Source organism: Collinsella aerofaciens (assembly GCF_039062315.1).
Classification (GTDB): Bacteria; Actinomycetota; Coriobacteriia; order Coriobacteriales; family Coriobacteriaceae; genus Collinsella; species Collinsella aerofaciens_BG.
The window spans coordinates 1-115343 of sequence record NZ_JBCJBG010000006.1 but is presented as its reverse complement, the minus strand read 5'-3'; the positions used below and the strand labels follow the sequence as shown (position 1 = coordinate 115343).

General features: G+C 58.9%; 99 protein-coding genes, 1 tRNA gene and 1 other RNA gene (1 of these 101 running past the window's edge). 50 read left to right on the top strand and 51 right to left on the bottom strand.

Annotation, left to right across the window (positions count from 1 at the left end; translation table 11 throughout):
* Both ABCP74_RS04885 and ABCP74_RS04880 read right to left on the bottom strand, forming a co-directional pair.
* A protein-coding gene (locus ABCP74_RS04885) for a VUT family protein (RefSeq protein ID WP_343000910.1) crosses the window boundary here: on the bottom strand, positions 1–679 show its 5' portion. The gene continues 44 nt to the left of window position 1, outside the view; only the first 679 of its 723 coding nucleotides appear in the window; it begins with the start codon at positions 677–679; its stop codon lies off the left edge, out of view.
* A gap of 155 nt (positions 680–834) precedes the next feature.
* Entirely contained in the window at positions 835–2448 is a 1614-nt protein-coding gene (locus tag ABCP74_RS04880) for a peptide chain release factor 3 (RefSeq protein ID WP_055286676.1), read from the bottom strand.
* A gap of 566 nt (positions 2449–3014) precedes the next feature.
* On the opposite strand from ABCP74_RS04880, the gene ABCP74_RS04875 reads away from it, so the two are divergent.
* From ABCP74_RS04875 to ABCP74_RS04860, 4 genes are all read left to right on the top strand, one after another.
* The gene (locus ABCP74_RS04875; RefSeq protein WP_117820855.1) at positions 3015–3395 is read left to right on the top strand and encodes a GntR family transcriptional regulator; all 381 of its coding nucleotides are present in this window, start codon (positions 3015–3017) and stop codon (positions 3393–3395) included.
* A gap of 23 nt (positions 3396–3418) precedes the next feature.
* On the top strand, positions 3419–4300 hold the full coding sequence (locus tag ABCP74_RS04870; RefSeq protein WP_343000911.1) for an ABC transporter ATP-binding protein: 882 nt from the start codon (positions 3419–3421) through the stop codon (positions 4298–4300).
* Positions 4297–4995, top strand: a complete 699-nt coding sequence (locus tag ABCP74_RS04865) for an ABC-2 transporter permease (RefSeq protein WP_343000912.1) — start codon at positions 4297–4299, stop codon at positions 4993–4995. Before ABCP74_RS04870 ends, ABCP74_RS04865 begins: the two co-directional genes overlap by 4 nt.
* 271 nt (positions 4996–5266) lie before the next feature.
* Positions 5267–6142, top strand: coding sequence for an EamA family transporter (locus ABCP74_RS04860; protein ID WP_343000913.1), 876 nt, complete (start codon positions 5267–5269; stop codon positions 6140–6142).
* Between the two features lie 94 nt (positions 6143–6236).
* On the opposite strand, the gene ABCP74_RS04855 is transcribed toward ABCP74_RS04860, so the two are convergent.
* From ABCP74_RS04855 to ABCP74_RS04845, 3 genes are all read right to left on the bottom strand, one after another.
* Positions 6237–7538 carry a chloride channel protein gene (locus ABCP74_RS04855; RefSeq protein ID WP_343000914.1) on the bottom strand — a complete coding sequence of 434 codons (1302 nt, stop codon included), beginning with the start codon at positions 7536–7538 and terminating at the stop codon, positions 6237–6239.
* Between the two features lie 125 nt (positions 7539–7663).
* Positions 7664–8197, bottom strand: coding sequence for an LOG family protein (locus ABCP74_RS04850; protein WP_343000915.1), 534 nt, complete (start codon positions 8195–8197; stop codon positions 7664–7666).
* Positions 8198–8233: 36 nt separating this feature from the next.
* The gene (locus tag ABCP74_RS04845; protein WP_117769866.1) at positions 8234–8659 is read right to left on the bottom strand and encodes a potassium channel family protein; all 426 of its coding nucleotides are present in this window, start codon (positions 8657–8659) and stop codon (positions 8234–8236) included.
* A gap of 214 nt (positions 8660–8873) precedes the next feature.
* On the opposite strand from ABCP74_RS04845, the gene ABCP74_RS04840 reads away from it, so the two are divergent.
* Both ABCP74_RS04840 and ABCP74_RS04835 read left to right on the top strand, forming a co-directional pair.
* Positions 8874–11678, top strand: coding sequence for an ATP-binding protein (locus tag ABCP74_RS04840; RefSeq protein ID WP_343011741.1), 2805 nt, complete (start codon positions 8874–8876; stop codon positions 11676–11678).
* Between the two features lie 42 nt (positions 11679–11720).
* Complete coding sequence (locus ABCP74_RS04835; protein WP_055309987.1) at positions 11721–12200, top strand: pyridoxamine 5'-phosphate oxidase family protein; 480 nt, start codon at positions 11721–11723, stop codon at positions 12198–12200.
* 94 nt (positions 12201–12294) lie between these two features.
* Here ABCP74_RS04835 and ABCP74_RS04830 read toward each other — a convergent pair whose 3' ends face one another.
* A complete protein-coding gene (locus tag ABCP74_RS04830) occupies positions 12295–13509 on the bottom strand; it encodes a MalY/PatB family protein (RefSeq protein WP_343000917.1) in 1215 nt (404 codons plus the stop codon).
* A 107-nt stretch (positions 13510–13616) separates the two neighbouring features.
* Positions 13617–14354: a tRNA (N6-threonylcarbamoyladenosine(37)-N6)-methyltransferase TrmO gene (locus ABCP74_RS04825; protein WP_343000918.1), complete on the bottom strand. Its 738-nt coding sequence runs from the start codon at positions 14352–14354 to the stop codon at positions 13617–13619.
* A gap of 141 nt (positions 14355–14495) precedes the next feature.
* On the opposite strand from ABCP74_RS04825, the gene ABCP74_RS04820 reads away from it, so the two are divergent.
* Together ABCP74_RS04820 and ABCP74_RS04815 are read left to right on the top strand one after the other, a co-directional pair.
* Positions 14496–15323: a TipAS antibiotic-recognition domain-containing protein gene (locus ABCP74_RS04820; protein WP_343000919.1), complete on the top strand. Its 828-nt coding sequence runs from the start codon at positions 14496–14498 to the stop codon at positions 15321–15323.
* A gap of 51 nt (positions 15324–15374) precedes the next feature.
* Positions 15375–15620: a glutaredoxin family protein gene (locus ABCP74_RS04815; protein ID WP_343000920.1), complete on the top strand. Its 246-nt coding sequence runs from the start codon at positions 15375–15377 to the stop codon at positions 15618–15620.
* A gap of 64 nt (positions 15621–15684) precedes the next feature.
* Here ABCP74_RS04815 and ABCP74_RS04810 read toward each other — a convergent pair whose 3' ends face one another.
* Entirely contained in the window at positions 15685–16638 is a 954-nt protein-coding gene (locus ABCP74_RS04810) for a tRNA dihydrouridine synthase (protein ID WP_343000921.1), read from the bottom strand.
* A gap of 251 nt (positions 16639–16889) precedes the next feature.
* Between ABCP74_RS04810 and ABCP74_RS04805 the strand changes: the two genes are divergently transcribed.
* Entirely contained in the window at positions 16890–18023 is a 1134-nt protein-coding gene (locus tag ABCP74_RS04805) for a hypothetical protein (RefSeq protein ID WP_343000922.1), read from the top strand.
* Positions 18024–18296: 273 nt separating this feature from the next.
* Here ABCP74_RS04805 and ABCP74_RS04800 read toward each other — a convergent pair whose 3' ends face one another.
* From ABCP74_RS04800 to ABCP74_RS09435, 7 genes are all read right to left on the bottom strand, one after another.
* Positions 18297–21551, bottom strand: a complete 3255-nt coding sequence (locus ABCP74_RS04800) for an ABC transporter ATP-binding protein/permease (RefSeq protein ID WP_343000923.1) — start codon at positions 21549–21551, stop codon at positions 18297–18299.
* 112 nt (positions 21552–21663) lie between these two features.
* The gene (locus ABCP74_RS04795) at positions 21664–23355 is read right to left on the bottom strand and encodes an FAD-dependent oxidoreductase (protein WP_343000924.1); all 1692 of its coding nucleotides are present in this window, start codon (positions 23353–23355) and stop codon (positions 21664–21666) included.
* 2 nt (positions 23356–23357) lie between these two features.
* Positions 23358–23678, bottom strand: coding sequence for a rhodanese-like domain-containing protein (locus ABCP74_RS04790; protein WP_195246175.1), 321 nt, complete (start codon positions 23676–23678; stop codon positions 23358–23360).
* A 152-nt stretch (positions 23679–23830) separates the two neighbouring features.
* Positions 23831–24496 (bottom strand): Crp/Fnr family transcriptional regulator, encoded by a 666-nt coding sequence (locus tag ABCP74_RS04785; RefSeq protein ID WP_343000925.1) that lies wholly within the window; start codon positions 24494–24496, stop codon positions 23831–23833.
* 365 nt (positions 24497–24861) lie between these two features.
* A complete protein-coding gene (locus tag ABCP74_RS04780) occupies positions 24862–25833 on the bottom strand; it encodes a TlpA family protein disulfide reductase (RefSeq protein ID WP_343000926.1) in 972 nt (323 codons plus the stop codon).
* Positions 25834–25862: 29 nt separating this feature from the next.
* A complete protein-coding gene (locus tag ABCP74_RS04775) occupies positions 25863–26765 on the bottom strand; it encodes a 4Fe-4S binding protein (RefSeq protein WP_343000927.1) in 903 nt (300 codons plus the stop codon).
* The gene (locus tag ABCP74_RS09435) at positions 26758–26829 is read right to left on the bottom strand and encodes a CD1871A family CXXC motif-containing protein (RefSeq protein WP_254179316.1); all 72 of its coding nucleotides are present in this window, start codon (positions 26827–26829) and stop codon (positions 26758–26760) included. Before ABCP74_RS09435 ends, ABCP74_RS04775 begins: the two co-directional genes overlap by 8 nt.
* Before the next feature lie 147 nt (positions 26830–26976).
* On the opposite strand from ABCP74_RS09435, the gene ABCP74_RS04765 reads away from it, so the two are divergent.
* From ABCP74_RS04765 to ABCP74_RS04755, 4 genes are all read left to right on the top strand, one after another.
* Entirely contained in the window at positions 26977–27669 is a 693-nt protein-coding gene (locus ABCP74_RS04765; protein WP_425458543.1) for a response regulator transcription factor, read from the top strand.
* The gene (locus tag ABCP74_RS04760; protein ID WP_343000928.1) at positions 27666–28805 is read left to right on the top strand and encodes a HAMP domain-containing sensor histidine kinase; all 1140 of its coding nucleotides are present in this window, start codon (positions 27666–27668) and stop codon (positions 28803–28805) included. Before ABCP74_RS04765 ends, ABCP74_RS04760 begins: the two co-directional genes overlap by 4 nt.
* Positions 28806–28835: 30 nt before the next feature.
* On the top strand, positions 28836–29243 hold the full coding sequence (locus ABCP74_RS09430; protein WP_425458542.1) for an arginase family protein: 408 nt from the start codon (positions 28836–28838) through the stop codon (positions 29241–29243).
* A gap of 267 nt (positions 29244–29510) precedes the next feature.
* Positions 29511–29960, top strand: a complete 450-nt coding sequence (locus tag ABCP74_RS04755; RefSeq protein WP_343000929.1) for a PH domain-containing protein — start codon at positions 29511–29513, stop codon at positions 29958–29960.
* A 169-nt stretch (positions 29961–30129) separates the two neighbouring features.
* On the opposite strand, the gene ABCP74_RS04750 is transcribed toward ABCP74_RS04755, so the two are convergent.
* The 4 genes from ABCP74_RS04750 to ABCP74_RS04735 form a co-directional block, all read right to left on the bottom strand.
* Positions 30130–30447 carry an ATP-binding cassette domain-containing protein gene (locus tag ABCP74_RS04750; RefSeq protein WP_343000930.1) on the bottom strand — a complete coding sequence of 106 codons (318 nt, stop codon included), beginning with the start codon at positions 30445–30447 and terminating at the stop codon, positions 30130–30132.
* A 162-nt stretch (positions 30448–30609) separates the two neighbouring features.
* Entirely contained in the window at positions 30610–30891 is a 282-nt protein-coding gene (locus tag ABCP74_RS04745; protein ID WP_161155314.1) for a hypothetical protein, read from the bottom strand.
* Positions 30892–30906: 15 nt separating this feature from the next.
* Positions 30907–31605: a DUF1700 domain-containing protein gene (locus tag ABCP74_RS04740; protein ID WP_343102195.1), complete on the bottom strand. Its 699-nt coding sequence runs from the start codon at positions 31603–31605 to the stop codon at positions 30907–30909.
* Positions 31517–31837, bottom strand: a complete 321-nt coding sequence (locus tag ABCP74_RS04735) for a PadR family transcriptional regulator (protein WP_343000980.1) — start codon at positions 31835–31837, stop codon at positions 31517–31519. The genes ABCP74_RS04740 and ABCP74_RS04735 overlap by 89 nt, the downstream gene beginning before the upstream one ends.
* Positions 31838–32176: 339 nt before the next feature.
* Here ABCP74_RS04735 and ABCP74_RS04730 point away from each other — a divergent pair, with 339 nt between their 5' ends.
* Both ABCP74_RS04730 and ABCP74_RS04725 read left to right on the top strand, forming a co-directional pair.
* Positions 32177–33181, top strand: coding sequence for a helix-turn-helix domain-containing protein (locus ABCP74_RS04730; RefSeq protein WP_343000932.1), 1005 nt, complete (start codon positions 32177–32179; stop codon positions 33179–33181).
* Between the two features lie 155 nt (positions 33182–33336).
* Positions 33337–37704: a hypothetical protein gene (locus tag ABCP74_RS04725; protein WP_343000933.1), complete on the top strand. Its 4368-nt coding sequence runs from the start codon at positions 33337–33339 to the stop codon at positions 37702–37704.
* 110 nt (positions 37705–37814) lie between these two features.
* Here the strand turns inward: ABCP74_RS04725 and ABCP74_RS04720 are convergent, their stop codons facing one another.
* Positions 37815–38831, bottom strand: coding sequence for a DUF4352 domain-containing protein (locus ABCP74_RS04720; RefSeq protein ID WP_343004389.1), 1017 nt, complete (start codon positions 38829–38831; stop codon positions 37815–37817).
* Between the two features lie 415 nt (positions 38832–39246).
* Positions 39247–40455 (bottom strand): ATP-binding protein, encoded by a 1209-nt coding sequence (locus ABCP74_RS04715; protein WP_343000935.1) that lies wholly within the window; start codon positions 40453–40455, stop codon positions 39247–39249.
* 252 nt (positions 40456–40707) lie between these two features.
* Between ABCP74_RS04715 and ABCP74_RS04710 the strand changes: the two genes are divergently transcribed.
* From ABCP74_RS04710 to ABCP74_RS04700, 3 genes are all read left to right on the top strand, one after another.
* Positions 40708–42705, top strand: a complete 1998-nt coding sequence (locus ABCP74_RS04710) for a DNA gyrase/topoisomerase IV subunit B (protein ID WP_343000936.1) — start codon at positions 40708–40710, stop codon at positions 42703–42705.
* 45 nt (positions 42706–42750) lie between these two features.
* Positions 42751–44991 (top strand): DNA gyrase subunit A, encoded by a 2241-nt coding sequence (locus ABCP74_RS04705; RefSeq protein ID WP_343000937.1) that lies wholly within the window; start codon positions 42751–42753, stop codon positions 44989–44991.
* A 531-nt stretch (positions 44992–45522) separates the two neighbouring features.
* Positions 45523–45660, top strand: a complete 138-nt coding sequence (locus ABCP74_RS04700) for a hypothetical protein (RefSeq protein ID WP_343000938.1) — start codon at positions 45523–45525, stop codon at positions 45658–45660.
* Positions 45661–45769: 109 nt separating this feature from the next.
* Here the strand turns inward: ABCP74_RS04700 and ABCP74_RS04695 are convergent, their stop codons facing one another.
* From ABCP74_RS04695 to ABCP74_RS04685, 3 genes are all read right to left on the bottom strand, one after another.
* Positions 45770–46300, bottom strand: a complete 531-nt coding sequence (locus ABCP74_RS04695) for a flavodoxin family protein (RefSeq protein WP_343000939.1) — start codon at positions 46298–46300, stop codon at positions 45770–45772.
* 148 nt (positions 46301–46448) lie between these two features.
* Positions 46449–47420 carry an alpha/beta hydrolase gene (locus ABCP74_RS04690; protein ID WP_343000940.1) on the bottom strand — a complete coding sequence of 324 codons (972 nt, stop codon included), beginning with the start codon at positions 47418–47420 and terminating at the stop codon, positions 46449–46451.
* 2 nt (positions 47421–47422) lie between these two features.
* Positions 47423–48187, bottom strand: coding sequence for a carboxymuconolactone decarboxylase family protein (locus ABCP74_RS04685; protein ID WP_343000941.1), 765 nt, complete (start codon positions 48185–48187; stop codon positions 47423–47425).
* 220 nt (positions 48188–48407) lie between these two features.
* Here ABCP74_RS04685 and ABCP74_RS04680 point away from each other — a divergent pair, with 220 nt between their 5' ends.
* Complete coding sequence (locus ABCP74_RS04680; protein ID WP_343000942.1) at positions 48408–48848, top strand: MerR family transcriptional regulator; 441 nt, start codon at positions 48408–48410, stop codon at positions 48846–48848.
* 136 nt (positions 48849–48984) lie between these two features.
* Here the strand turns inward: ABCP74_RS04680 and ABCP74_RS04675 are convergent, their stop codons facing one another.
* On the bottom strand, positions 48985–49884 hold the full coding sequence (locus ABCP74_RS04675; RefSeq protein WP_343000943.1) for a LysR family transcriptional regulator: 900 nt from the start codon (positions 49882–49884) through the stop codon (positions 48985–48987).
* Between the two features lie 129 nt (positions 49885–50013).
* Here ABCP74_RS04675 and ABCP74_RS04670 point away from each other — a divergent pair, with 129 nt between their 5' ends.
* The 4 genes from ABCP74_RS04670 to ABCP74_RS04655 all read left to right on the top strand — a co-directional run bounded on the left by ABCP74_RS04670 (position 50014) and on the right by ABCP74_RS04655 (position 53233).
* Positions 50014–50862 (top strand): aldo/keto reductase, encoded by an 849-nt coding sequence (locus ABCP74_RS04670; RefSeq protein WP_343000944.1) that lies wholly within the window; start codon positions 50014–50016, stop codon positions 50860–50862.
* A 71-nt stretch (positions 50863–50933) separates the two neighbouring features.
* Positions 50934–51068 carry a flavodoxin gene (locus ABCP74_RS04665; protein ID WP_267473384.1) on the top strand — a complete coding sequence of 45 codons (135 nt, stop codon included), beginning with the start codon at positions 50934–50936 and terminating at the stop codon, positions 51066–51068.
* 105 nt (positions 51069–51173) lie between these two features.
* The gene (locus tag ABCP74_RS04660) at positions 51174–52025 is read left to right on the top strand and encodes an aldo/keto reductase (RefSeq protein WP_343000945.1); all 852 of its coding nucleotides are present in this window, start codon (positions 51174–51176) and stop codon (positions 52023–52025) included.
* A gap of 44 nt (positions 52026–52069) precedes the next feature.
* A complete protein-coding gene (locus tag ABCP74_RS04655) occupies positions 52070–53233 on the top strand; it encodes an iron-containing alcohol dehydrogenase (RefSeq protein ID WP_343000946.1) in 1164 nt (387 codons plus the stop codon).
* On the opposite strand, the gene ABCP74_RS04650 is transcribed toward ABCP74_RS04655, so the two are convergent.
* Both ABCP74_RS04650 and ABCP74_RS04645 read right to left on the bottom strand, forming a co-directional pair.
* Complete coding sequence (locus ABCP74_RS04650; RefSeq protein ID WP_343000947.1) at positions 53166–53822, bottom strand: ATP-binding protein; 657 nt, start codon at positions 53820–53822, stop codon at positions 53166–53168. The two genes, ABCP74_RS04655 and ABCP74_RS04650, sit on opposite strands and share 68 nt — an antisense overlap.
* A gap of 466 nt (positions 53823–54288) precedes the next feature.
* The gene (locus ABCP74_RS04645; protein WP_343000948.1) at positions 54289–54738 is read right to left on the bottom strand and encodes a hypothetical protein; all 450 of its coding nucleotides are present in this window, start codon (positions 54736–54738) and stop codon (positions 54289–54291) included.
* A gap of 744 nt (positions 54739–55482) precedes the next feature.
* On the opposite strand from ABCP74_RS04645, the gene ABCP74_RS04640 reads away from it, so the two are divergent.
* The 8 genes from ABCP74_RS04640 to ABCP74_RS04605 all read left to right on the top strand — a co-directional run bounded on the left by ABCP74_RS04640 (position 55483) and on the right by ABCP74_RS04605 (position 62527).
* The gene (locus ABCP74_RS04640) at positions 55483–56115 is read left to right on the top strand and encodes an L-2-amino-thiazoline-4-carboxylic acid hydrolase (RefSeq protein ID WP_343000949.1); all 633 of its coding nucleotides are present in this window, start codon (positions 55483–55485) and stop codon (positions 56113–56115) included.
* Positions 56116–56206: 91 nt separating this feature from the next.
* Positions 56207–56836: a class I SAM-dependent methyltransferase gene (locus ABCP74_RS04635; RefSeq protein ID WP_343000950.1), complete on the top strand. Its 630-nt coding sequence runs from the start codon at positions 56207–56209 to the stop codon at positions 56834–56836.
* Positions 56823–57428: a class I SAM-dependent methyltransferase gene (locus ABCP74_RS04630; protein ID WP_343000951.1), complete on the top strand. Its 606-nt coding sequence runs from the start codon at positions 56823–56825 to the stop codon at positions 57426–57428. Before ABCP74_RS04635 ends, ABCP74_RS04630 begins: the two co-directional genes overlap by 14 nt.
* 115 nt (positions 57429–57543) lie before the next feature.
* Entirely contained in the window at positions 57544–58374 is an 831-nt protein-coding gene (locus ABCP74_RS04625) for a class I SAM-dependent methyltransferase (protein ID WP_343000952.1), read from the top strand.
* A 132-nt stretch (positions 58375–58506) separates the two neighbouring features.
* A complete protein-coding gene (locus ABCP74_RS04620; RefSeq protein WP_484038984.1) occupies positions 58507–58914 on the top strand; it encodes a hypothetical protein in 408 nt (135 codons plus the stop codon).
* 85 nt (positions 58915–58999) lie between these two features.
* Positions 59000–61057 (top strand): AAA family ATPase, encoded by a 2058-nt coding sequence (locus ABCP74_RS04615; protein ID WP_343000954.1) that lies wholly within the window; start codon positions 59000–59002, stop codon positions 61055–61057.
* Entirely contained in the window at positions 61054–62109 is a 1056-nt protein-coding gene (mcrC, locus tag ABCP74_RS04610; protein ID WP_343000955.1) for a 5-methylcytosine-specific restriction endonuclease system specificity protein McrC, read from the top strand. Before ABCP74_RS04615 ends, mcrC begins: the two co-directional genes overlap by 4 nt.
* On the top strand, positions 62102–62527 hold the full coding sequence (locus tag ABCP74_RS04605; protein WP_343000956.1) for a DUF6508 domain-containing protein: 426 nt from the start codon (positions 62102–62104) through the stop codon (positions 62525–62527). The genes mcrC and ABCP74_RS04605 overlap by 8 nt, the downstream gene beginning before the upstream one ends.
* 226 nt (positions 62528–62753) lie before the next feature.
* Here the strand turns inward: ABCP74_RS04605 and ABCP74_RS04600 are convergent, their stop codons facing one another.
* Positions 62754–63101, bottom strand: a complete 348-nt coding sequence (locus ABCP74_RS04600; protein WP_343000957.1) for a hypothetical protein — start codon at positions 63099–63101, stop codon at positions 62754–62756.
* A gap of 165 nt (positions 63102–63266) precedes the next feature.
* Here ABCP74_RS04600 and ABCP74_RS04595 point away from each other — a divergent pair, with 165 nt between their 5' ends.
* A complete protein-coding gene (locus tag ABCP74_RS04595) occupies positions 63267–64364 on the top strand; it encodes a hypothetical protein (RefSeq protein WP_343000958.1) in 1098 nt (365 codons plus the stop codon).
* A gap of 131 nt (positions 64365–64495) precedes the next feature.
* Positions 64496–64774, top strand: coding sequence for a hypothetical protein (locus tag ABCP74_RS04590; RefSeq protein ID WP_343000959.1), 279 nt, complete (start codon positions 64496–64498; stop codon positions 64772–64774).
* 665 nt (positions 64775–65439) lie between these two features.
* On the opposite strand, the gene guaA is transcribed toward ABCP74_RS04590, so the two are convergent.
* On the bottom strand, positions 65440–67038 hold the full coding sequence (guaA, locus tag ABCP74_RS04585) for a glutamine-hydrolyzing GMP synthase (protein ID WP_343000960.1): 1599 nt from the start codon (positions 67036–67038) through the stop codon (positions 65440–65442).
* 267 nt (positions 67039–67305) lie between these two features.
* Between guaA and ABCP74_RS04580 the strand changes: the two genes are divergently transcribed.
* The gene (locus tag ABCP74_RS04580) at positions 67306–68319 is read left to right on the top strand and encodes an asparaginase (RefSeq protein WP_343000961.1); all 1014 of its coding nucleotides are present in this window, start codon (positions 67306–67308) and stop codon (positions 68317–68319) included.
* Positions 68320–68341: 22 nt separating this feature from the next.
* On the opposite strand, the gene ABCP74_RS09425 is transcribed toward ABCP74_RS04580, so the two are convergent.
* Positions 68342–68560 (bottom strand): helix-turn-helix domain-containing protein, encoded by a 219-nt coding sequence (locus tag ABCP74_RS09425; RefSeq protein WP_349125536.1) that lies wholly within the window; start codon positions 68558–68560, stop codon positions 68342–68344.
* Positions 68561–68636: 76 nt separating this feature from the next.
* On the opposite strand from ABCP74_RS09425, the gene ABCP74_RS04575 reads away from it, so the two are divergent.
* Positions 68637–69026 carry a hypothetical protein gene (locus tag ABCP74_RS04575; RefSeq protein WP_343000962.1) on the top strand — a complete coding sequence of 130 codons (390 nt, stop codon included), beginning with the start codon at positions 68637–68639 and terminating at the stop codon, positions 69024–69026.
* Between the two features lie 9 nt (positions 69027–69035).
* Here the strand turns inward: ABCP74_RS04575 and ABCP74_RS04570 are convergent, their stop codons facing one another.
* The 4 genes from ABCP74_RS04570 to ABCP74_RS04555 form a co-directional block, all read right to left on the bottom strand.
* Complete coding sequence (locus ABCP74_RS04570; RefSeq protein WP_089572786.1) at positions 69036–69419, bottom strand: DUF1648 domain-containing protein; 384 nt, start codon at positions 69417–69419, stop codon at positions 69036–69038.
* Positions 69420–69430: 11 nt separating this feature from the next.
* Positions 69431–70507 carry a redox-regulated ATPase YchF gene (gene ychF / locus ABCP74_RS04565; RefSeq protein ID WP_343000963.1) on the bottom strand — a complete coding sequence of 359 codons (1077 nt, stop codon included), beginning with the start codon at positions 70505–70507 and terminating at the stop codon, positions 69431–69433.
* Between the two features lie 127 nt (positions 70508–70634).
* The gene (locus ABCP74_RS04560) at positions 70635–71978 is read right to left on the bottom strand and encodes a 6-phospho-alpha-glucosidase (protein WP_055287031.1); all 1344 of its coding nucleotides are present in this window, start codon (positions 71976–71978) and stop codon (positions 70635–70637) included.
* A 154-nt stretch (positions 71979–72132) separates the two neighbouring features.
* Positions 72133–73740: an alpha-glucoside-specific PTS transporter subunit IIBC gene (locus ABCP74_RS04555; protein ID WP_343011767.1), complete on the bottom strand. Its 1608-nt coding sequence runs from the start codon at positions 73738–73740 to the stop codon at positions 72133–72135.
* Between the two features lie 358 nt (positions 73741–74098).
* On the opposite strand from ABCP74_RS04555, the gene ABCP74_RS04550 reads away from it, so the two are divergent.
* Positions 74099–75124 carry a zinc-dependent alcohol dehydrogenase family protein gene (locus ABCP74_RS04550; RefSeq protein WP_118387611.1) on the top strand — a complete coding sequence of 342 codons (1026 nt, stop codon included), beginning with the start codon at positions 74099–74101 and terminating at the stop codon, positions 75122–75124.
* 65 nt (positions 75125–75189) lie between these two features.
* Positions 75190–75945: a GntR family transcriptional regulator gene (locus tag ABCP74_RS04545; protein WP_343000965.1), complete on the top strand. Its 756-nt coding sequence runs from the start codon at positions 75190–75192 to the stop codon at positions 75943–75945.
* A gap of 131 nt (positions 75946–76076) precedes the next feature.
* On the opposite strand, the gene ABCP74_RS04540 is transcribed toward ABCP74_RS04545, so the two are convergent.
* The gene (locus ABCP74_RS04540) at positions 76077–77330 is read right to left on the bottom strand and encodes a 4Fe-4S binding protein (protein WP_343000966.1); all 1254 of its coding nucleotides are present in this window, start codon (positions 77328–77330) and stop codon (positions 76077–76079) included.
* Between the two features lie 154 nt (positions 77331–77484).
* Here ABCP74_RS04540 and ABCP74_RS04535 point away from each other — a divergent pair, with 154 nt between their 5' ends.
* Positions 77485–78441 (top strand): 2-hydroxyacid dehydrogenase, encoded by a 957-nt coding sequence (locus tag ABCP74_RS04535; RefSeq protein ID WP_343000967.1) that lies wholly within the window; start codon positions 77485–77487, stop codon positions 78439–78441.
* Positions 78442–78573: 132 nt separating this feature from the next.
* On the opposite strand, the gene ABCP74_RS04530 is transcribed toward ABCP74_RS04535, so the two are convergent.
* Positions 78574–79674 carry a glycerol dehydrogenase gene (locus ABCP74_RS04530; protein ID WP_343000968.1) on the bottom strand — a complete coding sequence of 367 codons (1101 nt, stop codon included), beginning with the start codon at positions 79672–79674 and terminating at the stop codon, positions 78574–78576.
* Positions 79675–79752: 78 nt separating this feature from the next.
* A complete protein-coding gene (locus tag ABCP74_RS04525; protein ID WP_343000969.1) occupies positions 79753–80976 on the bottom strand; it encodes an iron-containing alcohol dehydrogenase in 1224 nt (407 codons plus the stop codon).
* Between the two features lie 500 nt (positions 80977–81476).
* On the opposite strand from ABCP74_RS04525, the gene ABCP74_RS04520 reads away from it, so the two are divergent.
* The 4 genes from ABCP74_RS04520 (at position 81477) to ABCP74_RS04505 (ending at position 85995) form a co-directional block, all read left to right on the top strand.
* On the top strand, positions 81477–82553 hold the full coding sequence (locus ABCP74_RS04520; RefSeq protein WP_343000970.1) for a hypothetical protein: 1077 nt from the start codon (positions 81477–81479) through the stop codon (positions 82551–82553).
* Positions 82553–83596 carry a hypothetical protein gene (locus ABCP74_RS04515; protein ID WP_343000971.1) on the top strand — a complete coding sequence of 348 codons (1044 nt, stop codon included), beginning with the start codon at positions 82553–82555 and terminating at the stop codon, positions 83594–83596. The genes ABCP74_RS04520 and ABCP74_RS04515 overlap by 1 nt, the downstream gene beginning before the upstream one ends.
* A gap of 45 nt (positions 83597–83641) precedes the next feature.
* The gene (locus ABCP74_RS04510) at positions 83642–85819 is read left to right on the top strand and encodes a MurT ligase domain-containing protein (RefSeq protein WP_343000972.1); all 2178 of its coding nucleotides are present in this window, start codon (positions 83642–83644) and stop codon (positions 85817–85819) included.
* A 99-nt stretch (positions 85820–85918) separates the two neighbouring features.
* Positions 85919–85995: transfer RNA gene (locus ABCP74_RS04505), tRNA-Glu, on the top strand.
* Between the two features lie 195 nt (positions 85996–86190).
* Here ABCP74_RS04505 and ABCP74_RS04500 read toward each other — a convergent pair.
* Entirely contained in the window at positions 86191–88278 is a 2088-nt protein-coding gene (locus ABCP74_RS04500; protein WP_195621871.1) for a glutamine synthetase III family protein, read from the bottom strand.
* A gap of 426 nt (positions 88279–88704) precedes the next feature.
* On the opposite strand from ABCP74_RS04500, the gene ABCP74_RS04495 reads away from it, so the two are divergent.
* The 6 genes from ABCP74_RS04495 (at position 88705) to ABCP74_RS04470 (ending at position 96069) form a co-directional block, all read left to right on the top strand.
* The gene (locus ABCP74_RS04495; RefSeq protein ID WP_343000973.1) at positions 88705–89577 is read left to right on the top strand and encodes a methylenetetrahydrofolate reductase; all 873 of its coding nucleotides are present in this window, start codon (positions 88705–88707) and stop codon (positions 89575–89577) included.
* A complete protein-coding gene (locus ABCP74_RS04490) occupies positions 89577–90365 on the top strand; it encodes a hypothetical protein (protein ID WP_343000974.1) in 789 nt (262 codons plus the stop codon). The genes ABCP74_RS04495 and ABCP74_RS04490 overlap by 1 nt, the downstream gene beginning before the upstream one ends.
* A gap of 9 nt (positions 90366–90374) precedes the next feature.
* Positions 90375–92933: a homocysteine S-methyltransferase family protein gene (locus ABCP74_RS04485; RefSeq protein WP_343000975.1), complete on the top strand. Its 2559-nt coding sequence runs from the start codon at positions 90375–90377 to the stop codon at positions 92931–92933.
* A 108-nt stretch (positions 92934–93041) separates the two neighbouring features.
* Entirely contained in the window at positions 93042–94406 is a 1365-nt protein-coding gene (locus ABCP74_RS04480) for a PFL family protein (RefSeq protein ID WP_343011765.1), read from the top strand.
* A 317-nt stretch (positions 94407–94723) separates the two neighbouring features.
* The gene (locus tag ABCP74_RS04475; RefSeq protein WP_343000977.1) at positions 94724–95611 is read left to right on the top strand and encodes a methyltransferase domain-containing protein; all 888 of its coding nucleotides are present in this window, start codon (positions 94724–94726) and stop codon (positions 95609–95611) included.
* Between the two features lie 158 nt (positions 95612–95769).
* Entirely contained in the window at positions 95770–96069 is a 300-nt protein-coding gene (locus ABCP74_RS04470) for a YhbY family RNA-binding protein (RefSeq protein ID WP_006234690.1), read from the top strand.
* A 69-nt stretch (positions 96070–96138) separates the two neighbouring features.
* Here the strand turns inward: ABCP74_RS04470 and ABCP74_RS04465 are convergent, their stop codons facing one another.
* The 8 genes from ABCP74_RS04465 to ssrA all read right to left on the bottom strand — a co-directional run bounded on the left by ABCP74_RS04465 (position 96139) and on the right by ssrA (position 105322).
* Positions 96139–99138 carry an AfsR/SARP family transcriptional regulator gene (locus ABCP74_RS04465; RefSeq protein ID WP_343000978.1) on the bottom strand — a complete coding sequence of 1000 codons (3000 nt, stop codon included), beginning with the start codon at positions 99136–99138 and terminating at the stop codon, positions 96139–96141.
* Between the two features lie 446 nt (positions 99139–99584).
* A complete protein-coding gene (gene nagB, locus ABCP74_RS04460) occupies positions 99585–100313 on the bottom strand; it encodes a glucosamine-6-phosphate deaminase (protein WP_117839976.1) in 729 nt (242 codons plus the stop codon).
* A 272-nt stretch (positions 100314–100585) separates the two neighbouring features.
* Positions 100586–101053 carry a PTS sugar transporter subunit IIA gene (locus ABCP74_RS04455; protein WP_306421699.1) on the bottom strand — a complete coding sequence of 156 codons (468 nt, stop codon included), beginning with the start codon at positions 101051–101053 and terminating at the stop codon, positions 100586–100588.
* Positions 101054–101154: 101 nt separating this feature from the next.
* Positions 101155–102492: a phosphoglucosamine mutase gene (gene glmM / locus ABCP74_RS04450; protein ID WP_006234694.1), complete on the bottom strand. Its 1338-nt coding sequence runs from the start codon at positions 102490–102492 to the stop codon at positions 101155–101157.
* 123 nt (positions 102493–102615) lie between these two features.
* Positions 102616–103011, bottom strand: a complete 396-nt coding sequence (gene rpsI, locus ABCP74_RS04445; protein WP_022094634.1) for a 30S ribosomal protein S9 — start codon at positions 103009–103011, stop codon at positions 102616–102618.
* 2 nt (positions 103012–103013) lie between these two features.
* Positions 103014–103457, bottom strand: coding sequence for a 50S ribosomal protein L13 (gene rplM, locus ABCP74_RS04440; protein WP_022094635.1), 444 nt, complete (start codon positions 103455–103457; stop codon positions 103014–103016).
* A gap of 157 nt (positions 103458–103614) precedes the next feature.
* On the bottom strand, positions 103615–104493 hold the full coding sequence (locus ABCP74_RS04435; protein ID WP_343004390.1) for a patatin-like phospholipase family protein: 879 nt from the start codon (positions 104491–104493) through the stop codon (positions 103615–103617).
* 465 nt (positions 104494–104958) lie between these two features.
* Positions 104959–105322, bottom strand: a transfer-messenger RNA (tmRNA) gene (gene ssrA / locus ABCP74_RS04430).
* Positions 105323–105561: 239 nt separating this feature from the next.
* Here ssrA and ABCP74_RS04425 point away from each other — a divergent pair.
* Complete coding sequence (locus ABCP74_RS04425) at positions 105562–105996, top strand: hypothetical protein (protein ID WP_217107581.1); 435 nt, start codon at positions 105562–105564, stop codon at positions 105994–105996.
* Between the two features lie 64 nt (positions 105997–106060).
* On the opposite strand, the gene ABCP74_RS04420 is transcribed toward ABCP74_RS04425, so the two are convergent.
* The 4 genes from ABCP74_RS04420 to ABCP74_RS04405 all read right to left on the bottom strand — a co-directional run bounded on the left by ABCP74_RS04420 (position 106061) and on the right by ABCP74_RS04405 (position 112447).
* Complete coding sequence (locus ABCP74_RS04420; RefSeq protein ID WP_343001365.1) at positions 106061–108076, bottom strand: heavy metal translocating P-type ATPase; 2016 nt, start codon at positions 108074–108076, stop codon at positions 106061–106063.
* A 78-nt stretch (positions 108077–108154) separates the two neighbouring features.
* Positions 108155–108400 (bottom strand): DUF6110 family protein, encoded by a 246-nt coding sequence (locus ABCP74_RS04415; protein ID WP_343001366.1) that lies wholly within the window; start codon positions 108398–108400, stop codon positions 108155–108157.
* Positions 108401–108862: 462 nt separating this feature from the next.
* Positions 108863–110620, bottom strand: coding sequence for an ABC transporter ATP-binding protein (locus tag ABCP74_RS04410; RefSeq protein ID WP_343001367.1), 1758 nt, complete (start codon positions 110618–110620; stop codon positions 108863–108865).
* The gene (locus tag ABCP74_RS04405) at positions 110621–112447 is read right to left on the bottom strand and encodes an ABC transporter ATP-binding protein (protein WP_343001368.1); all 1827 of its coding nucleotides are present in this window, start codon (positions 112445–112447) and stop codon (positions 110621–110623) included.
* Positions 112448–112567: 120 nt separating this feature from the next.
* Between ABCP74_RS04405 and ABCP74_RS04400 the strand changes: the two genes are divergently transcribed.
* The gene (locus ABCP74_RS04400) at positions 112568–113566 is read left to right on the top strand and encodes a helix-turn-helix domain-containing protein (RefSeq protein ID WP_343001369.1); all 999 of its coding nucleotides are present in this window, start codon (positions 112568–112570) and stop codon (positions 113564–113566) included.
* 64 nt (positions 113567–113630) lie between these two features.
* Here the strand turns inward: ABCP74_RS04400 and ABCP74_RS04395 are convergent, their stop codons facing one another.
* A complete protein-coding gene (locus ABCP74_RS04395; protein ID WP_343102194.1) occupies positions 113631–114995 on the bottom strand; it encodes an ATP-binding protein in 1365 nt (454 codons plus the stop codon).
* Between the last annotated feature and the right edge of the window lie 348 nt (positions 114996–115343).

Sequence of the window (115343 nt, the reverse complement as noted above, 5' to 3'; positions counted from 1 at the left end):
CGCGCTCCCAGCCGCGCACGACCTTGTAGCCCACGGGGCTCAGGAAGACCTCGCACAGCAGCTCGGCAACAGCGCCGGTCAGCGAGCACATAAGGACCTGTACCCAGGTCCAACCAAAAAACGTGTGGCTTACCACAATGGCAAAGACCAGGTTGTCGATAAACTGGCCAACGCCCGTGGACACATAGGAGCGGAAGGCAAAGCTCGCAAAGTTATTCTTTTTGAGCATACGGCCGAGCGACTGGTTGAGCGTGGAGTTAACCACGGCAGAAATGAGCATTGCCAGCGAAGAGCCCAGCACCACGTACCAGGTGCCACCGATGGTGGCGTTAAGGGCAGTGTTGACCTCGATCATGCCGGTGTCGTAGTAGGCACCCCACATACCGGGCGTGAGCGAGCATGCCCAAAAGCACAGGCTCACGGCCAGGTTAACCAGCAGCGCGAGGATAGAGATTTTAATGGATGCCTTGGCGCCAAAGCGCTTGCAGATCATGTCCTGGCACAAAAACGAGACCCAGCTCACCACAAAGCCGCAATCGAGTGCCAGATACGGCAGGCTGATGAGCTCTTTGTTGGCCAGTAGGTTCATCATGATGACGCTCACGAAAAACAGCGAAACCGTTGCCGCGGGAATGCTCCGCAACAGGACCTTGTAGTCCTCCATGACCTTCTTGATCATTATGTACTCCTTTGGTTTTAGGTTTAACGAGCAGGATATCGGACCCGAACTGCTCGGACGCCCCGGTCTTGAGACGACGGTGGTATGATAGCCGCTCACACGGCATCAGGCAAGCAAACGGCGCGGCAGCCCCGCAGGGCCACCGCGCCGATGCGTTAAAACGCTACGTTGCCAAACTCCGACAGGATAAGGTCGGGATTGTGGTCGGTAGCCCAATCCACGTTCCACGGGCTCGTGAACAGCAGCAGCTTGCCGCCGCGCATGTCCTCGACGCGCAGCGTGTCGCGCGTGAGCGAAAGGCCCGGGATATCGATGGTGTCAGGGTCGTTCTGGATCCAGCGGATGTCCGTATAGGGCAGCGGCTGGCGACGAACCTCAACACGGTACTCGGCCTTGAGACGGCGCTCGAGCACCTCAAACTGCAGCACGCCGACCACGCCCACGATGACGCTCTCCATGCCGGCGCCTAGCTCGCGGAAGATCTGGATGGCACCCTCTTGGGCAAGCTCCTCCATACCCTTGACGAACTGCTTGCGCTTGAGCGTGTCGACCTGCGTAATGCGAGCGAACATCTCGGGGGCAAACGTCGGGATCTGCGGATACTGCACGTGGCGCTTGCCGGAGCACACGGTGTCACCGATGCTAAAGATACCCGGATCGAACAGGCCCACGATATCGCCCGCGTATGCCTCGTCCACGATGGCGCGGTCATCGGCCATCATCGACGTGCCCGTAGCAAGCTTGAGTTTGCGGTTGCCCTGCACGTGGAAGGCATCCATGCCGCGCTCGAACTTACCAGAACAAATGCGCACAAAGGCGATGCGGTCGCGGTGGTTCTTGTCCATGTTGGCCTGGATCTTAAACACAAAGCCGCTAAAGTCGTCGCGGCAGGGATCGACCGGCTCGCTGGTGAGCGTATCGGTATAGGCGCGCGGCGTCGGGGCCAGACGCAGGAACTCCTTGAGGAAGGGCTCCACGCCAAAGTTGGTGAGCGCCGAGCCAAAGAACGCCGGGCTCAGCTTGCCGCAGGCCACGGCATCCAAGTCGAGCTCGTCGCCGGCACCATCGAGCAACTCGATGTCGTCCATCAGGTTCTTGTGGTTTTCCTCGCCGATGAGCTCGTCCATGGAAGGATCGCCCAGCTCGGCCTCGACCTCGGCGACCTTCTTGGTGGCGTTGGCATGACCGTCGCCCTCAAAGGCAATGACGCGACGGGTCTGACGATCGAACACGCCGCGGAAGTTGCGACCGCTGCCGATTGGCCAGTTCATGGGATACGTATTGATACCCAGGACGTTTTCGATCTCTTCCATGAGCTCAAACGGATCGCGAGCCTCGTGATCGAGCTTGTTCACAAAGGTGAAAATGGGAATGTGGCGCAGCGTACAGACCTTAAAGAGCTTTTTGGTCTGGGCCTCGACGCCCTTGGCGCCGTCGATGACCATGACAGCGGCGTCGGCGGCCATAAGGGTACGGTAGGTATCCTCCGAGAAGTCCTGGTGGCCGGGGGTATCGAGGATGTTGACGCAGGCGCCGTTGTAGGTGAACTGCAGCACCGAGGAAGTAACGGAAATACCGCGCTCCTTCTCGATGTCCATCCAGTCCGAGACGGCATGCTTGGCCGAGCTCTTGCCCTTGACCGAGCCGGCAGTCTGGATGCTGCCGGTATAGAGCAGCAGCTTCTCGGTAAGCGTGGTCTTACCGGCGTCCGGGTGGCTGATGATCGCGAATGTGCGGCGCGACGAGATTTCATCCGACAGGCTTGCCATGCGGATCCTTTCTTGCATTGAGTGCATTACGTCGTTGTAACCGCACTATTGTAGCCGCGAAATCTCGCTCTAGGGCGCCTATCAGGACAAATTCATCAGTCAGAACGTGAACGGCTAGTTATCGATAGTATTCTGCAGCAGATTGTCTCAATCTGTAACAGCAGGCGACCCAAAACGGACCCAGATGTTACAGATTGAGACAAACAAACCTGCCCGCCGACACAATCTCAATCTGTAACACCTGACCGCCCAAATTGGGTCTAGCTGTTACAAATCGAGATAAACGGAAAGGCAGGCAGCCAATGTCTCGTTCTGTAACATCTAGCCGCGCAAATCGACTCTTACTGTTACAGATTAAGACAAATAGGCAGGCGGGAAAATAACATCTCAATCTGTAACAGTTGGCGACCAAAAACGGACCCAGATGTTACAGATTGAGATTGTTTTGGAGCAAGCGCGGCGCCGATGGTCTATTCCACATTTAGCTCTTGCATAACTGTGCATAGTGTATATATACTGTGCTTACCGGTTATATACACGTGTAGCCCAACAGCTAAGGAGCCGCTGTGGACATCATCCTATCCAATTCGAGCGATAAGCCCATCTACGAGCAGATAACCTCGCAGGTCAAAGCTCAGATCTTATCGGGCACGCTCGCTGCGGGAGCCAAACTCCCCAGCATCCGTGCACTCGCGAGCGATCTTGGCGTGAGCGTCATCACCACCAAGCGCGCCTACGCCGACCTAGAGCAACTCGGGTTTATCTGCACCGTGCAGGGCAAGGGCTGCTTTGTCGCCGAGGGCAACCAGGAACTCTTGCGCGAAAACCAGCTCTGCCATATCGAAGAGCTACTTGCGAAAGCGGCGAGCCAAGCCGAAACCCTGGGCGTCACGCGCGACAAACTGCACGAGATGCTCGACCTGGTAGCCCCCGAAACCATGCAGTAGCCATCTGAAAGAAAGGCTATACCATGCAAAACCTTTTAGAACTCAAAGGCATCTCACGCCGTGTGAGCGACCGCTTTTCACTACGCGACGTCACGCTCGCTGTGGAGCCCGGCCAGATCGTTGGCTTTGTAGGCGCAAACGGCGCCGGCAAGACAACGACCATTCGCGCCGCGCTCGGGCTTATAAAGCTCGATGCCGGCGAGGTGCACCTGTTTGGGCAGCGCTGTGGCGCCGACGCGCCCGATGAATCGCAACGCCATCTACGCTCCCGCGTCGGTCTTGTCCTGGACACGTGCCCCTTCCCCTCCACGCTCAGGGTGGGCCAGATCGAGTCGCTCGTAGGACCGGCGTACCCCACATGGGACCGCGAAACGTTCGCCGGATTCATCAACCGATTTGGCCTCGATCCCAAGACAAAGGTCAAGGACCTCTCCCGCGGCATGGGCATGAAACTGCAGCTTGCCTGTGCACTCAGCCACAATGCCAAGCTGCTCGTTTTGGACGAAGCCACCGCGGGCCTCGATCCCATGGCACGCGAGGAACTGCTTGATGAGCTGCTTGCCTTTGTCGCCGACGGCCAGCACAGCGTGTTACTCTCGAGCCACATTACGTCCGACCTCGATCGCACCGCTGATCGCGTCATCTGCATCGAAAATGGCTCGATTATTTTTGACCTGCCGCGCGAGGACATTACCGACCGCGCCGGCATCGCCCACTGCACCCAAGCACAGGCCGCCGAGCTTATGGCTTGCGTCGAAGGCGCCCGTGCCGCCCACCACGCCTATAGCGTGGACGTGCTCGTGCCCAACCGTCGCGAAGCGCTCGAGGCCTTTCCCGAGATTCCCTGCGATCGGGCAACCATTGATGACTATCTTCGCCTCACGCTGAAAGGGGCTTCGAAATGAAACGCGCCTTTATGTCCGAGCTCGCCATCGTTCGCTCGCTTGCCCCAAGCATTGCGGGTGTCGGCTTGTTCATATTCGTCGTGCTGACCCTTGCCAACGCATCGGACGGCGATTCCGGCATGAGCGCTGGCGCCTGCGCGGTCAGTGCCATGTCACCCATCATGGTCATGAGCTCGCTGGCCGGCTTCGACAATCAAAACGGTTGGGAGCGCTATCGCGCAACGCTGTCTCTCTCGCGTAAAGACATCATCTGCGCACGCTACCTGAGCATCATTGTCTTCTCGGCTGTCACGGCGTGCGCCGCCGCGCTTCTGAGCATCGTCTCCTTCCCGCTCTTCAACAGCGCGGGTATCCCGTTGACGGGACAGATTGTCTTTGAAATCGCAATCGCCTCGGCAGCATCGATGCTCATCTCCCTCATGATGGTGTTTTTGGCGCAGCCGCTGTTCTTTCGATTTGGTCACATGGAGGCGCTGCGCCTATCCGTTGGCCTGTTTGCCATGCTCGGGTGCCTTGCCATGGCCACGCTGAGCTCCTCCAACCCCATCAGCAACTGGCTCATGTCGATTGCCGGAGCGAATCCCGATCCTGCCGTTCTGGGCTGTCTGTGCGCAGGAATTGCCGTGCTGGCCCTCGCGCTATGTGCAATCAGCTGCACCGTCAGCACCAAGGTCTATCGAGTACGCGATCTGTAATCGACAGCTAAAGGACTTGGGCGGCACCCCACCTCATTTACTAGATAAGACGAAGCAGCAACAACGCCGCCGCCCTTCGAAGCATGCCGTTTAGATCTTGGAAACCAAAGAGAAGTCGACAGCATATCGACAATTCGAGCCTTCACCAAATGGCTCCCCGGAACATAACCCCCGTCTCGCCGCGGCCATATCAAACCTTCATGGTGGGGCGGTATCCTCATGTCCATAAAACTCGCAGGATAAACCCATTATCCAAGGAGGCACCGCACCCGTGTCGTGGGTTGTCGCAGCATTTGCGTCAGCATTCTTTGCCGGCATCACATCCATCTTGGCCAAATGCGGCATCAAGCAGACCGACTCCGATGTCGCGACGACCATTCGCACCTGCGTGGTGCTCGTTTTCGCCTGGGCAATGGCGGGCATTTCTGGATCCATTGGAACCATTGGCAGCATCGAACCCAGATCCTGGCTCTTTCTCGTCCTCTCGGGACTCGCTACCGGTGCTTCGTGGATCTGTTACTTTAAGGCGTTGAGCATCGGAAATGTCAATAAGGTCGTACCGGTCGACAAGATGAGCACCGTGCTCGCCGCGCTGGTCGCCATCGCGCTTTTTGACGAGACGAGCAACCTTGCGGTTAAGCTCGTGGGAACCGCTGTCATCACCCTCGGCACGTTTTTAATGATCGAGAAGAAGCAGTCCGCCGAACCCGAGCAGCAGCAAGACCGAACCTGGCTCGCTTACGCCCTCGGCGCCGCCGTGTTCGCGGCACTCACCTCCGTCCTCGCCAAGATCGGCATCGAAGGCGTCGAGTCAAACCTGGCCACGGCAATCCGCACCTGCGTGGTACTGGTTATGGCATGGGCAATCGTGGCAGCCAAGGGAAAACTGGAGCAGGTCGCGCACGTTGACCGGCGCGAACTCACATTTCTCGCAACATCGGGCATCGCGACTGGAGCATCGTGGCTGCTCTATTACTATGCCATCGCTGCAGGCCAGGTGAGTGTCGTGGTGCAGATCGACAAACTATCGATTGTCGTATCGGTGCTATTTGCGCGCCTGGCATTCAACGAAAAACTCTCCCGCCGCAGCGCCATCGGTCTCGCCCTCATCGTACTGGGCACCGCCGCGCTTGCAATTTGGAAGTAGCGCCGATACCGAACGAAATCCAGTCCACCCGTAAATCCGTGACACAGCGCCCGCACCGGACTTGAGATGTTTGCACTGACTGCGCGCTGCCGCGCTACTTGCGCAGCGGCTTGGGCAGCGGAATGCCGGCGGCGATGGCTGCGGCGATGATCATGCAGACGATACCCTTGAGCGGGAAGCACATGAGAAGCAGGCCCACGACCATGACCGGCTGACGCATGACCGCACCCATCGTCGATGCCGTGCAGACGGCGACGCAAAAGACCGGATCGGCACCGGTAAGAATGGCAAGGCCGTAGCCCAAGCTCACACCCGAGAAGATAACCGGGAAGAAGTGGCCACCACGCCAACCAAGGTTGATAAGGGCGGGCGTCAGCATGGCCTTGACCAGACCGGTCGCGATAAGCACGCCGGCGGGAATGGTGAGGTAGGTTTCCATGAGCACGTCGGCCTGGGTCTCGCCGGCAAACATGGTGTAGGGCAAAACCGTGCCGCAGATGGCGAGCGCCAGACCGGCCAGCATGGCTTTGACGACAGGGCGCTCCCCTATGGCATGGGCAAACGCTTCGCTCGCGTGCTCAGAGACAAAGTACAGCCAGCCGCAGATTGTTCCGATCAGCGACAGAGGGATGAGCCAGGTAAGCTCCAGGTTGCCCACCTCGGCGGACTCGAACCTGGGCATGCCCATGCCGCCGCCCATAAGCTGGCCGAGCAGCAGATAGGTGCCCAGGCCGCCGGCAATCGCAATACCGTAGACCACAGTCTTCTGTGCCTTGGGCAGCTTGATGGTGATCTCGCCGGACGCGGACTCATCGTCATTAGCACCCTGGCCGTCGGCGCTACCGGCGAGCGGCGCCACAAAGCCAAAGACGGGCGCGGTAAAGAGCGCCGTCAGCGCGGCCTGGGTGCCCAACAGCGTGAGCTCCCTAAACTCGGCGCCAAAGCGGCGCATGCGGTCGCCGACCCAGCTGCACAGACCCGCGATAACGCCGGTCAGGCCGGCCTCCGGTCCAATACTTCCGCCAAACAGCAGCGGCAGCAATGCCGCGATCGAAAGCTTGCCCAGGTTGTCGTACGGGTAGCGCCCGTCTTGCTTAACCTTAGCCATCACCTGGTTGAGGTCGTCGGTCTTGGTGCCCGTAAGCTTTTCGTACAGACCGATCAGCAGGCCGCCCAGCAGGCAGACAAAAAACGGATACGGCAGAAAACCGAACGGGCCGCTGGCGAGTTCGGGCGACGCCGCGCCCAGCATGTGGGGGATCTCGGTCCACAGATAGTCGATACCGTGCTCCATCGCAAAAAAGAACAGCCAGACCGCGGCACCTGCGAACGCACCGGTCACGGCAACGCTAACTAAAAACAGCGCGCGGTTTGTGGGTTTGGCAAGGTTGTCCATCGGGTCCTCCCGCGGTCAAAGTCGACATAATTACGTTTTATTGTAGAGCGAGCGTTACCCAGACAAGCCAACCATCTGCGCCACAAACGGCACCATTGGGAGTCATAGTGGGGCAGGCTCAAGACTTATCCGTTGATAATCGAGACAATCTCGCGCAAATCGCCGGCAAAGTAGATGCCGTGCTGGCGCCTCAGGCTCGAAAGCCCTTTATCAATCATGCGCCCGAGCAGCGCCTTGAGGTCGTTGTAGTAACCGTCAAGGTTATACAGGATGCACGGAGCACTCAGGTGCCCCAACGACACCGCGGACATGACCTCGGCAATCTCCTCGAGCGTGCCCGTCCCACCGGGAAAGGCGATGAACGCATCGCCGAGCTCAATCATCTTGGCTTTGCGCTCGGCCATATCGCTCGTCACGATGAGGTCATCGATGCCGTCGTGCTGAAACTCGGCCTCTATAAAAAAGCTCGGCTCAACGCCCGTCACGTGTCCACCTGCCTCGAGTACGCTATCGGCGAGCGCGCCCATCAGGCCCGATTTGGACCCGCCGTATACCAGCGCGTGCCCGTTGGAGCCAATCCAGTTGCCCAGCTCTTGCACCGCAGGCAGAAACGCCGGGTCATTGCCGACGCTGGCGCCCAGGTATACCGTGATATTCATATTCAGTCCCCCTCGTCGTGACGCGCGGCGCCCGTTCTAGCGTTGGCGTCGGCGATATTCGCGCACACGGCGCGACAGGTCGGCGAGCTCGTCACGATCGAGCTCTTCCAAATGCTCCAGATCGTCCATAAAGCGCGCCATGGTGTCCTTTTGGCGCAGCTTGATGAGCGTATTGCAGTAGTTCACCGCCACACCCGTGAGCATGGCAATGTAGAAGATGCTGATGACGCTCAGGACGACGGTAATAGCACGGGCGACCGGCGTTTCGGCCGGGATATCGCCAAAGCCGATGGTCGAGACGGTCTCAAAGCTAAACCAGAGACCATCGCCAAACGTAAGGGTCGTGGGCTCGGACAGCCAGACAGCCGTCGAGCACAGCAGATAGAAGACGAGGAACAGGCCCGTGATACGCACGAAACCGGCCTGGCGCAAAACATCGGCAAGCGTCCTCAGCTTTTTCATCGCGACCCCTTTTCCCCAGACGCCCAATCACGTTTGCTCGGTATTGTCCCACAACCGGCAGTTAGGCAACCGGCAGTTAGGGACGTTCCTTTTGTGCCGGCAGAAAGGGACTGTCCCCAACTGCCGGGCGAGACCGTTTAGCGGTGCAGCTGCCGACTGGGCAGGCTGAACTGGTATCCTTATGCGGAAATGTCTCGATTCGTTAGGTTTGCATGTGAGAGCTTCCGCTGCCCTTCGTTCAGTTATATATCGCACTCTGGCTGTCGCGCTTACCGCGCTCGCCGTGCTGAGCGCCGTCATGCCCGTCCCCGCCTTTGCCGCCGACTCTGGCCAGCAGGTCAAGACGGTCCGTGTTGGTTGGCTCGTCAACAACAAAGGCTTCCAGGAGGGCACGCCGGGCGAGCGCCTTTCGGGCTGGGGTTATGACTACCTACAAACGCTGTCATACTACACGCCGGGCTGGCAATACGAATACGTCTCCGGCACCTTCGCCGAGCTTATGGACATGCTCGAGGCGGGCGAGATCGACCTCATGCCCAATATCTCCTACTCCGAGGAACGCGCCCAAAAGTTGCTCTTTTCCTCGAACCCCGAGGGCACCGAGCGCTACTACATCTACGCCAAGCCCGATCGCGACGACCTGGCCAAGGGTGACCCCCGAGCGCTTCAGGGCCTTACTATCGGCTGCAACCCCGGCGCTATGCAAACCTTCGTCGGCCAGCAGTGGCTCGTCAACGAAGGCATCACCTGTACCTATAAAGAAATCAGCACCGGCAATGCCCTCTTTGACGCGCTCGCAGACGGCGAGGTCGACGCCGTCATCATGAACGACACCATCTCGTCGCCCGATGCGTCGCCCATGTTCTACGTTGGCTCGAGTGACTACTATTTTGCCGTCCCCAAAAGCCGCCCCGACCTGATGAACGATATCAATGCCGCCATGACGGCAATCGCCCGCGTCAACCCACGCTACAACGACGAGGTCAAGGCGAATTACTCGGCCCAAAACAGCGGCTCATCATCGCTCACCGGCCCCGAGCGCTCCTGGCTCAAAGCAAACGACAACACCATCACGATCGGCTATCTTAAAAACAAACTCCCCTACTGCACGCAAAATGACGACGGCGAAATGGAAGGGTCGCTCGCCTCGCTTGCAACGACGTTGCACGACAAGTTTGGCATTACGGTTGCAACAGTAGCGTTCTCGAACAACGAGCAAATGACCAAAGCCCTTTCCACAGGGACCATCGATGTCGCCCTACCGTTGTTTCGCGACTACTGGCTTGCCGAGCAGGCAGGGGTCATCCTGTCAAACCCGATGGGAACGGTTTCCCTAGCCGCCATTCACAGCAGCAGCAACCTGAACAGTGACCTTAAGAACATCGCTTGCACAGCAGACGCGATCGTCAACCGTTTTGAGCTCGCAAACCTATTCCCCAACGCAAAGGTAACCGAGTATCCGAATGACAACGAGGCACGCGAAGCCCTCAATAAGGGGGAGGCAAGTTGCATCATTGTCCCCAGCACGCGCTTGAAAACCATCCGCGACACCTACGATATCGAGGATTTCCAAACACAGGAGCTCACCGACACGGCACAGCTATCGTGTTTGATTTCGCGCGGCAAGCCCGTGCTGTTGGGAATCATTAATAAGGGCATCGTCAATGCTGGCGAATCGCTCTCTGCAAGCAGTTATTCCCCCACATCGTACTCGGCGCAAGAATCGGATGCGTTTCGACTTCTCTACCGCAACCGCATCGTCATTGCGGCAGTCGTCATCTGCATTTTGCTCACCGGCATCGTCATCCTTGTCTGGTCGCTTCACCGCGCGCAGAAAGAACAGCAGAAAGCCGATGCCGCCAACGCCGCTAAGACGGCATTCCTCACGCGCATGAGCCACGACATCCGTACGCCACTCAACGGCATCCTGGGTCTTATCGAAATTGAGGAATTGAAAGACGGCGACATGCAGGCCGCCCGCGAAAGCCGCGCCAAGGCGCGTGTTGCCGCCAATCACCTACTCTCGCTGATCAACGACATCCTCGAGATGGGCAAAATCGAAGACCGCAAGCTAACTCTGGAACATGCGCCTTTTAACCTCAAAGAGCTCTGTGACGATACGCTGGTGCTGTGCAAGCTCCGCGCATCCGATAACGGCATCACAATGCAGGACAATAGTCTGCCGTACGCCACGGGGCCATACATGATCGGCAGTCCCACCCATATCCGACAGATCATAATCAACCTGTTAGACAACAGCATTAAGTACAACAAGCGCGGCGGCTCCGTCACCTTTAGTTCAAAGACCAAGCCACTCGATGATGGGCGCGCGCTCTTTTGCTTTAGCGTTTCGGATACCGGCATTGGCATGGCTCCCGAGTTTTTAAAGCATATCTATGAACCGTTTGCCCAAGAAGGTGACGATGCGCGCAGCAAGTTCCAAGGAACCGGCATGGGCATGCCAATCGTCAAGTCGCTTATTGAACTGATGGGCGGTACGATTGAGATTTCGAGTGAGGTTGGCGTGGGGAGTACGTTCAACGTCCAGATTCCGCTCGATATCGACAAGAACCCTCAGGCGCGGGCAGATACGGTCGAGAGGGTGCTCGACTGCTCGCTCGCCGACATGAACGTGTTGCTCGCCGAAGACAACGAATTGAATGCCGAGATTGCCCAGACGCTGCTAGAATCCGAGGGCGTCGTGGTCACCCGCGCCGCCAATGGCAACGAAGTCGTCGATCTGTACCTGTCACATCCCGCCGGCAGCTTCGATGCGATTCTGATGGACATCATGATGCCGGGCATGGACGGCTATGAGGCAACCCGCGCGATTCGTCTGAGCGAGAAGGTCGATGCAGCCGATATCCCCATCATCGCGCTCACCGCCAACGCCTTTGCCGAGGACGCCAAGGCGGCACACGATGCCGGCATGAACGCCCATCTGTCCAAACCGCTCGACTTTAACAAGCTCAAAAACATACTCGCCCGCATCAAGAAAAACGGATCCGTTTCGCTATAGTTTGTGCTCAACCACCACGCACGACCAGAAAGGAAGCCAACGATGTTTAGGCCCTTACGTCGAAAGAAACGCGCCATCACCGACGAGGAAGCGCGCGAACTGCTCGCTACCTGCAAGCGCGGCGTCTTTGCCGTCAACGGCGACGATGGCTACCCGTACGCCATTCCCGTCAACTACTTCTTTGACGCCGAGCACGACAAGATTTATTTCCATGGCGCCAAGGCTGGCCACAAGGTCGACGCACTCAAGCGCGATGACAAGGTCTGCTTTACCGTTTACGGCAACGAGTGGTACCAGGACGGTGACTGGGCTCCATACGTTATGAGTACCGTGGTCTTTGGCCGCTGTCGCCTGGCAAATGACACTCCCGCGTTTATCGAGGACAAAGTCCGCCAGCTCGCGCTTAAGTACTACCCTTCTGCCGAGGAAGTCGAAGAGGAAATCGCCAAAGACATCAAGGGCGTCCAGCTCTACGAGATTACAATTGAGCATCTTTGCGGCAAGCAGATTCAAGAAAAGTAAGCCTCTCAGCAGGTCTGCGCCCAATGGTTACAGATGCCTTACCACACGGGGCCTTCTAGCCAACTTGGCAGAAGGCCCCACATGCAGCGCACGCTTACCGTGCATTAAAAACGTAGCGGTCCAGGCGGTCGCACGCTTCCCTCACGCGCGAAAGCGGCAGCGCCAGATTCACGCGAATGTGGCAGGGCCCGTGGAACGGACGGCCGTCCTGATACCCCACGCCCACGCGCGCCCCCTCGTCGAGCAGCCACTGAATATCGCGGCCATGCTCGCGGCACCACTCGGTGCAGTCCAGAAACACCATGTACGTGCCCTGCGGACGCGAATAGGACACGCCCTCAAAATGCTCGTCCACGTAATCGCAGAAGTACTCGATATTGCCGGCAAGCACCTGGTTGAGCTCGTCCACCCACTCGTAGCCTTGCGGCTGGTAGGCACCGATAAGCGCATGCATGGAGAGGACATTCATCTCGTTGTAGTGAGTCTTGTTGGACACGGCGCACACGCGGTCTCGCAGTGTTTCGTTATAGATGATGTGGTAGCTGCCGACCAGACCCGCCAGGTTAAACGTCTTGCTGGGCGCGTAGAGGGCAACCGTGCGCATGCGAGCATCCTCGCTCACCGACTGCGTCGGGATGTGCTTGTGTCCCGGCAGGATGATATCGGACCAAATCTCGTCCGAGATCACCACGCAATCGTGCTGGCGATAAATGTCCATGGCGCGCTCGATCTCGTCGCGCTCCCATACGCGGCCGCAGGGATTGTGCGGCGAGCAGAACACCGCGGCATGAATGTGGTTTTGGGCGAGTTTGCACTCCATGTCCTCAAAGTCCATGCGCCACACGCCTTGGTCGTCGAGTTTAAGCGGGCTGTGGACAATACGATAGCCCGCGGCTTCGATGGACTTGGTAAAGCCGATGTAGGTGGGGCTGTGGACCAGCACCGCATCGCCCGGCTGAACATACGCACGCAGCGTCGACACGACACCGCCCAGCACACCGTTTTCGTAGCCGATATGCTCGGGCGCCAGGCCCTCAACGCCGTTGCGACGGCTCTGCCATTCGATGATGCGGTCGAAGTACTCGGCGCGCGGGTTAAAGTAGCCAAACATGGGGTGCTGAGCGCGCTGAATGATGTGCTCCTGGACCGTGGGCACCGTGGCAAAATTCATGTCGGCCACCCACATGGGAATGCGGTCGAAGCCCTCGTCGGGTGCGTTCGGAGCCATACCGGGGATCTCGCCCCAGGAGTCAACGGCGATGGAGTCCATGCCGTGGCGGTCGATAAGCGAGCTAAAGTCGTATTTCATGCTGAGCCCCCGTGCAAAGTGATTGTTTTGGTAGGCGTTATTGTCCACCAGCGTGGGCGGTTTTGGAGCGGGGTTAAGCGTTGTTTTTGACGGATACGGACGGATGGTTAGTCCCGCGCGTCGTTGATGGCGGTTACCGTCAACCTGGCGCCGTCGACCGTAAACGATATGTCAAGCCCGGCGTAAGCCAAATGGTAAACGCGGTTTGGCTCGTGCTTGCTGCCCGCGCGGCGCGGATCTTGGCGAAGGACCTCGACCAAACCAGGGAGCTTTGCGGGCGGGACCATATCCTGCAGCGCTTGTGGGAACTCGACGTCGAGCTCTTGCCACGGAGTACCCTCAATCCAGCCGCCAGTCGCATCCGGGTGACAGTCCGCAAACGGAATGTAGGGCTTAATGTCGTAGATGGGCGTGCCGTCACGCAGGTCGGCCCCCAGCACATGGATGATGGGACCATTGTCGGTGAGCTCGACGCGATCGAGCTTGACGCAGGTAAGACCGATGGGATTAGGGCGAAACGGACTGCGCGTGGCAAACACGCCCACGCGCTCGGCTCCACCCAGACGCGGCGGGCGCACAGTTTTCGACCACTTGGCATTGGTGCCGGACCTGTCCTGCGTCTTGGCATCGGTAGCTATGTCCTTAGCCGTGCCGCCGGGCGTTCCGTTTTCGAAGCGCCACAGCAGCCACAGGTGAGAGAAGGAGTCTAGGCCCTCAACCGCTGCATTGGAGGCAAATTCCGGCTTAAAGACGATGCGTCCCTGCAGATGGGGCGCCAAAAAGCTGTTGCGCGGAATGCCGAACTTCTGCGGCAGGTCGGTATGTATGTGTGCAATAGGTTCCATGCCGGCCATTGTACGGCATGAAGGTGTGGGGCGTTGCGCGCAATTCTTCGCCGCGGTCCCCCGTCATGCAACCAACGGTTGCTTGGAAGGGCACCTGCTGCCGCGTATGCTTAAGCCATCAACCAGCAGAAAGGAGCCGCTATGGCCTTTGCAGAAAAGCTCATTGCTGTCCGTCGCGCCCATCACCTTACCCAAGAGCAGCTTGCCGCTAAGCTCTTCGTCACACGCCAGGCCATCAGCCGCTGGGAGCGCGGCGAGGTCACCCCGGGCATCGACATGATGAAGCTCATCGCCGCCGTAACCGGAGAACCGCTGTCCCACCTGCTCGAAATGCCCGAGCACTATTGCCAGAGCTGCGGCATGATACTCACGCCCGACGACTGCGGCACCGATGCCACGGGCACCGTGACCAATCATTACTGCAAGTGGTGCTACGACCACGGCAAGTACACCTACGAGACCACCATGGAGGCAATGATTGAGGATTGTGCCCCGCGCCTGGCACAAAACACCGGTATGTCGCTCGACGAAGCTGTCTCGCTCATGGGCGCCGTCCTGCCGCAACTGGAGCGCTGGCGCACCGTGCAGGAAAACGAGGAGCGCTACGGCGCCGAAGCGCGGGCGCGCTATGGCGATGAGGCCATCGATGCGGCAAACGAAACGCTGCTGGACATGGACCCCGAGACATGGAACGACATGAAGGAACTTGAACGCGCTGTTCTGGGCCAGCTTTCGATTGCCATGGGCATTGGCGACCCAGAGAGCAACGAGGCTCGTAAGCTTGTCGCGATGCATCGTCGCTGGATTGCTCTCAACTGGGGATGCGAGCCCCAAGACGAGGCGTACCTGGGCCTCGCCCACGGCTATCTTGCCGACCAGCGCTTTGTTGACTACTACGACAAGCCCTGCGGCACCGGAGCCACGGCGTTTCTGGTGCAGGCCATCGAGTCGTCGTTGACGCGCGCATAGACCGCGGCAGCTTTGGGTACTTCAATCAAAACCTCAACCGATTGGAGACCTATGGCTACTGATCACGAGCTCGCTCTGTACGTTATGACCGGCTGCCCGTATTGCATAAAGGTCAAGCGCTTTTTGGCCGATAACGGCGTGACCATCCCTGAGCGCAACATCTCGACCGACCCCGATGCCGAGCAGACGCTCATCGCCGTCGGCGGAAAACGCCAGGTTCCCTGCCTGTTCATCGACGGCAAGCCGCTCTACGAATCGAGTGACATCATCACGTGGGTACAGGAGAACCTGCTCTAGTGCAGCATAGTCATCGGGGACGTTCTTAAATGACTAGTCGTTAAAGAACGTCCCCGACGACTAACTAGCCGTGGAAGCGGGCTATGGGTGCAAGTGGCTGCTCGCGAAAGACGCGCTCGACGGCGGCGCGGTATTCGTCAACCTTTTTGGTCTTGCGCACGATCTTGTGGACGGTAGCGGGATCAGCGAAAGCGCACTTGGCGTAGAACCACCACTCCTTCATGCGGAAGACCGCATTGCCGCCAATCTCTTCTGCATATGCCGCAAACAGCGTGTCGTGGAAGCGCTGCAGCTCAGCAGCCGTTGCAGCTGGGCCGCCCTTGACCATGCGAGCCAGCGCGGGGTTCGCGAGCAGGCCACGCCCCAACATCACATGGCGCGTGCCGGGATAGGCCTCCACCAGCGCGTCCATATCCTCAAGATCAAAAATGTCACCGTTATAGGCCACGGGGAACGGCGCCCGCTCCAACGTCTTGCCGTAAAACTCCTTGCGCGGCGAGCCCGTATAACGGTCCTTCTGTACGCGCGGATGCACGATCAGCTCTGCCAGCGGCATGCGGCAATACAAATCGAGTACACGCTCGTATTCGTCGTCGCCCTCCAGCCCCAGCCTGGTCTTTACCGATACCGGCAACGGCGACCGCTCGCACACATCGTTCAAGAACACCTCGAGCTCGTCGAGATTGCGCAAGAAACCCGAGCCCTTGCCCTTGGCGACAACCGTTCCCGAAGGGCAACCCAAGTTGAGATTGACCTCGCGATATCCCATGTCGGCGAGTACCTGTGCCGCCCACACAAACTCGTCCGCGTTCTTGGACATCAGCTGAGGCACTACGTTGAGCCCCTGGTTATTGGCAGGATCGATCTCCTTAAACGCCTTGCCGCCAAAGCGGTTTCCCACCCGCGGCGGCGGCAAAAACGGCGTGTAATAGCAATCGAGCGCGCCAAAGCACTCCGCATGCACGCGACGGAACACATGCCCGGTAATCCCCTCCATGGGGGCCAACGATAGAATCATCAACATCTACTCTCAAATCAATGCGGCAAAGGGACTGCCCCTTTGTCACATGCATTATGCCTTGTCCTTGAGGTGGCCCACAAGGCGGAGGCAGTTACTGACGCCAACCAGCCCTCCAACCATCCCTGCGCAACGAAGGTGAACGGTGTCCACGAACAGCAAGTAGGGCCGCCCCGCAGCAGCTCCCCCACTCATCTATACTCAAGAGTGCGTGTGCATCGCCCCCGAATAACGATGAGAGCCGAGGCCCCATGCAGCAGCTCACCGAGCAAGAAAAGAAACGCATCCAGCGGTATTGCACGTACCCCAAGATCGCAGCGACCGCACTCGTCATGTCGTTCGCAGCATGTCTGCTCATGCTGCCGCTCCAAATGATCAACGATATCGCGTTCCACCAAAAGGAATTCCAACCCGCGGGCATATATACCGCCATCGCACTTACCGCAATCGAACTCGCCATCTTTTGCTATTGCGCTCTTGCGCCGCGCTTTGGAATGCAGGGCAAACAGTGGAAGGAGCTGCAGAGCAGGCTTGCGGTAGCCCAGAACAACAAAGACCGCTCCGCGGAGGTCGCCAGCGTGCTCGCCGCGCAAGCAGCCGGCCGCCTGCTCAAGAACAGCGATAACGATGTTGCGCGCAACCTGGGCGGCGCCGCCGAGGTTGCCAGCGCCGTAGGGGCAGTTGCCACCGCGGCGGACGTGCTAGCCGAAACCTCGAGCAATGCCGAGGCCATGGCAAACGCATACGACGTGACGATTCCAAGCGTCAAGAAGCAGATCATAGCTCTCGCAGTGGCGCCCGCCATTGTGCTGCTTGGCGTCTACATCCCGCAGTTTGTCCAGGGGAATAACGAGCTTCAGGTAAGAAAGGCTGCAGCCGCCGAGCAGCTCGCCATCGCGCAAGATGCCTTGGAGCCCGTGTGCGAACGCGTTGCGGCAGACGACCCATATGAGTCGTATCACGACTACGGCTATCGCATTATCGGCTATCTGCGCGATAATGACCTCGGCGCTCAAGCAGCCTATGTCTACCTTTCTTTCGATGCAGACGGCATGCTCACGGACGTCGATTACACCAGCCAGATCGACCCCGAGGCAAGCCTTGCAGACAACCTCGCCCGCGCCGAGCAGGACATCGCGACGCTCTGTGCCCCGCTCAACGGGTTGGACATTTCCGTTGCCGCACCGGGCCTCCTCACGCCATGCAGCCCGTCGGATGAATTTAAACAGGCATTTTTAGCCGGATCCCTATATGAAGAAATCAGCATCAAGACGGAGGACGAATCTATCAAGTCGTACTACACCTTTGACACCGAGCCCGAGGAAGAGTTCGACGAGTACACCCATCCGGAAATTAGGCTCATGCTCTCCGCAAAGAAGAACTAAAGGCTTGCACTCTAATTGCCGCTCGCAAACATCGTCCATATCTCGAGGTCTAATACTTTTCCCGAGAAGTGAACGGCCGTTTTTGGACCCCCGAAGCATCGACATTTTCAGACGTCAAAACCGCAGGATTTGGCTGACAAAACCGCAGGAAATTGCATCTCAAAAGTGTCGATGCTTCGGGGGTCCGTTTTTACTCGTTCACTTCTTGGAAAAGTATTAGACCTCGATTTTACAAGCCACTCAATGTGACAAAGGGGCTGTCCCCTTGTCACATTATTCGGAGCGCAGGGCTTCCACGGGATCCTTTTTGGACGCGCTGCGAGCCGGCAGCAGGCCAGCGACAACCGTCAGCAGCACCGAAATCGCGATGAGCACCAGCGCATCCTGCACGGGCAGGCTCATCAGATTGGGTACCTGCTTGGCAGCAAGTGCCCAGGCATTAACCGGAAAGCTCACGGCCACCACAACGACAATGGCAAAGACGCCGGCGATGAGGCCCTCGATAAAGGTCTCGGCATTGAATACGTTGGCCACGTTGCGCTTCGACGCGCCGATCGCGCGCAGAATGCCAATCTCCTTTTTGCGCTCCAGTACGCTGATGTAGGTGATGATGCCGATCATGATGGAGCTCACCACCAGACTGATACTCACGAACGCGATCAGCACCAAGCTGATGGTGTTCACGATGTCGGTCACCGAACCCATGATGATGCCCATGTAGTCGGTGTACGAGATTGCCTGCTCATCGTGGCCAGCGGCTTTGACCTGCTTGTTGTACGCATCGATGTGATCGAGCACGCGCTCCTTGGCCTCAAAGTCGCGCGGGAAAATCTTAACCGAGATGGGGTCTGCCTCATCCGCATAGCCCAACGTGGTCAGATTGTTATCGTAGGTGAGCTTCGACGCCTTGGCATAGCTCATCATGAGCGAACTCAGGTCCTCGGCGTCCATGTTGAAATGGATGGCACGCGCAAAGGCGCTCGCATCCACACGCATAGCGCTCGCTAGGTTGGCAAAACTCGAAGACATCTGCGTCGCCATCTGGTCCATGTGCCCTGCCGCGCCCGCTTTAAGCTGGGACGATACCGTTGTCGCAATCTGCTCACTAATTGTCTGCATCACCTGATCCATAGCCTGTTGCAGATACGGAGCCAGCTGCTTTTGCACATAGTCGGTCATCGCCTGTTGCAGGCGCTCGGCCAGGGCATCGCCACCGAGTGCCTTGAGCTGAGCCAGGTATTGCTGCGCCGTGGCATCATTCTCAAGATACGTCGAGAATGCGGCAGCGAGCTTTGACGCGTCCTTAAGATCTTCGGGTGTCAGCGCCCTAAACTGATCAGACTGCAAAAAGCCCTCAAACAGTTGGTTGGCAAGCGTTCCCACCTGCTGCATTTGCTCGGGTGTGAGCTCCAGACCGTCAAAGATGCCCGAGAAATCTGGGGCCGGTGCTTTGGCCATGATGTCACTGAAGTCGATGTCCTTGCCAACGTCCGAAAGGTCAATGTCCAGACCGGACAGGTCAATACCAGAAAGGTCCATACCGCCGGCCGCACCCGAGAGCGCAGATGTATCGAACGAAAACGCACTCTTCAGCGCCGCCTCGTCCACACTGAACATGCTGCCCAGATCCACGCCTTGCTTGGCCTCGCCTTGCAGTTCATCGAAAGACTTGCCCGTAAAGACATCCGTCTCGGGGTGGGCGAGTTGCTCCTGCACAATCTGCGAATTTGCGGCGCGTTCCATAAGCTGACGAGTCAGTGCATGCGTATAGGCAATGCCCGGGGTCAGTGCGCTCGCGTTGGCCGTCTCATTGGGCCGCACCACGCCCACAATGTGTACGTCGATACCGTCGGCAACCTTGGCGGCCATAAAGTCGGTGTCGCCAGACATATCGGTCCACATGCCGGTCTCTTCGTTTTTGCGATACGCATCGGCCGGCGACAGCACCTTAAACGTCGTGGACAGCGCATCGTCGTAGGTAAAATCGGTACCGGCCTCGGACGTCTCGATCTTACCGTCAGCCGTCATAGCACTGTTAACCAGGTCGTTGAGCTCATCGATATCCAACGCACCGATACTGTAGAGCGTGTAATCGCCCACCGTGCCACGGCTCGAAAGCACCATCACGGCTTCGCTGGCAGACGTGGGCCAATGACCGGCGACGACATCGTACTGGCTGTCGAGCAGGCTCTGGTCGTCAATCATCTCGTTAAAGACCGAGGTTCCCATGGATTCCATGCTCACCGTTGCCGCCGAGCTCGCGCCTCCGCTCATGGCCTCGGTCATGGCGTTGGGCACCAGCCGGACAGGCTTCTCATCGCCCTTGCCGGCACGATAGACAACCGGCGATACACCGTAGCCGTACTGAATGGCGTTGACCTCTTTATCGATGCCGTCGCCACCGGCATCGAGCCATGCCTTAAAGCTCGTCATGTCGTTGGACTTAACGCTCGCAAACATATCCTTTACGGCCGTGACCACAGGGATCCTATCGGTCCCCTGAGCCTTGCCGCCGGCACTGTCGTCGGACGAATCCACGTTTTCAGGCGAGTCATCATCCGTGACCCCCTGTCCGCCCATCATGGACGACAGGTCGTAATCCTGCTTGGAAATGGTGAGCGGGTAGCTCGAGAGCGTATCCTCCTCGACCTTTTTGATGTAGCCGTTTACGCCGTTGGACAGCGCCAGAATCGCCGCGATACCGACAATGCCAATCGAGCCCGCAAAGGCCGTCATGGCCGTACGGCCCTTCTTGGTCATGAGGTTTCGAGCAGAAAGGCCCAGCGCCGTCACAAAGCTCATCGAAGTTTTGCGCGTAGGCTTGGCCTCGCGACGTGCGGCTTCGGCAGCATCGAAAGGGTCGGAATCGTCGGTGATCTTGCCGTCCGCCAGGTTGACGATGCGCGTGGCATATTGGTACGCAAGCTCAGGATTGTGCGTGACCATGATGACCAGGCGGTCGCGCGCAACGTCCTTGAGCAGATCCATGACCTGCACGGATGTCGTTGAATCCAAGGCACCGGTCGGCTCGTCGGCCAGCACAATCTCGGGATCATTGATCAGGGCGCGGGCGATGGCCACGCGTTGCATCTGTCCACCCGAAAGCTGGCTCGGGCGCTTGTTAACATGCTCCCCCAAGCCGACTTTCTCCAACGCCTCGCGTGCACGCTGGCGGCGCTCGGCATGCCCCACGCCCGTGAGCGTGAGTGCCAGCTCCACGTTTTCCAAAATGGTCTGATGCGGAATGAGGTTATAGCTCTGGAACACAAAGCCGATGCGGTTGTTGCGGTAGGCATCCCAATCGCGATCGTGAAAGTCCTTGGTCGAAATGCCGTCGATCAACAGGTCGCCCGAGTCAAAGTGGTCGAGTCCGCCAATAACGTTGAGCATCGTGGTCTTACCCGAACCTGAGGGACCCAGAATGGCTACGAACTCGTTATCGCGAAAAGACAAGCTCACGCTGTCGAGCGCCACCTGCGTAAACGACTGCGTAACGTACCTTTTGCAAATACCCTTGAGCTCCAGCATGGACGGCAACCTCTCCCACGCGAGCGCACTTGCCCGCTCTCCCCCGCCGTTCGTATTCGACGCGTTTGTCCTACTCTATCTTGTCATTGTCATACACGCCGCTCAAAAGGCCTTACTTTTCCAATCCACACGGCATCACGTTATCGCTACCGCGATGGTCTTTAGTCACAGCAGCAAAGAAGCGATAGCCACCCGAGAAGTTATAGCAGTCAAAACCGTACTGAGCGAGGATGCGGCAACCAATGTAGCTGCGAAGACCACTTTGGCAAATAACATAAACAGGCTTTGTCACGTCAAGCTCCCCCAAGCGAGCACGCAAGTCATCGACGGGAATGTTCACAAAGCCGTCGATATGTCCGCGGTCATACTCGCCAACCATACGGACATCGAGCAGCTGCACACTACCATCGCGCGGCAGATCCGGTTCCTGCTCCCAATGCCACTGCTTGAGCATGCCCGAGCCCACGTTTTCGATCATAAAACCGGCCATGTTCACCGGGTCTTTCGCCGAAGAATATGGCGGCGCATAAGCCAAATCCAAATCCTTGAGCTTATCGGCACGAATACCGGCCTGGATTGCCGTCGCCAGCACATCGATGCGCTTGTCCACGCCATCGATGCCCACAATCTGCGCGCCCAGCAGACGCAAGGTTTCCCTCTCAAACACAACTTTCATGGTCATGGGCGTGGCCCCGGGATAATAACCCGCATGCGATCCAGGTGACAGCACGACGCTCTCGTAATCGATTCCCGTCGCACGCGCTGCCTTCACAGAAAGGCCCGTGCTCGCAGCTGTCAAGTCGAACACTTTGATTACCGAAGAACCCAGCGAGCCCTGATAGCGACTGTCTAAGCCACAAATCACGTCGGCGACGATACGTCCCTGCTTATTAGCGGGGCCTGCAAGGGAAATCACCGCGTCCTCACCCGTCACCTGATGCTTGACCTGCACGGCATCACCCACGGCATATACGTCAGGAGCAGACGTCTCCATGCGGTCGTTCACCACAATGGAGCCCTTGATGCCCAGCTCGATACCAGCTTTCTTTGCCAAATGGCTCTCGGGCGCAACGCCGATAGCGAGTAGCACCATATCGGCCATAATGGAATCATCGCCCGCCACATGTGTGACCACACGGCCATCGGCCTCCTCAAAGCCCGTAACGTCGGCACGAAGGCGCAGGTCAATGCCATGCTCGCGGACCTCTGCATGAAGCAGCGTCGCCATGTCGTAGTCCAGGTTGTTCATCAGCTGCCCGGGGCGCTGCAAAAGCGTCACCTCGAGACCCAAGCCACGCAGGTTCTCGGCAGCCTCAACACCGATAAAGCCGCCACCGATCACCACGGCGCTCCTCGGCTCATGCTCTTGCACATAACCATGAATGCGCAGCGTGTCCTCTACCGTTCGAAGGCTAAAGATCTTATCCAAATCGATTCCCGGAAGAGCGGGGCGAATGGGATGCGCGCCTGGCGAAAGAATCAGCTTGTCATACGTCTCGACAAATTCCTCGCCGGTGAGCAGGTCGCGAACGTCAACCGTATGCACCTCGGGATGAATGGCGATCACCTCGTGGCTCGTCTTCACGGCAATGCGGAATCGATTCCAAAAGCCCTCGGGCGATTGCAGCGTGAGCGCAGACTCCTCCTCAATCACGCCGCCAATAAAGTATGGCAATCCGCAGTTAGCATAGGAGACATAACCTGTGCGCTCAAAAACGACAATCTCCGCCTGCTCGTCAAGCCTGCGCAAGCGCGCTGCCGCCGATGCACCGCCAGCAACGCCCCCCACGATAACCACCTTCATAGTTAACGCACCACCTTTCCGCTGTAGCTATTGATTCCGCCGATGTTCTTCACGTTGACGTAGCCCGCACGCTGAAGAAAGCTCGCAGCGCGACCGCTACGAGCGCCACTCAGGCAATGCACGAACAGAGGCGTATCCTTCTTTGGATACTCGACAAGCACGCGATTGACGACATCGAGGGGAATGTTGATGGCACCGGGGATATGTCCCTGCCGATACTCATCGGCGCCACGCACATCGATCAACACCGCACCTTCGGTCGCACGGCACTCTTCAACACCTTTGTTGATATCCACCCCAGCAAATAGATTGAACAATCCCATGATGAGCTCCTTTGCTCGCTTGCCCTATCGTTTGATGCCAGTATGCCCGGAAGGCGCAGACCGGTTCCGTGACCAAGTCACCGTATGGGACAATTTTTTCTTAAGAGCGAGTGCCAGGCACTGGACGGATAGGCACCATGGCAAAGCCATCGCTACGGCAGGCGTGTCAAACCGTCGACATCCAGAACAAGGATTCGTCCGCGCTTCACCTCGACAAGACCTTCATTGGCAAGACGACGCAGCACGCGCGTCACCGCCTCGCGGGCAGAGTTGATGTCACGCGCCAGCTCGTCTTGAGTGACCCGGAGCTCCATTGACCCCGTTGCCTGGCATCGCTCAACCAAATAGTCGGCAACACGCTGGTCGAGACGTCGGAATAGCATCTGTTGGAGCACACGAACCACCTGAGAGTAGCGCCGCGCCTCCACTTCGAGCATAAAGACTTTGACGAAAATATTGTTGCTGGCAAGATGCTCGCAAACACCGATAGGCACAATAAGGAGCTCGGATTTCTCTGTTGCGGCAACCAACGTGCCAAAGGAGATTTGCCGAATTACGCACGAAGCTGTTGTAACGCAGCACTCGCCGCACCCAATCCTAAAGAGCGTGACCTCCTTGCCTTCCTCGGAAAGGAGGCTGACGCGGACACCACCCTGAACGATAAGGAACATGCCGGTACAGGAGCTATCGCTGCCGCCGATAAGCTGGCCGGCATCGAAGGTGCGCAAGGCGGCTTGCTCCAAAACGAGCGTCCTCTCGTCAGAAGACAGATGCGCCCAAAAAGGGAGCTTCTCTACAACGTTTTGCACCATGGTCATCTGCGACTCCTTCTCCCATGGTCTAATCTATCAGGAATAATAGGGAGCAGCAAAAGTCAACTGTCGCAAGAATGACCTGTACCGCAAGATCATCACTGAGGGCTTTGGGATTGCCGACGAGTGCTTTGAGGCCAACGCTTTGGTCATCTTCCGTGAGACAGGGAACCGTCAGCACACCATCAAGGCCGTTATGTGTGCCCTTCTGGGTCTCTAGGAGCCGTATCAATGGAAACTGTTTTGCCGGTGCCAGTGAGGAATGTTGGGAACCGCACAAAAACGAACGGGACGGCACGTCGCGTGGCGCACCATCCCGCACATGGCATTGACAATGTGGCAAAGGGACTGTCCCTTTGCCACATTCGAACCTACTGCTCGCTATTCGCAATCGCCTGGTCGATAAGTTTGTTGAGTGCTGCGCGCTGCTCGGCGGAGCTGATGGCTCCCACGATTGGGTCCCCTACGATGTTGCCATTCTGATCGATGACATACGTTGTCGGGAACGAGAACAAATTTGACGTAAACTTACCGGCCTCGCTATCCGACTTGAACCAGATGTTCTTATATGTCACGCCCTTCTTGCTCAGCACGTTCTTGGCATCTGCAATCTCGCCCTTGTTGCCATCGAGCGTAAAGGAGTTGACGCCCACGACCTGGCCGCCCTTCTCGGCAAGCTCCTGATTCAGTTTCTCAAGATCGCCCAGCTCGCCCACGCACGGCTTGCAAGTGGTAAACCAGAAGTTCATGACGGTGACCTTGTTCTTAGAGAACAACTCGTCGCTGCTCACGTCGTTGCCATCCAGGTCTTTGCCCGTAAAGCTGGGGAACTTCGTCGCCTCGCTCGAAGCATTGGCACCAGCCGTCATGCCAGCGGTCGAAGCGTCGACGCTCTCGCCTGCACTCGGCGTGCTTCCACAGCCGGGGAACTCCTTCTCCAGGCTCTCGAGCTTGTCCTCGATCTCCTTGATCTGCTGCGCACCGGCCTTGAGTGTCTTAAGCTCATCCGCCGTGAACTCATCCTTGGCGCCGTCGATGGTCTTGAGCAGAAAATCGCCGTAATTGCTGCCGTCCTCAATCATTGCCGAGTCTTTATTGGCCGCATTGAATACCTTTTCCCACAGCGCGTTATCACTCGAAAAGATCTCGTTCTCCTTCTGCATGAGCTTCGCATACAGCTCGGCGGCCTCGTCGGCATCGGCCGGCTTCTGCGCAGTGAGTTCTGCGATCTTAGGATCGGAGCTCGCAGATTCGCTCACATTGCCACCGGGCGCCGAACATGCCACAAGGCACAAGGCCAATACCGGCACCATAAACAGGGCCGCAATCTTAGAAAGCTTCATAGTCATTCCTCCGTTTTGTCGAAGCTTGTTTACTTTTTATCGGCGGTCAAGGGAAGCTTTTCCGCCGACACATCCAGGCCATAGCGATAGCTGATGGCATCGACAGGACAGGCCCCGATGCACTTTCCGCACCGGATACATTCGGCATGGTTGGGCGCGCGGACCACATCAACGTCCATCTGACAAACCCTTGAACACTTGCCGCACGAGACGCATTTGCACGCGTCGACCTGAATCCCCAACAAGGACACCCTATTCATGAGCGCATAGAATGCGCCGAGCGGGCAAATCCATTTGCAGAAGGGGCGATAGAACAAAACGCTCAGCACTACCACGGCAATGAGAACGGCAAGTTTCCAGGTAAAGAGCTGCCCCAGCGCAGATCGAATGCCGGCGTTGGCGATGGCCAGCGGAATGGCACCCTCGAGCACACCCTGTGGACAGATGTACTTGCAAAAGAACGGGTCGCCCATGCCCACGTCGTTAACCACCAAGACGGGCAGCAGCACCACGGCAAACAGCAGCACGACGTACTTGATGTACGTGAGCGGCTTGAGCTTTTTCGTGGAGAACTTTTTGCCGGGAATCTTATGAAGCAGCTCCTGAAGCCAGCCAAACGGGCACAGAAAGCCGCATACAAAGCGTCCCAGCAGCACGCCGAGCAAAATGAGCGTACCGGTGACGTAGTAAGAAAAGTTGAACTTGGATGAACCTACCACCGACTGGAACGACCCGATGGGGCACGCACCCGATGCCGCGGGGCACGAATAGCAATTAAGTCCAGGTACGCAGACTGTTTTTCCCGCGCCCTGATAGATGCCGCCTTTGGCAAAGTTTGGCAGGTGAATGTTGGTGATGAGCGTCGCCGCCGCCTGAATGAATCCGCGAAATCGGGCCAAAACATGCGACGCAGTGTTTTCTCTTTTATCCAATTCCGATACACTCCAAGCACAGCCTAATCGCTTTGGCCAGCACGGCATCCGCCTCGCCACGCATAACGCCAAAGCACACCATGGCAATTCCGACGATCAACAAAGCGACCTGTACCACGGGTTTTACCGCTTTGAACAACCTAACCACTCCTTTCGTTACGCGACCATTGGACCATATCGACTATAAAATCCGTGTTAAGCGCGATTTGGAATGTGCAAGGAGACTGTTATGCGTATTTTGATCGTCGAAGACGAGCGAGCACTGTGCGACACGATCGCACGCAGCTTGCGAAACCTGGCATACAGCGTCGACTGCTGCCACGATGGACGGGAGGCGCTCGATCTGCTGAGCATCGAAGTCTTTGACCTCGTGGTACTCGACCTCAACCTTCCCCGTATCGATGGCATGACCGTGCTCAGGGAACTTAGGAAAACCGACTGCGAGACCAAGGTACTGATTCTGTCCGCGCGTGGCGAAGTATCCGATAAAGTCGCCGGACTCGATGCCGGCGCCAACGATTACCTCACCAAGCCGTTTCATCTGGACGAACTTGCGGCAAGGATCCGCAGCCTTACCCTCAGACGCTTCGCACAAAGCGACATAGTATTAACCTGTGGAATGCTCCGCTTTGACACCAAGGCGCGCATCGCTTCCGTGGACAGCGAGGCTCTATCTCTTACACGCAAGGAAACGGGAATCTTGGAATATCTGATGCTTAATCAGGGGCGACCGGTAAGCCAAGAGGAGCTTATCGAGCACGTTTGGGATAGCAGCGTGAACAGCTTTAGCAACGCAACCCGCGTTCATATCTCGTCGCTCCGAAAAAAGTTGCGCAGCGCTTTGGGATACGACCCGATTCGCAATCGGATTGGAGAGGGCTACGTTATGGAGGATAGCGAATGAAAAGGCTTTCGCTGCAATGGCGCATAACGATTATGACGGCACTGCTCACGTGTGCGGCATGCGTGCTGACGAACTGTCTGGTCGGCTATACGGGCATGCGCTACATGGATGCCATCGGCAGTGACATCTCGGCCTTTAACGCAACCGGCGAAGATTCGCCCCAGGCGTTCGACCCAACGAAAGCGACCCTCGATGACGAGGTCACGATCGTCGTAAACGACGCACAGGAGTCTTTTGGCACGACAGCCTGGCGCATCACGGCTGGAGTCACACTCCTTGGCGGCGTGCTGGCATACTTTGTGAGCGGCCGTGCACTCAAACCGCTACGAGCTTTTGCAGCCCAGGTTGAGCGTGTGCAGCCTGACAACCTAAGCGAAATCAGACTCAGCGAAGATGTGCCCACCGAGTTACAACGATGCAGCGCCTCTTTCAACGACATGATCGCCCGTCTTGGCGAAGGGTTCTCTGCACAGCGTCAGTTTACCGGCAACGCCGCACACGAGCTGCGCACCCCGCTCGCCCTTATGCAAGCACAGATTGAACTATTCATCTCCGAGCACTCCGGTTTGCAACCCGAAACAGCCGAGCTGCTCGGCCTGCTACAAGAACAAACTGAGCGAATGTCGCGGATGACCAAGGTGTTGCTCGAGATGAGTGAGCTCCGCAGCGTTCCTTGCGAGGACGATGTGGAACTTGGTCCCTTGTCCGAAGAGATCCTCACCGACCTTGCGCCACTTGCCGAAAATAAGGGCATAGCCCTCAATTGTGCTGGGAACGCTTTAGTAATCGGGAGCGACACGCTCCTCTATCGGCTGGTGTTTAACCTGGTCGAAAATGCCATCCGTTACAGCCACCCCGGCTCGACTGTCAACGTCTCCATCTGCGACAACGACAGCCACGTGTTCCTGCGAGTCGAGGACCAGGGCCCGGGAATACCCAAGCAGTACCGTGAGAGCATCTTCCAACCGTTCTTTCGCCTGGATAAATCCCGCAGCAGGGCATACGGCGGCGCAGGACTCGGACTAGCGCTTGTTTGGGAGATTGCAGCGCTTCACGGTGGCACGGTAGAGGTCGAAACAAGTTCCGAGAACGGAACCGTGATGCTCGTGACCCTCTCAAAGGGGGCCACCACGTGATCCGACTGTCCAGGGGTTCCACTCGGCATTGTGAAACGCGTCCCAAAACTTGGATATGAGGAATGGGAGGCAGTTCGCATCTATGCCGAGGACGAAGTCCTGGCGGGGATTCAGGATGCGCAGAGGAAGCTTACGGCAGAAAACCCCGACAGAGTCGTGACCGTCGGCGGCAACCGCATGGTGTCGCTTGCCCTCTTCGATTACCTGCACGGGAAATACGAGAGCGTTGGAATCGTCTGGATCTATGCGCATCCGGATGTATCCACGCTGAATGATGGCTACCCCAACGCTCACGCCATGGTACTTGGCAGCCTTTTGGGAGAAAGTCATCCTGGTCTTCGGCGGCGAATAACGCGAATGTCCGCAGGCAGACTCCAACCTGTGCGCGGAGAAGCTGGGCGACGCAAACAAGATTCCTCGATTCGAGCATGGAGATAAATCCGTCTATCAGTCTCATCGCATACTCAGAGGAGGATGCCAGATATAGATCCCATTGGGTAAAGTCGCCGTTCATAAAGGGAATCACTGCATTGCGCTCGGCGACTCTCAAGGCACTCAGGCTTTGTTCTATTTTCTCAGCTTCTTGTTTGAACTGTTCGCTATCCAAAATGCCCCCAAATGCCGGCTTCTCAACAAATCAGAAAAAGCATTGGCTATACTGATGCGGACAGTTCCGGGAGGGGTGCAAGAGACGGAAGGGCCGTAATGGGTGAGAAGGGCGAGCGGCCGGAGCGGGTGTTCCCCGGCAGGACAGACCCGTGGTTCATAGCGGCCATGGTGATTGTGGCGGGCGGTTTATCCGCGGCGTGTATCGCGTGTTTCCTGAGCTCGAGTCCCGCGCTCCTATGGGGCTGGCTCGCGCTGCTGCCCATCCCGGCCCTCGTGGCCCTGGCTGCCCTTCCCGTCCGCAGCAATCGCCTCGAGCTCTACGGCGACCGCCTCCTCGTCGTGTACGCTGGGACGCGTTCGGTGATACCCTACGCCCACGTGCGGGGCGTCCGGCGCACCAGGACGCTCTGGGCGGGGACGGCCAACTCGCTCGACCGCGTCTACATCGAGGCGCCCTACGACGGCGACGCCATCGTCTCGGTCAGAGACAACGACGCCCTCGTGGCGGAGCTGGAGCGCAGGTGCGGCCTTGGGCCCGGCGCCTGACGCCCCGAAAGGAAGAGAGGATGGACGTCCCGCACTGGCCCTACTGGAGGAAGTATTCCCTCGGCGGCACACAGGTCTGGTACGCGGACTGGGGCGACTGCCCCTTCGACACTGGTCTACATGAGCCCAGTTGAGTTCAGGAACGCAGGGCTGTCCCTGTAAAAAATGTTTAAGCAACCGTTGCAAATCCATTCTCCCGCGCAGAGAGCCCCGGGTAGGCCGAGCTCGCGTCGGGCATGTAGCCCATACGCCTCCGGGCGGCGGCAAGCCCGCGCCCGCCGCGCTCGCCGAACAGCTCAACCGAGCCCGAGCTGGGGCTGGCGGTGCCAGTGACGATACAGATGAGCGTTGACTTCCCGGCGCCGTTTTCGCCGATGAGCCCGTAGACGCGCCCCGCCTCGAGGACGAGGTCGATGGGGCCGAGGACGGTCCTCCCGCGGTACGCCTTCGTGACCCCGTGAAGGCGGAGGGGCATGGCTGTCGTCATTGCGTTCCTTTCTCCTCGGATGGATTTTGGGTATGCGTCATGGGCCCCCGCGCGGGACGGGGAGCGAATCGACGCAGGCTCGAGGCCGGTTGGGTTGGGGTTGAGGTCCGGGTTCCACAGGCTTGCACAGCCCGACGGACGGGGCGTCCGGGCACGCTATGCTTAGGGAGCGGTGGGCGCCTCCGGGGCAGCAGGGGACTCGGACGCGGTGATGCCGGAGGTGTCGACCTCGCCGATTCCGGCGAGCTGCTCGATGAGGGGGAGGCCCGTCGGGTCGTCCACCTCGACGCCGCCGAGCACGATGGTGCTGTCGCGCGTGTCGATTTGGGTTGTGAACACGGCCGGGTCGAAACCCGAAGCGATAAAGCCAATGCCCGCGAGGACAACACCCGCGGCAACGAGCCCGCCCGCCACGGCGAGGTAGATCTTCTTCGCGCTGGTCATGGTACTCACTCCTTTCTACGCCGCGAGATGCGCGGCAGCGCCGCCCTTCTCGCCCTTACCCTTCCAGAAGGGCGAGGCGGCCTTCCTCGCCCAGAGCGCCGAGAGGCGCGCAATTTGTTTTGAGGCGGCCCAAGCGCCAGCACCAACGAAGAGCGCCACGCCGACGAGGCCGAGCCCCACGCCCGCCGAGGCGAGGGCGTACGGGAAGTGGCCGATGGTGACGCCGCTTACGGCAAGCAGGAGCTCAACTACGCCCACGCCCCCGAGTGCCGCCGCGACGATCCACACGCAGAGCGCCAGCACCCAGATGCAGATATAGACCGTGACGGCCACGGCGGCGAAGGCGGCGAGCAGCGGCACCCACACCGGGGAGCCCACGATGGTCAGCACCCACAGCAGCGCGGTGCTGCGCCGGCGCGTCCTCGCGATCGCGCGCGGCACGGCGGGCAGGTCGTCGAGCGTGGCCTCGGCAACCTCGCCGGGGGCGCCCATGGCGGCCACGGCCTCCTCCTCGCTCATACCGTCCTCCATGCGGTCGGCGATGGCCTCCGCATAGAACGCCTTGGTCTCCTCCACCTGCTCGGCCGGCAGGCAGGCAAGCAGCTCGCCCAACCGGCCCAGAAACTCATCGCGCGTCATGGTGCGCCCCCTCAACGTATGCGTAAATCTCCCGTACGGACGGCCACTCGGCCAGGAACTCCTCGATGCGCGCACGCCCATCGTCCGTGATGCGGTAGTACCGGCGCAGCCGCCCGTTGTGCTCGGCAGAGCGCGCCGTGATGCACCCGGCATTCTCCAGGCGCTTGAGCAGCGGGTAGAGCGTCGACTCCGTGAGCCCCATGCTCGCCGGCACGTCCTTCACGATCTGGTAGCCGTAGGACTCCTCGCCGGAGACGGCCGCGAGCACGCAGGCCTCCAGGAAGCCGCGCTTCATCTGGGCCTCCATCCGCACACCTCCTCTCGTCATATACTATGCTATACACACTATACGATGCAAGGTATTAGACGTCAACTCTCATCGCGAAGATTCTCCGGCCCCTGCGCGCTGCGAACGTGATGTCGCGGGGCGGTTGGCATTATGCATGAAACGTCAAGTAACGCTCTTTTGATCCACTTCCACTCGGCCCCATATGCCTTGTACAACGCCCCCTTCGACCTCGGGTTCAAGAGAGCCGCTAGTCTTCCTTTATACGTTCGGCATAATCGTCGGTGATACCCACAAATTCCAGTCCCGAACAACAGGAGTACAATTGCTGCATTGTTGTCAGCTGTTGGGAGATGGAAGATGGACTGCGATGGCTACCCATGCGTTCCCATGCCGTTGATGTGCACTGCCTTTGTGCCGGGGCAGATTGACGCTGCGGTTGCAGGCATTTCCGACCCCGATTCACGCACCATCACCACGGCAGAAGCGCTGTACTTTCGCGGACAGGCCGCCCTCGCTGCCAAGACGGCGCGCCCCTATCTTGACGCCACCGACCCCGCATTGCGCTATTCCGCATGCTTTATCTGCGGATATGCCAGCCTGTCGCTCAACCGTATCGCCGACGCCCGCCGTTGTCTTGCGGGCATCCTCGATACGCCGGCCGACGAGGAATCGCCCGCCATCCACGCTACGCATATCCTGTTCGCCTCGGCCGCGAGTGTCCTGCTGCACTTGCCTTCCCCGTATTCTGCCGAAGAGTTTTATCCACTTGTGGCGCATCTGCCCGAAGGCCTGCGCCTGTTCGCCAGCTACGTGATGGCGCACGCCTTGTACCTGCGCGGCGAATACGGCCGCAGTCTGGGCATGGCGGAAAATGCCCTGATCATGAAACAGGGAAGCTATCCGATCTCGGAACTGTTCCTGCACCTGGCAGCTTCCATGGCATGCATGAGTCTCAAAGACGTCGACGCCGCAAAAACGCACTTCGGAGTTGCTTGGAACATTGCGCGTCCCGACGGCCTTATCGAGCTCATTGGCGAGCATCACGGCCTTTTACAGGGGCTCATCGAGGCGTGCCTAAAAACGAGATACCCTGACGACTTCGCGCGCATCATCGAGATTACGTATCGATTCAGCTACGGTTGGCGGCGCATCCACAACCCCGATTCGGGCGAGGACGTGGCCGACGATCTAACGACCACGGAATTCACCATGGCCATGCTCGCCTGTCGTGGGTGGACCAACGCCGAAATCGCACGCCATATGGGAGTATCGCCGGGCACCGTCAAAAACCGCCTATCCGGCGTATACGCAAAGCTTGGCATCGGCACACGCGCCGAGCTGGTCGCGCATATGTTGCGTTAGCAACCGGGCTGCCAAGCGCATCGAACGCGTTCCGGAACCCGGCGCTTCGCTCAATCAATTTGGACATTTTGACCCTTGAACGGCACTACCGCCACGGGGAACCTTCTCGCAAAATTGGATTATTTCCACCGATACCTGCGGGATGGGAGCCAAAGATGCTTGATCGCCGTTCGTTACTTGTTGCCGGAGCATCCTCGTTGGCAGGCATCATGCTGCCTCGCGTGCTGGGCAGCGCAAACGCCTTCATACTGCCATTCGCCCCCACCGAGGCCCATGCCGACGAAGAAGACCCCTTCAAGGTGCTCGTTCTCTCGCGCACCATGTTCGGCGTGGTCGTGGTCGACGTCTCCAACAAGAATACGCCCATCGCAGGCGCCAAGGTCACGCTCACGTCGCGCTACGCCGCGGGCAAGCAGCTCGCCGCCACGACCGATGACGAAGGCACGGCCATCTTTGAGATCGCGCCGCTTTCGGAAGGCTACGTGGACGAGGCAACGCTTCTCGACGTGTACGACTTTAACGGCGGCATCTCCATTAGCATGGCGGGCTACCGCGATGTCGAAATTCCCCTCGCGCGTGTCCAAGGCGGCACCGCCATTACCGCACCCACACGTCCGCTCTCCGATGGCGAGCCGTACTTTCGACAGCTTACGTTCGACGAATGGGACATCCAGTACGCCGACGCCACGTTTATGGCAATGCCAGCGGACGAAGCAGCAAACGACCAGCCCGACACACACGCTTTTACCGTGCAAGCCCATCTGCCGCAGGGCGGGCAGGCAACGTTGCATATCAATAAAGTGATGCCCGCTGCGGGCAGCTCATCCGAAACCGTCACGCAGATTGGCCAAGTCAAGGCCAGCGCATCGGGCGCGGATAATCTGGCGACGTTCACGCTCGAAGACAAGTTCCTCGACGCGGCATCGAGCCTTCTGGAAGAAGGATGTAAGCTGCGCTTTGTCCTCGACTACCAGGGCAAAACTTACACGCTCTCCTCCCCCATGGCCGTTGTTACCGCGCCGGCGGCAAAGGCAGAATCGGGATCGACCACTATCGTCCCCACCACCATGGACCAAGAGATCACTCCGTTTGATTTCCCCGCAGCGTTTCCCGGCATCGGCGGCAATAAGTTCACGTGCTGGATGCCCACATTTCCGATCCTCTTCGATTTCTCGTTTGCTGGATACGTGCTGTTTGGCGGAGGATACAAGCCAGCCAGCTATATGAACGATTCGGGCAACCCTGATCCGGAATACTGGAAGAAATCGCCGCGCGAGTCGGGCGCCAAGCAGGCAAACCGCTACCTCGACGAGATGGAGGGGAAGTGGAATCAGTACAAGAGTATGAGTGCCGGTTCGGGCACCGATCCAAGAAACACCAAGCTCCTTCGCCACCATTGCACGCCGCTGTTCACGATGGATATCGCCACACAGCTGTACGGCTCGCTCGCCTACGATTGGGTGGGCAAAACCTGGGACAGCAACAACGACCCCGCATACGGCAATATTAAGGCCCTCTTCCAGGTAAGAACCGACCTCAATTGGACCGAGCAGTTTACCCTAGGACCGGTGCCGTTTTTCCTAAACGTCAACCCCTGGGTGCTGGCGAAGCTGGCGCTCGCCGTGGGTGCCCACACGCACGGCAGCGGCGCGGCGTTTTTTAAAAACATTTCGCTCGACTATTCAAACACGTCGGGCTCGTTCACCATCCAGATCGGGCTTGCCGTCACCTTTGGCGCCGGCGTTGCAGGCGTCGCTTCGTCTGCCGTGCGCGGCGCCGCATCCCTCACGCTGTTCATTGGGTACGAGAAGGCAGATGGACACCAGCTTCCGCGGCTGCGCATAGGTGCAGACGTCGATGTCGATGTGATACTCCAGTTCGTGATGTTCAAGTGGACCACCAAGGCTTGGTCGGGGTCGTGGCCCACACTCCTCGATTCGTGGAATATGTCGGTGAACAACGGCGACCAGTATGTACTCCAGCGCTCTGAGCTCGCATTGGGTGGAGATACGCCCTATACACTAGATGCCTGCTTCGGCTCAGCCGGCAACGCCGAGGCGGGCGGCGTGCCGCAATTTATCGCATCGGCCACCATCGTCACCAACGCCGAGCTGCTCGCACGCGCCGAGGTTAAGGCCACTGCAAGGAATGTCGCGCCTACCGTACGCGATTGGGACCGGTCGGTCACGCGCATTGAGCTCGAGGCGGATGCAGAAAGCGACGACACGGGACAGGTCGAACATTTCGTCCACGCACTGATAGAGAACGACGAAAACGCCGCGCCGATGTATAAGTACACCTATATCGGGCAGGCGAGGGACGCCGCTGCGGACCCCAACGCCAATTCTGCTGGTGTATCGGAGGACGAGCGTGGCGGCATCAGGCCCTCGAGCGACAACGTGCTGTTTGCTGGCGTGCTCAGCGAAGCCCACATGAAGCTGGCAATAATCGCCGGCGTGGAGTGCTTGTTCCGTATCGCCTCGGTGCGCTACGGCGAGAACGGTCGCTCGCGCCTGGTGGTGCATACAAAAACGAACGGCACGTGGTCCGCTCCCACGCCCGTGGACTTCTCCCTTGGGTTTGGCGAGGGCGACGTGGAGCGCAACGGCATATTCGATTACGACTTCGACGTGGTGGAATATACAGACGGGAGGAGAAACCAGGACGCCTACGTGCTGCTGGTCTCGGGCGAGCGCCCCGCCGGTGACAACACCCTTTTCGATACGGCGAGCACATCCGGCATACTGTCCGTTGTGCGCCTGCGCATAAGCAACGACGGAGTTCGCGTGATATCGCATACGTCATGGCGCAGCATCTCGCGCGGCCGCCTTCAGGAGGATGGCTACCATTGCCTGCAGTGCCCACGCATCACGGTGGGCAAGACGCTAGTCGACGGGCGCCTGTCGGGCGCCTACCTCCACCGCCGCGGAGCCACCGCAGAAAAGGCACTCGGCAGCGAGGCCGAGGTTGCGCTGGAGTGCTTTACCCTGTGGTCGGACGTTTCGGGCGACAGTCTCACGTTCCGTCAGGTCCTCCGCTTTCCGCAGGCACCGTCGAGCATCGAGCTGGGCACGCCCGAGAATATCAACGGCAAAATGGTGGTGCCCGTTGCATACGAGACTGCAGACGGTTGCGGCTGCGCATCGTACGCCGTGATCGGCCAGTCCATTGCGGGCTGGGGCGTTATGTCGCCAGATGCGGCAGTACCCCACGCGGTGCCGTGGCCGCAACACACGGGCTTTTTGGCTACCGTCAACGAGCAGCTGCAGCATATTACTTGGGCACGAGGCGCATCGGCATTTGCAACGCAGCCCGTGGGCGCCGCGGGCTGTGGCCCGGCATCGTTTAGCGTAAGCAACAACGGCAGGTGCGTGCTCTATGTAGAGAACACCGATGGCAAGGTGGGGCAAACCTACGACGAAGAAGGCAACCCAGTAGCAGTGATGGGCAAGCACTTCCGCATCTTCGCCAGCACCTTGGCAGGCGATCTGTTCACGGAGCCGTTCGTGATGTGCGAGCTGGACCATCCCGTCGATCAGATAACGACATTTTTGACGTCGGGGGGCATGCTCTCCGCGCTCGCCACGCACATTGTGAGCGCGGAGAAGAGCGAGGCAGAACTACACGGCATCGAAGTGCCCTTGGTGGCGTGTGCCACTCCGACGGGCGCAGTCGCTACCTCGGGCGCGGTGGTGCCCGGAGCAGCAGGCGAATCCTTCATGGTCACGGTGCGAAACGACGGCAACACCTTGCTGACCGCCGGCACGATCGATCTGTACCGAGAGGGCTCCAGCCAGCCGTTCTCCAGCGCATCCATCGGGTTCGGAGCGAACACACGCATGGCATCGATCTACGACCCAGAGCTTGCCGAGGACGCTTCGGCCAACGACATGGCACATGTGAAGTACGCGCTCGAGACGCTGGGCGCACGTTTTGCAACGCACCCGCTGGTAGCCGACAGCGGCAACGCCGTGCTGGCACCGGGTTGCACGGCACAGTTCCGCATGAGCTTCGCCATCCCCGAGAGTTGGAGCGACGAGGTGGGCAAACGCGTCACGCTGTATGCGAAGGCGCGTGACCTGGTAGCGCTCGATCCCGTAACGCTCGAGGAAATTCGACCGGGCGCAAACTCGGCGCTGGGTGCCGTACTGCACGAGCTTCATGTGCCCGACGCGGCATGCGAACGCTCAGAAGTTCAGGTCGGCATATGCGACAGCGCGAATACGACAGAACTTCATGACGCCCCGATGACAGCAGACGGCGATGGCGGCTCGAGCGGCGGCGGTACTGACGAGGGCGGCGGCTCCGGCGGAAGCAGCTCCGGCAGCGGCAAGGACCACGGCAATAACAAGCGCTCCGGAAAAGCGGGCGCGCTTGCGGGCACGGGCGATGTCAACGCTCCCCTTACGGCAGCCGCCGCAGCACTCGCCGCGGCAGGCGCCGGCCTCGTCGCCTACAGCGCCCGCCGCACGGCGCTCGAAAAAGACACCGCCAATGAGGCCAATTTGGATAAGCCTCGCTAGCTCCTAGTTACTTTCGTGAGAGACGCCGACTCGGCTCATCGAACATCAAAATGGGCTGGCCCCGATAACTCGGAGCCAGCCCTGAGTCGCCTGACGTAAGAATCGCGGCGTTACTTGAGCTTCAGTGCTTCCATCATGGGCACGGCGGCGTCCCAATCGATCTTCCAGCCAATCGACACGCGGACGGTTTCACCCGTTGCGGGAGCCGTCGCAAACAGTGTATGGCCGTTGTCGGGACCGGTAAAGCGCAGCCACGCTATGCCGTTGTACTCGACCTGGTCGGTTGTTGTCTCCTTGCCTTCGTAGACCTGCTCTAGGCTTGCAACCTCTTCCTCCGGCGAGCGCGGGAAGATGCTGATGTTCAGGCGTCCTCCAGTCTCGTCATGGAAGAAGTTTGCCTTTTCGCGCTCTTCGTCGGACGAATCCAGCGTGTACCCATCGGCGGCCTCGATGCTGTACGATGCGCAGTCGATGCCCGTTAAATCTGCCTTCTCGCCAGAATCGGCCACGCCGCCGGCCGCCTTGAACTCCTTGGTCTCGCATCCCGTGGTGTCGAAGTGCATGGCCTCATGATTCTTGGCGGGGGCGTAAGCGTCTACGAACTCGACAGTGATGGGCCCGTAGTACGCCGTCTTGGGCGCCCAGAAATACACGTACTCAACAGTCTCGCCCGGGCCGATATCTGGCCTCTTGGAAAGATCGATGCCCTCGTGAAGCTCATCGGGAGCCTCGCTTGCAACGTAGTCGAGCACGGCCGCCTTGCCGGAAGTAAACAACGGGTCGCCTGCCTCAAGATCGCCCTGGGCAGCATGCACGTTAAAGGAACTGAACGTCCTATTCTTTGTGTTGTTGTTGGTAATCTTGATGTGCAGGTAAAAGCCATCCTGCTTCTTGGCATCACCGCGATAGAACGTACCGTGGGCTGTCGACTCATAGGTAATGCCTGCCACCTCGACCGTCTGCGACTCATAGGCCTTGGGCTTCTCGGTCTTCTCCTGCACGGGCGCGCTGCCACCCGAGCCACTCGGCGCATTACCGCCGCAGCCGGCAAGCGTACACGCCAGCACAGCCGAAAGCGTCACGGTGGGAATTCCTAACAGCAGCTTCTTCGTCATGGGCTTCATCATCCTCACCGCTCCTTTCGACTTGCCGCTCATCCGTTGCCCGAATCGCAAGTCGACTCCGTGGCATCGGCTTCCACTATGAGCGTATGGCAAGAAGCAGCGCCGGCGAAGTGACCCGTGGCCCAACTAGCAACCGCCCAGCATCCCCTATGGACCAAAAACACTTGTATACGCACGCCCTCGGCCCATAAAATGAGACGCCTGTCCCAATGTTCGATTTGAGCCATCCACGCGGCACTTTTCGACAAACGTATCCAGCCGCAAACAAAATGAAGCGGGCTCATCCGTCTTCAAACTTACTCGGGCAGAAACGAGTAAGTGGAATTCATCGGTAAGGAGCGTGGGCTCACCCGCATTATTAAGAAGACCCTCAAGGCGCCCGAGCAGCGCAATGATTTAGATAGGCGTCCACCGCCCGCTATTCGACATCCGACCCCTCCCCCATCAGCCATCGGGCGATGTCGACCACCTTAATCCCCTCATAATCAACAGCCTCATGCTTTGTACGCGCAATGACCATCTTGGGATACGCATCACGTATCGCAAGCAGAGGCGCCACTTCGCGCTCAAAGGTCTCCTGACGCGAAATGTCATCGCTAACTTGGATATACACACGTTCATCGCGACGAATTGCCACAAAGTCGATTTCCTTCTTATAAAGCACCCCGACATAGATTTCCCAACCGCGTCTTAGGAGCTCTAAAGCGACCATATTTTCATATACATGCCCGAAGTCGAGTTTTTTAGTGCCCAGTTTTGCATATCTGATTGCATGATCCGATAAATAGTATTTATCACCCGAAGTGAGGTACTTTTTACCGCCTACGTCATAGCGGCGAACTCGATAGAACGCGAAGGCCTGGCATAAATATCCAAGGTACTGGGCGAGCGTTGCCACGGAAACGCGCGTGCCGGCAGCGTCCAGCGCGGCCGCAATCCCGCTAACAGAAGATATGTTACCGATATTGTCCATTAGGAAATCGCATGCACGTTCTAGTTGTACCTTGTTACGAACCCCATGCTTTTCTTCCACATCACGCAAAACCAAGACATCTAGCACGTTCGCAATATATCGATAGCGAGCTCGCTCGCTAGGATACAAATAAGAGCCAGGCATTCCGCCCTCTCTTAAATAGCGGTCAAGCGCTTCGTCTGGGTTATGAATTTCGTGATACGTCGAAAACTCAAGCAAGGAAAACGGGAATACTTCGACCTCATATGTCCGCCCGCGAAAAAGCGTCGCCAAGTCACTCGAAAGTAAGAAAGCATTGGAGCCAGTAACGTAGATATCGTATTTACCCGATGCATGAAGGCTATTGACCGCTTTTTCGAACCCAACGCAAGTTTGTACCTCATCGATTATCACGATGTTATCGAGGCCCTCGCAATAGCTTTCCTCAACGTAGCGATGCAATGCTCGAAAATCCGTTAGTTCCTCGAATTCGAGGAGATTGAAATTGATACGGATAATATTGGCATCGGGGTCGGCCTCACGAATGCGATCGGCAAGAGCTTCCAGTAGAACAGATTTGCCGCACCTACGAATGCCGGTAATAACCTTGATGTCCGGCGTTCCCTTAGCGCCAAGAAGCGCTTCCATATATTGAGGACGTTCGATAATCTTCATATCTTCACCGCTCTATTAAATAAAAGCTCTCCTGATTCGTTTTCATTTAGTATATATCTGATTCTACTAAAGGAAATCAAATATTTATTGATTTGATTCAGCTATTTCTCCCAATAGCTTAACATCAGTCGATATATCACGAACGATTGTTCGATGGATTTCGTGTTGGATGGAATCGCCCAAGGGCCGGGCTATGCTACCTTGACTATCTATATGACTTAAACGCAGCAAAGGAGCACCGAGAGAGCGAGTATGGCAAAAAACACCGCAAACTATGGTAACGACAGTATCCGCCAGCTCAAGGACGAGGAGCGCGTACGTCTGCGTCCCGCCGTCATCTTTGGCTCGGACGGGCTCGACGGCTGCGCGCATGCCGCCTTCGAGATCCTGTCCAACGCCGTTGACGAGGCGCGCCAGGGCTACGGCAAGCTCATCACCCTTACTGCCTTTCGCGATGGCTCCATTCAGGTAGAGGACAACGGCCGCGGCTGCCCGCTCGACTGGAACCCTTCCGAGAAGCGCTTTAACTGGGAGCTCGTCTTTTGCGAGCTCTACGCCGGCGGCAAATACAACAACAACCAGGGCGGCGACTACGACTTCTCGCTCGGTACCAACGGCCTGGGCTCGTGCGCGACCCAGTACGCATCCGAGTACATGGACGTCACGGTTTGGCGCGACGGCAACAAGTACTCCCTGCACTTTAAGAAGGGCAAGGTCGTCGGTGCCAAAAAGAAGGCACTCGAGATTGAGCCCAGCAATGAGGACCGTACCGGCACCACCATCAAGTGGCGCCCCGATCTTGAGGTCTTTACCTCCATCAGCATCCCCCACGATTGGTATCGCGAGACCATGCGCCGCCAGGCCGTGGTCAACGCCAACGTGACCTTCCGCCTGCGCATCGAGGGCGACGATGGCGAGTTTTCCGAAGAGGACTTTTGCTATCCCAAGGGTATCGAGGACTACGTGCTCGAGAAGGTCGGTACCGACTACCTTACCGAGCCCTTCTTTATCGAGGCCGACCGTCGCGGTCGCGATCGCGAGGACTTGCCCGATTACAACGTTAAAATCACCGCATGCATGTGCTTCTCGCGCACCTTCACGATGCAGGAGTACTACCACAACTCCTCCTGGCTCGAGAACGGCGGCTCACCCGAGAAGGCGGCCCGTAGCGCTCTGACCAGCGCCATCGATGCCTACATTAAGCAACAGGGCAAGTACAACAAAAACGAGAGCGGCATTAAGTGGCAGGACGTCCAGGACTGTCTGGTACTAGTGACCAACTGCTTCTCCACCCAGACGTCTTACGAAAACCAGACTAAGAAGGCCATCAACAACCGCTTTATCCAGCAGGCCATGACTGCCTTCTTTAAGGAGCGCCTCTCGACCTACTTGATCGAGAACAAGGACGCCGCCAATAAGATTATGGAGCAGGTGCTCATCAACAAGCGTTCACGCGAGAATGCCGAGAAGACGCGCCAGAGCATCAAAACCAACCTGCAGCAGAAGACCGATATGGCCAACCGCGTGCAGAAGTTCATCGACTGCCGCTCCAAGGACAAGAACCGTCGCGAGATCTACATCGTAGAGGGCGACTCGGCAGCAGGCGCCATTCGCACCTCGCGCGATGCCGAGTTCCAAGGCGTTATGCCCGTCCGCGGCAAGATCCTCAACTGCCTAAAGGAGGACTATCCGCGCATCTTTAAGTCCGACATCATCATGGACCTTATGCGCGTGCTAGGCTGCGGCGTGGAGATCAAGGACAAGCGCATCAAGAACCTCGGCGCCTTTGACCTGGACAACCTCAACTGGAACAAGGTCATCATCTGTACGGACGCCGACGTCGACGGTTATCACATCCGCACGCTCGTACTCACCATGCTCTATCGCCTGGTACCCACGCTTATCGACGAGGGCTACGTGTATATCGCCGAGTCGCCGCTCTACGAGATCAACTGCAAAGAAAAGACCTACTTTGCCTACACCGAGCTCGAGAAGAACGGCATCCTTAAGGAGATCGGCGACCAGAAGTGTTCCATCAACCGCTCCAAGGGTCTTGGTGAGAACGATCCGGACATGATGTGGCTCACCACCATGAACCCCGAGACGCGTCGCCTGATCAAGGTGGAGCCCGAGGACGTCACTAAGATGGAGACCATGTTCAACCTGTTGCTGGGCAACGACGAGGCAGGCCGCAAGCGCCATATCTCCGAGCACGGCAAAGAATACCTGGACCAGCTGGACCTGCAGTAGCAGCAAATCGATAACGACGGCCTATAAGAAGTTCAAGAGGATATCGTGGCAAAGAAGAAGACGAAGAACCAGCCAAAGAAAAAGCAGGTTAACGCCGAGAACGTCATCGGCCTGCACTCCGAGGTCACCGACCAGCCGATCACGCAGACGCTCGAGGTCAACTATATGCCCTACGCCATGAGCGTCAACGTCTCGCGTGCGTTCCCCGAGATCGACGGCTTTAAGCCCTCGCACCGCAAGCTGCTCTACACCATGTACAAGATGGGCCTGCTCAAGGGCGAGCGCCAGAAGAGCGCCAACATCGTGGGCCAAACCATGAAGCTCAACCCGCACGGCGATGCCGCAATCTACGAGACGATGGTGCGCCTGGCCACCGGCAACGAAGCGCTGCTTGCGCCCTTCGTGGAGTCGAAGGGCAACTTTGGCAAGTACTATTCGGGCGACCTGAGCTACGCCGCATCGCGTTATACCGAGGCCAAGCTCTCCCCCATCAGTGCCGAGATCTTCAAGGACATCGACAAGGACCCGGTCGACTTCGTCGACAGCTACGACGGTGCCATGAAGGAGCCGCGCCTGCTGCCCACCACGTTCCCCAACATCCTTGTCTCGGCCAACAAGGGCATCGGCGTCGCCATGGCGTCCGACATCTGCGGTTTCAACCTCAACGAGGTCTGCACTGCCACGATGCACTACCTCAAGGACCCCGATTGCGACCTGCTCGAGTACATGCCCATGCCCGACTTCTCGACCGGCGGCGAGATTATCTACCGCCGCGAGGAGATGGAAAAGATTATCGAAACCGGCCTTGGCAACTTCCAGATTCGCTCCCGCTGGCGCTGGATTCCCGAAGAGCGCATCATCGAGGTCTACGAGATCCCCTACACCACCAAGACCGATGTCATCATCGAGCGCATCGTCAAGCTCTCCAAGGAGGGCAAGGTCAAGGAAATCGCTGACATCCGCGACGAGACTGACCTTTCGGGTCTGCGCATCGCCATCGACCTTAAGCGCGGCGTCGACCCCGACAAGCTCATGGCCAAGCTCTATCGCTCGACCACGCTGCAAGACTCGTTCTCGTGCAACTTCAACGTGCTGGTCGATGGTTACCCTCGCGTTATGGGCGTGCGCCAGATCCTGCACGAGTGGGTCAAGTGGCGTATTGAGTCCACGCGTCGCCGCATTAACTTTGACCTGGGCAAAAAGTCCGAGCGCCTGCACCTGCTGCACGGCCTCGAGGCGATTTTGCTCGACATCGACAAGGCCATCGCCATCATCCGCGGCACCAAGCTCGAAGCCGAGGTCGTGCCCAACCTTATGAAGGGTTTCGACATCGACGAGACCCAGGCCGAGTTTGTTGCCGAGCTTAAGCTCCGCAACATCAACGAGGAGTACATCCTCAACCGCACCAAGGACATTGCCAAGCTTGAGGGCGAGATTGCCGAGCTTGAGGAGATCCTCTCCAGCGAAGACAACATCAAGAAGGTCATCAGCAACGAACTGGCCGCGGTCAACAAGAAGTACGTGATGCCGCGCCGCACGGGTAGGATCGAGCCCCATGAGGTTATCGAGGTAAGCTTGGAGCCCGAGGTCGAGGAGTACCCGGTCACCATCATGCTCTCGCGTGATGGCTACCTTAAGAAGATGACGGACCGTGTACTCAAGAAGGCGACCACGCTCAAGTACAAGGACGGCGACAAACCCTTTATCGAGTTCCCGTCCTCCAACACCCACGAGCTGCTGGTCTTTACCAACAAGAGCCAAGTGTACAAGTGCAAGGTCGCGGCGTTCGAGGATACCAAGTCGGCCCAGCTGGGCTCGTACCTGCCGACCGACCTCGAGATGGAACCCGACGAGAGCGTCATCTGGGTCATCGACCCCGAGGACTACAAGGCCGACGTGCTGTTCGTCTTTGAGAACGGCCGCGTGGTGCGCGTCGCGCTTTCTGGATACGTCACCAAGACCAACCGCAAGCGCCTTAAGAACGCCATCTACGGCGGCAGCAAGCTGCTGTATGCCCAGGTGCTCAAGGAAGATCGCGACATCGCGCTGGTCTCGAGCGACTACCGCCTGATGAACTTCAACACGTCGTTGCTCAAGACCAAGACGACCACCAACACGCAGGGCGTCCAGGCCTTTACGGCCAAGAAGGGCCGCTCGGTCACCACCGTCGGCACAACCGAGGAGATCCTTGGCGCCGGCGTCTCGGCCGAGAAGTTCACCGCGCAGAGTCTGCCCTCCGCCGGTGCCCTCATGAAAGAAAACGACATGCCGAGTCTGTTTGACTAAAACAACGGTGGCCAAACCGTCATGGGTTTACAAAGCAGCGGGGCCCGGAGCGCAGCAACATCGCGCTCCGGGCCCCGCTCGTTGCAACGTAGTCGGAATAATAGGAATCCCCGTTTTTCACTCCTGCAATCCCACGGCACAAGACATGTTAAGCCGTTAGCAAAACTTGCAAAAATTAGCAAAACCTGCAAAGGAGCTACCATGGAGTACAGCAAATGTCTCCGCCATGCCAGGCATGCTCGAAGATATTATCGAGCGAACCAAAGAAGCCGCAGATAGCTACCTCTCACAGCCTCACGCGCGCATAAACGGTGTTCAAATTGGCCCAGTGGGCATCGATTGGACATATGCTCAAGAGGCTCAGGGCAACTGGCGCACGCGCATGAATGGCGTCTTCAGGCAACTCGAGAAGCATGACATCGAGCTTCTCTCGAAACGACCTATCGGGAGCTTTCCGATAAAGACATTGAGTTTTTGCTCGCGATGCTGCCCGATTCTGGCCCCAGCAGGGTCTCGGAGATAGCCAAGCGTATGGGCGTCGCAAGCAACTATGCAAGCCAATACAAGCGCCGCCTCCTCGAGGACGGCGTCATCGGAGAGCGGGGGCGTGGTCTCGTTGGCTTTGACATCCCCGCGCTCAGGGAATTCTTGAACGAGAAGGCGTTTTAGCACGCCGGAATTGTCCGCGGAAGCATCAACGCATGGCAATCAGCATTCCTCTTGGTAAGGATAGCAAGCATTTTCCACCAACACCGATTGCCATGCGTTCTTCTTGCCCTTAGGCGAGCTTGCGAGCGAGCTCTCGCACCTCTTCCAACTTGGGCGACGATGCCATGCTATCGCGCTCGGTCATACCGCTAATGGTGACAATGCCCAGGTCCTCCCACTTGCAGTACGCGCAGGTTGACTTGTACATAGCGATCGCCGCATCATAGACGCCCTCGCTGTGGCTATCGAGCAAAAGGGCCGTCTTGGTGAACGGGAAGCCCGTAGCACCGAAGGCGTACAGGCGGTCGATGGCGGCCTTCTCCTGCGCAGTGATATCAAACCAGTAGATAGGCGAAGCGAAGACAACCATATCGGCGTCTTTCAGTGACTCGATCACGTCGGCCATGTCGTCCTTCTGCACACAGGTGCCCTCATGGGCGAAGCAGTACTGGCATCCCAAGCAGCCGGCAATCTTCTTGCTGGCAACGCGGACGACCTCGACCGTATGGCCGCCCTCACGCGCGGTCTCGGCAAACGCCTCGACCATGGTGTCGGTATTGGCGCCTTTGCGCGGGCTACCGCTCAATACAACGATATTCATAGAAATCTCCCTCCTTCATGCCGCAGGCGCGCGGCATATTAGTTTGTTTTAACCTAAACGTATGGAGTTATTCAATCGCCTCGTTTCAGCTACTCCCACTCTTTAGAAGAATCGTTGCTGGAGACTTGGCATCAAATCAAGGCACGCCTTATTTCAGATATTCCTCAAAGAATGCCTTCAGCTTTCCAAACGGAATGACGTCCATCTGATCGTAGAGGTCGGTATGGCTGGCGCCGGGGATAATGAGCAATTCCTTGTTGTCCCCCGTCAGCTTGCCGTACGCGGTTTCGCTGAAATAGCGGGAGTGCGCCTTCTCGCCATGCACCAGCAGTACCGCAGAGCGAATTTCGCTGCTGTATTGCAAAATCGGCATATTCAAAAACGACAGCGAGGACGTCACATTCCAGCCACCGTTGGAGTTCAGGCTGCGGGGATGGTAGCCTCGCGGAGTTTTGTAGTAGGCGTAATAGTCCGCTACAAACTGCGGCGCATCCTCCGGTAGCGGATCGACCACGCCGCCCGCCAGCGCATAGCTGCCGTTTTTATAGTCCTCGGTGCGCTGCGTGTTCAGCGCTTTCCGCTTTTCAAAGCGTGCCTGCTCGGAATCCTCGGCGTCAAAATAGCCGTTGGCGGTCACACGGGTCATGTCGTACATGGTCATAGCCGCGGTAGCTTTGATACGGGTGTCGATGGCCGCCGCATTGACCGCCATGCCGCCCCAACCGCAGATACCGATGATGCCGATACGCTCCGGGTCAACGCTTTCCTGCACAGAGAGGAAATCCACCGCTGCGCAGAAGTCCTCGGTGTTGATGTCCGGCGATGCTACATAGCGAGGCGTGCCGCCGCTCTCGCCGGTATAGGACGGGTCAAAGGCAATCGCGAAAAAGCCCAGCTCCGCCATCTTCTGCGCGTACAGACCGGAAGACTGCTCTTTCACCGCGCCAAACGGGCCACTGACGGCGATGGCGGGCAGCTTGCCTTCCGCGTTCTTAGGCACGTACACGTCGGCAGCCAGCGTGATGCCGTATCGGTTGTGGAAGGTCGCCTTGCTGTGCTCAACCTTGTCGCTTTTGGGGAATACCTTGTCCCATTCCTGCGTCAGTTTCAACTGCTCCATGCCTAAGCCTTCCCGTCAATCGCTTTAAGGTATTGCTCGTCGTCCACGGGCTCCAACCACTCGTTGGAGGCCTCCTCGCCCGGAACCTCCACCGCGAGATGGGAGAACCAGCTGTCAGGTGCCGCACCGTGCCAGTGCTTTACGCCCGCGGGAATATTTACTACATCGCCAGGGCATAGCTCTTGTGCCGGTTTGCCCCATTCCTGGTAAAACCCTCGACCAGCCACGCAGACGAGGATCTGTCCGCCACCGCTTTTGGCGTGATGGGTGTGCCAATTGTTGCGGCAGCCGGGCTCAAACGTAACGTTGTAAATACCGACCTGCTCGGTGGAAAGGGGCGCGAGGTAGCTTTGCCCGATAAAGTACTTCGCAAATGCGTCGTTGGGGGCACCGATGGGAAAGGCCATCTCGTTTTGATGCTTGGTTCTTGCGTCGGCGGCATCGTCATCCGCCCAGACCTCCTTCGCCATGCGAAAGGCCGCCCATGCCTTGGGCCAGCCTGCGTAAAACGCCGCGTGCGTAAGGATTTCCGCTATCTCCGCCCTGGTCACGCCGTTGTTCTTTGCGGACATCAGATGATATTGGAACGAAGAGTCCGTCAGGCCCTGCGCCATTAGGGCAACCACCGTCACTATGCTGCGATCGCGCAAGGAAAGCTCGCCTCCCCGGCTCCACACCTCGCCGAACAGCACATCATCGTTGAGCTGTGCAAATTTGGGAGCGAACTCCCCCAGGGCATCCCTGCCCGCTGTCTGCTTAATCGTCATGTTTGATTCCTCCTGTCGATGGTTTTGAGTGCAAAACTGCTTCCGTCCAGCTAAGCCGCGTCTAGACTCCCATGCCCATTCGTCGCGCCTGCTCAAGGGCGGGGTGACCGGCGATTACTGAACACCCCTTGCGCTCCCAATTTATATTGACGAGAATGAAGGTAATACCTAAACCTAACTTTAGGTCAAGGAGATAATTCAAGATTCGTCCGGAGGGACCATGTACACAATCGGACAGGTAGCAGATATGTTCGGTCTGCCCGTTTCCACGCTGCGTTATTACGACAAGCAGGGATTGTTCCCGGAATTGGAGCGGACGTCCGGCATTCGCCGATTCGGCGATACAGAACTCGAGGCGCTTCGGGTCATCGAATGCCTGAAGAAGGCCGGAATGGAGATCAAGGACATCCGGCTGTTCATGGAATGGTGTGCGGAAGGCCCATCGACATATCCCAAGCGCAAGGCCATGTTCGAGGAGCGAAAGGCCCACATAGAGTCGGAGATCGCAAACATGAATCGTGCGCTGGATATGTTGAAGTTCAAATGCTGGTACTACGAGCAGGCAATCCAAGATGGCAACGAGGATAGAGTGAAGGCGCTGATTCCCGACAATTTGCCGGAAGAAATCAAAGATACCTACGATAACGCGCACGCTCGATAGTGGCGTCTGATGCCCAAGGGGCTTTGGCAAGGGGCTCTTTCCGAGCAGAACGAAAAAGAAAGCCTCCGAACCAGAGGTTCCGGAGGCTGTTATTCCCGTTATTCCCATAGGCATAAGCGCATCTGTTCGCGACTGCCTATCGATGCTTTGCCTCGAGCACGGCAGACACCGCATCGAGGAACTCCCGCACATGGTCTGCGGGGTGCGGCGAATGAAGCAGCCCGTAAGACACGAGACAGTCCCAATCGGTAGGGACGGTTTTGAGCATGGGGTGGACGTTGGCCCACAACGGCAACGTCGCAAGCGCGAGGTCCTCGTTCGCGCCGCGATTGAACACCTCCACCCGATATTGCGGGAAGTCTACGAGCGCGATTTGAGGATGATGCAAGAGTATCTCGTCGCGTACGCGGTCGATTTCGGTGTTCCAGCCCCGGCGTATAAGCATAAGACTGTGATTGTGGAGGTCGTCGAATGTGACAATGTCGCGTTTGGCGAGTTCGTTGTCGACGGGAACGGCGCACCAGAGCGGCTCGCGCGAAAGCTCGAGGCCCAGGCACCCGCGCTCTTTAAGAAAGGCATCGTCGAAAATCCCCGCCACGATATCCATGTCTTGCCCGAGGTTCGCCAAACCGCGCGCCGCCGAGGGTGTGTTTTCAAACGTGACCACCTGAAGGCTCATGCCAGGGCAACGTTCCTTCACCTTCGGCCACAGCTTCGTGAGCGGCGTGCTGGGCGTCATGAGCGACACTCCCACGCGGATGATGCGCTTCTCCCCACGCTCGGCGACGCGGGCGCGTGCGATTGATTCTTGAGAGTACTGCACGATATGGCGGGCGTCGGCGAGCAGCGACCTGCCTGCTCGCGTAAGCGAAAGCCCCTGATGCGATCGGTGGAACAGCGTAAGGCCTAGCCGCGACTCCAGCAGGTTCATCTGCTTGATGACGGCCGTGGGCGTGATGAAGGACTCTTGTGCCGCCTTGGAGAAGCTGCCCGCCTCCGCCACGCGGATGAAAGTGTCAAGCTGTGGGTTGTACATCGATCCTCCTGTCACACATTATGTGCCGTATATACCCCATGGTTATATCCATCATTCCAACGTGAACTTCTCGCACGTCAGTAAACGCCGTAGCCTTGTATTCGAAAAGTCACCATTAAGGAGGAGACCATGGAGTATCTGAAGCTCAACAACGACGTCGAGATGCCCATCGAGGGTTTGGGCACCTTCCTCATGACCCCGGCCGAGGCCGAGGCGGCCGCAACCGCCGCGCTCACGGCTGGCTACGAGCACATCGACACCGCCAACGCCTACATGAACGAGCGCGCCGTGGGCCGTGCCATCGCCAAGAGCGGCATCGCGCGCGACAAGATCTTCGTCTCCACCAAGCTTTGGCCGAGCGTCTACGACGCGGGCATGTCGGCGGTGGACGCCACGCTCCAGCGCCTGGGGCTCGACTACGTCGACATGCTCATCCTGCACCAGCCGGTAGGCGACTACCTGGCCGCGTGGCGCACGATGGAGGAGGCCTACCACGCGGGCAAGGTGCGCGCCCTCGGCCTCTCCAACTTCCCGCAAGACAAGATTGCCGAGGTCATCGAGGTCGCCGACATCAAGCCGCAGCTCGTGACCGTTGAGTGCCACCCCTACCACGCCCAGCGCGACCTGCGCGCCTACCTCGCGCCGTACGGCACGGTGATCGAGGCGTGGTACCCGCTCGGCCACGGCGACAAAGGTCTTCTGGAGGAGCCCGTCTTCGTCGCTCTCGCCGAGAAGTACGGCAAGACCCCGGCCCAGGTGATCCTGCGCTGGCACGTGCAGATGGGAACCTCCATCATCCCCGGCTCCAAGAACCCCGCCCACATCGCCGACAACGCGAACATCTTCGACTTCTCCCTCACCGAAGACGAGATGGCCGAGATTGCCAAGCTCGACGGGACCATGACCTACTACACCGCCACTGAGGAAGCACTCGCGGGCTACCTGGCCATACGCCCCGATTTCGACGCGCAGGAGTAGCGCTCAGACGATAACGGACCAACCAAGCCGCCGCCGAGGACCAGTCGGCTGTCGAGGACGAGCCCGCCGCAGTGCCCGCTGCAGACGGCAACGTCCTCGTGGCCTACTACTCGGCACAGGGCCACACCGCTGTCGTAGCTCAGGCCATCGCCGACGAGCTCGGCGCCGATCTCTTTGAGGTGACACCTAGAACCCGCGGGTTATAACACCGTGCGCACTCCAGCGTTATAGAACCCTCACCAACGGAAACTTCCGCCGACGCGGCTCCCCTCGTATGGTGGATACGTCAAGTTGCGAGAAAGGAAGGCACCATGAACTACATCACCTTGAACAACGGCGTCAGGATGCCGCAGCTCGGCTTCGGCGTGTACCAGATCCCGGACGCCGCGGAATGCCAGCGCGCCGTGGAGGACGCGCTCTCGGTCGGCTACCGGCTGCTCGACACGGCCGCGAGCTACGGCAACGAAGAGGCGGTCGGGGCTGCCATTCGTGCGAGCGGCCTGCCGCGCGACGAGGTGTTCGTGACGACCAAGCTGTGGATGTCGGATGTGAGCTACGAGGGGGCCAAGCGCGGCTTCGACGCGTCGCTCAAGCGGCTGGGGCTCGACTACGTCGACCTCTACCTCATCCATCAGCCGTTCGGCGACGTCTTCGGCGCGTGGCGCGCCATGGAGGAGCTCTACGAGCAGGGCGTTATCCGCGCCATAGGCACAGCCAACTTCTACCCCGATCACCTCGCAAACCTCATCTCGTTCAACCGCATCGCCCCCGCCGTGAACCAAGTCGAGTGCAACGTGTTCTTCCAGCAGCGCGACGCGCAGGAGTATATGGCCGGCAAGGAGGTAGCCATGGAGGGCTGGGCACCCTTTGCGGAGGGCAGAAACGACCTCTTCCGCAACGAGGTCCTCGCTCGCATCGGCGAGGCGCACGGCAAGACGGTCGCCCAGGTCGTGCTGCGCTGGCTGCTGCAGCGCGGTGTGGTCTGCATCCCTAAGAGCACGCACCGCGATCGCATGGAGCAAAACTTCGACGTCTTCGACTTCGCGCTGGGCGACGACGAGATGGTCGCCATCGCCGCGCTCGACACCGGGCGCAGCGCGTTCTTCGACCACCACGACCCCGCCACCATCGAATGGCTGTCCGGGCTCGTGCGCAACGTGTAGACGAGCGGTCAGACCGCACTGATAACTTACTAGGAGGAATTGCCATGAACTCATTCACGTACGACTACCCGGTCAGGAACTACTTCGGCGAGGGGGCCATGGACCAGGCACTCGACGCCGAGATGGGTGCCATGGGCAAGACAGTGATGCTCGCCTACGGCGGAGGCTCGGTCAAACGAACCGGCGTCTACGGCCACGTGGTCGATAAGCTCACGAGCGCGGGCAAGCGCGTGGTGGACTTCGGCGGCATCATGCCCAATCCGACCTACGAGAAGTGCCAGGAAGGCGCCGCGCTCGCACGCAAGGAACAGGTCGACTTCATTCTCTCCGTCGGCGGCGGGTCGGTCTTCGACTGCTGCAAGGTGGTCTCCGCGCAGGCGATGCTTGACGAGGACATCGAGACGTTCGAGCACGTCGACGGCAAGATGCCGAGCTCGTTCATCCCCATGGGCTGCATCGTGACACTCTCCGGCACGGGCGCCGAGCAGAACAACGGCGCCGTCATCACCAACGAGGAGACACACGTGAAGGGCGCCTATCTGGGGGCGATGCCCATGTGGGCGGCGCTCGACCCGGCGCTCACGCTCACCGTACCGCACGCGCAGTTCATGAGCGGCGCGTTCGACACGCTCTCGCACTGCATGGAGAGCTATTTCGGAAGCCCGCGCGGGCGCAATGTCACCGACGACATCAACCTCGCCATCCAGCGTAACGTCATCCGCAACATGCGGATCATCGCAGACGACGACCAGAACCTCGATGCCAGAAGCGAGCTCGTATACGACTCCGCCATGGCCGAGAACGGCGTGCTCAAGATCGGCAAGTCAACGGACTTCCAGGCGCACATGATCCAGCACCAGTACGGCGCGTACACCCACACCAACCACGGAATGGGCCTCGCGGTCATCCACCCTGCGCTCTACCGCCACCTGGCCCCCGAGGCGCCCGCGCAGTTCGCCCGCTGGGCGCGCGAGGTGTGGGGCGTCGACGCCAAGGGCAAAGACGACCTTACGGTGGCGCTCGAAGGCATCGACCGCCTGCAGACGTTCATCGGCGAGATGGGGCTTCCCACGAGCTTCGCCGAGATGGGCTACGACGCGTCCGACGAGACGCTGCACAAGGTTGCGGGCACCTGCGTGCTCACCGGCGGCTGCGCCAAGAAACTGGAGCGCAGCGAGGTGTTCCAGATTCTGACCGAATGCCTCTAGATCGGCGCTCGGTCCCAATCCGCCCGCGCCGAAGGAAACCGTACGACTCCGAGATGTCATCGTAATCGTAGGACCCGGCGAGCCCGCCGCGCCTGATGAATCCGTCGAAGTCGTCGTCGACGGCCCCCTGCTCGTCGAAGTAGGAGCGGTATTCGCCGAAGCTGAAGGGGAGGATGTGTACCTCCCCGTGGCGCCCTGTGAACAGGGTTGCCAGGTCCAAACTCAGGAGGAACGCGTTCGATCCCGTGAGGTAGATATCCCATCCGCCACGTGCGTGAATGCTGTTAATTGCTTTCTCGAAACCCTCGCACAGCTGCACCTTGTCGATGAAGAGACGGTTGCGGGTGCCCTCTTTGTGCCGCTCGATGATTTCGTGATACAGCGTGTGATACTCAAGCAGCGGCTCGTTGTCGAGGTCCAGCAGATCGATGTAGACGTTGTTGGAGGATGGGTCCCTCCGAGCAACGGAGGCGGAGAACGCCTTCATGAGCTCGGACTTGCTGGAGCGGCGCATCCCCGTGATCACCTTGATGTCCCAGGTGCCCTCGAGCGCCCAAAGCCGCTCCATGTACGATTGCGGTCTACCCAAGCCATCATCAGCTCCTTCTCGGTTTCGAAACCGATAAGGAAATATGCGCAAGGGCGCGTCGGAGGGTAAGCCCCGGCCATGTCATGTCGGCAGAAGCCCTCGACCAGCGGCACGACGAAGTCGAAATAGCCCACGATCTCTCAGGGGCCCTTTTTCGACATCTTGATGGTATATGCGACGCCGTAGAGCATCGGCAACGCGTTCTGCTACGTGCCGCCTTCGGCATTGGGATCGCCCTTGCCCCGCACGGCAACGTAGCTCATAGACGGAACGATCAGGATGCTCGGCTTGTCAGGCGGTTTGCCCGTGATGTTGTAGCGCACCGTAGACGCTGATGGTGACGGCTATGCACGGGCACGGGCGCGCCACTGCACTTCACAGCTTGCTTCTCAAGTATTTGGGACGCACACGCGGCGTTCAAAGATGCTGAGCGACTCCGCATGGCTCGAGACTGAGCCGAGGTGCCCTACTTCTCGCCCTCCAACAGCCCCACGATGCGGTCGATGTCGACGGCAAAACGAGACCTTCCCTCGCGCTCGTAGCGGTCAAGGTACGCCTGGCACTCGGAGACAATGCGCTTGGTGTTGCCGTCGATGATGCGCTGGAGTGTCTCGTAGTAGGTCGAGCCCTCGGTCCTGAAGCGGCGCTGGTAGGCCTTGGTTATGGGAAACATCTTGATGTAGTGGATGCCGTGGCGGCAGCCGGGGCGCGTCGTGGGGCGGGGTGGCAACGCAAAGTACTGGTCTTTGGGCACGTTAGGGGCGATGTTGGAACGCAGCGGCACGGCGAAGTCCCTGCGCTTCCCGCGGAAACGCAGCCTCACCACCACGATGCAGGGGCGATTGTGCTTAAGCATGAGCTCGCGGTCGCCCTCGACGAGGTCGAAGAAGTCCTGGGAGATGGATACGATCTTCATCGGTTACGCCCCCTTCATACGAAGCGGGGCCCGCATCGCTGCAGGCCCCTACAGGTGGACGATATTCTACGCCTTGCGGCACCCCGTCGCCCACGGAGGTTAAACGTACACGTAAGCCGTACTCTGAAAGCCGCGGCTTCCGGCAAGTAGTTTATACCACGAAAGGTCGCTTTCAATGCGCATAGCTCGCAAAATAACACTCGCCGGGCCGTCACCCCTGGCCGTTACCCTCCAATCTTCATTGGAGTCAGCAGGTCAATTCATGTAGTCATGGGGGTTTATCCTAAAGGGAATCAAATTTATACCCCCATAACTAAAGAAATCCCTATTCCCACTCAATGACTAGAGCCCTGGTGTAATTGGCTGGACCACCGTTCCGGGAACCGGAATCGACCTACCTGTCCGCCAAGCCCCTTCTTCAGCTCCAGCCTAGCATCTGGCTCGCGCCGCTATAGGCGAAAGCCGGAGAGATGCGTCTTTGCCAAGAAAATAAGGCTAGCCTTATCTTGCTGCACGATTCGCGTGTTATAGTTAGATGGCTCTAACTGTTTGGGGGCGATAGCCATGCGCGGACGCAAGGGCTTCTGGGACAGGAATGCCGGTCGGTACGACCGTTTCATGCGAAACGACCGGGCGGCGTACGAGAAGATGTATGGGCTGATCCGGCCGGTGGTGAAAGCAAATGGCGTGCATTGACATCGACCGCCGCCTGACCCGCGTACTATGCGATTGGAGGGACAAACAGTGATCTACTTCGGAATGCCTTTCGCCATGTGGGCACTGCTTGCGCCGTCCTTCCGAAAACAGCTGACAGCGGTGTTCGGCTACGATACGGAAAGAGCAAAAGCTATCACGCGAAAGGCGAAGTCTGAATACAGAAGGATCATCGCCGGTTTGCCGGAGTTCGAGAAGGGCGACCGATTCAAGATGAACCTTGTCAACAGCGCCATGGTCGGCGCGTTCGTTCTCTCCATGCCGGAGCGCCCAGATGTGGAACGGCTGACAATCTACTACGCCGACGCCATGATGACAAAGCCCGTGAAGTGGTTCTGCCGAATGAGCGGAAAGAGCAAATTCACCGAAAAGGATATTGCGGGCATGAAAGCCACCGCCGCGCTAAGGGCGGCTGACCGGAATCCCTATTCGTGGAACATGGATTTCTACGAATACCCCGACGGCAGCGGTTACGAGGGACGATTCACGAAATGCGGCATCTGCGTGCTGATGAAAGATCTGGAGCTATACGATCTAACCCCTGCGCTGTGCCGTCTGGATTACACCATGAGCGAGGCAGGCGGCGTGACCGACTTTGTGCGGCAGTACACGCTCGCCTCCGGAGGCCCGTACTGCGACTGTGGATATAAGAGAAAACTCTAAGCAGGAGGCAACGCAATTCGGCGATCAGGAACTACGAGCTCAGCAACAGGACGCCTGGGGAGATGACTCTAACTGTTTGGGGGCGATAGCCATGCGCGGACGCAAGGGCTTCTGGGACAGGAATGCCGGTCGGTACGACCGTTTCATGCGAAACGACCGGGCGGCGTATGAGAAGATGTATGGGCTGATCCGGCCGGTGGTGAAAGCAAAAACCGTGCTGGAGGTTGCCACCGGCACGGGGCTTATCGCAAAGAGCGTCGTGAATGCGGCGGCGCACATCGAGGCTACGGACGCCTCTGCAAAGATGATCCTTGAGGCAAAGCGGGGCAATCAATCCGCAAAGCTGCATTTTTCCGTACAAGATATGTTCCGCCTGCCCTATGCACAGAAGTCCTTCGAAGTGGTGATCGCGTCCAACGCGCTTCACATAGTGCCGCATCCGGAAAAAGCCCTGCAAGAAATCAGGCGGGTGCTGAAGGACGACGGCGTGCTCATCGCGCCAACCTTCACCCACGCGGGAAACTCGGTTTCCGGCAAGGTAAAAGCCTTTTTCATGAGTATGGCGGGATTCCCCCTCCACAGCAGGTGGACAAGCGAGGAATACCTGTGTTTCCTGCGTCAAAACGGCTGGGCGGTGCAGAAAAGCGCGGTGCTGAAGGCTTCGTTCCCGTTGACCTATGCGGAATGCACGAAATCGGAGGGACCAGATGTCGTTCTTTGAAAACACCCGCAAGCCCGTGGGCCTCGGCGGAAAACTTATGGTTGCCATGATGAATCTGGGCCACAGCCCTGTGGCCCAGTGGGGACTTCAATTTCTACGACTTGCGCCAAATGCCAAGGTGCTGGATTGCGGCTGCGGCGGCGGGGCAAACATAAAACGGCTGCTGAAAAAATGCCCGCATGGCGTCGTCAAGGGCATCGACTATTCGCCCGTCAGCGTGGAGAAGGCTAGAAAGCTCAACCGAACCGCAATTCAGGAGGGGCGTTGCGCCGTTCTGCAAGGCAGTGTGGCGGATATGGCGTTTGAGAATAGCTACTTCGATGCTGCCACGGCCTTTGAGACCGTCTATTTTTGGCCTGATTTGCCCCGATGCTTCCGTGAGGTCTGGCGGACGCTGAAGCCAGGCGGGACAATTCTTATCTGCAACGAGAGCAATGGCGATACGGACAAGGACGAGAGGTGGACGCAGATCATCGGCGGCATGACCATCTACAAGGACATCGAATTAAAGGCATGTCTGGAGCAGGCGGGTTTTCACGAGGTGCAGATACACAAAAAGAAAAAGTGGCTCTGCGTCACGGCGCGGAAGTAAGGGCATCAAGCACGGGTATTTTTGCATCCATCCTGCACATGGCGATAGGCATGACGGTCATAGCGGCTGTGCTGGCGGCAATTGTGACAATTTTTATTCACTGAGGAAGAAACCTATGAAATGTAAAATTGAGAAAAACACCGTTCAGGAGACGCTGATCCTCCCGCTGTATTCCCGGAAGCTGTGTACGGAGCTGTACCCGAACCTTTATAGGGATGAAACAGCGGTTCGTCTGCTCGACCAAATCGACTACGACTTTTCAGAGGCAGAGAAAAACTCCCGCAGCCTGATGCAGCGCTTTGGTGCGCTGGAGGTGGCCACACGGCAGAGTGATCTTGCTTTCGAGGTGCGGGATTACCTGAAAGGCCACCCCAATGCGGCGGTGGTCAATCTGGGCTGCGGGCTGGACAACACCGGCAGAACCTGCGACAACGGTAGATGCAAGATCTACAATCTGGACTTCCCGGATGTGATTGCCTTGCGGCAGCAGCTACTGCCCGCCGGGGATCGAGAACATAATATCCCCTGCGACCTGAAAGACACCGCATGGTTTAGCAAAATCGATGCCTCCGGCGGGGCGGTGTTCTTTGCCTCCGGGGTGTTCTATTACTTTCTGACCCAGCAGGTCCGGGAACTGGTACGGGGGATGGCAGACGCTTTCCCCGGCGGTGTGCTGGTCTTTGATGCTGCCAATCGGACGGCAGTAAAGATGATCGCAAAAACATGGCTTAAGACTGCAAAAATCAAGGATGTGGGGGCATATTTTGCGGTTTCGGATGCCGCCAAGGAAATCGGCACGTGGGACAGCCGTCTGCAGGTCACAAGTCGCGGCTATATGCTGGGCTACAACGATTTGAGGGACCCTTCTGTCAGCGGCTTTTTCCGGTTTCTCGCAAGGGTCGGTGACAACGGGATGAAAATGCAAATCGTGAAAATAAGATTCTAAGAGACAAAAATGAAGCGCGCTCACTTTGACGTTGAAGAAGACGGCTTTTACGGCGCATATTGGGCGTGCAAGGACACACATACAGCAGCGGGCACGGATTCGATTGAAACCGTGCCCGCCATCTGATGCTATATTATTTTATCGAACGTCTGTTCTGTTATCGCCTATTACAACAGCATTGCGTTCGCATTCACGGAGCTTTACGGCAGAAGCTGTGGGGGCGGTGTGCTTGAGATTCTGCCCAAGAAAGTTGGCATTATCCATGTTCTCAATACCGGTCTATTGAACATTAATCCCGAGCTAAAAAGAAACGTTATCAGCATAATTGACGGAGTAGTAAGAAATGGGCGCAATATCGACGAAGCGTTGGATTACATTGATGCAAAGATACTCGTTGGTGTACTTAGATTCGATAAAGATACCTGTCGCGCATGTAGACGCATATGGAAAGACATTGAAAGCAAGGCGCCTTGGCAGAGGCACAAGATAGGCAGTGACTATAATGACCAGCACAAAATTTACTTGGATCAGCTTTTATGAAGAGTTATCTGACAAGCTGCTGACCTATCGAGACAGGCGCGACGATCTGATAAACAAGCTAGCAACTGTCTATGAATCGATCGGGATGAGTCTCCCTAAGCTTGAGGCAGATGAGCTCCAAGACATCGATCCGTTCACCGTCTTCGGCCTCTTCAACAAGGGCATCACAGACGCAAACCGGCAAAAGATCATCGCCGGCATCGCCGAGGTGTTCGACATTGGGGCAGATCAGCCCACGGACTTCGAGGGCATCCCCGTGCTCAACAACCTCAACGCGACCTTCTATGCCTTCGCCAACGACGAACGTCGCGGCGATCACGACATCGATAACCTCTGGCACGTGTTCGAGGCCGAACTTGCACTGGCCGCCGACGACAACGAGGAAACCCGGAAGGCCTTCGTCGAGGCATTCGATACCACCGTCATCCAGTTCACACTTGGCTGGAAGCTCACCATGGGCCTCTACTGGGCGAGGCCCTACAACTTCATCAGCCTGGATTCGCGCAACCGCTGGTTCATGGCCGACGTCGCAAAGGCTGGCACCGCCATCGCCGGCATAGTGCCGAAGGAGAAGGACTCGCCAGTTCATGACGGAGATCGCTACCTCGCCATTTGCGACACCATCAAGTCGGAGCTCGGAAGCGAAGAGTGCTCGTATGCAGACTTCCCCTCGCTGACGGCTGCCGCCTTCGTGGAGTCTGAGCGCGTCAACCGCGAGAGGAAGGTCGCCGAGAAGGCTGCAGCCGAGAAGGCGGAAGAAAATTCCCTTGGAGACGAGGGGGTCAAGACCACACATTACTGGACCTACTCCCCGGGAGACGGTGCCGCGAGGTGGGATGACTTCTACGCACGTGGCGTAATGGGTGTCGGCTGGAGCAAGCTCGGCGACGTCGAGAAATACGCCAGCAAGGAAGACATCCGCAAGAACCTGCGCACCCTGTACAGTAGCAAGTACTCGCAGAAGAACTCCGCGCTCGCGCTCTGGCAGTTCTCGCGCGAAATCAAGCCGGGCGACGTTATCTTTGCTAAGCGGGGCCGCAGCGTAATTATTGGTCGCGGCATCGTTGAGGGGGATTACCAATTCGACGAAAATGGCGACTCCTATCCGAACATCCGCAGGGTACGCTGGACGAACAGAGGAGAGTGGCACACGGAAGACTTCCTCGCCGTGAAGACCCTGACGGACATCACCGCCTATCCCGACCTCGTTGAGAAGCTCAACTCGTTCTTCGAGGACGAGGGCGGCGAAGTCGAGGAAGACACGGAGGAGGTTGAATACCCAGCGTACACGTCCGAGGACTTCCTCTCGGAGGTCTACATGGACGGCGAGCACTACAGGACCCTCGTCAACGTCCTGCGCGCGAAGAAGAACATCATCCTGCAGGGTGCCCCAGGCGTAGGCAAGACCTTCGCCGCAAAGCGCCTGGCCTACTCCATGATGGGCGTGAAGGACGCCGAGCGTGTGATGATGGTGCAGTTCCACCAGAGCTACAGCTACGAGGACTTCATAGAGGGGTTCCGCCCGAACGCGCAGGGCTTCGACCTCGAGAAGGGCGCGTTCTACAACTTCTGCAAGAATGCGAAGGACGATTCTGACAACGACTACTTCTTCATCATCGACGAAATCAACCGTGGCAACCTCTCGAAGATCTTCGGCGAGCTGTTTATGCTCATCGAGAACGACAAGCGCGGGCCCAGGAACACGCTGCAGCTCCTCTACTCGCACGAGCTGTTCTACGTTCCGAGCAACGTATACCTCATTGGCATGATGAATACAGCGGACCGCTCGCTCGCCATGCTCGACTACGCCCTGCGCCGCCGCTTCGCGTTCTTCGACCTCCGTCCCGCCTTCGACACGGAGAGCTTCATCGCCTATCAGGAGGGACTTGCCAGCGAGAAGTTCGATAGGCTCATCTCCTGCGTCGTGAAGCTGAACGAGGCGATCGCGTCCGACGAGTCGCTGGGAGACGGCTTCTGCATCGGCCATAGCTACTTCTGCCGCATGTCTCCGGACGACGTAACGGACGATAAACTCTCGGCAATCGTCAACTATGAGCTCGTGCCGATGTTGCGCGAGTACTGGTTCGACGAGCCCACCAAGGTCGACGAGTGGGCCGGCAAGCTGCGCAGGTCAATCCAGTGATCCGGACACAGAACATCTACCACATGCTCGCCTATGCGTTCCAGACGCTGCAGGGGCAGGGCTACCGCGACATCGCAGCCGAGGAGTTCGACAACACCGCCGACCTCCTCGCCGAGATACTGTCACGGGGCGTGAGCCTGCAGCTCAAGCGCGGCCTTGGCCGGGAGTACGTCGACCGCGAGGATATGCTCTCCTCACCGAGGGGCAAGATCGAACTTTCCGAGTCCTTGAAGACGCGCTCAATTCTGCGCAGGCAGCTGGTTTGCAGCTACGACGAGTTCAGCACGGACACGTGCATGAACCGCATCCTCAAGGCGACGATCATGCTCTTGATTCGCTCGGACATCGACAAGGCGCGCAAGAAGGCACTTAGACGGCTGCTTCCGTACTTCGTGGACGTGGAAGACGTGAACCTTTCGGGCGAAGACTGGCACATGCGCTTCGACCGGAACAACCAGACTTATCGCATGCTCATGAACGTGTGCTGGCTGGTCGTGAAGGGCCTTCTCCAGACGCGGGAGAGCGGGAGTCTCCGCATGATGGACTTCCTCGACGAGCAGCGAATGAGCCACCTGTACGAGAAGTTCATCCTCGAGTACTACAGACGTGAGCACCCAGAGCTTTCCGCGGGGGCGCCGTACATCAGCTGGGCGCTCGACGACAGCTTCGATGACATGCTCCCCGCCATGCACACCGACATAACGCTCACACGAGGCAGGACCGTCCTCATCATCGACGCGAAGTACTACAGTCACACGACGCAACAGCAGTTCGACAAGCAAAGTGTCCACTCCGGCAACCTGTACCAGATCTTCACCTACGTGAAGAACAAGGAAGCGGAGCTCGCCAGCACTCACGAGCAGCATAGCGTGTCGGGCATGCTGCTCTACGCCAAGACCGACGAAGACGTGCAGCCTGATGGTGTGTATCAGATGAGCGGTAACCAGATAAGCGTGAGGACATTGGACCTGAACCAGCCCTTCGAGACAATACGTTCGCAGCTCGACGGTATTGCTGAAGCTCATTTCTCAAAAGAAGCGGCTTATGTTTGAGAGCCTGACAAAACATCTGCCTGCGATTGAGAATGCCGAGGGATTTGGCAACTGGGTTGTAGACCGAGCGAGCAAGGGCACCATGAACGACCCAATCAAGCTGCCCTACGTGAATTACGGAACGACGGTTGCTGACGTCGAACAATCAATCTACGACTTCGTCGACGAGCATCCCGAGTACGAGCTCACGCATTACCGCGACATACTTGAACGCAACGGACTCGAGTGGGGCAGCCAAGCAATGTCTGGGGCAGATGTATCGGAACTCGACGGCCAGGCGGTGATGGCGCTTCTGCTCGGAGCCGTGAGAGCAGAACGCTTCTGCGATGGGGCACTGCTCGGCTTCTTTGGGGACGGGAACATGAGACGCTGGCTTTTGCGTCTGCGCGAGATTGATGACAAAGGCAGCGATGAGTAACAACTTGATCCTCACCATTGAGATACACAGCGATGAAGACGGACGATAGAGTTGCGACCATCTTTCCCAATGAGGGACTTGTCGTCGGATATGGCACGGTGTGGGCCAGCAGCAAGACGGAACACGCGCGCTTCCGCATAGATGCTGCAAGCACGTTGGAATGCAACATCTCGGCATGAAAACATGTATGAGGGACAATGGATTAATCACCCCTCATACATGCCGGCTAAGCGGCGCGAAGCGTAAAAAACAGACCGCCAAAGAACAGCACGGCACAGGTGCTCACAACCAACTCGAAGTTCGACTTATGCAGCTTCGTCGTGGTATCGGACATTGCCTGTCGAATCTTCTCAGACTCCTGCATGACCTTATCGAACTGTTCGTCGGTCAGATTGCCGCTCTGGAGCAGGGCCTGCGTCTCGTCGGTCTGCATGCTCAGGACTTCCATCTGACGCATGGCAACAGAGTGATTGGTGTCCATGGCCTTATCCATGCTCTGCTTGGCGAAGTCGGCGAGATCCTTGCGATCCATGTCATTGTCCTCGTAATGCGGTACCAGCGTGTTAGTCGCCATTGTTAGTTCTCCGTTCTCGGGCTCACATGGAGCCCGTTAGTGTTTTGCATTGATTACACGGCTTGATGTCCGTACCTCGTGGCCGCATAATGCATGGTAGTACGAAGTGTTGCGTTCTGCGAACAGCCATTATGACACCAAAATGTCCGTACTAAAGGAGTCAAGATGAACAATGCTGAAGCTGATGCTTTTGGAGAGAAAATTGACCCCGAGTGGTTTAAGTGGGTGATACACCGGCTTGACTCGAGCATACGTAAGCTTGGAGCTGATGCCGACATTGACAGAACAGAGAAAACCATACTTCGTGCGGTGAAGTCGGGAACAATACGTCCCGAATTGCTGGATCAGATTGCAAAGAAGCTCGACGTCTATCCAGACTATCTTGCAGGTCGCTACGCATGGACGCTCAATCTCGACATTATGAAAGAAGAGGGAGTCCTTGACTACTGGCGCGAACACTATCTGAATCCAAAGCAATTCCCATACAAACTTGCGGAGCAGTTACGGCTAGGCTCCTATCGGCAGCTTATTGATACGCTGCTCATCCATGGCATTTCTGAAGCTGAGTACAAGGGTCTAAACTGGGATAAGAGGCACGAGCTCGAAAGAGAACTAGATCGACAAACAACCCGAATTCTCAACCACTGGTTTCCTGACCATGCGAGGCCTGTGGAGGATCTCGAATACTTCCAAACTATGGAATGGCAGGATGAACGTGATGTGATTGAAGCCATGCTTGACTACTTAGAGGACCGAGGGCTCGTGACTGTTTATGACCAAGAACCTGATGATGACTCAGAGGATCCATTCTTTGAGGAGTACAAGCACCTGCCTGTAGTTAGCATGCCTACGATGTCCCGCATCGTCATCAAGGGCGAATCGGGCTTTTGTAGCGTTGATGAAGCATTCACCGACATGGTTGTCATCACACCCGATTGGATCAGCTACAAATACAAGCCTCGTAAGATATCAGAGCATAACTTGCCGATGAGCTGGGCATACCAGCCAAGCGGCCTTGGCTATCGTGCGCTGTTCGATGAAGTTGCCGAGAAGGTCGCCGGTATCCTAGAGCTAGATGACGAGGAGTTTGTTACCGACATAGGTTCAACGACGTTTGCCGTCGCATATCCCAATGGAACAAAGAAGCATAGGGTCTTTTGCCTGCCAGGCGACGACTTTGCTGAGTGCCTTGCACTGGTGAAGAAGATGGTTCCGAGCGAAGAGGCGATTCCACGCGTCCTTATAACCTCAGAAAATGAGTAGAAAGCAGCTCGACATCATGCATAGAAGAACGTGAGGTCAAGCGACAACTCCGAGCATAATCTGCGTACTTGTGACACGGTCGGACACTGTCTCCCGAGGACGAAAAGTCGATCTCGGGAGGCAGCTCTTTTATGGAGTCAATCATCGTGGCGTGCATTACTGGTGTCGTAACGCTGATTGGGGTGATCCTTTCCAACTCTAAGAGCAGAGCCGTCATGGAGGTCAAGCTCGACGCCCTCACGAAGAAGGTCGAGAAGCACAACCAGGTCCTGGAGCGCACCTACGTGCTCGAGCAGGACATGACTGTCGCGAAGCACGACATCGAGTCCTTGAGGGAAAGGTGGGCTGACTTGAACGAGTTTCTGGCAAGCAACGAGTGGTACTGGCGACTGGCGCGCACGATCGTGTAGGGAGTCCTTGGCGTGGTCATCGCCAACATTGACCTGATCATGGACTGGTGCGTGCTGGACCCGAGCGTGAGGGGCCTGGTCGTGGCGATTGGAAGACCTCTTTCTGACATTTCCCCAGGCAAATTGATATTTCCTTACGAACAGCCTCCGGTTCTCCGAGGGCTGTTCCATTATTCCCGTACGAAATCGACGTCCCGGAAGAACCGTTAGGGGGAATAATTGCGTGCTCAAATACGGCAAGATACACGGCGTCATTCGGCGGCATTCGGGGTTACCGAAACTGCGTAAACCGATTTTCGCGTTTCTTTATTCCCGTTTGTTGACCTAGGCGAATGCAATCAAGGAGGGCTTGAATTGACCCCGCAGTTTCAACTTAGTTTCGCCCGCTCGAAATCGCCCCTCGGGGAACCCGAATTGTGAATTATTCCCGCAGGGCCCAATTATTCCCGTACCGCCGAATACTCCGCCATACCGCTCAGTAGGGGTATACGGGAATAATTAGGTCGTTTCCCCAGGTAGACATGCAAAAAGAAAGCCTCCGAACCAGAGGGTCCGGAGGCTGTTATTCCCGTTATTTCGCTAGTGGCTTTGCTCTATAGCGACGCCGAAACAGCATCAGGCGGTACTCGACGGTATCAAAACGCGAGTTCAGAAGCCAGTTTCCGTTATTCCCACTCGATGGTCGCGGGCGGCTTGGACGTGATGTCGTAGCAGACGCGGTTGGCGCCAGGAACCTCGGCAACGATACGGCCGGAGATGCGGGCCAGCACGTCGTAGGGCAGCTTGGCCCAGTCGGCGGTCATGGCATCGCTGGACTCGACGGCACGCAAGATGATCGGGCGCTGGTAGGTGCGCTCGTCGCCCATGACGCCGACGGACTTAATGTCGGGCAGGACCGCGAAATACTGCCAGCAGCTGTGCTCGGAGTTGCGCTCGCCGGTCTGCTCAAACAGACGCTGGTTGTAGGCATCGAGCTCCTCGCGCACGATAGCGTCGGCGTTCTTGAGGATCTCGAGCTTCTCCTTGTCGACCGCGCCGATGATGCGGATGGCCAGACCCGGGCCCGGGAAGGGCTGACGGAACACGATGTGAGCCGGCAGGCCCAGTGCCAGACCAAGCGCGCGGACCTCGTCCTTAAAGAAGTGGTCGAGCGGCTCAATGAGGTCGAAGTGCACGCCCTCGGGGAACGGGATCAGGTTGTGATGGCTCTTGATGGTGGCCGTCTTGCCGCCCGTCTTGCGAGCGCCAGACTCGATGATGTCGGGGTAGATGGTGCCCTGAGCCAGGTACTTGACCGGCTTGCCGTCGGTCTCGAGCTGCTGCGCCACGGCGAAGAACTCTTTCCAGAACTGCGTACCGATGATGCGGCGCTTCTCCTCGGGCTCGGTCACACCGGCCAGAAGCTCGGCATAGCGGTCCTCGGCGTGGACGTGAATAAAGTCGACGTCAAACTGCTTGGTGAAGACCTCCTCCACCTGCTCGGGCTCGCCCTTGCGCAGCAGGCCGTGGTTGATGAACACGCAGGTCATCTGCTTACCTACGGCGCGGGCGCCCAGCGCAGCCACGACGGAGGAGTCGACGCCGCCGGACAGGGCCAGAATCACGCGGTCGTTGCCGACCTTCTCGCGGAACTCGGCCGTCATGGTCTCGACCAGGTTGTCCATGCTCCAGTTGGGCTCCAGGCCGCAGATCTCAAACAGGAAGTTGCTCAGCAGCTGCTGACCGTACTCGGAGTGCTTGACCTCGGGGTGGAACTGCGTGGTGAAGATCTTGCGCTCGACGCACTCCATCGCAGCGACCGGGCACACGTCGGTGCTGGCGGTAACGGTAAAGCCCTCGGGCACCTCGGAAACGGCATCGCGGTGGCTCATCCACACGGTCTGTTCCATGGGCGTGGAGTTAAAGAGTTTGGCGTCTGCCGTGCGCGTGATGGTGGCGCGGCCGTACTCGCCCACCTCGGAGTGGCCGACCTTGCCGCCGAGCGTCACGGCCGTGATCTGATGGCCGTAGCAAAAGCCCAGGACGGGAAGGCCCAGGTCAAAGATGGCGGGATCGATGGACGGAGCGTCCTCGGCATACACGGAAGCCGGGCCGCCGGAAAGGATGAGCGCAGAGGCGTTCATCTCGCGAATCTCGTCGGCCGAGATGTCGCAGGGGACAATCTCGGAATACACGTTGAGGTCGCGGACGCGACGGGCAATGAGCTGACCGTACTGCGCACCAAAGTCGAGTACGAGGACCTTTGCGGAAGCCTTTTGATCCATGGTTCCCCCTCTTGTTGGCGGGGAGCCGGTGCCCACCCGCGCGAATAAACGAGAATAACTTTCATAGTGTACACGTTATATGGGGTTTCTCGTCCCTCGCAGCCATCAGCGCACGGCAAACGCACGACCTGGGCCCCTATTTGACGGCAATTGAAGTATTACCAAACGTTACAGATGATGTAATACGTTTGAACATTCACCGCCCTGTGCCACAATACTGCCGAACGACTCCGCCCTTGCGGCGGCAAATACGATAGGAATACCAGCATGAAGCGCATCCTTCTCATCGCCACGGGCGGCACCATCGCATCGACCGAGGACGGCAACGGCCTCTCCCCCGCCCTGACCGGTGAGGAGCTCGCCCAGAGTGTCCCCGAGATCTCGGGCCTCTGCGAGCTCGACGTCGTGCAGCCCATGAACATCGACAGCACCAACATGCGACCCAGCGACTGGATGCGCATCCGCGACGTCATCGTCGAAGGTTATGCCGACCACGACGGCTTCGTGGTTCTGCACGGCACCGACACCATGAGCTACACGGCCGCGGCGCTCTCCTACTTGATTCAGGACAGCCCCAAGCCCATCGTGCTCACCGGTTCGCAAAAGCCCATGGGCAACCCCTTTACCGATGCCAAGCTCAATCTGTACCAAAGCCTGCTCTATGCGCTCGATGAGCATTCGCACGACGTCTCGATCGTGTTTGGCGGCGTGGCCATTGCCGGCACGCGCGCCCGTAAGCAGCGCACCATGAGTTTTAATGCGTTCATTAGCGTCAACTATCCGCCCATTGCCTACATCCGCAACGACCGCATCGTGCGCAACGGGCTCCACGGCACTCGTCAGGGCGAAAACCCGGTACGTTTCTACGACAGCATCGATCCGCGCGTATTTGTACTCAAGCTTACGCCCGGCGTAAACCCGGGCATCCTCGACGCCCTTGCCGATAGCTACGATGCCGTAATCCTGGAGACCTTTGGCATTGGCGGTATTCCCGAGTTTGGCGAGTCCGGCGAGTCATTCCAGGAGGCGATTTTCCGCTGGGTCGATTCGGGTCGCACCGTCGTTATGACCACGCAGGTTCCCGAAGAGGGCCTCGATCTGGGCGTTTATGAGGTCGGCCGTGCTTACGCCGATCATCCGGGCATTCTGCGCGGCGATGACATGACCACCGAGACGCTCGTGGCCAAGACCATGTGGGCACTCGGCCAGTCACGCGATGCAGCCGAGATTCAGCGCCTGTTCTACAGCCAAGTCAACCACGACCGCATCCCGATGGCGTAATTCAGTTGTCGACGGATATCCCCTATTCGATGCCCTCGAGAAGCTCTGACACCGTCATGCCGAGTGCGGGCGCGATCTTAAATAGAACCTTGAGCGTGAAATTTGCCGTCCCACCTTCGATTCGGTCGAGGTAGGGTCGGCTGATTCCTGTTGCCACACAAAAATCAACCTTGGAGATACCAAGGTCCCTGCGTGTCTCTTCGACCCGCCTGCCAAGAATCTGTTTCGCACGTTCGTCCATGCAGCCGAGTTTGAAATGGAGCCGAACATAAACGTAAACTATAGTTTACGTTTTGCCGAATACACAGGAGTTTTCTATGTCGGGTTCTTCGGTCCGCATGTACCGAGCCACGCCTCGCACAAACAGCGCACCGCCCAAGCTCGTCGTCGTTGAAGCAGAATGCCTTTCGCCCGATGAGCGCACAGCATTTGCATTGCTATCAAGTCGCGTCGCCGCCGTTCTGGTCCCTTGCCCGGCGCAAGGTGAACTTGCCATCCGATGCCAGACGCACGGCTGCTCGCTCAATCAGGCTGCCGTGATCGCAACCAGCCAACGCGGCCTGCCGCTCCTTTTAGAAGCCGGTATCGCACTCGCCCTTCGCGGCGCCGGATACGAAAACGAGGCCGCCGCCGACATGGTCTTTAAACCACGATCGAGCGGCGGCCTCGCAGCAGCCATCGAATATGCTTGCAGGCTCGTTGCCTAAAAGGACAAGCTAGAAACCAAAACCAAAGCCTGTTCCGGTAATCGCCGAGTACATAAAGTAAACGTTGATCACGTTGAGGAACACGCCCGTGATGCAGCCGTTGCGCAGGTAGCGCTCGCACACGATGCGCGCCATGGCGGCGGAGTCATCATTGTTTTTAGCCTGGCGTCCCGCCGTAAAGTACGTCGCCACGCTCAGCAGCAGGTTGAGCACCGGCAGCGCCAGCAACTCGTAGCTCTTGCCCCAGCGCGTCACTTCGCCGGCGGCATTAAACTTCGTTGCCACCTCGGGACCAATGTTGGGGATAACACACGCTGCGACCACCAGCGGAATCACCGCAAGCACCAGCAGTGCGATACCCATGTAGCCAGCTTTTTTGCCATATTTAAACATATGCGTCGTCCTTACACGTTAAAGCGGAAGTGCACGACGTCGCCATCGGCCATGACATAGTCCTTGCCCTCAATACGCAGCTTGCCGGCGGCCTTGGCGCCCTGCTCGCCGCCGAGCTCGATGTAGTCGTCGTAACCAATGACCTCGGCCTTAATAAAGCCGCGCTCAAAGTCGGTGTGGATGACGCCGGCAGCCTGCGGGGCGGTTGCGCCCTGACGAACCGTCCAGGCCTTGACCTCCATCTCGCCGGCCGTAAAGAACGACTGCAGACCGAGCAGCTTATAGGCCGCCTGCGCGAGCACGTCCAGACCGGGCTGTTCCAGGCCCAGGCTCTCCAGGTAGTCGGCGGCGTCCTCGGGATCGAGCTCGGAAAGCTCGGCCTCGATCTTGGCGCAGATGGGCAGCGGCTTGACGCCATCGATGGGCGCCAGGTCGTCGTTGAGCATATCCTCGTCCACGTTGGCCACATACAGGATGGGCTTCATGGTGAGCAGGAACAGGCCCTTGGCAGCGGCACGCTCCTCGTCGGTCATCTCCATAGACGCGGCGCGCTTGCCTTCGTTGAGCCAGGCAAGCAGGCGCTTGGCGACCTCAAACTTGGGCATGAGCTCCTTGTCGCGCTTGGCCTCCTTCTCGAGCTTGGGCAGCTGCTTCTCGAGCGTGCCCATATCGGCCAGGATGAGCTCGGTCATGATGGTGTCGGCATCGCCGGCAGGATCAACGAACTCGCCCGTGCGGCCCACCTCACGCATGACGTTGGGGTCCTTAAAGTAGCGCACGACCTCGCAGATGGCATCGGTCTCGCGAATGTTGGCCAAGAACTGGTTGCCCAGGCCCTCGCCCTCGTTAGCGCCCTTCACCAGACCTGCGATGTCGACGAACTCGACCGTAGCCGGCACAATGCGACCCGGGTTGACGATGGCGGCGAGCTTTTGCAGGCGGCTATCGGGCACGTCGACGATACCCACGTTGGGGTCGATCGTGGCAAACGGGTAGTTGGCGGCAAGGCCGGTCTTTTTGGTAAGCGCGGTGAACAGCGTCGACTTGCCCACGTTGGGCAGGCCCACGATACCGATGGAAAGGGACACGACAGCTCCTTTTGATACAGGTACTTCAAACTGCATAAGTATAGCGCCGCCGCAGCATCCGGGCGAATCCGGACACCGCGGCGGCGCAAATGAAGCAGAGATGCGTGAGAGTTCGAGACAGCAGTCCTTACTTAAGCTCGGGCCAGAAATCCTTGTTGGCCTCGATGAGCTCGTCCAGGATCTGCTTGGCAACGCTCGCCGAAGGAATGGTCTTGGAGAGCGTGAGTGCCTGCCAGAGCTTCTGGTAGCTGCCCTCGACCCAAGCCTGGACAACGAGCTTCTCGACGGAAACCTGCTGCTCCATCAGGCCCTTCTGGAACTGCGGGATCGGGCCCTGGCAGATCTTCTCAAAGCCGTTGGAGCCAACGATGCAAGGCACCTCGACCATGGCCGTCGGGTCGAAGTTGGGCACAGCGCCATCGTTGGGGACAATCAGCAGGAAGCGCTCGAGCGTGTTCTCGGCCAGCGCGCAGGCAAGGTCGACGATGTAGTTGGCGTGTACGTCGGGCTCAAAGCCGCCGTCCTTGGCAGTACCCTTGGCGATGATGTCGCGGCAAGCGCCAAAGACCTTCTTCTCGCGGCCGTCCATAACCTCATTGGCGCGAGTGTAGTTGGGGTCAGACGTCTCGACAACATAGTCCGGGTACAGGTAGTACTTGAGGTAGGTGTTGGGAATCGTCTCGGGATCGACAGCATAGACATCCTTGGCCTTGCCGAAGGTGTGAATCCAGCTCTCCTCGACGTGCTGCTCCTTACCGGCCTCGTGCTCAATGCCGTCCAAGTAGCCGTTCTTTGCCATGTGCTCCTTGATCTGCGGCATGAGGTCGTTACCCTCCTTGTCGTAGATCTTGCTCCACCAACCAAAGTGGTTGAGGCCGTAGTAGCTATACTGCAGCTCGCGACGATCCTTGATGCCGCACATACGGCTCATCTTATCCATGAGGTCGATCGGCATGTCGCAGATGTTGATGATGCGGCTGTTGGGGCGCAGCACACGGCAGGCCTCGGCGACGATGGCCGCGGGGTTGGAGTAGTTGAGCATCCAGGCGTTGGGGCTGTACTTCTCCATGTAGTCCAGTATCTCGATGACACCGCCGATGGAGCGCATACCGTAGGCGATGCCGCCAGCGCCGCAGGTCTCCTGACCAACGCAGCCGTACTTGAGGGGGATCTTCTCGTCGAGCTCGCGCATAGCGTAGAGACCCACGCGGATGTGAGCAAGGACGAAGTCAGTACCGGTAAAAGCGGTCTCGGGGTCGGTGGTGTAGTTGAACTCAACCTCGGGAGCGTTCTCGTGGAAGTAAATCTCGCACGCCTTGGCAACGATCTCCTGGCGCTCGGCGTTGTTGTCGTAGAAGGTCACCTTGTTGACCGGGAAGCGGTCGCGCTCCTCAAGCAGCATCAGAGCGATGCCCGGGGTGAAGGTAGAGCCACCGCCGGCAATGGTCACGGCATAGTTTTTCTTGGACATGATGTCCTCCTCATTCTGGCCGCTTGCTCAATCCATCCCCGTACGCGGCCTGCACGGTTTGGAACTGTTACCTAGAAGTGGAGTTTTTATCTCTAGAATCGGCCTTGCGGTGCATACCGGCTCTGCAAGGCCGATTGTTTCGATGGACGATGGTTTACAGAAGACTCTCGAACTTCAGAAGACTCTCGAACTTCTCGCGAACCTGTGGGACGGTAAGGCCGATGATGACCTGGATTGACTGACCTTGGACCACCAAGCCATGCGTACCGATCGCCTTGAAGGAAGCCTCGGGCGCAACGACGCTCTTGTCCTTGACGTTAACGCGCAGACGGGTAGCGCAGTTAGTTACATCGATGATGTTATCCGTGCCACCGAGCAGATCGAGGATCTTCTCGGCAAGCACCAAGCGCTCATCATCTTTACTCTGGGCGACCGATTTGCCAGCAGCAGCACCGCCCTGCTTTTGCTTGTAGTCGGCCTTGGACTTGAGCTCGACCTCAACATCGTCATCCTCGCGACCGGGGGTCTTAAAGTCGAACTTGACGATCAGGAAACGGAAGACCACGACCCAAAGGGCGGTAAAGCACAGACCGACAAGGATGGAGATGGCGTACTGCAGACCGTGTGCGGCCCAAAGGGGCAGCCAGTCCCACGAGAGCATCGAGATGATGCCGCCGTCGAAGATGCCCACGACGCCAAGGAGGTTTTGAGCCATGCAGCCGAGCGCTCCGAGCACGCAGTGGACGACGAACAGGCCGGGCGCGATGAACAGGAAGGTGAAGTCAAGCGGCTCGGTGATACCGCAAAGCATAGCGGTAAGGGTGACGGGAATGAGCAGAGCCTTGACGCGCTGCTTGCGCTCGGGTTTGGCGGTCATATAAAACGCAATGGCGACGCCAAGCGAGCCGAAGACCTTAGTCCAACCAGGGCAGGTATAGGCAGCCCAGGGTGCGGCATCCTTAAGAGCAATGCTCGGATCGGCAGCCAGTTGGGGCAGGATGTTGGCCCAAGCAGCAAAGATGCCGCCGTTGACCGCCGCGTTGTCGTAATAGAACGGCGTATAGATAAAGTGGTGCAGGCCTGTAGGAATCAGCACGCGCTCGAAGAAAGCAAAGACGCCCACGCCGAACGTACCGGCGGAAAGGATGAATCCCTGGAAGGCGGAGATAGCAGCCTGAACATGCGGCCACACCAGGCAGGCGATAATAGCGACCGGAACCATAACGAAGAAACCGATCATATAAATGAACACGGAGCCCGAGAACACGCCCAGCCACTCAGGAAGTTCGGTGTCGAAGTACTTGTTGTGAAGCATCGTGGCGATACCAGAAATGATAAGCGCGCCCATGATGCCCATATCAAGCGTTTTGATGCTTGCGATAGTGGCAAGACCAGTACCGCTGCCCGCCTCGACAGAGTAGTCGACTCCAAAGACAGGGCCCCACTGCCCCAAGATTGTGCTTACAAAGTAGTTGAAGGTAAGGTAGATGGCCAAAGCCTCCATGCAGCAGCGAGCGTTCTGCTTGTTCGCGAGCGAGATTGGCAACGCTACGCAAAACAGCAACGGCATCTGGTTAAAGAGCGTCCAACCACCCTGGAGCAGCACATTCCAGCAATCAAACCAAAGATGACCCGCTGTGGCCATCTCGCCAAAGATCGCCTCGGTGGTAAACAACGTACCCAGGCCGACGACGATTCCGGAAAATGCGAAAAGAATTGCAGGCGTGTACATTGCACCGCCGAAACGTTGTATCTTTTGCATCATGACGGGGAATCCCCCTCTCTTCATTCGGAGCGCTGCGGTTTTGGCTTCACTCGAGACCGCAGACGCGCCGTTTGCGTGGACCTCGTGCAATAGGACGGGTGGGCCCGTGTCCCTGACTTCTTGCACTTACGTTTTATCACATCACTTATCTAGACAAGTTAGCATAAAGACTACGGTCGGTAAACGGTTGATTATTGGCCGTAAACGGTATATGTCCAGTATTTCGCCTGCTAAATCTGACATAGCTGATGGCTGCATTTTAAATTTCTTTTCTACTTGTCTAGATGTGCTTGTCTATATCTATATACATGCCTATACTTCATTACAACATTCACCGCCACGTTAAGGAGTCACCATGAAAAGCGCGGTCTTCTATGGAAAGCACGACCTCAGAGTCGAGGAATCGGCAAAGCCGGCCGTGGGCAGGCGCGACGTTCTGATCAACGTCAAAGCTTGCGGCGTCTGCGGTACCGACGTTCATATCTATGAAGGCGACAAGGGTGCAGCCGACGTTACCCCGCCCACGATCCTTGGTCATGAGTTTGCCGGCGTTGTCGAGGCCGTGGGCAGCGACGTCGCCGGCTTTAAACCGGGCGATCGCGTGTGCATCGACCCAAACCATCCCTGCGGCTGCTGTGAACCCTGCCGCGACGGAATCAACCACTACTGCGAGCATATGACCGGTTACGGCACCACCGTTAACGGCGGCTTTGCCGAGTACTGCTCCGTCGATATGCAGCAAGTCTACAAGTTGGGCGATCACACCAGCTTTGAGCAGGGTGCTATGACCGAGCCCGTCGCCTGCTGTCTGCACGGCATCGATATGTGCAACATCAAGCCCGGCAGCACAGTTGTCGTTATCGGCGGTGGCATGATCGGTCTGCTCATGATGCAGCTCGCCAAAAACGCCGGCGCCACCAAGGTTGTCTTGCTCGAGCCTGTCGAAGGCAAGCGCGAGGTTGCGCTCAAACTCGGCGCCGACCTGGCAATTGATTCCATCCACGAGGACGTCCCGGCCCGCCTGAAGCAGGAGGGCGTCGGCAACGTCGACGTTGTAATCGAATGCGTCGGCAAGCCCGTCACCATCGAGCAGGCCATCCAGATCGCCGGCCACAAGGCTACGGTCATGATGTTCGGCCTCACCAAGCCCGATGAGACAATCACCGTCAAGCCCTTCGAGGTCTTCCAGAAGGAGCTCGTGCTCACCTCGTCCTACATCAACCCTTACACACAGCGTCGCGCGCTCGAGCTCATCGACTCTGGCAGGCTCGACGTATCCTCGATGGTCGCAAAGGTAGCCTCCCTCGATGAACTCGGTGCCATCCTGTCAGACCCGGCCCTGCGTGCCATGGGCAAATATATAATCGACCCCAGCAAGTAAATCGCTTGACACCTGCGCGGGCGGCCCTCATCCACCGCTCGCGCACTCAGCTCTAGGAGACCGTCATGGCGCGAGCCATCTTCCAAACTATTTATGACAACGTGAAGCAGTCGATTGACGACGGCACATACGCCTATCAGAGTTATCTGCCTTCGGAGACTGAGCTCACGCAGCTGTTTGACTGTTCGCGCATGACGGTCCGTCGCGCCATCTCGATGCTTGCGGCAGATGGCTACGTGCTCCCCCAGCAAGGCAAAGGCATGCGCGTCATTCGCAACATCAGTGACGAGACGAGTCGTGGCGGCGGCGGACTCGAGACCTTTAAGGAAATCGCAGCCAGTCGAGGCTTTGAGCTCAAAACGGTTACCACTGTCTTTGAGCTCCTCGTCTGTAACAAGGCGCTCTCCAAGATTACCGGGTTTCCTGAAGGCTGTGAGCTCACGCGTGCCAAACGCATCCGTTATGCAGACGGACGGGCCGTGTGCTCCGACGACTCCTATTACCTAAGCTCACAGGTACCGGGGCTGACACCCGAGATTGTCAACGACTCGATCTATCGTTACCTCGAAGAAGGCCTTGGCATTAAGATTGCCACGGGCAAACGCGATGTAACGATTGAGCATCCCACGCCCGAGGATGCACGCGTGCTCGATCTCGACGACTTTAACGCACTCGCCGTTGTACGCGGACAGACCTACAACGCCGACGGCATCCTTATGGAATACACCGAGACAAAGCAGGTTCCCAGCTTCTTTTTACTCCACGAAACGGTCACCCGCCGCAATAACGGCAGCGAGACCCATCAGAGCAGTATGAGCTAACCATCTATTAGTTGCGGTGGGATAGTTCCTAGAATGGCCAGCTTAAGGGCAAAACAGGAACTATCCCACCGCAACTTTTTTGACCGGCGGGGCAGTACCTGTCCCACCGGTCATCATTTACGCTCGTTTAGCTAGTCCGCGAGCTTTTCCACTTGGTCGAGCATCTTGTTGAGCTTTTCCTTTGCCTCGGCCTTGACCTTCTCGGCCTCCTCGTGGGCCTTGGCCTTCTGAGCGGCCTTTTCCTCGGCCTCGGGGTCGACAACGACCAGATTGGACGCATCGTGCTCGACCAGCTTGAGCGCATGCTCGGGGCACACCTTGACGCAGGCTCCGCAACCTAGGCAATACGTGGACTCCAGTGCAAAGCGACCGCTTCCCACCAAATCGCAGGCAAACGTGGGGCACACGTTGACGCACTCGCCGCACGACGTGCACTTGTCGAAATCGCATTCCGGTGTGCTCACCTGCATATTCTGGGCAAGCTCGGGGTGGTTCTGCAGCGTCGAGAGCACCAGCTGCCGCCCGTGCGTGAGCGAACGGCGACGCTTGGTCGTCGTGGTGCCGCACATGGTGTTGAGCGTACGCTCGAGCTGCGTGATCTGGTGACGGTGGGCCTTGAGCTTTTGCGTCACCGAGGCCAGCGCCGCCGTCGCCGGATTGAGCTTGGTCACCGTCAGGCCCGTGGTGCGGGCAATCTTATCCATGTACTCCTTGCGCTCGTACTCGCGGCGCTTATGGCATTTGAGGCTCTTGGGGTCGACCTCCAGGCCCATGCCCGTACCGGCCCACTCCTCGGCAGTGGCGATGGCCTCGCCTAAAATATCCTCGCCACCGGTGTTGCGGCACTTATCGCACACACCCAGTGGCAGGTAGACGCTCACGTTGGGATAGTCGGCCAGCACCGAGAACCAGGTCTCGGCAGTAATATCGCCCACGCAGGCGACGACGACCTCGTTCTCGCGCGGCATGCGCTTGAGGGCGCGCGTGCAGGTGACGTAGGCGGTCTCGTGGCTCGTAGCAGCAGAGACGATGTCGTCATACAGGTTTTTGGGCGCCAGGCGCGGCGAAATGATCGCCTCGGTCGGACAGACGGCGGCGCACAGGCCGCACTTGCGACAGGAGTCGAGGATCTCAATGGCATCTTCCTCGACCTCGATAGCGTTGACCGGGCACACGTCCATGCACGCGGTGCAGCCGCTCTTTTCGTTTTTGCAGGTCAAGCACGGAATGGTGTTGCCGCGCGGGCGCTCCTTGTAGTCGGCAGGATTCCATTGCGGCGCCGACGGATCGAGTGCATCGGTCACGCCGCCAAGCGGATTTTTAAGAAAGTCGAAACCCTTGCTGATCTCGATAATGTCATCAAACAAATCGTGTTCCTGCGCCATGCGCGGCCCCTCCCTGAGCAGTGCAAACAAGCGATAGATAATGATACGCTATCGGCCCACACCTCGGGCAAATTACACGCGGCGTATCTTTGCGGCAAATAGACCTACAATTTATTGCCAGCCTAATCGCCTAGGTTTATTGAGGAGTCACAAGATGAAGATTGCCCTGATCGAGCCGCTGGGAGTTCCCGAGCAGACCATCGACGAGCTCTCTGCACCCCTTAAGGACGCCGGACACGAGTTTGTCTATTTCGATACCAAAACCACCGATCCGGCCGAGCTCGCTCGACGCAGCGAGGGCGCCGAGGTCGTCATGATCGCCAACAACCCCTACCCCGCCGAGGTCGTCGCCGGCGCCGACGCGCTCAAGATGATCGCCGTCGCCTTTACGGGCATCGACCACGTGGGGCTTTCCGCCTGCCATGAGCGCGGTGTTGAAGTTCGCAACTGCGCCGGCTACTCCGACGTTTCGGTCGCCGAGCTCACCCTTGGCCTGGCCATCGACGTGTTGCGCAAGGTGAGCGCCGCCGATGCCGCCGTCCGCACCGGCAAGACGAGCGCCGGCCTTATGGGCACCGAGATCTGCGGCAAGACCGTGGGTATTGTGGGTTGCGGCAAGATCGGCTGCGCCACGGCTCGACTCTTTAAGGCCTTTGGTGCCCGTGTGCTAGGCTATGCCCGTCACGAACATCCCGAGGCTGCCGAGGCGGGCATTGAGCAAGTCTCGCTCGAGCAGCTGCTTGCCGAGTCCGACATCGTGAGCCTGCACCTACCCAACAACGACACCACGCGCAAGAGCTTTGGCGCCGAGCAGTTCGCTCAGATGAAGGACGGCGCCGTGTTTATCAACTGCGCCCGTGGCGCCATCGTGGACAATAACGCCCTTGCCCAGGCACTCAGCGACGACAAGCTCGCCGGTGCCGGCATCGACGTCTTTGATATGGAGCCGCCCATCCCCGCCGACTACGCGCTCATCAACGCCAAGAACTGCATCTTCACGCCGCATGTGGGCTTCCTTACGCACGAGGCCATGCACCGCCGCGCCAGGATTGAGTTCGACAACGTCGTCGCCTACGTTGAAGGCCGCGCGCAGAACGTTTGCGAGCTGTAGGCAAACGAGGGCGGGGCAAAACCTCATCGCAGGCCTACCCCGCCCTCTTTGGTACAAAGCAACCTGATCCCTTTGCACCATAGCAAAAAGGGGCAAAGCCTTCTGTCGGCTTTGCCCCTTCCTTACCTTAGTTTACTCATCCATAAGGTAGTAGTGACCCAGTGCGTCGGCACCCAGGATGGCGTTGGCGACCATCTCGGGCGTCACCTCAAACGGCATGTTGCACATGGTGTCATCGGGCGCGCAGGCGGCCTCGGCAACAATCATGGCCTGCTCGCGCGTAAGCTCGGCAACGCCAAGTTCCTTCATCGTGACCGGCAGGCCCAGCTCAATGCAGAAGCCCAAGACTTCCTCGAGCTTCTCGGTCGGGGCATCCTCGAGTACCAGCTGGACGATAGTGCCGAAGGCGACCTTCTCGCCGTGATACATGCTGTGGCACTCGGGCAGCATCGTCAGGCCATTGTGGATGGCATGAGCGGCAGCAAGGCCCGAGCTCTCAAAGCCAATGCCCGAAAGCAGCGTATTGGCCTCGATGATGTGCTCGACGGCAGGCGTGAGCGCACCCTTCTCCAGCGCAACCTTGGCCTTGACGCCATCGGCCATAAGCGTCTCGTAGCAGAGCTTGGCGAGCGCCAGACCAGCCATGCTGCCCTTGCCGCCAGCGCAGGTGCCGCCGTCGGCATCGTGCGTCGCCTGGGCCTCGAAGTAGGTTGCGAGCGCATCGCCCATACCGGAAACCGTCAGGCGCACCGGGCTCGCCGCGATAACCGTCGTATCCATCAGGACGATATTGGGGTTTGCCTTAAGGAAGAGGTACTTATCGAACTGGCCGTCATCGGTGTAAAGCACCGAAAGTGCCGAGCACGGTGCATCGGTCGAGGCAATGGTGGGGCAAATGATAACCGGGGACTCCAGGTAATAGGCGACGGCCTTCGCAGTGTCGAGGATCTTGCCGCCACCGACGCCGACGATGATGTCGCAACCGTTGTCGCGAGCGAGCGCAACCAGGCGATCGACCTCGCCCTTGGAGCACTCGCCGTTAAAGTCCTCAAACAGCAGCTCGGCCTTGGCCTCGGCAAAGCCGCCCTCGATCTTGGCACCGACGCGCTTCTTGCCCGAAGGCGTCACGATGACGAGGGCCTTAGCGCCGAGCGGCTCGACATAGGAGCCGAGCTTGGCGAGCTCGTCCGGACCCTGGATGTACTTGCTGGGGCTATTGAAAATTGCAGCCATAACTATCCCATTCTCTAAAAAAGAAAGGGGCTCCGTACAGATACGTGCGGAGCCCCTCGTTACGATAACAAGAGTCGATTAGAAATCGATGTCGGTGTCGTAGTAGCAGGCCTTGAGGATCTTCTCGAAGTCGGCAGCCTTGGTCTCACGCGGGTTCTCGGGCGTGCAGGCGTCCTGCTCGGCGTTCGCGGCGATCTCGGGCAGCTTGGCGAGGAATTCCTCCTCGGAAACCATCTGCGGGTTCTCGGCGTCGACCTTCACGCCACCATTCGCGTAATCCTTGATGGACTGCGGAATGTTGAGCTGGTCGTTGAGGTCGCGAATCTTCTGGACGAGTGCAGCGATGAGCTCCTCGTTGGTCTCGCCGGGAAGGTGCAGGATCTCCTTGGCCACGTAAGCGTAACGCTCGGCAGCACGGGGATCCTTGGAGTTCCACTGGATGACCTTGCCCAGGTACATGGCGTTAGCAGCACCGTGGATGATGTGGCCGTTCTCGAAGGCAGCACCGGTCTTGTGAGCCATGGAGTGAACGATGCCGAGCAGGCCCGAGGAGAAGGCGATACCGGCGATGCACTGAGCCTCGTGCATGTGCTGACGGGCCTCATGGTCGCCAGCATAGGACTTGGGCAGCCACTCGACGATCTCGCGGATGCCGTGCAGAGCGTTGGCATCGGTGAACATAGAGGCGCAGGTGGAAACGTAGGCCTCCATGCAGTGGGTCAGAGCATCCATGCCGGTGTGAGCGCACAGCTTGGCGGGCATGGTGTAGGTGAGCTCGGGGTCGACGATGGCGACATCAGGGGTGATGTTGAAGTCGGCCAGCGGGTACTTGATGCCCTTTTCGTAATCCGTGATGACGGAGAATGCGGTGACCTCGGTAGCGGTGCCGGAGGTAGAGGAAATGGCGCAGAAGTGAGCCTTCTGACGCAGCTCGGGGAAGCTGAACGGCTGGATAATGTTGTCGAAGGACTCCTCGGGATACTCGTAGAAGACCCACATGGCCTTAGCAGCATCGATGGGCGAACCGCCGCCGATAGCAACGATCCAGTCGGGCTCGAAGTCGCGCATAGCGGCTGCGCCCTTCATGACGGTCTCGATGGAGGGATCGGACTCGACGCCCTCGAACAGCTTGACCTCGAAACCGCCCTCTTTGAGGTCGGCCTCAACGTCCTGCAGGAACCCGCCGCGGCGCATAGAGCTGCCGCCAGAAACGATGATGGCCTTCTTGCCCTTGAGGTTCTTCACCTCGTGGCGAGCGCCCTCACCAAAGTACAGATCGCGAGGATTGGTAAAACGTCCCATACTGTGCCTCCTAAACAAGCCCCTCTTAGACTTGCGTATATAACGGAGCACCCAATTGGCTCCGTTAGGACCGTTTTGCGCGTTGCCGGCGATGACAATGCGCGATGTCTGAACGTCTCGACGCTCAGACAAACACTATTTTACCGTTCTGGTTGGTCAGTTATTCACCTAAAGCCAATAATGATGAAACGTTTTTTCTATCCCTGAAGACCCTTGTGGGGCACTCATACTCCCAAGCTGGGCAAACGTTTTATCAGGGTTGACCACATATCCCGGGCAGGACGGTACCCCTCCAAAATGTGCCCCGTTCGCCGCCAAAAATCGACCGTTTACGGCACCGTGATACCACTCGGTCGTCCAAGGTGCCGACATTTGTGCGACATCCATCTTCGTGGTGCAAAGGTGCAAGTCCAAGTGCGGCACCCCCGGTGTGCCACATGCGGGTAAACTAGAACTTTATATAGAGACATTTGAACCCTAACCGCAGCAAAGGAGGCCCCATGGCATTCGATCCCATTCAAGAGGATTGCCATCGCCTCGTTCTTGAGGCCTTGCGCCGCGACAATATCCCGCTCACCGACGGTGCCGCCGTAGAGCGTCTGATGGAACAATTCACCCGCAACCCCGCGCCGCTCATCGTGCACGACCGCGACCGCGCCGGGCACCTCATTGCCAAGGTGGTCGAGGCTGTCGACTACCGCATTCCCTTTATCCCTGACGATACCCAGGCAGAGCAAGAAGAGGCCGCTGCCGAGAACATGCTTCGCGAGGCAGCCGCGCTCGACCCTACCAACTGGGATGCCCAGCGCATGCTGACCGCCCTCACCGCCAACTCCAACGAGGAGTACGTACAGTACTTGGTATCCAAGCGCGATGAAGTCGAGCACGACCTGGCACTCAAGATCGCCTCGGCGCAGGACCCCTACGAGCGTGAGGCCGCAGGCGACCTTATGCGCCGCCCCTACCTGCGCTGGCTTGCCGCCCTTGCGTCGCGCGCCCTCATTAGCGGCCGCTATCGCATGTCGCTCGAAGCCGCAAACCGCAGCCTCGACTTTGCCCCCAACGATCCGGCCGGCGTCCGTCACACCGCGATGCTCGCCATGGCGAAGCTCGAATACCCCGCCGAGGAGCTCAAGCGCTTTCGCTCTGCCCACTCCGTCCCCTATCTCGCTAACACGCCGCTACGCCGTCGTCCCAAGGACGCGGAGCGCGACTTGGACCCGTGGACGCTCATCGCGCTGATGAGCGCTGCCTGGCGCGAGCTGGACTACGAGGGTGCCGAGCACTACTTGCGTATCCTTGCACGCTCGTGCCCGCACGCAGCCGAGGCGCTCTACTTCCAAACCGAGTTTCCCGATGGCGTCTATGCTCGCGTCAACGTAGGTCCGGGCTCCACCGATGAGCTCGTCCTTGCCCTGTCCGAGGCGACGCCGGTGCTGCAGGAGGGCCTAGGCGCGCCCGACAACGCCAGCTTTGCCGCCTGGGTCGCCACCAACGACATCGTGCGCTCCCAAATCGACGAGCGCATCCTACGCGCAGCCGAGCAGGGATTGCCGTTTAAGGGAGGAGACCTCTAATGGATCCGAGCGTCTACATCCCCGCCTATCTGGAGCGCACCTATCTGGCATCACACCCCGAACTCACCGATGCAGCACGCGAGCTTGTCCATAACGACATCAGCGCAAACCCTCAAAAGTATGCGCAGACCGAGCATGCCCAGGCGCTGCTGTCCTATGCCGGCGTTCATCGTCATTTGCTTGACGAACTTCGCCGCATCGAGGACATGGGCAGCGACGAGGAGTTTGAGCAGACGCGCAACCGCCTGTTCGACGACATGCGCGATGAGCTGCTCAAGATCGTCCGCGTCGATGCGCATGTCCTCGATGCCCAGTTGCTCGCCATCATCCTGGCGGACACGCCCGTCGATGCCTGCCTGGGCGACTTGATGAAGCTCGAGGCGAGTACGGCCGACTACCTGCAACAGAGCGTGCCCGGGTTTGATATGGAGGCCCCACACTACTGGGCCAACAAGGTGCTGGCAGACGGCGTGACGGCGGCCGATCTCACCGTAAGCGAGCCGGCTCTGATCGGCTGGCTCCACACGCTCGAGGCCATCTCGCAGCTGTGCATGGCGAGCGCTCGTTACCGTGCTGCCGCCAACTATTCTCGCCGTGTTCTTAAGGCGGAAGGCTATCCCACCCGAGCTGCAGGCACCGTGCTACTCGCCCTCGCTCGCCTAGAAGACCAGGACGGTTTTTTTGCCCTGGCACATCAGCTCGAGGAACAGATGGGGGCAGACGCGCTCGAAAACTCTCCTTGGTACCTGCTCGCCCGCACGATCCTGCTGTTCAAAACAAACAAGATGCGCCCGGCGACGCGCGCGCTGCGTGAGTTCGCCAACCGTTGCGAGGGCGGTGCGTTCTTCTTGCTGAACCCCATGTACCAGACGCCGTATCTTCCCTGCCGACCCGAGCCGCGCGACCCCTGGGACCTCTCGCACCAGGCGGTTTGGGAAGCCGACGGCATTATCTCGGACACCCCCGACTTTGCCCCCTGGGCCAACGCCTGCGAAGACGTATCGCAGCTTGCCCAGGAATTTGCGCGCCGCTACGGATTTTAGTGACGCACTCGACCCGACCATGTCGTTTACGTTAGGAACGATTTCATGAACCTCCGCTCATCTCTTGCCTGCACCTCGAGCGATATCGCCCGCTGGGGACTGCGCTCCGTCCTCAAGCGCCAGGGCGGCGTACTCCCCGGCCGCATCGCCATGAAAATCGACCCTGAGCTGCTAAGCGACCTCGCGAGCCTGGTCGACCGCAGCGTGGTGATCACCGGCACCAACGGCAAGACCACCACCTCCAACCTCATCGCCGACGCCGTTGCTGCCAGTGGTGCTAGCGTGGTGTGCAACCGTGCCGGCAACAATATGGAGCCTGGTGTGGTGGGTGCTCTGCTCGAGGCCCGCGGCGGCCTTAAGCACACCAGCAGCGGCAAGCGCGTGGGCGTTTTTGAGTGCGACGAGCTCTACACCGTACGCGTTCTGCCCAAGCTCAAGCCGACGTACTTTGTGCTGCTCAACCTGTTTCGCGACCAGCTAGACCGCTACGGCGAGATCGACCATACCCAAGACGTCATCGCCCATGCGCTGGAGCTTTCGCCGGCAACGACGCTCATCTACAACGCAGACGACCCGCTGTGTGCCGCGATCGCCGCGCGCGTTCCCAATGCAAGCATCGCCTTTGGCATCGACGGCGCCACCGACACCGAATCCGACCGCATTAGCGACTCGCGTTTTTGCTCACAGTGCAACGCGCCGTTGGAGTACGACTATGTGCAGTACGGACAGCTTGGCGCATACCATTGTCCCTCGTGCGGCTGGGCCCGCCCCGGGCTTGTCCGTCGCGTGACGGGCGTGGAGCTCGGCTGTGACGGCTACAGCTTTGACTTGAACTTTGGACCCGATATCGACGCACCCGCAACGCACATCGCCACGCGCTACAACGGCCTGTACATGGTCTACAACGTAGCCGCAGCCTTCTTCGCCGCCCACGAGCTGGGCATGGACGCGGCGCATCTGCAGCCCACGCTCGATGCCTACATCCCCGCCGGCGGGCGTATGGGCCGCTGGGAGATCGCCGGCCGTACCGTCGAGGCAAACCTGGCCAAAAATCCCGTGGGCTTCGATCGACAAATCCAGTCCATCAAGACGGCAGGCGGCAGACTCTGCGCTTTCTTCCTCAACGACAACGATGCCGACGGCCACGATGTATCGTGGATCTACGACGTCGACTTTGAGCGCATCGCCGACACAACGGGACTTGTCGCCTTTGCCGGCGGCACGCGCGCGCACGACATGCAGGTGCGCCTCAAGTACGCCGACATCGATGCCACGATTATCTCGAATATCGAGCAGGCGATCGGCGCCGTGGCAGACGAGGAGGCTGGCGACACTTTCTATGCCGTCGCCAACTACACGGCCTTTCCGCCGCTGGTCAAGGAGCTCGATGGGCTCAAAGACACCGATGCGGCTACGGTTGCCGCCCACGCCGCAACGTGCGCCGATGGCAGCGTCGTCCCCGTCGGCGTCGCGCCGGTCGAGCTTTCACGCCCCCTGCGCATCGTCTATCTGTATCCCGACGCCCTCAACCTCTACGGCGACGGCGGCAATGTCATCGCCCTCGAGCGCCGCTGCACCTGGCGTGGCATCCCCGTTCGCGTGGACGAGGTTCGCATGGGCGAGGTGCTCGATCTCGCCGACGCCGACATCGTCATGATGGGCGGCGGCTCCGATCGCGACCAGCTGGCCGTGGCGCACGAGCTTCTCGCTCAAAAAGACAAGGTCGCGGCCTATGTTGAGGACGGCGGCTCGCTGCTTGCTATCTGCGGCAGCTATCAGCTGCTCGGCCGTTCGTACTATATGGGCGAGAATCGCGTCGAGGGCCTGGGCGTCATTGCCGCCGAAACCGTGCGCGGCTCCGACCGCCTGATCGGCAACGTCGCCGTCAAGACCGACCTGGCACCTGAGCCCTTTGTGGGATTCGAGAACCACGGCGGCCGCACCCTGCTCGATACAGAGGCCACGCCACTCGGAACGTCCGTCGTTGCGGGCACCGGCAACAACGGCGACGATGGCTTTGAGGGCATCATCTACAAGGGCGTCATCGGCACGTACCTGCACGGACCAGCGCTACCCAAGAACCCCGAGCTCGCCGACTGGCTCATTACCCACGCCCTCGAGCGCCGCAGCGATGCGCAGGCCACAGCCCTGCTGCCGCTCAAGCCCCTCGACGACACCTACGAGCGCGCCGCCCACGACGCCGCCATGAAGCTCCTCCCCTAACGCCCCGCCACTACAAAGGGACAGGCACCTTTGTGGTGGTTTTCCAGTTTGCCAACGATATACGCGCCGGCAAAAAAGTCTGCTATACTCTTTCCCGCTGTCCCCATCGTCTAGCGGCCAAGGACGCCACCCTTTCAAGGTGGATATCGCGGGTTCGAATCCCGCTGGGGGCACCATTTGAAATCTGAAGCCCGTTACCAATTCGGTGACGGGCTTTTTTCTTCCCCAACGCCGGGATTCGAACCCGACAGGGTGCGAATCCCGGCAAATCGGCGACAAAGCGGGCTCCGAAGCGTCCTTCTCAAACAAAAAGCCGGGGCCCGTGCGATGCGGACCCCGGCTCAATACCGTGACGATATGTCAGTTACATTCTACACGTAGAACAGGATGTCGTCGTAGGTCGGGACCGGCCAGTAGTCGGCGGCCACGATCTCCTCCATGGCATCCACGGCGGCGCGCAGCGTATCCATAGCGGGAACGACCTCGTGTGCATACACGTTGGCCTGCTCCTGACCATCGAGGGCCTCGGCCTTCTGATGCACGGCGTCGAGCGCCTTGATGGAGTCGTTGATGGCGGTGATACCGTTGCAGAGCTTGTTGAGCGTGTTCTGCTCGCACTGCATGGCGGCCTCAGCACCGGCGGCACGAATAGTCTCAAGGCCCTTCGCGACCTTGGTGGCATAGGCGGTAATGACCGGGCGATAGGTACGACGCGCCTCGCGAACCATCGTGGTAGCCTCGATGTTCATGAGCTTGTTGTACTTCTCGAGCTTGCAGTCGTAGCGGCACTGGGCCTCGGCCTTGGTCAGGACGCCCGTCTCCTCAAAGAGCGCGATAGCCTTATCGGAAACAAAGGCGGGCAGGGCGTCGGCCGTGGTCTTGTTGTTGGCAAGGCCGCGCTTCTCGGCCTCGATGGGCCACTCGTCGGAGTAACCGTCGCCGGAGAACAGGATGCGCTGGTGATCGGTCAGCACCTTCTTGCAGTACTCGAGCGCGGCGTCCTGGAACTTATCCTCGGGCGTACCCTCGAGTGCGTCGGCGAAAGACTTGAGCGATTTGGCCACGGCGGCATCGAGCACCAGGTTGGAGTCGGAGACGTTCTGCTCGGAGCCGCAGGCACGGAACTCGAACTTGTTGCCGGTGAAGGCAAACGGGGAGGTGCGGTTGCGGTCGGTGTTGTCCTGCATCAGCTTGGGCAGGGTATCGGCGCCCAGGTCGAGCACGCCGCGCGTGGCATGGACGGAAGCCTTGCCATCGATGATCTTCTCGACGACCTCGGTAAGCTGGTCGCCCAGGAAGATGGACATAATCGCCGGAGGAGCCTCGTTGGCGCCCAGACGATGATCGTTGCCGGCCGAGGCAACGGAGGCACGCAGGAGCTCCTGATAGTTATCGACGGCCTCGATCACCGCGGTGAGGAAGACGATGAACTGCAGGTTGTCGAGCGGGGTGTCGCCCGGGTCGAGCAGGTTCTCGGACTCGGTACCAAGCGACCAGTTGTTGTGCTTGCCCGAACCGTTGATGCCCTCGAAGGGCTTCTCGTGCAGCAGGCAGACCAAGTCGTGGCGGGAGGCGATGAGCTTCATCTTCTCCATCATGACCAGGTTCTGGTCGATGGCCTCGTTGACCTCGCCATAGACAGGGGCGAGCTCATGCTGGCAGGGAGCGACCTCGTTGTGCTTGGTCTTGGCGGGAATGCCAAGCGCCCACAGTTCATCGTCCAGGTCCTTCATATAGGCCGAGACGGTGGGGCGGATAGCGCCAAAGTAGTGCTCCTCGAGCTCCTGGCCCTTGCAGGGAGCAGCGCCAAAGAGGGTGCGGCCGGTGATGACCAGGTCTCTGCGCTTGCGGTAGGCGTCCTTCTTGATCAGGAAGTACTCCTGCTCATCGCCCACGGAAGGAACGACCTTCTTGGGGGTCTTACCAAACAGCGCCAAAACGCGCTTGGACTCACGCGAGAGCGCGGTCATGGAGCGCAGCAGCGGGGTCTTCTTGTCCAGGGCCTCGCCCGTGTAGGAGCAGAAAGCCGTGGGGATGCACAGGACATCGTCCTTAATGAAGGCGGGGCTGGTAGGATCCCAAGCGGTGTAGCCACGGGCCTCGAAGGTGGCACGCAGGCCGCCGTTGGGGAAGCTGGAGGCATCCGGCTCGCCCTGGATGAGGTTCTTGCCCGTAAACTTGGTAATGGCGGTGCCGTCGTGGTTGGGCTCGAGGAAGCTGTCGTGCTTCTCGGAAGTAATGCCCGAAAGCGGCTGGAACCAGTGCGCGTAGTGCGTCGCGCCCTTGGAGATGGCCCAGACCTTCATGGCGTGGGCAACGGCGTTGGCCACATCCAGATCGAGCGGCTCACCGTCCTCGAGGGTTGCAGCAAGGCGCTTCCAAATGTCCTTGGGGAGGTAGTCCTTCATGACTTCCTCAGAGAACACCATGGTCCCGAAGCGGTCAGTAAGATCGGCCATACGGAACTCCCTTCGTATCGGCACCGCGTGAGAAGCGGTGTTGATTACTAACGAACGAGTCATAGCTTAGACTCGCCGTGTTTCCGCGACATTACCGTTATGTTGCTGTCGCGAAACCAATCAATGAGGTTACCGCATCACAGCGGCGCTGCCGCCCTTAATGGCCAATCAACTGTATAAATTGCAGACCTCTCCCCATAGTTTAAGGGTAGTCAATTTGGGATGGGGCTCTATTAACTGGTATTTCGCATCAAATACCATTCAATATAGCCCCGTCTTAGATTGACTACACTGTTATAGGAAATGCCGATAGCAAAGCATTTTCGATTGGTATCCCCAAATAGCGAGTGAAACTCCACCGTGACATAGTGGTGCTGTAGAATCCTTACAACACATCACACTATTAAGTATCTAAAGGAGCACGATATGCGCGTCGACGAGGTTTTTAAGCAGGCAGCATCCCAGGGCACCGCACCCGTTTCGTTTGAGATGTTCCCGCCCAAGGGCGAGCTTACCCTCGACACGGCTCGCGAGGTGGCAGGCAATCTGTGCAAGCTTTCGCCGAGCTTTGTCTCGGTCACCTGCTCGGCCGGCGGCTCGGGCAACGGTGCCACCACCGCCCCCATCGCGCATATGATTACGAGCGAATTCGATACACCCTCGGTGGCACACCTTACCTGTGTGGGCCGCTCGCACGCCGATATCGCCGCCAAGATTGACGAGTATCGCACCGCCGGCGTTGAAAACATCCTGGCCCTGCGTGGTGATCTTCCCGCTGGCGCGACCGAGGACGACAAGCCCGCCTCGGACTACGCCTACGCCCGCGACCTCATCCCCGAGCTCGTCGACGCCGGCTTTTGCGTGGGTGCCGCAGCCTATCCCGAAGGCCACATTGCCTGCGAGGATCTCAACCTCTCGGTCGAGCACCTCAAGCAAAAGCAAGACGCCGGCGCGAGCTTCTTTGTGACACAGCTCTTCTTTGATAACGAGTGCTTCTATCGCTTCCGCGAGCTTGCCGACAAGGCCGGCATCACCGTGCCCATTACCGCGGGTATCATGCCGTTTATGGGCAAGTCGCAGATCAGCCGCATGGTCTTTATGTGTGGTGCGTCGCTGTCCTCCCCCGTCATCAAGATTCTCGCCAAGTACGAGAACGACCCCGAGAGCCTGCAGGCAGCCGGTGTAGATTATGCTGCTCGTCAGCTTTGCGACCTTAAGGAGCACGGTGCCGACGGTCTGCACCTGTACACTATGAACCGTCCTGCAATCGCCGCGACCATTATGGAGCGCCTGGGGTAATGGAAAAACCGCACGTCGATACAACCGTTGTTGAAGTGCCGGCCGACCTTGCGTCGCCGGCGCTTTACCGTATCGATGCTGCCCACCACCCTCGTGTCGACCGTGCCGAGATGCTGCGGTATCTGGGCTACGGCGGCCAGCAGATTGAGCCCGAACTGTCACGACGAATTGAGCTTGTGGTCGAACGCCTAGAGCTGGATATCGAGCCCCGAGGCGTGCGACGCGTGTTTGCCGTCGATGCCACGGGCGTGGACGAGCAGGGAGAGCCCTGCATCCGCTTGGTTGGCACCAATGTTGAGCTGCGGGGTCGTGATATCTATCGCCACCTCAAAGACGCCCGCTTTGCCGCACTCATGGCATGCACCCTCGGCATGGACGCCGAACGCCGTCTGCGCACCACGGGAGCTCAGCAGCCCCTAGAGGGAGCCGTGCTCGACGCCGCATGCTCCGCCTACGTGGAGGCCGCCGTCGAGCAGATGGACCAGCAAGTCAAGGCTGCGGCCGCCGCACACGGGCTCGCCGGCAACTGGCGCTTCAGTCCCGGCTATGGCGACTGCCCGCTCTCTGCCCAGCGCTCGATCGTGGATGCACTCAACGCCACGCGCCTCATTGGACTTACCGTCACCCCCACCAGCCTGCTCATGCCCACCAAGAGCGTGACCGCGGTGATCGGTCTGTTCGACGGCGAAGTCCACGACGCCCAGAGCCGCCCCACCTGCAATATCTGCCGCATGCGCGAGCACTGTCGCTTCCGCGCCGCCCACACCACCTGCTATTCCAGCCATTAGGAGCCCTCGATGTTTACTCCGCTTATCACTCATGATTCTGACGGCACTGCATTGGCGGCACCTGTTGATGCCGCACGTCGCAACGGTGCCACGTACAAGACGCGCACGATCGACGATCTGCGCATTAAGGACGATCGCCTGCGTGCGGCCATCGATGGCACGGGACACCTGCTGTTCGACGGCGGCATGGGCACCATGTTGCAGGCCGCTGGCATGAAGGCGGGCGCCCTGCCCGAGCTGCTCAACTTTGAGGAACCCCAGGTTATCACCGATATCCAACGTCAATATGTCGAGGCTGGCTGTGACGTGATCACCGCCAACACCTTTGGCGCCAACGCCCACAAGCTCGACGGTGCTGCCACCGTGGCAGACGTCTTTGCCGCGGCCGTCACCTGCGCCCGCGAGGCCGGCGCCCGCTACGTCGCCGGCGATATCGGCCCCATCGGCGCGCTGCTTCGCCCCCTGGGTACTCTGAGCTTCGACGAGGCCTACGACCTCTTTGCCGAGGAAGTGCGCGCCGGCGTCGCCGCGGGTGTGGACCTCTTTATTATCGAGACCATGACCGACCTGGCCGAGATCAAGGCGGCTGTCTTCGCCTGCCGCGAGAACTCCGACCTGCCCGTCTTTGCCACCATGACCTTTGAGGAAGACGGCCGTACCTTCCTAGGAACGAGCCCCGAGGTCGCCGCCATCACGCTCGACGCCATCGGTGCCGACGTTTTGGGCATCAACTGCAGCCAAGGACCGGCCGAGCTCCGAGGACTCGCCGCACGTATGCTCACCGTTACCGACAAGCCCGTTATGGTGCAGGCTAATGCAGGACTCCCCCATGTAGACGACGACGGCAACACCGTCTTTGATATCCAAGCCCCCGAATACGCCGAGGCCGTCGCCGGCATGATCGCCGACGGTGTGAGCGTCGTGGGCGGTTGCTGCGGCACCACGCCGGCGCACATGGCGGCCTTGCGCACGCTTATCGACAACCACACGCCCAGCCCGCGCCGCCGCAAGCCCAGCATGTCGGTCACGAGCGCCCAAACGGTCGTGGACCTTCCCTGCGACGGCCACAAGATCGCCGTCATCGGCGAGCGCATCAACCCCACCGGCAAAAAGCGCCTGCAGCAGGCCCTGCGCGACGGCGACCTGGACTACGTCGTGAGCCAGGGCATCAGCCAGCAGGAACAGGGCGCCGACATCCTGGACGTCAACGTCGGCCTGCCCGAGATCGACGAGGTCAAGATCATCCAACAGGCCACCGAGCAGCTCCAGGGCTCCACGCTGCTGCCGCTGCAGATCGACTCCACCGATCCCGCCGCTGTCGAGGCCGCCGTGCGCCGCTACGCCGGCAAGCCCATCATCAACTCGGTCAATGGCAAGCAGCAGATCATGGATGAGATCTTTCCGCTGGTCGCCCACTACGGCACCAACGTTGTCGGCCTTACGCTCGACGAAGGCGGCATCCCCGATACCGCCGAGGCCCGCTTCGCCATCGCCGAGCACATCGTGGCCGAGGCTGCCCGTTACGGCATCGGACCGGACCGCATCCTCATCGACTGCCTGGTCATGACCGCCTCGACCAACCAGCGCCAGGCCGAGCAGATCCTGCGCGCCATGTCCCTGTGCAAGGAGCGCCTGGGCGTCAAATGCGCGCTCGGCGTGTCGAACATCAGCTTTGGCCTGCCTGCCCGCCCGCTGCTGGGCTCGGTCTTTTTGGCCGCCGCCTTTGGCGCGGGCCTGGACGCCCCCATCATGAACCCGGGCTCCAAGCGCTTTATGGATACCGTCTACAGCTATCGCGTGCTGAGCGTTGAGGACGAGGGCTCGACCGGATACATCGAGCGCTACGCCGGCTGGACCGATCCGTACAAGATCGCCGCGAATCCGGCGGCGGCTCAGGCGGTATCGACCGACGCCGCGCCCGCTGCTGGCACCACCGGCACCGACGGCAACGACGACCCGATTCGTCGCATGGTCGTCTCGGGCCGCAAGGGCGAAATCGCGGCCGAGACCGAGCGTCTGCTGGCAGACCATGACGCCATGGACCTCATCAACAATCACTTTATCCCCGCCCTCGATGAGGTCGGAGTCCTCTTTGACCAGGGCAAGTTCTTCTTGCCGCAGCTTATGGCCTCGGCCGAGGCCGCGCGCGTGGGTTTTGACACCATCAAGCGCCTGATGCCCGCCGGCGAGATTGCCGACAAGGGCAAGATCTGCGTGGCCACCGTTAAAGGCGATATCCACGACATCGGTAAGAACATCGTCAAGATGCTGCTCGATAACTACGGCTATACCGTCTTTGACCTAGGCCGCGACGTCGACCCGCAAGAGGTGCTCAAGACCGTACGGGAGCGCGACATTAAGCTCGTCGGCCTCTCGGCGCTTATGACCACCACGGTCGTCGCTATGGAGGAGACCATCAAGTTGCTCCATGCCGAGGTTCCGGGCGTCAAGATCATCGTAGGTGGCGCCGTGCTCACCCCCGAATACGCCAAGCAGATCGGCGCGGACTACTACGCCAAGGATGCCGCCGAAAGCGCGCGCATCGCCGAAGAGGTCTTTGGGCAGTAACACAACGGAAACAACCGAGCACCAAAACGTGCCGCACGCGCCACTTGGCACGTGCGGCACGTTAAAATAGATAAGACTATGCTCGTTTTGGCAGATAGGAGCGCAAGGATGGCGATCACGCCCGCAGAAATCGCGGAAACCCGCGGCATGGTTGAGGAGCAGAACCTCGACATCAGAACCATCACCATGGGTGTTTCGCTCATGGGTTGCGGTGACGAGAACCTCGACCGCATGTGCACGAAGATCTACGACCACGTGACGCACACGGCTGAGCACCTGGTCGAGACCGCCGAGAACCTCGAGCGCGAGTACGGTATCCCCATCGTCAACAAGCGCGTTTCCGTCACCCCGGTGGCGCAGATCGCCGCGTGCTGCAAGGATGAGGACCTCACCCCCATCGCGCATGCCCTCGATCGCGCGGCCGAGACGCTCGGCATCGATTACCTGGGTGGCTTCTCCGCACTCGTCCAGAAGGGCATTGGCGACGCCGACCGCCGCGTCATCCAGTCCATCCCCCAGGCGCTCGCTACCACGAGCCGCGTCTGCTCCAGCGTCAACGTCGCCAGCCTGCGCGCCGGTATCAACATGGATGCCGTGCTCATGGCCGCCCAGACCATCATCGATGCCGCCAAGCTCACGGCCGACCAGGATTCCGTTGGCGCCTCCAAGTTTGTCTGCTTTGCCAACATGGTCGAGGACTCCCCGTTTATGGCGGGCGCCGTCCACGGCGGTGGCGAGGCCGACGCCGTCATCAACGTTGGCGTCTCGGGCCCCGGCGTTATGGCTGCTGCCTTGGAGACGCTCCCCGACTCCGCCTCGATGATGGAGGTTGCCGAGAAAATCAAGCAGACCGCCTTTAAGATCACCCGCGCCGGCGAGCTCATGAGCCGTGAGGCAGCCCGCCGTCTGGGTGTCGAGAAAGGCATTGTCGACCTGTCACTGGCTCCCACGCCTGCCATCGGCGACTCCGTTGCCCGCATCCTCGAGATCATCGGCGTGGGCATCTGCGGTGGCCCCGGCACGACCTGCGCGCTCGCCATGCTCAACGATGCCGTCAAGAAGGGCGGCGTCATGGCCAGCTCCAGCGTGGGCGGTCTCTCCGGCGCCTTTATCCCCGTGTCCGAGGACGCCGGCATGATCGCCGCCGTCGAAGCCGGCGCGCTTTCGCTCGAGAAGCTTGAGGCCATGACCTGTGTGTGCTCCGTCGGCCTGGACATGATCGCCATCCCCGGCGACACCCCGGTCGAGACCATCGCCGGCATCATCGCCGACGAGATGGCCATCGGCGTCATCAACAACAAGACCACGGCCGTCCGCGTGATTCCCGCCATTGGCAAGGGCGTGGGCGACTGCGTCGAGTACGGCGGCCTGTTCGGCCGTGCGCCCATCATGCCGGTGAACCCCAACGCCGGCACCGTGCTTGCCCACCGTGGCGGACGCTTCCCGGCACCGCTGAACTCGCTCAAGAACTAGCTGAGGGGTTCGGGCGAGGAGCCCCGGGGAGGGCAAATATATAAGGTCGCCTGCTCGGACAGTCCTGACTCGCACGGAGAGCACATTAAGTGCTCTCCGGCTCGTGCGGAACTCGCGATCGACCTTATATATTTGCCCTCCCCGGGGCTCCCGCACAACGGGACCTCAGTTGGGTTCTATCCCGTATGGCAGTCGCTTCGCTCCTGCCCGCCTTGGTTGTGAGGGCGGTTTGGCGTTGGAACGGTTCTTTCTGATATATGCTGGTTGCGGCTCTTCTTTTGGGAGGAGTCGCTTTTTTGTTGCTAGGAGGTTGGCCCGTGGTTGATGGGGAGAATCGTTCTGAGCTGCTTGCTGCGGATTGGAATGGCGAATGGATGCGCCTGCAAGCTGGTCGGCGACGGGCTGATGATTCTTTTGAGTGGGATAAAAGGGCTCGGCATTTTCGGCCGTTGGAGACTGCCCCTTATGCTCGGGATTTTATAAAGCTGTTGGCGTTGAAGCCTGGTGAGTCGGTGCTTGATATGGGGTGTGGGGCTGGGTCGATTGCTATTCCGCTTGCTCAGGCTGGGCATTCCGTGATTGCTGCCGACTTCTCTCCTGCCATGTTGGGCACGCTTGATGCCGGCATTGAGTATTACGGGCTCGAAGATCTTATTACGCCGCTTGAGCTTGCTTGGGATGATGACTGGTATTTGGTTGGACCGATCGCAAAAGCGGTAGATGTTGCCTTTGCCAGTCGGTCGGTTACGACGACCAACCTAAAAGGCGCGCTTGCCAAGCTTGATCGTACGGCTCGTCGGCGTTGTGCTGCCACGATGGTCGCCAACTCCAGCCCGCGCTATGATCTGCACCTGATGAACGCCATTGGCGCCTCGGTTACCTGCAGTAATGGCTTTGTGTACGCCTTCAACATCCTCATTCAGATGGGTGCGTTGCCGCAGGTTACATACTTTGAATCGCCTCGTCGCGATACCTTCGATAACCTTGAAGCGGGCGTAGCAGATTTTTCCCGCATGCTCGAGCATGGCAACGAGGATAAGGTCGGCCGTCTGCGCGACTACATCGCTCAACACATGATTGAGAACCCCCATGCCGGTGAGCCGGGCCCCAAGGGCGTGCCGCAGGGGCGCTATATGCTCGACCATATCCGTAAGGTTCGTTGGGCGTTTATTGCATGGGAGCCGGTCTCTGCGCCCAGCTCATAGCCTGTTCGCAGCCCGCACCGCCCACTCACTCGGCATCCGCATTCTTTTTGAACTGGGCAAACGCGCTCCACACCACGCCGTTCCTGCGCTATCGTGGGACAGCTCACGTAGATTAAGGCCCCGTCGCGGGGCGCCCCATACATAGAAAGCGAGAACCCATGGCACTGACAGGAGCCCAGGTCAAGCAGCTTCGCAGCATGGCCCATCACCTCAACCCCGCCATCATCATCGGCAAGTCCGATGTCAACGAGGGCACCGTCGAGCAGACGGTCGCCTACCTGGAGAAGCACGAGCTCGTTAAGTGCTCCGTGCTCGATGGCTCCAGCCTTTCCGCCCGCGAAGCCGCCGAAGAGCTCGCTGAGCGCTGCCACGCCGAGGTCGTTCAGGTTATCGGCCGCAAGTTCTCGCTGTATCGCGAGTCCTCGCGCAAGGACATCGAGAAGATCAAGCTCGTCTAAGAGCCAATGATCCGGCGAGCCAACACATAGCAAGCTTACGGGTGCCCAAGTACTTCGGGTGCCCGTTTTTTATCGCTCGACCAGCACGCGATTGAGCCGCCCCTCCACCAAGCGCTCGTATAGGCGCCGCGTCTCGGGCTCGGGCACGCCATTGACCTGCTCCCTCAGGTGGTGCATATGCCCGCTGTACAGCTCGACGATATCGCGCCGCCGCCCCGCCGCACTGTAGACGCGCATGGCGCAGCGCACCATATCCTCACGCGCCGTTTCCTGCCGAAGCCCCGACTCCGCCAGCCAAATCGCCGACTGCAGATCGTTTTCTTCTAGAGCGGCATTTGCTCCCTTAATCATGCAATCGATGTACTTTGACTGCATAATGCGCCGCATGCGCAAAAAGTAGGTGGGATTACAGCCATTGGGAACATACAACGGTCCGGCATAAAGCTGCTCAATCTTAAGGCACAACTCGACCAGATGGGGCCCGCGCGCACCCGTGCGATTTCCCAAAACCTCGCGGCTTATCTGGTCAAACAGCCGTACATCGGTCTTGACGTAGTCGCCGTTGAGCCCAATGCATTCATTTTGGATGAGCACGCATGACTTGCCATCCGGCGTCGGCCCCAAAGCCGACCGCAAGCGCGATATCGTCGAGTACAGGTTGTTGCGGGCGCTATTGAACTCGGCATGGGGCCACAGCTCCATGGCCAGCGTCTCACGATCGACGAGCGCATCCATGCCCAGCGCAAGCCGCTCGGCAAGCGTCGCCGCCTTCTTGCGGCGCCACATTTTGTCCGTGATGGGAAACCCGTCGCGCTCGGCGCGAAACGCACCAAACATGCGAATCTCGATATGGTCGATGGTATCAACGGCTTCAACCTCGCCGGCCTGGAATAGGCGCTCGCCCTCCCCTTCCAAATCGTCGCGCAGCGAGTACCGCGACAGCTCGCGCACGGGAAGCTTCTTGCGTATCCTGGCCGCCGGCTCGCCCAGACAATGCATGGCAAGGCGCGCAAAGAGCCGATACGATGGCTCTAGAATCCCCGCACGATTCATGGACATCCAGGCCGCAAGATCGCTGTCTCGGCCCGCACAGGCCAAATGCAGCGCCACCATCCAGGCTTCTGCGCCACCAACCTGCGTCTGGCTTATATCGAGCAGCTCCGCTTCCTCGCGTACCGAAACCATCGAGGTGTTACGCAGATATGCCGCGCGCTCCAGCAGCAATGCGTTATCGCGCATGTACCCAATCGACTCCTCGGCAAGTTTGAGCACTTGGACCGCACGGAACTTTGCATTAACCGGCCGTCCCTCTGCCAGCGACTGCCAGCCTTCTAGCAACAGGCCAAACAGCTGAATCTGGTTGTCGCGCATGCGCACAGCAAAACGATCGAGCTCGTTGAACGCCGCGTCGTCGGTTACCGGCAAGCCGGAAAGGAGCCGCCGTGCCGCCAACACCATGCGCACCCAGATAGCCATCGCCTTAAGCCCGCGTACGTCGAGCGCCTCCCGCACCACCGTCATCTCGTCGTCGCGCTCGTCGGTTCCCGCAAACGACCCGTCAAAGAGCTCCACCAGCATACTATCGGCCCGTATAACAATCCCCGCGAGGTCGAGCTCGCAGTCGTAGGCCTTGCTCGTTTTGAGCTGCTGTAGAACGCCGCCGTCATCTCCCCGCTCGGTCAGGCACCGCTTGACCTCGATATGCGCAGACAATATATCGAGTGCGGTATGGGATGTCTCGATTTCTGGCACGGCCAGGTTCGTAGGAAGCCCAAGCCCGTTGTCCCCATAGCAAACAGCCGTCAGCGTCTGGGCCACCCTCCATGAAACAGGGTCTATTTCGCAGGCCGCCCGTTCGCCCCCGCGCTCGATGACCGATGCCATATAGCGAGCGAGCTTTGTATTGGACACGCTGACCGCTGCCAGATATACGCCAAGCGCTTCGGCAGGCGTTGGCTCTGGAGCCGGATCGTCGGCATCGATCGTGCCCAGCGCCGCTCGGCAGATATCGGCCCCGTGCCCCGTCAGAGCCAGATCGACCCCATACTGCCCAGCAAGTTCAAGGACCGCTTCACGGTCCAAAAAGGCGTCCGCCAGGCCCATCGCCGCATCGCATCGGCCCGCCTTAAGCAAAATCCGGGCCGCCCTCGGAACAAGTTCGGGGCGAACCTCGGCCACCAACTTACGCAAACGCAAGCGTCCGTTATCCTCCGTGCCCAGACACGTAAAACTCCGCTCGGCGGGATCCAAGCCAAAGATCGGGTAGTCGCGCACAAAGTAGGACTGGTCGACCATCGACAACCTCACCCCACAAGCCTCGAGTTCTGCGATATTGCCCTCGCCCATCAAAACCATGAGACATGCCACGCAAAACAGCGCATTATTGTCGAGCGAAGCCAGATCGACAAGTGCCGCGCCATATACGTTGACAATCTCGTTTTCGAGCAGACCGGCTACGTCGCCTTGGCCATACAGACCCGTCTGCAATGCCGAAACGAGCTCGGGCACGCCCTGCGTGAGCTGATAAAAGTCGAGCGATGTGCTGATCGAAAACGCCGATGCCCACGCCGAATACTCATAGGCATGCACCTTGAGCATCTGCGCATTGATCTTAACCGAATCGCCCAGCCCATGAATCAGCTGACGATTTGAAGGACGACAGGAGATAAAGACCCCTATCCCCATAGCGCGCAGGCCGCGAATCCTGTCGATGAGGTCTTCGGTATCGTGCTGATCGAGGTTTGGCACATTATCAATCGCGATAAGGGAGTGCGGTTTGTCTTTGAGTTCTTCGGTAACCACCTCGAGCTGCATAAACACCTCGCGCCCAATGGCGCGATCGGCCTCGATAATCCGCACGGGGCCTCGCGTTGGGTCGCATTTAACCTCATGGGTGTACTGCAGCAGCACCGAGGTCTTCCCAAACCCGTCGGGCGCATAAAGAACCACGATGCCGGCCTTTCGGCCCTTGGCGATAAGCTCATTCATCAAGCGTTCGCGTCGCACCATATAGCCTCCGCCCAGCGGCATCAGCTCGAGGTCGTCTATACCGCTCAAATCGTTTACCATGCCCGCTCCTCAAGTCGACCGTATGGACACTGTAGCCGCAAGACCATACAAGCCGCGCTATGAATAGAGCGACCTTGTGTTTTAGGTTGTCTTTTGGTACGCAAGCGGCAAGTTTTTGTACAGCGAGGGCCGATTGTTATTAATCCCCGACTAATCGGTCTTTAAGCAGGTAAATGAGCTTGTCAGCTTGTCCCATCTAAGCGTCAGTGTAACGCAGATGAACAAGGTTCAGCCATGTCATTCAACTCGCCTAGCACCCGCTACCGTCTACGACCTTCTAGTGGCATTTTTGCATAGAATCTGATATGGAATGAATCAAGCTGTTGGACATCCGGTATTCGTCAAGCTTACGGCAAGTTTTTGGTCAAGTGGGCAAAAAGGGATAGCAAAAAGGCCCCCGCAAAGCGAGGGCCTTTTGAAAAGCTATGTAAGATCGCTTGGTCGCGTTACTCGCAGAGCGAAAGAGCGGCCTCGTCAGCAACGACGACGCAGTTGGTGTGCAGCTGCAGGATCGAAGCCGGGCACTTGGGCGTAACCGGGCCATAGCACATATCGTGCACAGCCTGAGCCTTGGCCTCGCCGTTGGCGACAACCAGGATCATGCGGGCATACATGATGGTCTGGGTGCCCATGGTGTAAGCCTGACGGGGCACATCATCGATGCTGTCGAACAGGCGGCTGTTGGCCTGAATGGTGCTCTCGGTCAGGTCGACACAGTGCGTACCCTTGGAGAAGTGGTCATCGGGCTCGTTGAAGCCAATGTGACCGTTGTTGCCAATGCCGAGCAGCTGCAGATCCGGATAACCGGCGGCAGCGACGATCTTGTCGTACTCGGAGCAGGCAGCAGCGGCATCGGGGTTGGAGCCATCGGGCACGTGCGTGTTGTTCAGATCGATATTGATGTGATCGAAGAAGTTCTCGCGCATAAAGTAGTGATAGCTCTGGGGATCGTCGTGCGAAAGACCACGATACTCGTCCAGGTTGTAGGTGCTGACTTCGGCGAAGTCGACGTCGCCCTTCTCGTACCAAGCGGCGAGCTGCTTGTAGGCGCCAATCGGGGTGGAGCCGGTGGCAAGACCCAGCACGCAATCGGGCTTGAGGATAACCTGGGCCGAGATGATATTGGCGGCCTTGCGGCTCATATCCTCGTAGTCTTTAGCTTTAATGATTTTCATTACGCGTCCTTTCTCGTACAAGAGAGGCAAGGCTCCCCTTACAAGCACTTGCCCGCGGCCCGCGTCGGCCGCAACCAACGTGTGCGGCCACCAGGGCGAGGTCGCGTAATGTATGTGTCTCGTGTCTAACCGCGTCGAGGCCCCTGCCCGTCCACGGTGACCCAAAGCTGTTTAGCCTCGGACAAATCCCATCTTGCCACGGAGGGCGTCCTCTTTCAAGGGCGCCCTCCGTAAACGTGTTTGAATTGTAGGCTAATGGCCACGTGCACTTGCTAGCGCTCGCGAGCAACGATGAGTTGGTCCATCTCTTCGACATGCACGCCAACGGAGCCCTTGATACTCGAGAACTCAACGGAGTTGCACACCAAGATGGGAACCGTCACATCGTAGCCCTCGGCAGCAATTGCCTCGCGATCGAACTCAATGAGTACATCACCCTTATGGACGATGTCACCCACTTGCGCATGTACGGTAAAGTGCTTGCCCTCGAGCTGAACAGTGTCCAAACCAACGTGGATGAGCACGTCCAAGCCATCGACCGTGTTAAGCGCAACGGCGTGTCCCGTGGGAAAAATGGCCTCGACCTTGGCATCAGCCGGTGCAATCACGCGCGTGCCGGTAGGCTGAATCGCCACGCCCTGGCCCAAAAGGCCGGTGGCAAACGTCTGGTCATTGACCTCGGACAACGGAATGACATCGCCCGAGATGGGAGCATCCAGCGTAAGGACTCGACCACGCATACCAAAAGACCTTAGGACTTTAGTGAACATGCTCCCCCTCGGACATACCAATCAATCAAAATAACTTTAACAGTTTACCACTTGGCAACGGTTTTTGACCATTAGGGAAGTTCGCGCTTGACAACCTCGACGATGTCGTCGACAACGCGCTGGGTCAGCTCGTGCGTCTCGGCCTCGGCCATCACGCGGACCAGCGGCTCGGTACCGCTCGGGCGTACCAGAATGCGGCCGCGGCCGTCAAGCTCCTTCTCGGCAGCAGCAACGGCATCCCAGATGGGCTGACAATCGTCCAAGCCGGCCTTGTTGTCGGAATGCACGTTGACGAGCACCTGCGGGTACTTCTTCATGATGCCGGCAAGATCGGTGAGGGTACGACCGGTGCGCTTGAGCACGGCCAGCAGCTGCAGAGCCGTCACCAGGCCGTCACCGGTGGTGTTGTGCTCCAGGAAGATGATGTGGCCGGACTGTTCGCCGCCGATGACGGCGCCGTCCGCGAGCATGCGCTCCAGAACGTAGCGGTCGCCCACGGCGGTCTGGACCATCTCGAAGCCCTGTTCCTTCATAGCGATGGAGAAGCCCAGGTTGCACATGACGGTCGAAACGATCTCGGAGTTGGCGAGCTTGCCGCGAGCGGCGAGATCAGAACCGCAGATAGCCAGGATGTAGTCACCGTCGATCTCATTGCCCTCGCTGTCCACGAACAGCACACGGTCGGCGTCGCCGTCGTGGGCCAGACCGATGTCAGCATGGGTGCGCAGCACGAGCTCGCGCAGGGGCTCGAGGTGCGTAGAGCCGCACTCAACGTTAATGTCGGTGCCGCAGTAATCGGTGTTGATAGCGTGCACCGTGGCACCCAGGCGCTGCAGCGCGGCGGGCGTAGTCTGGCAAGAAGCACCGTGGCCGCAGTCGACGGCAACGACCAGGCCGTCGAGCCTCAGGCCATCAAGCGTATCGATGGCGTGGTCGACGTATGCCTTGCGAGCGTCCTTCATCTTGATGATGTGGCCCACGCCGGCGCCAGTCGGCAGCGTGTCGGCAGCCATGGCTTCCTCGGACATGACCCAAGCGCTGATCTCTTCCTCGACAGCATCGGGAAGCTTCATGCCCTTGCGGCTAAAGAACTTGATGCCATTGAACTCCGGCGGATTATGCGAAGCAGAGATGACGATGCCGCCATCGAGCTCGTTCTGAACGGTGAGCAGTGCCACGGCAGGCGTGGGGATGACGCCGCAGCAGTGCGGACGGCCGCCCTCGGCCATAATGCCGGCGGTCAGAGCGCTCTCGAGCATGGTGCCCGAAAGGCGCGTGTCACGGCCGATGCAGATGTCCGGACCAAGAAACTTGGTCGCCGCGCGGCCCAGGCGAAACGCGAGGTCGCACGAAAGATCGGCGTTGGCGACGCCACGGACACCATCGGTACCGAAGATGTTCTGGGGCATAGGATTGCTCCTTCCCTAGCAGGCGATATGCAACCGCCCACCCTAGTCGAAAAAGAAAAGCGGGACCCGCCGAGGAATCGGCAGGCCCCGCTTGTACATTGTATCTCGAAAGGAGATAAAACCTTAGCGCTTGGAGAACTGGGGAGCGCGGCGGGCCTTCTTGAGGCCGTACTTCTTGCGCTCGACCACGCGAGCATCGCGCGTAAGGAAACCGGCCTTCTTGAGGTCAGCACGGTAGTCGCCAGCGTTCAGAAGAGCGCGAGCGATGCCCAGGCGCAGAGCGCCGGACTGACCGGAGATGCCGCCGCCATCGCACAGAGCGATAACGTCGAACTGACCGGCGGTGTCGGTCACCTTGAAGGGAGCAAGGGCGTTCTCAACGAGCTGATGACGGCCGAAATACTGCTCGGCGTCACGCTTGTTGATGGTCACCTTGCCGGTGCCGGGGACGAGACGGACGCGGGCGACGGCGTTCTTACGACGGCCGGTACCCTGGTAGACAACGGTGTTCTCAGCCATCTTTAAGCCTCCAGCTCAATCTTCGTGGGGTTCTGGGCAGCGTGCGGATGCTCGGCACCAGCGTAGACCTTAAGCTTGGTCATCTGGGCACGGCCGAGGGTGGTCTTGGGCAGCATGCCGCGAACGGCGCGCTCGATGACCTTCTCCGGGTGCTTCTCCATAGCCTGGCGGAAGCTCTCAGCCTTGAGGCCGCCGTTGTAGCCGCTGTGGCGATAATAGGTCTTCGTGTCGGCCTTGTTACCGGTAAGCTGGACCTTATCGGCGTTGATGACGACAACGAAGTCGCCGCAGTCGCTGTTGGGCGTGAACTGGGGCTTGTTCTTACCGCGCAGGATCATTGCGATCTGGGTGGCAAGACGGCCCAGGACAGCACCATCGGCGTCGACGAGAACCCAGTTGCGCTGGACCTCGCCCTGCTTGGCGTAGTGAGTCGATTTCGAAATCACTTAGACTCCTCCATGTACAGTACGTGTTGTTACAGAGATTCACGGGGCTCTGCAAGTAACCCGTCCATATTACCCCGCTCGTCGCCCGAGTCAACAGGTATTTTGGCTCTGACCAGACTTTCTGCACATGTCGTCCATGGGTCATGACGTCGCGACGCTAGCGCTCGACAAACGCCTCGATATCTCCCAGCAAGCGCTTTGCCTCCTGGCGGCCCTGAATATACAGGTCGAGGAGCTTTGCCGGATCGTGCTCAACGTGGCCGACCTCGACCGGCTTTTGCGGAGCAATGACCAGCGCACGGCCCTCGCGCTCATACTTCCACAGATGCATGCGCTGGATGTTATAGCGGTCGTGGCGCGTCTCGATAGCCTCGAGCAGATAGGGGTAGTCGGCATAGCGGGCTCGTGCGGCGGGCATAAACTCGTAGGGCTTTTTCTCATACGAGCGGTCCTGCGTGACAATGACGACTGCGCGATCGAAGCCCGCCTCCTCCAGCACGTGCTCGATGGGGACCGAATCGGCTACGCCACCGTCGACGTATTTGTGCCCGTCAATCTCAACCGGCGGCGTCACCAGCGGCAGCGACGTCGATGCACGCACGGCGTCGAGGTCGAGCACGGCGCTTTTGACCGGCAGGTACGCGGCGGTTCCAAAGAGCATGTCCGTCGCGACGGCGTACATCTTGATGGGGCTCGCGTCGAACGTCTCGTTGTCAAAGGGATCCAGGCGGTCCTGGACGTCGTTGAAGATAAAGTCGTAGCCGACGATGGAGCCCGTGGACGCAAACGATGCGGCGCCCATGAAGCGGTTGTCGTCGCAGAAAGCCAGGTTAATGCGGTTGGCACGGCCGATCTGGTGCGACTTGTAGTTCACGCCGTTGAGGGCGCCGGCCGATACGCCATATACCGCCGGAATCTCGACGCCGGCCTCCATGAGAACGTCGAGCACGCCCGCGGTGAACTGTCCGCGAAAACTACCGCCCTCCAGGACGAGCGCGACCTTGCCGGCGTTCTTTGCCTTATCCTCTGCAGTCATGTTGACCTCCTGCTGTTTCGTTTTGGCCTTCTTCTACCCAGTTTTGGGATAGAGAGCGCATTGGTTTTGGAGTTGCGGAGGGCGGGGCGGTCAAGTCAACCCCAGAGTATGAGTTGCCGCCGGGAAAGCGCATCCCACCCTGCGTTGCTGCGGCGTTTTCTTTACGCCCGCGCCCTGCGCAGAGTTCGATTCTCCGCGGTACGGGGGATCCGTTGATGCTGGGCTTGACCAGCTGACATTCGACAAACATCGCATCCGTTTTGAGTCGAAAGTTTGCGCGGAGAATCCGCGTATTTGCTTCGCAAATACGCACCGGCTTCGGCCGCCTGCCGGCGTCCTCGCCCGCTCGCTACAAACGCTTCGCGTTTGCTTGACGCTCGCGCCCTGCATAGAGTTCGATTCTCCGCGGTATCTGTAATTAATGAAAAAGCAGGTAGAGACACTTCTCTACCTGCCTGTAACTAGTGGTGGAGGCGCGGAGAATCGAACTCCGGTCCACGAAAGCCCCCTGATTGGCATCTCCAAGCTCAGTCGCTGGTTTAGTCTCGGACGCCTTGCGCACAGCGACACGCTCGCAGCATCCCAACCGGTTCGGTCTTAGCCCGCGCCATACCGATTACGTGCGCGGGAGCATTCCCCTAAAATGACGTCGCGCCGGTGTCGGGGAAATCACCGGGTTGACGCGCCGCTATAAACTAAGCAGCGAGAGCCATAGGCTCAAAAGAAGAGTTGTTGTCAATTCAATTTGACGGTACCCCCGTTTAACGAGGCGAGGAGACCTCGGCTTGCTTCCTCTCTCAGAGCTATCGTGTCGAAACCAGTCGCCCCCGAATGTTGGGAAAGTCTGGATGGTATCGGGCCTGCAAACACCCGATAACCGTCGACTTTTCAAGGAACACGCGGGATGAACCCCGCTCGTGGATAGCTATCTTACCACGTTCTAAAGGCAGACAGCTGCTCTATGCACGAGCTGTGAAGACCCTAATGTGCACCATACTTCGCACTTTTGCCACCGAACGCGTCACGTATATTTTCGCCAAGCAAAATTGACCCGTCGAAAGGACCGTTATGGATACCAAGCAGCAACTTGTCAATGCCCTCGCAGGCCTGGGCTCAACCATTACCGAAGCTATGGATGTCATCGAAGGCTTTGTCCCCTGCGGGCATCCCGCCCTCACGGTATCGAACGCACTCGTCGCGCTGGACGCTGACGATGATGTAGCTCTCGCCCAGCAGCTCGAGACCGTCGAGGGCTTTATCGACCACGTGAGCGAGAACCGCGGCGTGGCCGCCTACCACGACATCGAGATCGAGCTCGCGGGCCCCAAAGCCGATCTGCTCGCAGCAATCCGCGAAGTAGGCACCCTTATGCAGACCGCAGGCGTCAAGAACACCCAGGTCAACGAGTGGGTCTACCGCAGTCTGGCAGCACTCGACAGCTCCGACGAAAAGGCAGCCGAGCAACTCACCGAAATCCCCGCCATCAAAGCTGCACTTGCCTAAAAAGGCCTGCACCCTGGCGGCTGCGGTACCGCCCGAATGCAGGCCATAAGCTCAATCGAAAACCCTAACGCAGGTAAGCCTTCGCGTTGCTCAGGCTGTAGGCAATCGTCGAGCCGTTATGCAGCAGCGATGACGTCTGCGGGGTAATCGTGCCGGTAATGCCCAGTGCCAAGAGCGCTGAGTTGGTGAGCATCACCTTAGAGTAGGAGCTCGTCAGACGATCAATGAGGCCCTGGCTCATGCGGCGCAGGCGCACGATCGCGGCCAGATCCGTATCGGTCAGGATGATATCGGCGACCTCCTTGGCGATGTCGCTTCCGCCACCCATCGCCAAGCCCACGTCGGCCAAACCGAGCGCCGGCGAATCGTTGACGCCGTCGCCCACCATGGCAACGTGGCGCCCCTCGCGCTTAATCCGCTCCACATAGGCATACTTGTCCTCGGGCAGCAGCTCGGCCATAAACTCGTCGACGCCCGCCTCGCGCGCGATGCGCTCGGCCGTGCGCTCGGAATCGCCCGTGAGCATGACCACGTGCTTGACGCCCAGCGCATGCAGGTCGGCGATGGCCTCACGGACCCCGGGCTTGAGCGGATCCTCAATGCCGAGCACGCCGACGACCGTGCCGTCGACCGCCAGATACAGCGGCGACAGGCCCTGCATCTGGGACTCGATTTGCTCCTTGATGTCGAACTCGAGCTGCGCGCTCTCGTCCTCAAACACAAAGTGTGCCGAGCCGATAATCGCGCGACGCCCTTCGATGGACGAAGCGATGCCGTGCGCCACGATGTACTCGACGGCAGCATGTCGCTCGCGGTGCTCGAGTCCGCGCTCGCGTGCTGCATTGACCACGGCACGTGCCACCGGATGCGGGAAATGCTCCTCCAAGCAAGCGGAAAGGCGCAGGACCTCATCCTCGCTCCAGCCATCGGTGGTGAGTACGCAGGCAAGACGCGGCTGCGCCTCGGTGAGCGTGCCGGTCTTATCAAACACAATGGTGTCGGCCTTGGCAAACGACTCAAAGTACTTTGCGCCCTTGACCATGACGCCCATCTTGGCAGCATCGCTCATGGCAGTCATGACGGCGACGGAACCCGTGAGCTTGAGTGCGCACGAATAGTCGACCATCAGCGCCGCTGAGGTCTTGATGAGGCTGCGGGTGGTAAGAGCAACCAGGCCCGCGAGCAGGAAGTTCCACGGGACGATCTTGTTGGCGAGGTCTTCCATGTGCGACTGGCCCTCGGACTTAAGCGAGTCGGCCGTCTGCACGAGCGAGACGATTGAGCGGAGCTTGGTCTGAGCCGTATTGGCGCGCACGCGAACCAAGATGCTGCCGTCTTCCACGACGGTACCGGCGAACACGTCGTCGCCCACGCTGCGCTCGACGGCCAGCGGCTCGCCGGTCAGGGTCGCCTGGTTGACCATAGCGCTCCCCTGCTCGACCACGCCGTCAATGCAAATGGACATGCCGGTGCGCACGGCGACCAAGTCGCCGGGCTCGAGCTCGGTGGCGGCAACGCTTACCTCGGTGTCGCCGACAACCTTTTGCGCCTTGTCGGGCACATCAAGCAGCGAGTTGATGAGCTCGTTTTCGCTCATGGCGCGGGTGTAGTCCTCGAGCAGCTCTCCCACATTGAGCAGGAACATCGTCTGGCCCGCGGTGTCGACATCACGTTTGACAAACGAGATACCGATGGCCGAAGCGTCGAGCACGGGAACGGTCAGGCGCGGCTGCGCCAGCTCATGAAGAGCAGCGCGCAAAAATGCCATGTAACCGGCCACGACAAACACTGCGCGCAGCGGCGTAGGCAAAAACCATCGGCGTGCGTAATGGGCACCGACGAGTGTCGCCAGGTCCATAACGAGTTTGTGCCTGCGTGGCTCAAGCTGCATCACGTAACCCGTCTTTGCGTCGGCAATGGCCTGAGCGTCGAGCGCACCGACGGCGGCCAGCACGGTATCGCGGCGCGGCTCGTCGTATTCGAACGCCATCTGGCCAATACGGCCGTAAACGCGCACCTTGTGCACGCCGTCGATGTCGCCACTGAGCTTAAGAAGCGCATCGAGATCGCTCTCTGGCACAGGACCCGCCAACTGGAGGCGGGTCCTGCCGGGGATCTCGCTAACAATCGAGAATCTCATAGTTTATGCCTGGGAGTGCTACTCGGCTGCCTTGTCCGCAGCGGCCTCGCTCTGGGTGAGATAGGTAGCCTCGGCAACCATATCGTCGACCTCGGCCTTGGCCTGCTCGACCATGTCCTGGTAGCCGTTCTTGATGCGCATGCCGCACGCAATGCCCTGCACGCAGGCATTCTTTACCGGAACGCTGGTGAGCAGCTTGATGCCAGCCGTACCAAGCAGAAAACCGCCACCAACAAGCAGGGTGTTGAACGTCGACTTCTTCATGTTGCTTCTCCCTTTTGCCGCATTGGACGCGGCACGGTGCCTCAGCACCCGAGTAAATAAGTTTGCTCGAGCACACTTTTGGAAAATATTTTAGTTTATCTAACTATTAAGTTCAACAAAGGTTAACTTTTTGGAAATCTTGGGGTGCGGAACAGCCGACTTCTGGCGATCCGTCTGCCGCAACGTACATCTCCGGCATCCATGAAAGGCTCTCCCCCGACCCGACGAATCGAGGTCTAATACTTTTCCGCGAAGTGAACGAGCAAAATCGGACCCCCGAAACATCTGCATTTTTTCGCAGCAAAACCGCAGGAAACACTCGGCAAAACCACAGGAAACGGCGTCCAAAAAGTGTCGATGCTACAGGGGTCCAAATAAGGTCGTTCACTTCTCGGAAAAGTATTAGACCCCATTCTAGCTACCTCCACAACATGACAAAGGAACGGTCTCTTTACCCCTTTCCTACAGCTGCCAGTCCGCCGACTCCTTTTGCAGTGCGACCATACGGGCAAATTCTCCGCCCGCCGCCTTGAGCTGCGCCGGAGTGCCCTGTTCGGCAACCATGCCATCCTTGAGCACGACGATCTTGTCGGCATTTTCCACCGTACGCATGCGATGCGCAATCACGATAACCGTCTTACCTGCGAGCAGACGGGAGAGCGCCTGCTGTACCACGGTCTCGTTCTCCACATCCAAGCTCGCCGTCGCCTCGTCCAAAAGGACGATGGGCGCGTCTTTGAGCAGCGCACGGGCGATAGAGATGCGCTGGCGCTCGCCGCCAGACAGCTTGGAGCCGTTCTCGCCGATCATGGTGTCATAGCCCTGCGGCATGCGGTTCACGAACTCGTCGCAGTTGGCGGCACGCGCAGCAGCAAGCACTTCCTCATCGGTGGCATCGCGACGCCCAAGACGGATGTTTCCCATCACCGTGTCGTCAAAGAGCAGCACGTCTTGGAACACAATGGCGTAGTCGCGCAGCAGCACCTCGGGATCGACGCTCGCAACATCCACGCCACCCACGGTGACCGTGCCTTCGGTGGCATCCCAAAAGCGCGCGGCCAGGCGGCTCACCGTAGACTTACCGGAACCCGAAGGACCGACCAGTGCTGTGACCTCGCCTTCCTTGGCGGTAAAGCTCACATCGGTAAGAACCTTCTCGCCGGCGCGGCCGTCCTCGCCCGCACCATAGCCAAATGCCACGTGATCGAACACCACATCGTGGCCCGCGGGCTCAAATTTCTCGCTGCCCCGCGCCACAGGCTCTTCCATGATGGAACGCATGCGCTTGGCAGACGACTCGGCGGCAAACAGCTCGGACATTAACATTAACGCCTGGTCAAAGGGCGCATAGACACGGCTCACCATAAGCAGGAAAGCAAACAGCACCAAAAAGTCGACCTGCCCGGAGGCGACCATCGCGGCACCCGTGACCAGCGTGGTGGCAATGCCCAGACGCAGGATGGCAAAGGCGGAGTTGACCAAAAGTCCGTTAGCGAGCTCGCCCTTGGTGGTCTCGCGCTCCTCGGCATCGATCACGGCGTTGAGTCCCTCAAGATAATGGGCCTCCTGGTTGGTGGCGCGGATCTCGCGAACGCAGTCGAGCGTCTCTTGAATAGCCTCGGTAACCTTGACCTTCTCGGCACGCACGCGATCGAACACCGGAGTCATAGGGCCGCGTGTTAGATACAGCACGGCAAAGGCCACGGGAACGCTCAAAAACGCCGCAATCGCCAGCTGCCAGCAAAAGAACAGTGACGCCACGAACACAATGGCGCTTGCGATGATGGCACCCCAAAGCTCTCCCAGCACGTGGCTGTAGGCGTGCTCCATGGCCTGGACGTCACCCATGATGGTCTCGGTTAAATCGGCCAAATCACGACGACCAAAAAACGACAGCGGCAGTTTGCGCAAGCGCTCGGCGATCTCCATACGCTGCTTGCCGCACTCCTCGTAAAAGATGCAGTAGGTGTAGTAATACTGCTGCCAGTTAGAGGCAAAGAGCAACACGAAAAAGACCAAGAGGCCGCCCACAATCGGCAGGGCATCCGGCAGGTCAGCCCCGCTGGCGAGATGCTCGACAAAGCCGGCCATAACCAGGAATAAAAAGCCCATGCCGGCCATGGTAATGAGATTGGTGAGCGTGGTCCAGAAAATGCCGCGTTTTACGCCGGCGACGCCTTTATCGGATAGGAAATACTTCTTTTGGAATGAGGCGAACATTTAGGCCTCGCCTCCCTTCGTGACGGCGGCATCCGCGGTCGCTGCAGTGATTTTCCAGCTCGCGGCCTGTTCGTATTCGGCCCACATCTTGGCATACAGACCCTTTTGGGACAGCAACTCGGCATGGGTGCCCGACTCCTGCACGCTGCCCTGGTTGAGCACCACGATTTGGTCTGCGCCCACTACAGTCGAGAGTCTGTGCGCAATCATAATGACCGTGCGACCCGCCGCCAGCTTGCTAAAGGCGCGCTGGATGAGCGCCTCGTTCTCGGGATCGGCAAACGCCGTGGCCTCATCGAGCACCACGATAGGCGCGTCTTTAAGGATCGCACGGGCGAGTGCCACGCGCTGGACCTCGCCGCCCGAAAGATATGCTCCGCCGGCACCGAGCATGGTATTGATGCCCTGTGGGAGCTTGGCCACAATGTCGTCGCACTGAGCTGCGGAGAGGGCCGCACGCACTTCGTCGTCAGTGGCCGTAGGCTTGGAGGCGCGCACGTTATCGGCAAGTGTTTGCCGGAACAGCTGGTTGGTCTGGAAAACGAAGGCGACCTGGTCCATAAGCTCGTGCGGATCCATATCGCGAACGTCCACACCGCCTACGAGCACTCGCCCCGAGGAAACATCCCAAAAACGCGGGATCAGGCTTGCGCAGGTTGACTTACCGCCACCCGAGGGACCCACCAGGGCGAGGGTGCTACCAGCGGAAACGCTAAAACTCGCATGGTTGACGGCAGGCGCTTCGGCGCCCTCGTAGGTAAAGCTCACATCCTCAAATCGTACGTCGCTGCCGGCAGGGTGCTTGGGTTGGGCGGGCACGGAGAGCTGCTTGGAATCCATGATGCTTCGGATGCGAGCCAGCGAATCGGCACTCATCTGAGAGGCCTCGCCCACAAACATGAGCTTGGTCATGGCCGTCGGTACCACGGCCGAAAATATCGCGTAAAACGTGAAGTTTGCCATAAAATGCGCGAAGTCCGTCTCGCCCGGCGCCAACAGCAACGCCACGGGCAGCAGGAATGCCACAAGACCATTGAGCGCGGTAAGGTTGAGTACCTGCGGACCTCGGCAGAACGTGCCCGCATAGCTTTGTGCCATGTCGGCGTATTCGGCGATCGCATCGTGGAAGGCCTTAAAGGAGTAGACCGTCTGCTGAAACACCTTGACCACGGGGATGCCGCGTACGTATTCGGTGCCGGTCTTGTTCATCTTGACCAGCGCTCCCATGTAGGCCTTCATGAACTCGGCGCCTTTGCCGCTCATCATGGTGGCCATGGCGCCAAGCGAAACGACGACCGAGATAAGGCATGCCACCCCCAAACGCCAATCGAGGGCGAAAAGCAGCACGAGCAGGCCTGCGACCATAGCGGTGGCGCCGGCGATATCGGGCAGCATGTGCGCGAGCAGGGTCTCGGTGGAGGCGGCGCATCCGTCTACAATACGGCGCAGCTCACCGGTGGCGTGCGTGTCAAAGTAGCCAAGCGGCAGCTTAAGCAGGTGCTCGCTCGTAGTCTTGCGGATATTGGACGCGCAGCGAAACGCAGACAGGTGCGTGCACATGAGCCCCACGAAATAAACTACGATGCTTGCCAGGGCAAAACCAACGGCCCACCAGCCATACATCGCGATATCGGTGGCTTCGCTCCAGTTAGGTGCCACGGCGATCAGATCGCGCGCGACAAACCAGATGCACACGTACGGGCCAAAGCTCAGCAGCTGCGAGAGCGCCGAGAGAGCCATGCCCAAATACGTGAGGTATTTACGGTCACCGGCATATGCAAGCAGCTCGCCGATGCCGCCGCCTTCCTTTTTTGATCCCTTTGCCATGAGGTTCCCTTCTGACGGCTTGAGAGTTAACCGTAATGAACTTATCATTGATATGTTAGCCAAGGCACACAATCGAGCCAGGCGTGGACGTTTCCGCAAAGGGAGGGGACGCTTTTGAAAATGCATCGGGCAGCGACCGACATAACCGAGCTCTACGCCCCACAGTTTGAGCAGTTTGGCCTGGAGCTTACCGGCAAGGGTGCCGTCTTTACCGGCGAGGTGGCAAACGACCGGGCGCACGGCCGCGCATGGATCATGCCTCTCTCCCCTGTCTGCATCGTCATGGAGCATTTCATCACCCCGACGCACGATATGTACCTGGCCGAATACACACCCGAGCCATACGCCTGCGTGAGCGAAGTCAGCGCGCCCACACTTACATGCATGCCCGAGGCTGGCATAACGCCTGCGAACATTAAACCCTTGCATGGACCGTGGCCAAACAATGCCGTTTGCAGCTTTATCCAAGATAGCTGTGGCGAGGAATTAAGCCCGCTGTTTGCGGGGGAGCTTTATCACTCGTGCTCGGTGCTCTTTTTGCCTGGATATTTTGACGAACTGGAGCACCGCTATCCCACCGAGTTCGCGGGAATCTTTGAGGCGTTTGCCGAGCCATGGCACGAGGAAGCGGCGTCTGCCATCTTCCACACGCTGCGCCGGATTAACGAGGAACGCGCCCGCACCGTAGGCGGACACGTCTATATGCAGGGCATCGTGGAGACCATGGTCGCGGAGCTCGCCTGTTCGCGCGCTGCCCACAAGCAGGCGCGGCAGGCGGCAGACACACGCGCCAGCATAACCATTGCCGAAGAAGCAGCGGCGATGATTGAGCGCGCGCTCGACAAAGGCAGACGTGTGGGTGTCAACGAGGTGGCCGAGAGGCTCTACACAAGCCGCTCCAAACTATGCGCCACCTTTAAGGCCCAAACCGGCGAGTCCCTGGGCGCCTACATTCGCAGACGCCGTATGGAGCGAGCACAGGACCTTTTGGCCGATAGCGCGCTCACGATAGCGCAGGTGGCAGAGCGTCTAGGCTACCCTCAACAGGCCGCCTTCGCCCAAGCTTTCAAACAACACACCGGCATGACACCCACGGCCTGGCGAAGCAAGCATCGCTAAGGCCCAAGCTCCCTGGCCGTAACGGAGCGATTAATTAGCCGCCGCCCGTCAGCTCACCCAGGATCTAAACGTCAAGATGCGCACAATCAAGCGCCTTTTTGATAAGAGGGACAGATCGATCAGCCAAATACAACGGAATGTTGAGCACCCCGTCGTCGAACTTTAGGTTCTTAAGTGAGTAGCGGACCCTCAATGGAGTCGTCTCCGCATGCTTGTCGGCATAGTACTTAAGGCTCTTGGAATGAACGACCTCTCCCGATTTGACCTCGACGGGAACGATTTCGTTTCCGACTTGAATCAAAAAATCGACTTTGTGCTTCGGCTTCTCGTTTGTCCAATAACGCGGAGCAGCATCTAACTGTGAAAGTAATGCCTGAAGCACATAGTTCTCGGCGAACGAACCTTTGAACTCCGAAAATAGCGCATCCGAGATGGCAAAAGCGGACGCATCCAGCCTTGCCATGCGGCGCAGCAAGCCGACATCAAGACAGTAGACCTTAAATGCCTTGAGGTCATCGTACGCAGAGAGCGGCACACCACCAGCAGCATTAAGGCGAACCGCCGTGATGAGCCCAGCATCGGCAAGCCATTCCAGAGCATCCTCGTATTCTCGAGCACGAGCCCCCTCGCGCACCGCACCCCAAACGAACTTTTTGTTCTCGCGCGCCAACTGAGCTGGAATCGAGTTCCATATTTGTGAAAGCTTGGCAAACTGCGCACGGCCACCATGCTTGGCAAAATCGCGCTCGTAGGAATCCAAGAGATCAGACAACACCTTATCGACCTGAACGATATCGCCCGTCTCCACCCACCGGCCAAGAGCCTCTGGCATGCCGCCGCATGCAAAATAACGACGAAGATGCTCGACGAGACGGACATGGAAGAAATCGGGCACTGTCTCGATCTGATCCAGGCCGCCAAGGTATTCGTCGTAGTTTGCAGCGCCCTCGGCTTTCAGAAACTCGGAAAAGCTCATGGGACGCATCTCCATGAACTCGACCTTTCCCACCGGAAAAGCGCTGGTCTCACGGGACAAGCGAACGCCCAACAAAGACCCTGCGCATGCGACGTGATACTCGGGGGCCTCGTCACAGAAGTATTTAAGGGCGCCGACTGCAGAAGGACAATCCTGGATCTCATCAATAATAAGCAGCGTTTCGCCGGGCTCGATAGGCTGTCCAAGTGCCAGGGAAAGATTTGAGATGATCCGTCGAGGATCGCGCGTACCTTCGAAAAACTGAGCGTACTCGCTCTGTACCCCAGGTGACGGCTCCTCGAGCGTCAGATACACAAAATTGAGGTACGAGGTTCGGCCGAACTCCTTAAGCGCCCACGTCTTTCCAACCTGGCGCGCCCCCTTAAGGATAAGCGGCTTACGATATTCTGACGCTTTCCAAGCGTTAAGCTTGGCAATGATATCTCGCTGCATGACCGAACCTCCCGCAAAGAAACTTCCGTAAACGTGATATTTCCCACATTTTACCTTAGGTAAAACGTGACATTTATCACATTTACGGAAGTTTTAAGCTCATTTCGCCACACTTTCATCACATTTATTGCAATGTGACAAAGGGACAGTCCCTTTGTCACCCGCACAAAAATGGACGCGCCAACGGCGCGCCCATTCACTCTATTTCATTCAGCCTACCTGACCCGAACGGCCGAGTCGTCACGGAACCCGGGAGCCCCGGCAGGGCGGGTGCTTGCTCAAAATGAGTTCCGCACGCAAAGAAGGCCACTTAATGTGGCCTTCGTCTTGCGCAGGACTGTTCGAAAT

Bases quoted from the DNA above. Each gene is read 5' to 3' on its own strand.
- ABCP74_RS04605 (WP_343000956.1), top strand. From the start codon at position 62,102: ATGTTTGAGAGCCTGACAAAACATCTGCCTGCGATTGAGAATGCCGAG.
- ABCP74_RS04600 (WP_343000957.1), bottom strand. From the start codon at position 63,101: ATGGCGACTAACACGCTGGTACCGCATTACGAGGACAATGACATGGAT.
- ABCP74_RS04655 (WP_343000946.1), top strand. From the start codon at position 52,070: ATGAACTCATTCACGTACGACTACCCGGTCAGGAACTACTTCGGCGAG.
- ABCP74_RS04760 (WP_343000928.1), top strand. From the start codon at position 27,666: ATGAAAAGGCTTTCGCTGCAATGGCGCATAACGATTATGACGGCACTG.
- ABCP74_RS04825 (WP_343000918.1), bottom strand. From the start codon at position 14,354: ATGGAACCTATTGCACACATACATACCGACCTGCCGCAGAAGTTCGGC.
- ABCP74_RS04710 (WP_343000936.1), top strand. From the start codon at position 40,708: ATGGCAAAAAACACCGCAAACTATGGTAACGACAGTATCCGCCAGCTC.
- ABCP74_RS04675 (WP_343000943.1), bottom strand. From the start codon at position 49,884: ATGTACAACCCACAGCTTGACACTTTCATCCGCGTGGCGGAGGCGGGC.
- ABCP74_RS04785 (WP_343000925.1), bottom strand. From the start codon at position 24,496: ATGACCATGGTGCAAAACGTTGTAGAGAAGCTCCCTTTTTGGGCGCAT.
- ABCP74_RS04820 (WP_343000919.1), top strand. From the start codon at position 14,496: ATGGCCTTTGCAGAAAAGCTCATTGCTGTCCGTCGCGCCCATCACCTT.
- ABCP74_RS04465 (WP_343000978.1), bottom strand. From the start codon at position 99,138: ATGGTAAACGATTTGAGCGGTATAGACGACCTCGAGCTGATGCCGCTG.
- ABCP74_RS04690 (WP_343000940.1), bottom strand. From the start codon at position 47,420: ATGGAGCAGTTGAAACTGACGCAGGAATGGGACAAGGTATTCCCCAAA.
- ABCP74_RS04545 (WP_343000965.1), top strand. From the start codon at position 75,190: ATGGCGCGAGCCATCTTCCAAACTATTTATGACAACGTGAAGCAGTCG.
- glmM (WP_006234694.1), bottom strand. From the start codon at position 102,492: ATGCCCCAGAACATCTTCGGTACCGATGGTGTCCGTGGCGTCGCCAAC.
- ABCP74_RS04765 (WP_425458543.1), top strand. From the start codon at position 26,977: ATGTGCAAGGAGACTGTTATGCGTATTTTGATCGTCGAAGACGAGCGA.
- ABCP74_RS04400 (WP_343001369.1), top strand. From the start codon at position 112,568: ATGCATCGGGCAGCGACCGACATAACCGAGCTCTACGCCCCACAGTTT.
- ABCP74_RS04510 (WP_343000972.1), top strand. From the start codon at position 83,642: ATGAACCTCCGCTCATCTCTTGCCTGCACCTCGAGCGATATCGCCCGC.
- ABCP74_RS04570 (WP_089572786.1), bottom strand. From the start codon at position 69,419: ATGTTTAAATATGGCAAAAAAGCTGGCTACATGGGTATCGCACTGCTG.
- ABCP74_RS04560 (WP_055287031.1), bottom strand. From the start codon at position 71,978: ATGTCCAAGAAAAACTATGCCGTGACCATTGCCGGCGGTGGCTCTACC.
- ABCP74_RS04730 (WP_343000932.1), top strand. From the start codon at position 32,177: ATGGACTGCGATGGCTACCCATGCGTTCCCATGCCGTTGATGTGCACT.
- ABCP74_RS04635 (WP_343000950.1), top strand. From the start codon at position 56,207: ATGCGCGGACGCAAGGGCTTCTGGGACAGGAATGCCGGTCGGTACGAC.
- ABCP74_RS04490 (WP_343000974.1), top strand. From the start codon at position 89,577: ATGGAAAAACCGCACGTCGATACAACCGTTGTTGAAGTGCCGGCCGAC.
- rpsI (WP_022094634.1), bottom strand. From the start codon at position 103,011: ATGGCTGAGAACACCGTTGTCTACCAGGGTACCGGCCGTCGTAAGAAC.
- ABCP74_RS04670 (WP_343000944.1), top strand. From the start codon at position 50,014: ATGGAGTATCTGAAGCTCAACAACGACGTCGAGATGCCCATCGAGGGT.
- ABCP74_RS04805 (WP_343000922.1), top strand. From the start codon at position 16,890: ATGCAGCAGCTCACCGAGCAAGAAAAGAAACGCATCCAGCGGTATTGC.
- ABCP74_RS04525 (WP_343000969.1), bottom strand. From the start codon at position 80,976: ATGGGACGTTTTACCAATCCTCGCGATCTGTACTTTGGTGAGGGCGCT.
- ABCP74_RS04695 (WP_343000939.1), bottom strand. From the start codon at position 46,300: ATGAATATCGTTGTATTGAGCGGTAGCCCGCGCAAAGGCGCCAATACC.
- ABCP74_RS04780 (WP_343000926.1), bottom strand. From the start codon at position 25,833: ATGAAGCTTTCTAAGATTGCGGCCCTGTTTATGGTGCCGGTATTGGCC.
- ABCP74_RS04735 (WP_343000980.1), bottom strand. From the start codon at position 31,837: ATGGAGGCCCAGATGAAGCGCGGCTTCCTGGAGGCCTGCGTGCTCGCG.
- ABCP74_RS04425 (WP_217107581.1), top strand. From the start codon at position 105,562: ATGGATACCAAGCAGCAACTTGTCAATGCCCTCGCAGGCCTGGGCTCA.
- ABCP74_RS04700 (WP_343000938.1), top strand. From the start codon at position 45,523: ATGGGCGTCGCAAGCAACTATGCAAGCCAATACAAGCGCCGCCTCCTC.
- ABCP74_RS04870 (WP_343000911.1), top strand. From the start codon at position 3,419: ATGCAAAACCTTTTAGAACTCAAAGGCATCTCACGCCGTGTGAGCGAC.
- ABCP74_RS04880 (WP_055286676.1), bottom strand. From the start codon at position 2,448: ATGGCAAGCCTGTCGGATGAAATCTCGTCGCGCCGCACATTCGCGATC.
- ABCP74_RS04625 (WP_343000952.1), top strand. From the start codon at position 57,544: ATGAAATGTAAAATTGAGAAAAACACCGTTCAGGAGACGCTGATCCTC.
- ABCP74_RS04855 (WP_343000914.1), bottom strand. From the start codon at position 7,538: ATGGACAACCTTGCCAAACCCACAAACCGCGCGCTGTTTTTAGTTAGC.
- ABCP74_RS04865 (WP_343000912.1), top strand. From the start codon at position 4,297: ATGAAACGCGCCTTTATGTCCGAGCTCGCCATCGTTCGCTCGCTTGCC.
- ABCP74_RS04680 (WP_343000942.1), top strand. From the start codon at position 48,408: ATGTACACAATCGGACAGGTAGCAGATATGTTCGGTCTGCCCGTTTCC.
- ABCP74_RS04495 (WP_343000973.1), top strand. From the start codon at position 88,705: ATGCGCGTCGACGAGGTTTTTAAGCAGGCAGCATCCCAGGGCACCGCA.
- ABCP74_RS04485 (WP_343000975.1), top strand. From the start codon at position 90,375: ATGTTTACTCCGCTTATCACTCATGATTCTGACGGCACTGCATTGGCG.
- ABCP74_RS04535 (WP_343000967.1), top strand. From the start codon at position 77,485: ATGAAGATTGCCCTGATCGAGCCGCTGGGAGTTCCCGAGCAGACCATC.
- ABCP74_RS04790 (WP_195246175.1), bottom strand. From the start codon at position 23,678: ATGGGATTGTTCAATCTATTTGCTGGGGTGGATATCAACAAAGGTGTT.
- ABCP74_RS04795 (WP_343000924.1), bottom strand. From the start codon at position 23,355: ATGAAGGTGGTTATCGTGGGGGGCGTTGCTGGCGGTGCATCGGCGGCA.
- ABCP74_RS09425 (WP_349125536.1), bottom strand. From the start codon at position 68,560: ATGGACGAACGTGCGAAACAGATTCTTGGCAGGCGGGTCGAAGAGACA.
- ABCP74_RS04590 (WP_343000959.1), top strand. From the start codon at position 64,496: ATGGAGTCAATCATCGTGGCGTGCATTACTGGTGTCGTAACGCTGATT.
- ABCP74_RS04615 (WP_343000954.1), top strand. From the start codon at position 59,000: ATGAGTCTCCCTAAGCTTGAGGCAGATGAGCTCCAAGACATCGATCCG.
- ABCP74_RS04520 (WP_343000970.1), top strand. From the start codon at position 81,477: ATGGCATTCGATCCCATTCAAGAGGATTGCCATCGCCTCGTTCTTGAG.
- nagB (WP_117839976.1), bottom strand. From the start codon at position 100,313: ATGAAAATCATTAAAGCTAAAGACTACGAGGATATGAGCCGCAAGGCC.
- ABCP74_RS04715 (WP_343000935.1), bottom strand. From the start codon at position 40,455: ATGAAGATTATCGAACGTCCTCAATATATGGAAGCGCTTCTTGGCGCT.
- ABCP74_RS04815 (WP_343000920.1), top strand. From the start codon at position 15,375: ATGGCTACTGATCACGAGCTCGCTCTGTACGTTATGACCGGCTGCCCG.
- ABCP74_RS04550 (WP_118387611.1), top strand. From the start codon at position 74,099: ATGAAAAGCGCGGTCTTCTATGGAAAGCACGACCTCAGAGTCGAGGAA.
- ABCP74_RS04745 (WP_161155314.1), bottom strand. From the start codon at position 30,891: ATGACCAGCGCGAAGAAGATCTACCTCGCCGTGGCGGGCGGGCTCGTT.
- ABCP74_RS04845 (WP_117769866.1), bottom strand. From the start codon at position 8,659: ATGAAAAAGCTGAGGACGCTTGCCGATGTTTTGCGCCAGGCCGGTTTC.
- ABCP74_RS04660 (WP_343000945.1), top strand. From the start codon at position 51,174: ATGAACTACATCACCTTGAACAACGGCGTCAGGATGCCGCAGCTCGGC.
- ABCP74_RS04810 (WP_343000921.1), bottom strand. From the start codon at position 16,638: ATGATTCTATCGTTGGCCCCCATGGAGGGGATTACCGGGCATGTGTTC.
- ABCP74_RS04575 (WP_343000962.1), top strand. From the start codon at position 68,637: ATGTCGGGTTCTTCGGTCCGCATGTACCGAGCCACGCCTCGCACAAAC.
- ABCP74_RS04455 (WP_306421699.1), bottom strand. From the start codon at position 101,053: ATGCGTGGTCGAGTCCTTACGCTGGATGCTCCCATCTCGGGCGATGTC.
- ABCP74_RS04415 (WP_343001366.1), bottom strand. From the start codon at position 108,400: ATGAAGAAGTCGACGTTCAACACCCTGCTTGTTGGTGGCGGTTTTCTG.
- ABCP74_RS04410 (WP_343001367.1), bottom strand. From the start codon at position 110,620: ATGTTCGCCTCATTCCAAAAGAAGTATTTCCTATCCGATAAAGGCGTC.
- ABCP74_RS04830 (WP_343000917.1), bottom strand. From the start codon at position 13,509: ATGAAATACGACTTTAGCTCGCTTATCGACCGCCACGGCATGGACTCC.
- ABCP74_RS04595 (WP_343000958.1), top strand. From the start codon at position 63,267: ATGAACAATGCTGAAGCTGATGCTTTTGGAGAGAAAATTGACCCCGAG.
- ABCP74_RS04725 (WP_343000933.1), top strand. From the start codon at position 33,337: ATGCTTGATCGCCGTTCGTTACTTGTTGCCGGAGCATCCTCGTTGGCA.
- ABCP74_RS04540 (WP_343000966.1), bottom strand. From the start codon at position 77,330: ATGGCGCAGGAACACGATTTGTTTGATGACATTATCGAGATCAGCAAG.
- guaA (WP_343000960.1), bottom strand. From the start codon at position 67,038: ATGGATCAAAAGGCTTCCGCAAAGGTCCTCGTACTCGACTTTGGTGCG.
- ABCP74_RS04435 (WP_343004390.1), bottom strand. From the start codon at position 104,493: ATGACTGCAGAGGATAAGGCAAAGAACGCCGGCAAGGTCGCGCTCGTC.
- ABCP74_RS04645 (WP_343000948.1), bottom strand. From the start codon at position 54,738: ATGAAGATCGTATCCATCTCCCAGGACTTCTTCGACCTCGTCGAGGGC.
- ABCP74_RS04685 (WP_343000941.1), bottom strand. From the start codon at position 48,187: ATGACGATTAAGCAGACAGCGGGCAGGGATGCCCTGGGGGAGTTCGCT.
- ABCP74_RS04750 (WP_343000930.1), bottom strand. From the start codon at position 30,447: ATGACGACAGCCATGCCCCTCCGCCTTCACGGGGTCACGAAGGCGTAC.
- ABCP74_RS04720 (WP_343004389.1), bottom strand. From the start codon at position 38,831: ATGATGAAGCCCATGACGAAGAAGCTGCTGTTAGGAATTCCCACCGTG.
- ABCP74_RS04580 (WP_343000961.1), top strand. From the start codon at position 67,306: ATGAAGCGCATCCTTCTCATCGCCACGGGCGGCACCATCGCATCGACC.
- ABCP74_RS04630 (WP_343000951.1), top strand. From the start codon at position 56,823: ATGTCGTTCTTTGAAAACACCCGCAAGCCCGTGGGCCTCGGCGGAAAA.
- ABCP74_RS04755 (WP_343000929.1), top strand. From the start codon at position 29,511: ATGGGTGAGAAGGGCGAGCGGCCGGAGCGGGTGTTCCCCGGCAGGACA.
- ABCP74_RS04480 (WP_343011765.1), top strand. From the start codon at position 93,042: ATGGCGATCACGCCCGCAGAAATCGCGGAAACCCGCGGCATGGTTGAG.
- ABCP74_RS04555 (WP_343011767.1), bottom strand. From the start codon at position 73,740: ATGCAAAAGATACAACGTTTCGGCGGTGCAATGTACACGCCTGCAATT.
- ABCP74_RS04835 (WP_055309987.1), top strand. From the start codon at position 11,721: ATGTTTAGGCCCTTACGTCGAAAGAAACGCGCCATCACCGACGAGGAA.
- ABCP74_RS04500 (WP_195621871.1), bottom strand. From the start codon at position 88,278: ATGGCCGATCTTACTGACCGCTTCGGGACCATGGTGTTCTCTGAGGAA.
- ABCP74_RS04515 (WP_343000971.1), top strand. From the start codon at position 82,553: ATGGATCCGAGCGTCTACATCCCCGCCTATCTGGAGCGCACCTATCTG.
- ABCP74_RS04530 (WP_343000968.1), bottom strand. From the start codon at position 79,674: ATGGCTGCAATTTTCAATAGCCCCAGCAAGTACATCCAGGGTCCGGAC.
- ABCP74_RS04405 (WP_343001368.1), bottom strand. From the start codon at position 112,447: ATGGCAAAGGGATCAAAAAAGGAAGGCGGCGGCATCGGCGAGCTGCTT.
- ABCP74_RS04470 (WP_006234690.1), top strand. From the start codon at position 95,770: ATGGCACTGACAGGAGCCCAGGTCAAGCAGCTTCGCAGCATGGCCCAT.
- ABCP74_RS04850 (WP_343000915.1), bottom strand. From the start codon at position 8,197: ATGAATATCACGGTATACCTGGGCGCCAGCGTCGGCAATGACCCGGCG.
- ABCP74_RS04800 (WP_343000923.1), bottom strand. From the start codon at position 21,551: ATGCTGGAGCTCAAGGGTATTTGCAAAAGGTACGTTACGCAGTCGTTT.
- ABCP74_RS04395 (WP_343102194.1), bottom strand. From the start codon at position 114,995: ATGCAGCGAGATATCATTGCCAAGCTTAACGCTTGGAAAGCGTCAGAA.